This window comes from Malaciobacter pacificus (assembly GCF_004214795.1).
Taxonomy (GTDB): Bacteria; Campylobacterota; Campylobacteria; order Campylobacterales; family Arcobacteraceae; genus Malaciobacter_A; species Malaciobacter_A pacificus.
The window spans coordinates 2,133,846-2,249,188 of the sequence record NZ_CP035928.1 but is presented as its reverse complement, the minus strand read 5'-3'; the positions used below and the strand labels follow the sequence as shown (position 1 = coordinate 2,249,188).

Genomic DNA, 115,343 nt, shown 5'->3' with positions numbered 1-115,343 from the left:
AGTTACTGTAGCACAAATTACTAAATCAATATCTTCTTTATTGATACCAGCTCTTTGTATTGCTAACTCTGCTGCTTTTGCTCCCATATCTGAAGGAGCTTCATTCTTTTCAGAAATTCTTCTTTCTTTAATACCAGTTCTTTTAGTAATCCATTCATCACTAGTATCAATAATTTTTTCAAAATCTGCATTAGTCATTATCTTAGGAGGAATATATGCTCCTATAGATCTAAAAGCTGCATATGTCATTTAAAAATCCTTAAAACAAAAGTAATTATTTATTACTTAGTTCGGCTAATCTTGTTTCAATAATAGTATCAAAATTTGAACTAGCTGCATTTATTGCTTGGAAAATAGCATTTTGAATCGCTTTTGGATTCGATTTTCCATGTGCAATAATTACTGGTGCTTTTACTCCTAATAATGGAGCTCCACCGTACTCTGCGTAATCAACTCTTACTTTTAAATTTTTGAACACTTTTCTCATTAATACAGCACCTGCAATAGAGATTAGTGATCTTTTTAAGTTTTTCTTGATAATTTTACCAATAGTATCTGCAACACCTTCTGCAGTTTTAAGTAAAATATTACCTACAAAACCATCACATACAACTACATCTACTGTTCCTTTAAAGATATCACTACCTTCAACATTTCCTGCGAAATTTGGAAGTCTAGAAATTAATTTATATGCTTCTTTTGTAACTTCATTCCCTTTACTCTCTTCTTCACCATTACTTAATAAACCAACAATTGGTTCATCTTGCTGTAGTGCATATTGAGCATAAGTTTGTCCCATAACTGCAAATTCAAATAGGTTTTTTGAATCACTGTCAACATTTGCACCAACATCTAATACTAAAGTATTTTGATTTTCACTAGTTGGCATAAGTGTTGCAATAGCAGGTCTAGAAACACCTTTGATTCTACCAATTCTAAGTGTAGCTAAAGACATTGAAGCTCCTGAATGACCTGCTGATACTACTGCATCTGCATTTCCTTCTTTAACTAAGTCTATTGCTTTATAAATTGTAGATTCTTTTCTTTTTAATGCATCAGTTGCTGAGTCACTCATACTAATTACATCTTCAGTATGAACAATTTCAATTCTAGATAGAAAGTTTTGTGGAATTAACGGTAATAACTGTTGTTTATCACCTACTGCAATTGCAGTGAAGTTATTGTTTTTTTTAAGAGCTGCAACAAGCCCTTCGATTATGGGAGTAGGACCAAAGTCCCCACCCATAGCATCAATAGCTATTCTTAACATTAGCTCTTATATTCACCAGTATTTGGGTTAACCATATGAGGCATTTTCCAAGAACCATCACTATCTTTTACAGGTCTTTTTAATGTAATTTTGTAGTGAGTTCTTCTTTTTGCTGCTCTAGTATGAGATACTCTTCTCTTAGGTACTGCCATTTTATTTCTCCTTAAAATTCTTTTTCAAAGTCATCATTTATTTGTGAACACTCTTCACAAATAAAGTAATCACTTTTAATTGAGTTTAATTCACTTTCAATAATATCATTAAAGTCAATTAAACTATTTTCTATTTCTATTACTAACTCTTCACTTTCATTATTCTTATAGATACCATCACTCAACAAGAAATTCAGTGTCTCGTCAACTTCAATAAATTCAGTCTTTCCACATCTACAGCAATCGATATCTGTATTACCAGTTAATTCAGCATCGATTTTCACTAATGATTGCGATATTTTACAAAAAGTACCTTCAATTTTTACTGAATCGATTTCAACTACTAATTCTTTAGGAGTTGATGGTACTTTTCTAAACTCTATTTTCATAAATAAAAACTAACTAATTTAAAAAATTAGCAAATTTCTCTTTGTGCGAAAAAGAAGTTGATTTCAATTTCTGCATTCTCTAAAGAATCAGAACCATGAACTGCATTTGCATCAATAGATTCAGCGAAATCAGCTCTGATTGTTCCAGCTGCTGCTTCTTTAGGATTAGTAGCACCCATTAAATCTCTATTTTTTGCCATTGCATTTTCACCTTCTAAAACTGAAACTACAACTGGTCCAGAAATCATAAATTCTACTAATTCACCAAAGAAAGGTCTTTCAGCGTGAACTGCGTAAAATGCTTCTGCATCAGCTTTACTTAATTGTACTTTTTTTGTAGCTGCGATTCTTAAACCATTTGATTCAAATCTATCTAAGATTTTTCCTACAACGTTTTTAGCTACTGCATCAGGTTTGATGATTGATAATGTTCTTTCCATTACATATATTCCTCAATTTAATTTTCAAGTCGCGGATTATATCTAAAAAAATAAAAAAAGGCAAGTAGTAAAACTACTCGCCTTTTGGATAATTGATAATATAGCTAAAAATTAGTCTTCAACTACAGGAGTATTTGGCTCACCTCTGTCTTCTTTTTCAATAGATCCAGATCCAACTTCATCCCATTGAATACATCCCTCAGTTGGACATGCATCAGCACATGCTGGAGCGTCATTGTGTCCTACACACTCAACACACTTATCAGCGTATACATAATAAACATCCTCACCAGTTGGGTTCTCATCATTATCAACGATTGCTTCTACTGGACACTCGTCTAAACATGCGTCACAACTAATACAAATATCAGTAATTTTAACTGCCATAGTTAATCTCCTTTTAAAATTTAGAAAACTTTATCACAGTAAATATAAAATTAACTTTAAAATAAAAAGATTATCATTATGGGCATATAAAAGGTGTGAAATCTTATCTTTTTTGTTACATATATAATAAAAATTTTATCTAATAGCTAAGTCTAGAGGATAATTTTTATTATTTAATAAAATTTAGCTTAAATTTTAAAATTTAAGCTTTTTACAAGTTTAATGTTAGTTATTTTGATGTATAATTTCAGCACAAATAAATTAATTTTAAAAAAGGATTTAAATATGTTAGTAACTAAAAAAGCTCCAGATTTTACAGCAACAGCTGTATTAGCAGATGGTCAAATTGTAGATAATTTTAACTTATATGAAAACATTGGTGAAAAAGGTGCAGTTGTATTCTTTTACCCATTAGACTTTACATTCGTTTGTCCATCAGAAATCATTGCATTCTCAAAAAGAATTGAAGAGTTTGAATCAAGAGGTGTTTCTGTAATTGGTGTTTCTGTTGATTCTCAATTCTCACACTTTGCATGGAGAGAAACTCCAGTTGAAAATGGTGGAATTGGAAGAATTAAATACCCATTAGTAGCTGACCTTTCAAAACAAATTTCAAAAGATTTCGACGTATTATTTGGAGATTCAGTTGCATTAAGAGGTTCTTTCTTATTAGATTCAGACGGAACTGTTAGACATGCAGTTATCAATGACTTACCATTAGGAAGAAATATTGATGAAATGATTAGAATGGTAGATACTATGTTATTTACTAATGAGCATGGTGAAGTTTGTCCTGCAGGTTGGTCAAAAGGTGACGAAGGTATGAAGCCATCAACTGAAGGTGTTGCAGAGTACTTAGGTAAAAACGAAGGTAAATTATAATATTAATTTTTAATTAACTTCTCTAAAAGGTACCATTTTATGGTGCCTTTTCTTTTTTTATTGACAAAAACTTAAATAAACACTAAAATTACACGATTACTTAAATATCTACACAACTACAAAAACTACATAACTTTATGTAAAATCAAAAGGTAAAAAAAACTCATGGAAGAGTCAAAAACTCAAACTCAAAACAAAAAAACGACAAAAAAAACAAGAACGCATATTCCTGTTGAGGGATATAAAATTGAGCAATTAAGAGAACTTCCTTTAGAAGAGCTTTTAGTTATTGCAAAAGAACTTGATGTAGAAAATCCACAAGAACTAAAAAGACAAGATTTAATGTTTAACATTTTAAAGTATCAAATTGATGCAGGTGGATTTATTCTTTTTACTGGAATTTTAGAAATAAAAGAGGGTGGATTTGGTTTTTTAAGAGCAATTGATGGAAACTTCTCTGATACTTCAAATGATTCTTATGTATCTGCAACTCAAATTAGAAAATTTGCTTTAAGAACAGGTGATATTGTTACAGGACAAGTAAGACCTCCAAATAAAGATAGTGAAAAATATAATGCATTACTTAAAATAGAAGCAATTAATTACTTACCTGTAAAAGAATCAAAAAATAGACCTTTATTTGATAACTTAACTCCATTATATTCAGCAGACAGATTTACATTTGAGTATGATTCAAATAGAATGACAGGTAGAATGCTTGATTTGTTTGCTCCTATGGGTAAAGGTCAAAGGGGACTTATAGTTGCTCCTCCAAAGACAGGTAAAACTGAATTACTAAAAGAGTTAGCTCATGGAATTACTAAAAATCATCCTGAAGTACATTTAATGGTATTACTAATTGATGAAAGACCTGAAGAGGTAACTGATATGCAAAGAAGTGTTAAAGGTGAAGTTTACTCTTCTACTTTTGACTTACCTGCACAAAATCATGTTAGAGTTGCTGAGATTGTTATTGAAAAAGCAAAAAGACTAGTTGAAATGAAAAAAGATGTAGTTATTTTACTAGATTCTATTACAAGGTTAGCAAGAGCATATAATACTGTAACACCAAGTTCTGGAAAAGTACTTTCAGGTGGGGTTGATGCAAATGCATTACATAAACCAAAAAGATTCTTTGGTGCTGCTAGAAATATAGAAGAGGGTGGTTCTTTAACTATTATTTCAACTGCACTTATTGAAACTGGTTCAAAAATGGATGAAGTTATCTTTGAAGAGTTCAAAGGAACAGGTAATAGTGAAGTTGTATTATCTAGAGATGCAGCAAATAAAAGGGTTTATCCAGCTCTTGATATTACAAAATCTGGAACAAGAAAAGAAGAGTTACTTCTTTCTCCTGACATATTACAAAAAACTTGGATTTTAAGAAATGCAATTGCATCTATGGATGAAGTTGAAGCGCTTAAATTCTTATATTCAAAAATGAAAAAGACTAAAGATAATGAAGAGTTTTTCTCTTCAATGAACGAATAGTAAAAAGGTGTTTGATTTTCAAACACCTTTTTTTATTTTACTTAACTTTCGCACCTAAAACCAAGCAATTTTCCAGTCACATCTCTTAATAGATCAATGATAGCTGTAAAATCCTCATTTCTATTGACAACTTCTTCAATTTTTGCAATCTCATCTAAAATAGCTAAAAATGCTTGCATAGCTATTGCTAGAGTATGAAGTTCACATTCTAAATCTTTAAACAATCCACCAATTGTTTTAGGTTCATTGCTGATACGATTTATATAGCTAACAACATTGTATGTAAAAAAAGATAGTGTAATTCTGGCTATCAAAGCTTCATAGATTCGATTCTCTTCTTTTCCGAATCCAAAGTGTTCACGAAGTTCTTTATACCCTTGTTCTATATCCCATCGTCTTTTATAAATATCTATAATCTCTTCATCACTAAGTATAAGATTGGTTGATACGATTGGTATTAAATTCTCTTTTGTTTTTATAAAAACAATTTTTAATTTACCAGCTTTTTTATGTTCAACTATGGTTGAAAAATACTCAAACTTTATCTTTTTGCCATATTGACCCATCTTGATAGATTTAAGCTTTTTAAATTTGTTATAGATGCCATCAAGGGTCTTTTTCTCTCCTGTAAAATTCCATATCCTGTCATTGTTTACCATTCTTGAAATGACTTGCAATCCAAGTTCATTCATAGTTTCTATAAATACAGGTTTAGAATACCAGCTATCTACAAGCAGATAATCTGCATATATACCACTAGCTACTGCTCTTTTAATCATCTCTATAGCAATTTGTGATTTCCCTTTTAAGCTTTCCAATCTTCGCTTATGTGCATTGGTTCGATGATCAATAATATTTGTAAACTCTTCTATCTTTACCCTTGCATAACTGTTCATAGCAATTGCAAAGTCCAACATAAAATTTGAATAACCATCACTATAGTTTAGTGATACAACATTTACACCTCTGATTTTTCTCTTTGCTTTATTGCTCCAAAGGTTGTCACAACTTCCCTCTATATTTTTACCAACTTTATCTTCAACAGTATCATCAAGTATAAGAACTCTTACTAGCTTTGAATCTTGCACTTTATGAAGTAGTGATAAGATCTTTAAAGAACTAAGAGATAATAGTTTTCTCCAATTATAAGAAGTATTGGAAAGTAATCGATAATATACATCTTTTTTGAAACTATCATTACTTTGATCCATAAAGGTTGATATTTTTTTATTCATAACCAGCATATATACAAAATGTAATACAACCATATGAACAGCAACTCCCTCTTTTTTAGAAAAATTGCTCTTGGTTAAAATAGTTTTCATATTTAACAAACGTAATGTTTCATAGATTGGATTTTTTAACTTATCGTTTATAATACCGATGATCTTGGATTCTATCTGCATTCTTACCCTTTAATATAATAGATATTATAGCTAAAAGTGCCTATTTAAGGGCTTTATTGAGAGTTCAAAATAGAAAAATATCATAGAAAAACAACTAAATTATTTTTATGTCAACAAGGATAAGATTATTAACTAAAGGAGTAATGTTTTAGGGAGATTTAGCTACAATTTTAATCAATTTAACGTGCGAAAGTTAAGTTATTTTAACAAATTAGTTATTTCTTTTTTGATATAATCTTGCAAATTTATCATAAGGTTAAAGTTGAAAGTTGGTGTATTTGATTCTGGACTTGGTGGATTAACTGTTGTTAAAGCAATAACTGAAGTTTTACGAGGTTCAGAGATTTTTTATATTGCAGATACTGAATTTGCTCCTTATGGAGAAAAATCTGTAAATCAAATACTTAATAGATGTGATTTAATAACTCAACATTTAATTTCCAAGTATGATATTGATGCTTTAGTTGTTGCTTGTAATACGGCAACTTCTGCAGCGATTAATCATCTAAGAGAAAAGTTTAGTGATATATTGATAATTGGAACAGAACCAGGTATAAAACCTGCAATACTAAATACTAAAACTTCAAAAATAGGAGTGCTAGCAACTCCTGCAACTTTAAAAGGAAATAAATATCAGCTTTTAGTAAATGAATTATCTTCTATAAAACAAGTTGAATTATTTGAGTGCGCTTGTATTGGTTTAGTTGAGCAAATTGAAAATGATGAAATATCTTCAACAAAAACTTATGATATGATGAATAATTGGCTTAGTCCCATGAAGGATAATGGTGTTGATACTATAGTGTTAGGTTGTACACATTATCCTTTAGTTAGTAGTGTAATTAAAGAGATTATGGGTGATGAAATAAACTTGATACAAACAGGACAAGCAATAGCAAATAGACTTCTTAGTCTTAGTTCTAAATTGGAACATCAAAATAGTGGTGATTTGATAATTGACATTTGTCATACTGGAAAAATTCATAAAAATTTAGTAGAAAAAATTTTAGATAGTAAAAATATAAATATTAGGATGTGTGAGATATGAGTGAACAAATTGAAAAAAGAGTTTTAGCTTTAAAGTATAGACCAAAAAGGTTTGAAGATTTGGTAGGTCAAAGTACGGTTTCTCAAACTTTATCCTTAGCTCTTGATTCAAGTAGACTTTCTCATGCTTACCTTTTTAGTGGACTTAGAGGAAGTGGTAAAACAAGTACAGCTAGAATTATGGCGAAAGCACTTTTATGTACAAATGGACCTACTTCAAAACCTTGCGAGGTTTGTGATAATTGTGTTAGTGCAAATTCAAATAGACACCTTGATATTATAGAAATGGATGCTGCTTCAAATAGAGGTATTGATGATATTAAAGATTTAATTGAACATACAAAATATAAACCAAGTAGTGCTAGATTTAAAGTATTTATTATCGATGAAGTTCATATGCTTACTACTCAAGCTTTTAATGCTTTATTAAAAACTTTAGAAGAACCTCCTGGATTTGTTAAATTTATTTTAGCAACAACTGATCCATTAAAATTACCAGCAACGATTTTAAGTAGAACTCAACACTTTAGATTTAATAAAATTGCACAAAATGACGTAATCCATCATTTATCTCATATATTAAATGAAGAGAATATTGATTTTGATAAAGATGCATTAGAAATATTAGCAAGAACAGGACAAGGAAGTTTAAGGGATACTTTAACATTATTAGACCAAGCAATAATTTTCTCAAAAGCAAGAATTACAACTTCAAGTGTAGTTGATATGCTTGGACTTATTGATCCTACAGTTATGGATAATATTTTCTCTGTTGTATTAAATAAAGGTGATATCAATCCAATTTTAAAAGAGTTAGAGGTTTATGAAGTTTCTCAAATTTGTGATGAAATGACTATTTACTTAAAAGATAAAATGCTAAGTAAAGACCCGAGATTTGATTTATTACTATTTGATAGATTTTTTAGAGTTTTAAGTGATGCAAAACATTTATTATCAATAAATTCTGATAGTGGATTTGTATTATTATTAACATTAATGAAACTTGTTGAAGCAACAAATATAAAAACTATTGATGATATCATAAATCAAGTACAAAATATATCTGTAAAAGAAACTACAACAGTTATTACTCCAAGTGTAACTCCTACGGTTCAAGAATCTACTCCAAATGTACAAAAAGAGATTGAGCCAACACCTTTCGTAAAAGAAGAAATTAAAGCTCCAATTGAGCATGAAACAAAAATAGAAGAACCAACTGAGGCAGATTTAGCAATGGCTGAAAGTGTGATTGATTTAGGAGTTGTTGATGCAATTGAAACTGTTAATCCTTTTGAAGAGGAACAATTAATACAAGCTCCTCAAAAAGAAGAACCAAGAAATGACTTTTCAACTCCATTTGATGCTACACCTTTTGATGAAGAACCTACACAAGATAAATTAACACAAGAAAAGCCAGTAGAACAATTAGTAGAAAATATTGAGCCAAAACTTGAAGAAAAAGTAGAAGAGAAACTAGAAAAAGAGGCTGAAGTGAATTCAAATGAATTAGTTCAAGAGCCAATGGAACAACAAGTGAAAGTAAATCATAATGAAGAAATTGAAGTTGTGGCACTTGAAAGTTTTGAAGATGATCCTTCACTTGAGTTATATGAGCAATTAACTGCAAAGATTTATGATAGAGATTTTGCCCTTGGAGAGTGTTTTGAAAAAAACTTTATATATAATGGTTTTGAAAATAGAAAATTAAATATTATTTCATATGCCCAAGATGATGATAGAAAATTTTTATATAAACATTTTGGTGTAATTAAAACATTTGCACTTGATACTTTTGGTCATGATATTGAACTAGACTTTAAAAAGGAAGAACCCTCCGTATTAGAAGAGAAAAAAACTGAATTAAAAGTTGATGATTCATCAAAAGATAAAAGTTATGATGAAAATAATTCCAATGATAGTGGTTCTATGATTGAAGATATTGAAGTTGGTTCAGGTTGTGTTGCTGATATGCAAAAAACTTCTAATCCAACTCTATCTCAAAGAGAACTAGAGCTTAATGATATTATAAATTCAAAAATGCTTGACAAAGCTAAAGAGTTACTTGATGTCAGAAAGATTACAGTTAAAACAAGAAGTTAAATTATTAACTTTTTATTAATTGAAAATCGATAAACTATTGATTAAATTCAAAGAAGGAATATAAATATGAATAAAGTTTCAAAGTTACTAACTCTTAGTACTTTACTTGCAACAGCATTAGTTGCAAATGATAAAAATGTAATAGAATTTGAAAAAAATAGAATTTCTCAAAATCCTAATGTAAAAGTTGAAGAAATCACAATTAATACTAAAAAAGAGTTACCAATTTCGGGTTGGAATGGTTATATTTTAGATGTTAAAGCTAAAGTAGGAGAAAAAGACGTAAATGCAAAAGATATAGTTTTTTCTGATGGTAGATATATAGCTTTAGATTTAATTGATTCAAAAAATGGTAAATCTTTAAAAGATTTAGTTACACCAAACTTAACTTCTAAATATTATGATAAATCAAAGTTAATTGCTGGTAATCACAATGCCAAAGATAAAATTGTTGTATTCTCAGACCCACTATGTCCATTTTGTATGGACTATATACCAGATGTAATTAATCATGTAAATAAAAATGCTGATTCAATTGCTTTATATTACTATCATTTCCCATTATTAAGATTACACCCAGCAGCAGGTCCTTTATCAAAAATAATGGATGTAGCAAAGCATAAGGGAATGAAAGATGTTGAGTTAAAAACTTATAAAGCTGATTGGGATAAATATTTCACAAGTAAAACAACGGATGAAAAGAAAATCTTAGAAGCGTTTAACAGTGAATTTAAAACAGATATTAAATTGAGTGAAATTCAAGATAAAAAGGTTCAAGACTTAATTAAAAATGATATGAAAATGGGTGAGGATGTTATGGTTCAAGGAACACCTACAATTTTTGTAAATGGTATAAAAGATACTATGAAAGTTAAATTTTTAGAACTTGGAAATAAATAAAAAAGAGGAAAAATGGATAAACTAGTAATTGCAACAAGACAGAGTAAATTAGCCTTATGGCAAAGTGAATATATAAAAGCAAGACTTCAAGAACAATACCCAAATATGGAAGTTGAATTAAAAACTTTTTCAACTAAAGCAGATAAGATTTTAGATGTACCATTGGCTAAAATTGGAGGTAAAGGGCTATTTACAAAAGAGCTTGAAATTGCTTTATTAAATAAAGAAGCAGATATTGCAGTACATAGTTTAAAAGATGTTCCAGTTGAGTTTGAAGAGGGCTTTGTATTAGCAGCACTTACAAAAAGATTTGACCCAAGAGATGCACTTTTAAGTGAAAAGTATTCATCTTTTGAAGATTTACCAAAAGGTGCAGTGGTTGGAACTACAAGTTTAAGAAGAAGACTTGAGATTATGCTTCAAAGACCTGATATTGAATTAAAAGATTTAAGAGGTAATATTAATACAAGAATTGCTAAGTTAAAAGCTGGTGAGTATGATGCAATTATTTTAGCTGCAACTGGTGTTCAAAAACTTCAAATTGAGGATGAAGTTAAATATTTCGTACCAATTAGTACTGATATTATGATTCCTTCTATGGGACAAGCAACACTTGGTATTGAGACTTTAGATAATCCGCAGTTAGTTGAGTTATTATCTTTCTTAAATGACAAAAATGCTGTAATTGAATCAACAGTTGAAAGAGCATTTGTAAGAACATTAGAAGGTGGTTGTCAAGTTCCAATTGGAGTAAAAGCAACTATTATTGATGATAAATCAATTAGAGTTCAAGCAATTGTAGGAATGCCTGATGGTAGTGAAACTATTAGTGAAGATATAACTGCAAGTATTGATAATTATGAAAATATTGGACAAAATCTAGCACAAGTATTTATTGACCAAGGTGCAAAAGAGTTACTTGCAAGAGCAGAAGAAATAGCTTTTAAATAAATTCATATATAAGGAGAGATTTATGAGAATTAATGTTGAAGATACACTATTTTGTTTAGTTGATGTACAAGAGAGATTATTCCCTCATGTTATAAATAATGAGCAAATTGAAAAGAATTTACTAACTTTAGTAAAGGGTTTAAAGGTTTTAGAAGTTCCATTTATAGTTAATGAACAATATAAAAAAGGTATTGGTGAAACAATTCCATCGTTAAAAGAGTTAGTTCAAGAAGACCCACATTTTGAAAAAACTACTTTTTCTTGTTGTAAAAATGAACCAACAATGGATGCTATTAAAAATGCTGGAAAAAAATATGTAATTGTCGCTGGAATTGAGACACATGTTTGTGTTTTACAAACTTGTATTGACTTATTAGATGCAGGTTTAACACCAGTTTTAGTAACTGATTGTGTTACTTCAAGAAAACAAAGTGATACGGATATGGCAATTCAAAGATTAATTCAAGCAGGAGTTGTACCAACAACATATGAATCAATTTTATTTGAATTAACATTAAATGCTAAAAATCCAGTATTTAAAACTATTTCTTCATTAGTAAAATAGAATTTTTTCTATTTTACTATAGCATTTTTTCCTGCTTTTTTAGCTCTATACATCTTTTTATCAGCTAGATTAACAATATCAGAATAGTTTTCAAACTTTTTATCAAATTCAACTAATCCAATACTTAATGTGATTTCACCATATTTTGTTGTATTAAACTCTTCAATTGTTTTATTCATAATTCTTGCAAGATATTCATATGAATAGTTTATAGGTGTATTTAAACTAATAATACAAAACTCTTCACCACCTAGTCTAAAAATATAATCAATTGCTTTTCTTGAATGATTTTGTAAAATAGCTGCAAATTTTTTTAAAACAATATCTCCATCATTATGTCCAAATGTATCATTAATAGTTTTAAAATTATCAATATCAATATAAGCAAGTGTTGCTTTGATTTTATCTTTTTTTATTTGTTCAAAAATATCTGAACAAACTTTTTGAAAATATCTTCTATTATATAGTGTAGTTAACCCATCTGTTATTGATAGCTTTTCTAATTGTTTACTAATAATTATATTTTCATTTTCTAATTGAATCCTTTTTATCTCAGTTGCAATTCTTTTAGCAAAAATCATAAGAGTTTCAAATAAATCTTTTTTTATTGATAATTTACTTAAGCTAAAAATATTAATATTTCCAATGGTATTATTATTTTGATCTACTATGGGTATTTTAGATAAATATTCATTTGTTTTTTTAAAATTATAAGTTGTGGAAAAAATATTCTGTGTTTTTTTTAAGTCATCTTTTGTAATTGTTATTTCTTTTGCATTAAATATTTTTTTTATCTCCAATGCTGTTGTTTTAATGAAATCTTTTCCTATTTTTCTTGAAGTTGAGTCTACTAGTGATAGAAGTATTTTATAATTGTTAAAGTCAGTATTAATCAATGTAATCTCTTTAATAAAAAATTACATTATGTTATCTAATTTTATTTGATATAAGGTTTAATTACCCTAAATTTAATTAGGGTAATTAATGTAAAATAATTATTTAATTATTATATATCCATTGTACCAGCTGGAACATGTACATTTCCATCCATGATAATTCTTGCACTTCTACTCATAGAAGCTTTTTCAACCACATATTTATCACCATCTTTAGAAATAGTAGCACCTACTTTAATAGCACCACTTGGATGTCCAAATGTTACAGTATCTCTCTCACCACCACCAGCAGCAAGATTAACTAAAGTTCCTGGGATTGAACCTGCAACACCAATAGCAACAGAAGCAGTTCCCATCATAGCGTGGTGTAATTGTTGCATAGATAATGCTCTTACATGTAAATCCATCTCACTTGCTTTTACTTCTTTACCAGAAGATGTTATAAAGTCTTGTGCAGGAGATACAAATGCAATTTTTGGTGTGTGTTGTTGAGTTAATGCATCACTTGCATCTTTCATAACACCCATTTTTAAAGCACCTGCAATTCTGATTTTTTCAAATTTTTCTAATGCTTCTGTATCAGAATTGATGTCACCTTGAAGCTCAGTTCCTTTGTATCCAATCTCTTCAGCATTTACAAATACAGTTGGAATACCAGCCGTTATCATTGTAGCTTTAAGAGTTCCAACTCCTTCAACTTCTAAATCATCTACAAGATTTCCTGTTGGGAACAACTCTTCGCTTGGATCAACTGGCTCAACAAACTCTAATACAATTTCTTCAGCTGGGAAAGCAACACCATCAATTTCATAATCACCCATTTCTTTAACCATCCCATTTTCCATTGTTACATAACAAAGAATAGTTTTTTTGATGTTTGCTTGCCAAATTCTTACACAACAAACTCCATTTTCAGGAACATTATCAACTAAACCTTCATGAATAGCAAAAGGTCCAACAGCTGAGCTTAGGTTTCCACAGTTTCCACTCATATCAACAAAATCTTTGTCAATTGCAACTTGACAGAAGTAGTAATCTACATCATGATTTGGAACATTAGATTTTCCTACTAAAATAGCTTTAGAAGTAGATGAAGAAGCTCCCCCCATTCCATCCATTTGTTTTTTATAAACATCAGGAGAACCAACAATTCTTTGAAGTAATTTATCTCTTTTTGCTGGATTTTCTTGAGCCTCTTTTGGTAAATCGGCAATATTAAAGAAAGTACCTTTAGAAGTACCACCTCTCATATATGTAGCTTTAACTTTAAACTGTGGTTGATAAGCCATGTGTTTTCTCCTTGTTTTAAATAAATATTCGTTAAAAAAATCTTTTGATTTCTTTAACAAATATTTTAAGGGCATTTGCCCTTAAAATTTAAGATGTTAGTTTGGATTAGTTTCCTGATGCAACAACATCTTTAGCGAATTTTTGTAAAATACCACCGTTTTTGTAAACATCAACTTCAGCAGAAGTATCTAATCTACATAAAACATCGAATTTAACAACTTCACCATTTGCTCTAGTCATAACAACAGTTAAGTCACATCTAGGAGTGATTTCACCTTCGATATCAAATACTTCAGAACCATCAATATCGTAAGTAAATCTAGTTTCACCATCTTTGAATTGTAATGGTAATACACCCATTCCAACTAAGTTAGTTCTGTGAATTCTTTCAATTGACTCAGCAATTAATACTTCAACACCTGCAAGTCTAACACCTTTAGCTGCCCAGTCTCTAGAAGATCCTTGACCATAGTTAGTACCAGCGATGATAATAAGTGGTTGTTTTCTATTGTTGTATGTTTCAATAGCTTCCCACATTCTAGATTCAGTACCTTCTGGCATAATCTTAGTTAATGAACCTTGTTTAACATTTCCATTTTCATCTTTAACCATTTCGTTAAATAGTTTTGGATTTGCTAATGTTGCTCTTGAAGCAGTATTATGATCCCCTCTGTGTGTTGCATAAGAGTTAAGGTCAGGAATTGGAAGACCTTTAGAGATACAGTACTCACCAGAAGCTGAATCAGGTAAAATAGCATTTGATGGTGATAAGTGGTCAGTAGTGATATTATCAGGGAATACACCTAATGGTCTCATACCTTTTAATGCTGGCATTTGCATATATTCATCTTCCCAGTATGGTGGTTTTTGAATATAAGTTGAGTTTGGATTCCATTTGTAGAATGGCTCAGCTTTAACACCTTTAATTCCATCTCTAGCAAACATTGGCTCATAAATAGCATTATACATTTCAGGTCTAACAAACTCTTTTTCAATTGCATCAATCTCAGCATCACTTGGCCATAAATCAGCTAATTTAATGTCATTACCATCTTTATCTTTACCTAAAGAGTCATTTTCAATATCAAATCTAACAGTACCAGCTAATGCATAAGCAACAACTAATGCAGGAGATGCTAAGAATGCTTCTTTTACGTATGGGTGAATTCTACCATCAAAGTTTCTATTACCTGATAATACAGCAGTAGAATAGATATCTCTATCAATAACTTCTTGTTGGATTTTTGGATCTAAAGCACCTGACATACCATTACAAGTAGTACATGCAAAACCAACTACACCGAATCCTAATTTTTCCATTTCAGGTAATAATCCTGCTTCTTTTAAGTAAACTTCAATAACTTTTGAACCTGGTGCTAATGAAGACTTAACCCATGGTTTTCTAGTTAATCCAAGCTCGTTTGCTTTTTTAGCTAAAAGTCCTGCAGCAATAACGTTTCTTGGGTTTGAAGTATTTGTACATGATGTAATTGCAGCAATTAAGATACCACCATCTGGAATTAAATCACCTTCTTGAGTCCACTCTTTTACAATACCTTCTTCTTTTAAAGTAGAAGTTGGAACTAATTTGTGAGGTTTAGATGGTCCTGCTAAAGATCTAGTTACTTTAGATAAGTCAAATTGAATTGTTCTAGCATAAGTTGCATTTTCAAATTGATCTGCCCATAAACCATTAGCTTTTGCGTAAGCTTCTACTAATTGACATTGTTTCTCTTCTCTACCTGTTACTCTTAAGTAAGAAATAGTTTGTTCATCAATAGCGAACATACCTGCAGATGCTCCATATTCAGGAGTCATATTTGCAATTGTAGCTCTATCACCTAAGTTAAGGTACTTAATACCTTCACCAAAGAACTCTAAGTATGCAGAGATAACATTGTTTTCTCTTAAGAATGAAGTCATTGAAAGTGCGATATCAGTTGCAGTAATTCCTGGTTTTCTTTCACCTACAATTTCAACACCAATAATTTCAGGAACTCTCATATATGAAGGATTTCCTAACATTACGTTTTCAGCTTCTAATCCACCAACACCAACAGCGATTACACCAAGTGCATCTACGTGAGGAGTATGTGAATCTGTACCTACTAAAGTATCTGGTGAAGCGATACCATCATTTAAGTGAACAACTGGAGACATTTTCTCTAAGTTGATTTGGTGCATAATACCATTACCTGGAGGAATAACATCTACGTTATTAAATGCTTCTTTTGTCCAGTTAATAAAGTGGAATCTATCTGCATTTCTTCTATCTTCGATATCTCTATTCTTTTGGAATGCATCTGGATCAAATCCACCACACTCTACTGCTAATGAGTGGTCAACGATTAATTGAGTTGGAACAACTGGGTTAACTTTATCTGGGTTTCCACCTTTTGAAGCTACTGCTTCTCTAAGTCCTGCAAGGTCAACAAATGCAGTTAATCCTAAGATATCGTGACAAATAACTCTTGATGGGAACCAAGGGAAATCTTTGTCTGTTCTTTTTTCAATTAATTGAACTAATGAATCTTCTAAATCTTCACTAGGACATTTTCTAATTAAGTTTTCTGCTAAAACTCTTGAAGTGTAGTTTAGTTTTTCAAATGAACCAGGAGTAATATCTTCTACAGCTGATTTTACATCATAATACTTAACACCATCTACACCATCAAGGTCTTTAAGATATTTTTCGTTTGTCATATTTATATCCGTTTTTTAATTTTAAGGTTGCTTCCTAATTTTGTTTACCAACAGTGAAAAAATTTGTTTGGAATTTATCCACTGTAATGTGGCGCTAATATATTCTCAAACAGTCTCAAAAGAGACTATTTAAGATTCTTTTTTAATAAGTTTAGATTACTTTCTATCTTCTAAAGCAACAAATTCTCTTGGCTCTACACCAATGTACTCAGAACTTGGTCTGATAATTCTGTTGTTTGCTCTTTGTTCAAATGCGTGAGCAGCCCATCCAGCAGCTCTTGACATAATGAATAATGGAGTGTAGTATAATCTTTCGATTTCCATGTAGTGGTAAATTAATCCACCGAAGAAGTCGATATTATCTGGTAAACCTTTTTCAGCTTTTACTTTGTCTCTAATTGCTTTTGCAATATCAAATAATTTAGGGTCAGAAGTTTCTAACTCTTTTAATTCGTTTGCTAATTCAAATCCAACTGGAGATCTTGGGTCGATTTCTCTATATACTCTGTGTCCGAATCCCATGATTTTTTCTTTTCTAGCAAATAATTCATCAACTGATTTTAATGCATGATCAACATCATCAAACTCAAGAACGAATTTAATAGCTACTTCATTAGCTCCACCATGTAAGTGACCTTTTAAAGTACCAATACCAGTAGTCATACAAGAGTAGATGTCTGATAAAGTTGAAGCAGTAATTCTGTTTGCAAAAGTAGAAGCATTAAATTCATGCTCAGCGTATAAAGTTAACATAGCATTCATAGCTTTAACTTCTACATCTAATGGTTTCTTCTCTTTTAATCTTTCTACGATGTAACCTGCAATTGTAGTTTCTTCAGATGCTAAATCAATTTCTTTTCCATTTTTGTGCCAGTGGTGCCAGTATACTAAGAACGATGGGAATGCTCCTAATAATCTAGTAATTTTTTCCATTTGGTCAGAAAAGTCTTCTGCTTCAGGTTCAACACAACCAAGTGCAGAAGTAGCAGTCTTCATAACGTCCATTGGGTGAGAAGATGCTGGAATTGATTTTAATACATTCTTAACAGAGATTGGTAATTCTCTACCTTGAATAATTTTTCTTTGGAACATTTTTAATTCGTGTTTGTTTGGTAATTCACCAACTAATAATAAATATGCTACCTCTTCGAAATCTGCTTTTAAAGCTAAATCTGCGATATCATATCCTCTATAGTTTAATCCATTTCCTAAACCACAAGTACAAATTGCTGATTGACCAGCTGTAACACCTGCTAAACCACTCATATGTTTCTCCTTATTTATTTTAGTTCTTATTAAATTTTAGTTTTAAAGTAAAGCTAATTATTTAGCTTTACCTTTTGAAAATAATTCGTCCATTTTTTGCTCATAATCATGGTAACCTAACATATCGTAAAGTTCCATTCTTGTTTGCATAGTGTCTAACACACCTTCTTGAGTACCTTTGTCTCTTAATTCTTGGTATACATTTAATGCAGCTTTGTTCATTGCTCTAAATGCTGATAATGGGTAAAGTACCATTTCAATACCAACTGAACCTAACTCTTCAGTAGTAAACATTGGAGTTGCACCGAACTCAGTAATGTTTGCTAATACTGGAACAGTCATTTGGTCACAGAATTCTTTGTACTCTTTTAATGTATGTACAGCTTCAGCGAAGATTGCATCTGCTCCAGCTTCAACGTAAGCTTTTGCTCTTGCAACTGCAGCTTCTTGACCTTCAGATGCGTGTGCATCAGTTCTAGCAATAATGTAGAACTCTGGGTCTAATTGCATTTTAGCATCAACTGCAGCTCTGATTCTGTCACACATTTCTTCAGTTGTAACTAATTCTTTATTTGGTCTGTGTCCACATCTTTTTGCAGCAACTTGATCCTCAATGTGAAGCCCCGCAGCTCCAGCTCTGATGAATTCTTTTACTGTTCTAGCAACGTTAAATGCATGTCCCCATCCAGTATCAGCATCAACGATAACTGGTGTATCACAAATAGAAGTAATTCTTCTAATGTCAATACATACATCTTCAATCATAGTCATACCTAAATCTGGTAAACCATATGATGCATTTGCAATACCTCCACCTGATAAGTAGATAGCTTTGTATCCTACTCTTGTAGCTTGTAATGCTTGGTATGCATTAATAGTTCCTACGATTTGTAAAGGAGTTTCTTCCTTTAGTGCTTGTCTAAATTTTTTTCCTGCGCTCATACACATCCTTTAAATAAAAGTTGACTTTCATTATACATAATTCGTACACTTAATTAGTGTATGATTTTTGAAAGATAAAACACAATTTTTTTTATAAAAAAACAATAATGTACAATATTTGTTTTTATGGGAGAAAATGGTACAATTATTTAACTTGAAACTAAAAGGAAGCTTATGACTTATAAAAATGCAATTGAGAAATTTATTGAAATTTTTCAACGTTCAAACTTGAGTATTTCAAAGTTTGCATCACTTATAAGTAAGGATAGAAGAACCGTAACATCGTGGATTGATAATGTTTCTAATATTGAACCTAATGAGGATGTTAAGAACAAGATTTGTCAAGTTTTTAGATATCCTGATTATATATGGGAAGAGGGATGTAATGGCGAAGAGTTTATTAAATCAATTACTCAAATACCACAAAAAGAGGTAAGAATTCTTGATGAGGACTATTATGGACGTTTAAAATACATTATGGATATGGAAAAAAATAGAAGGTTTGTTATTCAAGCTCAATTTCCAGGACCTATGTATAGGGATTCTGCTGTACAAAAAGTGTACAGAACTACAACAAGTAAAGATATAGAAGATTTAAAGCAAGAAAGAATTAATCAAATGCTTAGATATGATTATGATACAACAGAGTGGTATTCAATTAAATCTGTATTATCATTTTGTTTTGCAAGTATTGGAAACTTTTATACAAAAGATGAAAAAATTAAAATTTTAGATTTGATGTATGAACTATTTAATAACAACTATAATAAGAAACTTTTTTTATTTGATTCTTTTTCTAGAAAGATATATGGAATGGAAACAACATATATATCAATAAATGTAAAACAAAAAATTCTATTTTTTAAATCACCAATTGAATCTGTATTTATTGAAATTAGAAATAAAAACTTAGTTGAGAGAATGCATAAATATTACTCTTCTCCAATTGAAGCTCCCTCTCATGTTAATTTTTTAGAATCTGTTAAAATTATAAAGATTTTACAAGATGCATTAAGATATAACAATGATATAAAACAAGCTTATGAGATGATAAATAGACAAACTGATTATGGTGAATTGTTCTATAATAACCTAAGTTTTGATTTACAAAAAGAAGTTAGTGAACCTAAAACTGGTCAAAAAAGAAATTAAAATAAAGAGGATTGATGTTTAAAAGTAGATTTATATTAAGTATTGCAGTTGCTACTTTTTTTGTAGGTTGTACTGTAAAAGAAGAAGTTATTAAATATGATAATAAAAAAGTTCAAGCTAGTTCTGAATTAAAAAAAGAAGTTAAACAAACAGTAGAAGTTACTAAGCCTTTAGTTGTAAAAAAAGAGTATAAAGTTAGCCAAAATGAGAAAGATTTTTTAGATATTTTAGAAGATGATTCTTATTCTTCTCTTTGTGGAAGTAAGAATAAATATAAAGAGATTAAAGCTTTAGAAAATAGTGAAGAAAAGACTAATCTTATAAGTGAGCTTTTTGTAACTTATGTTGAAAACTTAGCTAATTCTTGTATTGATGTAAAAGATTTCCAAAAAAAATTATCAGCTAAAAAATATGATGAAATGAATCAAGACTATGAAGTATATTTAACAGATATTAAAAAAGAGGAAATTTTAAATAAATTTAATAGTAATGAAATTAGTGTAAAAGAGATTTTAGATTTATACGCACCAAAACACCCAAACTTTTTTAAATTTATTGAGGCTTTAGATAAAAATAGTTTAACTACTAATGAATATAAAAAGTTGAAATTAAATATAGAAAGATTTAAATTATTAAAGTATCAAGGTAGCGATAATTTTATTCAATTAAATGTTCCTTCAACTGATTTTACTTTTTATGAAGATGGAAAAGTTATAAAAAATTTTAGAACTGTTGTTGGAGAAAAAGAGAGTCAAACACCAGTTTTATCAAGTAACTTTAACTATTTTGTTATAAACCCAACATGGAATATTCCTGATTCTATTGCTAAAAAAAGTATTATTCCTAAAGCTTTAAAGGATAAAAACTACTTAAAAAGCAAAAATATTGTAATTAGAAAAAACTATAATTTAGATTCTCAAAAAATTAAATTTAGTGATGTTAATTGGAAAAAGTATTTAAAAAAAGATGTAAAATATATTCCATATAAATTTATTCAATTACCTTCAACTAGAAATGGAATGGGAAGATTAAAGTTTTTATTTAAAAATAAGTATGCAGTTTATATGCATGATACAATTGGTTCATGGAGATTTAAACATAAAAATCAAAACTTAAGATTTGCAAGTCATGGTTGTATTAGGTTGGAACATCCTTTAGGATTAATGCAATATATTACTACAAATTACACAAAACATAATTATAGCTATACAAAAGGTTTATATGATAGTTTTAAAACATCTGGTATAAGTTTAAGCAAAAAATTACCAATTCATCTAACATATATTACTAGCTATATAAATAATGATGGGAAAGTTTCGTTCTATAAAGATAGATATGATTATGATAAAATTCAGAAATTGAATTATAATTTATAAAATTAATAAGGAAAAATTTTGAAACAATATTTAGATTTATTACAACATATATTAGATAATGGTATAACAAAAGAGGATAGAACAGGAACGGGTACAACTTCAGTTTTTGGTTATCAAATGAGATTTGACTTAAGTCAAGGTTTTCCTTTAGTTACTACAAAAAAAACTTTCTTAAAAGGTATTATTAGCGAGCTTTTATGGTTTATTGAAGGTAGTACTGATGAGAGAAGACTTGCTGAAATTCACTATGGTGATAAAGCGGAAAATTTAGTAGGTAAAAATACAGTTTGGACTGCAAATGCTGATGCACAAGGTAAAGCTTTAGGATATACAAACACTGATACTATAAAAGAGCTTGGTCCTGTTTATGGAGCTCAATGGAGAAGTTGGAAAGGTGCAAATGATAAAGCTTATGACCAACTTGCTGATGTTATCAATCAAATAAAAACAAATCCAGATTCTAGAAGAATTATCTTAAATGCATGGAATGTAGCAGAGATTGAAAATATGGCACTACCTCCATGTCATACATTTTTCCAATTTTACGTAGCAGATGGAAAACTATCTTGTCAACTTTATCAAAGAAGTGCAGATGTATTTTTAGGGGTTCCTTTTAATATAGCTTCTTATGCACTTTTAACTATGATGATTGCACAAGTTTGTGATTTAGAAGTTGGAGATTTTGTTCATACGTTTGGTGATGCTCATATATATTCAAATCATATGGAACAAGTAAACTTACAGCTTAGTAGAACTCCACATGCATTACCAACAATGAATATCAATCCAGATATTAAAGATATTAATGATTTTAAAATGAGTGATTTTGAACTTGTTGGATATACTTGTGATGAACCAATTAAAGCTGTGATGGCTGTATAAGGATAAAAAATGAAAATTTCAATGATAGTTGCATATGGAAAAAACTGGGAAATAGGTCTAAATAATGAAATGTTATGGCATATAAGCGAAGATTTTAAAAACTTTAAAGCTATTACTTCAGGACACCATATCTTAATGGGAAGAAAAACATTTGAATCTATAGGAAAACCTCTTCCAAATAGAACTTCATTAGTATTATCAAATAGTGGGTTTGAACATTCAGGTGTTCATACTTTTAGTGATGTTCAAGAGGCATTTAATTTTGCTAGAAAAAATGCTGAAGAAGAACTATTTATAATTGGTGGTGCTAATATTTATGAATCATTATTTCCATACGTTGATAAAATGTATTTATCAGAAATTGATTTTGAAGGTGTTGCTGATGCATTTTTAAAACCAATTGATTTTTCTACTTGGGATTTAGAAGAAGAGAGATCTTATGATGAAATTATTGAGCATGGAAAAGTTAAATCACCTGCTTGGAAATTCAAAGTTTGGGTTAAAAAAGACTAATCATGAAAATAGTACTACTTGATAGAGAAACTTTAGGTTCTGATGTAGACCTAAGTGTTTTTGATAAATTTGGTGAGCTTATAAGCTATGATATTACAAAAGAAGACGAAACTTTAGAGCGTGTAAAAGATGCTGATATAGTTATCACAAATAAAGTTGTGATTGATTCACACATTATGGATAATTCAAATCTAAAACTTATTTGTATAAGTGCAACTGGAACTAATAATGTAGATTTAGTTCATTCAAAGAAAAAAGGAATTGAGGTAAAAAATGTAGCTGGGTATTCTAGCTCGTCTGTTGCTCAAGTTGCTTTTTCTATGATTTTTCATTTTGTATCTAAACTTGATTATTATAAAAAATATGTAGATGAAGGTAATTGGCAAAAAAGTGAAATCTTCACTCATATAGATGCACTATTTCATGAACTTGATGGTAAAAGAGTAGGGGTTATTGGACTTGGTGATATTGGAAGAAACTTTGCAAAAAAAGCTAAGGCTTTTGATTGTGAAGTTGTGTATTACTCTACAAGTGGTAAAAACTCAAATAGTGAATATAAAAGAGTAGAACTAGATGAACTACTAAGCACTAGTGATATTATCTCAATTCATTGCCCTTTAAATGAAGATACAAAAGATTTATTAAACTATGAAAATATGAAAAATATCAAAGATGGTGCAATACTTCTAAACCTAGGTCGAGGTGGAATTATAAATGAACCAGATTTAGCAAAAATCATAGATGAAAAAGAGATTTATTGTGGTATTGATGTAGTATCAGTTGAACCAATAGAAGAATCAAATCCACTATTAAAAGTGAAAAATAAAGAGCAACTATTGCTTACTCCACATATAGGGTGGGCAAGTATAGAAGCTAGAGCTAGACTTATAGAATTAGTTGCTAAAAATATTGAAGAGTTTATAAAATAATAATATAAGAAAGAAAAATATATAATTTTTTATGTTAACAAATATAGAAACTCTTCTTAGAACTCTTTACAATAATAGACTATTTTTTGAAACTCTTTTCGAAAAAAGAAATCAAATTGTCAAAATATCTGAATTAATAAATGAAAAAATAGATTATGAAAAAATACAGTATTTTAATGAAGTAGAACTAGTGTCTTTAAGCGATGATTTAATAGAACTAGATGATAGATTAATAGAGTTCTTTGAAGAGTTTCTTGATACCTCAAGAGATATAAAAATTGGTGCTATAGATGATATTTTAGAACATCTTGTTTTTCATATATCAAATGTAAAAGAGATAAAAGATTATGAAAAAACAAAAAATGATATTAAAAAAATTAGAAGATATTTAAAACAAATACCTCTTTTAATACTAAAAAATATAATACAACTATCTCATCATATAGGTTTAGTATATAAAACCCAAGAGGATTTTAAATCTAAAATAAACGCTTTAGAGTTTCATAAAACAAGAGTTGAAAAATTGATAATTATAAAGCAAAAAGTACAAAAGATTTTACTTTTAGAAGAGATTTTTTTTGTAAATTCTTATGACAATGAGATACTACAACTTCAAAGAGATTTAAAAATAAAAATGCATGATTTATCTTTATCTTTGATTGCTTTACAAAAAGAGGTTATAGAGTATATTAATAGAAGTATAAAAAAAGTATCTTTTTGGCAAAAAGTTATAAGGCTAAAAGAGTTAAGAGATAATTTTGAATTAAAAGAGAAAACAGATATTTTAGTTTTATGTGAACAAAATATGCCTTTGAAGTTCTCAAATTTAAGCACAAATTTTAAAACAAACCTAAATCATGATTTGATTTATGACTCAAACTATCAAGATATAGTCAAAAAACTCCTAAAAAATAAAAAACTTAAAAAAGTTGAACAGAAATATGCTTCTAAAATTGATGAAGAGTTTTTAAATTCTCAATTTGAACAAAAATATATTATAGATACAGATAGATTAAATAGTGAATTTTTAGCTACAAACTATAATCTTTTTGAGTTTATTTTATATAAAAAGTTCAATGAAAATTTAGATGATGAGCAAAAAATAGAGCTATTTTGTAAGATGTTACTTTTGTATGAAGAGAGTTATGTTTTGCAAAACTCATATCAAGTTTATAATGGTTTTAAATATATTATGGTTTATGCAAAATAAAAAAAGGTGTTAACATGTTAGTTCCAAATAGAACAGATGAGATTTTTGATATTTTAAAATCAGGTAAATTTTTATGTGAAAATTATCCTGAACCTACTCATAGAAAACTTTATTCAATTGTTTATGATAATTATGACTCACTTTATGAGTATTTTTCATATATTGGATATATTTTAAATAAAGAGCAAGATTACTTTTATTTTTCTAAAGAGGAAAATAAATTTCAAATTGAAAACAAGTTAAATAATATTATAAAATTTATTGATTTACTTGATTTTATCCTAGAGTATCAAAATGATTTTTCAGTTGGATATAAAGTATCTCCTTCACAATTATTAGCATCAATAAATGAGAATACTATATTAAAAAATAAACTTTCAAAACTAGATAAAAGAGATGTAACACTTTATCAAAAATGTAAAAAAATTCTTGATGATTTTGTAAGTAAAGGAGTTATGGCAATTGAGAATGAGGAAGAAGAGATATATTTAACTCTAAGCTCATTTAATTATATTCAAAAGTTTTGTGAATCAATAAAAGAGGTAACTAATGATTAAATTAAATCAAGTAGTTTTTATAAATAGTGCCTCTTTTGATTTTGCAAAAGTACAAATAGAAGGAAATACACTTTTTTGTGGAGCAAATGGAGTTGGTAAAACTACTATATTAAGAGCCTTATTATTCTTTTATAGTGCAAATAGTAAAAGACTTGGTATAAATCAATCAAAGAAAAAGAGTTTTCATGAGTATTATTTTGAAAGTTTAAACTCATATTTGATTTATAGATATAAAAATATTCATGGTATAAATTATGTGTTACTTTATAAAACTTCACACTTCTCACCTATAAAATTTAGATTTTTTAGTTCTTACAAAGAGATAGATTTACAAAAGTTATTTATTGAAGATAGTATTGCTTTAAATATTGAAAAAGTTATTGCAAAAATAAGAGAAGAAAAAATAAATATTTCAAATGTAATAGCAAGTGCAAAAGAGTATAGAGATATTTTATATGGACAAACAAGAGAGTATAAAGAGTTTGCACTATTAAAAGCAAATCAAAGTTTTAATCAAATACACAAAACAATCTCAAATATTTTTATAAATTCAAAACTTGATTCGGATGTTATAAAAAAAAGCTTAGTAAGTGATATTGATGATTTTATACCAATTGATTTACAGAATATTTCTTCAAATTTGAGTAGATTTTTAGATGATATTGAAGTTATAGATGAGTATGAGAAAAATGAAGAGAACATAAAATCTGCAATAAAAAATTATAAACAATATTTTGAAAAAGAGCAATTCTTAAAAGATGAATCAAAAAAATTATATGCAGGATTTAACTACTCTTTAGAAAGGCAAGATATTCTAAGTTTAGATATTCAAAACTTAGAAAACGAGATTGAAAGTTTAAATAATAAAAAGAAAAATCTAAAAATAGTAAATGATAAAAAAATTCAAAAACAGAAAAATGAACTAATAATTCTAGATAATACTATTAAAGAGTCAACTAAAAGACAAAATTTTTACAAAGATAAAAATATAGAGAATCTTTTACAAGAGCAATCAAATGAAACTATTTATAAACAAAAACAAAACTCACTAAATGAGGAGATTTTAAGCCTAAGCAAAAAAGGAGAAGAACAAGCCAAAAGTTTTGATAATCTAATAGAAGTAAAGTCAAACGAGACAAAAGCTTTAATAAACAACATAGAAAGAGATAAAAATATTTTAGAAAATGAGTTTTTGAATTTAAAAGAGAAGTATCAAAAAAATAAAGAACAAAAAATAAAAAAAGAGGAAGAAAAATACAATCCTATTTTTAATGAGTTTGAAGCTAAAAAAGAAAGCTTAGAAAAAAAACTAAATGAGATAAATCTAGAAATAAATACAATTTCTTTAAAAGAATTTTTAAAAGATGAAAAAAATATTATCAAAAAAAATCTTGAAAATTATAAAGATAAAATATCAACACTTAATTTAGAAATTCAAAAATCAAGAAATAGTCTTGAAAAACTCGATTTTCAAATCCAAAAAGAGCAAAATCAAGCAGATAAAACTATTGATAAATTTGCATTTTCTTTTAATGAAATAAAAAAAGAGAAAACAAAAGAGATAGAGATTTTAAGAAAAAGATTAGATATAGATGAGGATTCATTTTTAAAGTTTTTAAATGATGAAAAAACTCCAAATTTAACAAAAATAACAACTCTTTTAAAAGATGAGATTCTTTTTTCAAAAGATTTAAATCCAAAAAAAATAGATAATAATTCAACTTTATATGGTTTTGATATAGATATAAAACTTGATAACTCTTATGATGAAGAGTTTATTAAAAGAAGTATAGGAGAAAAAAATATATATTTAGAAAATGAATTATTAAAATTAGAAAAAGAAAAAACAAAAATAAATCAAGATTTGGAAAAATCTATTTCTAAGATTTATAAAGAAAAAAGTGAAATAAATAAAGAGATGGATAAGAACTCAAAAGAGTTAAATAATTATGAAACAAAGCTTTTAAAAGAAAAAAATAAACTTGATATTTTAATAAAAAAAGCAAGTGAATTAAAAAATGAAAAACTAGCAGAATTTAAAATAAAGAAAGAAAATTTAGAATCCGATTTAAAAAAGAACAAAGAAGTATATGAAAATTTAAAAAAAGAGTATCAAAATAAGAGTCAATCTATAAAAACAAACTATACAAAGGAGATAAATCTTCTGATTTCTCAAAAAAATGAAAATCTAGAAAATTTAAAATCAAAAGAGAATATCTTAAAAAATGATTTAGAGAAAAGCATAAATGAGTTAAAAGTTTTAAAACAAAAAGCTTTAAATAAAAGTAGAGTTGATACAAAAACTTTAAATCAAAAAGAGAAAGAGTTAGAAAAATTTAGTTTAAAACTTAAAGATATTGAACAAAACCGTGAAATGGTTTTTGGATATAAAAAAGATAAAGAAGAGTACTTTGATAAAGAAAAACAGATTAAACAAAATAAAAAAGAGTGTGAAAGTAATATAAACGAATTTCAATTAAGATATGAAAAAGAACTAAAAATTCTAAATGATGATATATCAAAAATTACTTTAAAAATAGAAAAATTAAATAAACAACTAGACGAATATAAAGCAAATATTGAAGAATATGAAAAAATTAAAAGTGGAAATTTTTACGAAAATATCAAAATATATTTTGATGATGAGTATAAAATAGATGCTTTTATAGATATTTCAAATATGCAGGCTATTTTATATAGTATAGAAGATGAGTGCAATAAGGCTATAAAAGAACTAAAATCAAATCTAAATAAAATATTTTCAAAGTTTAAATCGCAAAATGTGCTAAATCTTAATGCCCCAAATAGTTTAGAAAAAGAAGAATTGCTTCAAAATACAAAATTACTAAAAGAGTTTTATGAACAAAATAAAATAAAATACTTTAAAGATACACTTTCAAGTACTTATTCTATGAGTTTAAGTTCATATACAAAACAAATCTCTGATTTACTTGATGCAAGTGGAAAAATAAAAGCAACAATATCAAAAATAAATCAAAACCTAAAAGATTTGCAAAATATAAATGTTATAGAAAAAGTTGAATTAAAACATGAAAAAAGTGATGATAAAATTGTACAGATTTTAGAAGAATTAAAAGATGAATACAATAATAACAGCTTTGTAAATGAAGTGAATTTATTCAACCCACTTGGGGCTGATAGCAGCTTTAATAATCGTATCTTAAAGCTTTTTAGAAAACTTAATGAATATCTTTTCAAATATAATAAAAAAGAAATTTTAGACTTAGAAGATAGTTTTATTTTAGAATTTCGTGCAATTGAAAATGGACATGATACAGGATTTGTAAGAGTTTTAGATGATATTGGTTCAAATGGAACAGATGTGATGGTAAAGGTTATGGTTTATATTGCTATGTTAAATCTTTCAAGAAAAAGTGCTCAAAAAGATAAAAATGAAGAGATTTATTTACACTGTATTTTAGATGAAATAGGAATATTGTCTCCTAAATATTTAAAAGAATTGATAAGCTTTGCAAACTCACAAAAAATAGAATTTTTGAATGGAGCTCCTGATGAAAAAATTGTAACAACATACAAAAGAGTATATTTGTTAAATACAACAAAAAATCATAAAACTTTAGTAAATGAAATAATTTCAAAGATATAAAATGAAAATATCAAGTGCAAAAATAATAAAAAAATTAATCTTAGAGAATGAGTTAAATGCAAGTGAATTAAAAGATAAAAAACTTTTAGAAGAATTAATACAAGAGCAAATAATCCATCTAAAAAGATTAAGTACAAGAAAAGCGAAGATAATACTTTTATATAAAGATAGATTAAATTTATTTTTAGAAAATAAATACAAAATAAAAAATCTAAATGAGTATATAAATACGATAAATAAAAAAGAGATATCAAGATCAGAACTATCTAAAATTACAAGTAATACAAAATCAAAAAAAACTAATGTACAAAAGGGTATTTATCTAAATAGTTTAGAAAATATTGAAATTATAGTAGATAATGAAAAAATACAAGTAAATTCGATACTAAATGGCTCAATTTTTATAAATCACCTATCAAAGATAGAAGTAAATAAAGATATTCTGATAGTAATAGTAGAAAATTTTGAAAACCTATTACAAATAAAAAAACAAAAATATCTATTTGAAATCTATAATAAAAAAATACTATTTATTTTTAGAAATTCAGCTATTTACGAATACTTAAAATATTTTGAGAATGAAATAATATATTTTGGAGATATAGATTTAGCTGGTATTTCAATATATTTAAATGAAATTAAATCCAAAATTTTAAATCATTCATCTTTTTTTATTCCACAAAATTTAGAAGAGTTACTCGAAAGTGCAAATTCAATCTTGTATTTTAACCAGTATGATAAGTATAAAAATCTTAAAAGTGATGAAAAATATTTAGAAAACTTAATTGCATTAATTAATAAATATAAAACAACCGTAGAACAAGAAGTATTGATATTAAATTAAGATGTAATAAAATACTTTGGTTTAATTTTATTTTTTATTATTTGTAATTAAATCAATTACCCCTTAACTGAAATTTTGATAATATCAGTGCATGAATAACAAATACAAAATACTAAAAGAGACTTTTGGACATGATGGGTTTAGAAGTTTTCAAGAAGAGGTTGTCGATACTATTTTAAACAAACAAGATGTATTGACAATCTTACCTACTGGTGGTGGAAAATCACTTTGCTATCAACTTCCAACATTACTTATGAGTGGAGTTACTGTTGTAATCTCCCCACTTATTGCACTTATGCAAGATCAAGTAAAAGCTTTAAATGATTTAGATATTAGTGCAGAAATGATAAGTTCATCACAATCAAATGATGAAAATAGTTTTACAATGCAAAAGCTTTTAAATAGGGATTTAAAGTTTATCTATGTAGCTCCTGAGAGATTTACTTCAAATGAGTTTGTAGGAGTTCTACAAAGAGTAGATATAAACTATTTTGTAATAGATGAAGCTCACTGTGTATCTGCTTGGGGTCATGAGTTTAGAGCTGAGTATAGAAATCTTGATAGATTAAAACAGTTTTTCCCAAATACACCAATTGCAGCATTTACTGCAACTGCTACAAAAAAAGTACAAGATGATATTTGTGCCTCACTAAACTTAGTAAATCCAAGACTTTTTAGAGCAAAAACGGTAAGAGATAATTTAGATATAAAAGTTGAACCACGAATAGTAAATGGTAAAACTCAAATACTAAACTTCCTAAAAGAGCATAAAGGCTTATGTGGAATCATCTATACCTTTACTAGAAAAGAGGCTGAATCAACTGCGCAGTTTCTAAGTGAAAGTGGATATAGCGCAAAAGCTTATCACGCAGGTTTAAGTCCACAGATTAAAGACGAAGTATATGAGGATTTTGTATACGAAAAGATTGATATAGTTGTTGCAACTATTGCTTTTGGAATGGGAATTGATAAATCAAATATTAGATTTGTTATACATACAAGCTTACCAAAAACACTAGAAAACTATTATCAAGAAATAGGGCGAGCTGGAAGAGATGGAGAGATGTCTTATGTGTATTTACTTTATTCTAAAAGTGATGAGGTAAAAAGAAAGATACAAATTCAAGAAGCAATAGATGATAGTTATACCCAAACTGGACTTGAAAAACTAGAAGCCATGTATAGATACTGTGTATCAAATAATTGTCGTCATAAACTAATAGCAAAGTATTTTGAAGATGAGATAGAAGATTGTGAAATTTTATGTGATAATTGTACAAAAGGTGAAGTTGAGCAAGTTGATGTAAGTGTTGAGGCTCAAAAGTTTTTAAGTGCAGTATATAGAAGTGAACAAAGATTTGGGACAAACCATATCATAGATATTTTAAGGGCTTCAAAAAATCAAAAGATATTAGAATTTGGACATGATAAGCTTAGTGTTTATGGACTTGGAGTTGATAAAAGTAAAAATGAATGGATAGCAATAGTTGATAAACTAATAGATATGCAAGCTTTGGATTTAGGTGAGTTTAGAGCACTGAAAATCACAGCTTTAGGTATGCAAATATTAAAAGGAAAAGAAAAACTGCTAATAGATAGTGATAAGTTAGGAATCGCTCAAAAGGTTGAACAAAGCGAAGAAGTACTTAGTTTTGATGAGCAATTATATGAAAGATTTAGAACACTTAGACGTGAAATAGCCCAAGAGCATGAAGTGCCAGCTTATGTGATATTTGGGGATAAGAGTTTAAAAGAGTTTGCTTCAAAACTTCCAGTTACTAAAGGAGAGATGTTAGATATAAATGGAGTTGGTTTAGTAAAGTATGAAAAGTATGGAGAGCCATTTATAAGACTTTGTAGTGAAATAAAAGAAGAGTTTAGTGAAAAACTAAAAGAAAAAGCACCACTAAAAAAACTAACAAAAACTTATCTTGATACTTATGAATTGATTTTAGAAGGTAATAGTGTAGAAGAAATAGCTCAAAAAAGAGACTTAGGAATTACTTCTATTTTATCTCATATCTCACTTTTAAATGAACATGAAAAAATACCAGATGAGAAAAAGCAAGAGTTATTACAACCGCTTCAAATACCAAGTGAGATAAAAAACTGGATAGAAGAAGGAATAAAACTTGATAGTTTAAAACAGTTAAGACAACACTTATATTTATACGAGTATTTATCAAAGGAATTATAATGATATATGAAAAATTTGAAGATATAGATTTTAATGAGCTTTATGTAAAACAAAAAGAAAAAACATCATTTAAAGCCAAAAATAGTGATGATTGGGATAAGAAAGCAGATTCAATGAATCAAAGAGTTCATAAATCAATTTATAATGAAGAGTTCCTAAATATCTTAAATCTAGATGGAATAGAAACACTATTAGATGTTGGATGTGGAGTTGGAAATTTATCTTTAAAACTCGCACCAAAGTTAAGTCAAGTATATAGTTTAGATTACTCAAAAGGTATGCTTGAAGTATTAAGAAAAAATGCTACTGAACAAAATATTACAAATATCAAAACGATAAATAGCTCTTGGTATGACTCATGGGAAAATATTCCAAATGCTGATTTAGTAATAGCTTCTAGGTCAATGGAAGTAAAAGATATGAAAGAAGCACTTACTAAACTAAATGATAAAGCAAATAAAAGAGTTGCAATTTCATATAAAGTTGGTGGTTCTTTTGTATCACAAGAGATATTAGATGTTTTAAAAAGAGAAATTATCAAAAAGCCTGACTATATTTATGTGCTAAATATTTTATACTCTATGGGAATAAATGCAAGTGTAAATTTTGTGCGAAGTGAAGGGCGAAATACAATATATACTTCAAAAGAGAAGTTTATTCAATCAGTTTCTTGGAGTATTGATGGGCTAAGTGATGATGAGGTTAGTAGACTATCAGAATATTATGAGGGTTTAGATATAGATAAGAAAAATGAGGCTGATTTTGTATATTGGGCAGTAATTTCTTGGGAAAAATGTATTAAATATTAAAAATGAGTCATTTGTGAGTCATTTCTTTGTTACAATGTTTTATTTTATAAACAGGGGAATATAATGACGAAAATCTTTTTTTCTATTTTGTTTGCTTTTTTAGCAGTTTCTTTAAACGCAAAAGAGAATGAAACTTGGCTATACAAAGGGAACTCTTTGTCTTTTGGTTGTTTTACTTTTCAAGATGATTTTGTGGAATCTTATCCAGATTATTACCAAACACAGTTTAGATTGAATAAAGCCTATGAGGATGATTTTACATCTAATCCAGGAAAATATTTTGAAGGAAATATTAACTGGTATAAAAAGCAAGCTTATGGTATAGATATTGAAAGTTACGGATATGGATTAGCTGCAGTAAATTTAAAAGAGTGTTTATCAAAAAAACAAGACTTTTTAGAAGATTATCAAGTTAGAGAATGGTTGTCAAAAGATACTTGTAAAAAATTAGCACCTAATCTTGATGCAACTTGTAAAAAAGCTGCTTATGTAGTAGTTATGAATAAATATGGTGGTTCAGGAAATAGAGCTTTTATGTATGTATATGGAGAGTTTGATAAAGATGGAGAGACGTTTATTGTTCCATTAAAAAAATTTAATCACTATAAAGATGCAGATAGATTTGTAAAAAATGAAAACAAAAAAAGAGACTTAGTTTCATCAAATGATAGTATTGATTTAAAAACATCACATGAAATTGTTGGTAATAAGCTTATTTTAACTGTAAAATCAAAAAATTTAGTTGATAATGGAAAAGGAGGAATTTCTATCTCTTTCCCTCAATTTCAAACTACAAAAAGAATAATCAAAAGTGAAAAAATAGGTTTTGATAATGTTAACCTTTATAAAAAAGGTACAAAGATTTGGAATAGAGAAATTAGAAAAACCGTTAGGTCTTCTTATCTTTTAAGTGAAGGATGGACAAATAAATGGAGAGCTAATGAAGAAAAAATTATTAAACTAGTAGTTGATATAAGTAATTTAGATAAATTAGTTGTTCATGTTAGAAGTAATATTATTAATGGTAAAAAAGAGTATGTAAATCCAGTTGATTCTACTTATTATAATCAGCAAGGTTACTATGACAAAATTTTAAATATCTCTTTAAGATAGATACTAAAAAAGATAGAATGAATTTAACTTTTTGAGTTAAATTCATCTCTTCCAAAGAAGTTTGTTTTATTTGTATCAACAACCATTCTTTTAGCCATTTCATGATTGATATTTGCAACTTCTAAAGTATTTTGAGCTCTTGTAGCATTTTCTTGAGTTGATTTGTCAAGTTGAGCAACTGCACTATTAATTTGCTCAATTCCTCTTTCTTGCTCTTTTAATGAATTTGAAACTTCATTTATAATTACTTTTGTTTTATCGATATTATCATTGATACTTGTATATTCATTAATCATATCATTTGAAGCTGTTTTACCTTGTTTTGTAACTTCACTAGCATCATTAACTAATTTTTTGATTTCACTTGCAGCTTCTGCACTTCTACTAGCTAGATTTCTAACTTCTTGAGCAACAACTGCAAAACCTTTTCCAGCTTCACCAGCAGTTGCAGCTTCAACGGCTGCATTTAATGAAAGAATATTAGTTTGGAATGCAATTTGGTCTATAACAACAATTGCTTCTTCAATTGCATTAGTTTTTTCATTAATTTTATCCATTAATGAAGCATTCTCTTTTGCATTTGAAAAACCTTTTTCAATAGAACTACTTAATTCATCTGAGTAAGTTAACATATCATGTACATTTTTATTATTGTTAATAACTGTACTTGTAATCTCTTCAATTGCAGCAGCTGTTTCTTCTAATGTAGCAGATTGTTGGATTACACTATTTCCTAAAGAATCCATATTTGCTTTTAGTGAATCAGAGTTTGCATTTAATTTAGTGTTATTTTTTAAACTACTAAGAAGCATTTTTGATATTTTGATATTTACTTGATTAATTTCATCAATTAACTCTTTTAAGTCATTATTGTATTTATTTTCTATTTGGATTGTAAAATCATTGCTATTATATTTTTCCATGAAATTTTTTATTGAATCAATTGTTTCTCTAAATTGATTTAGAGTTGTATTGATATTTGTTGCAATTTTTTGAAGTTTTTCATTTGAAGAAGTACCTTTAACTCTTAAATCATACTCTCCTATGCTTGACTGATAAGATACTTCAAGTATCTCATCTAATATCTCTTCATCATAATTATCAATTCCCTTTTCTTCAATAAAAGTCTCTTTTTCTTCTTTTTTATTATTTATGAAGTTTATAGAGATCATAGAAATAACAGCAATTACTCCAAATAAAATAGATAATGTATCTTGATTTGAATTAATTAAAACTATTATTGTAGATATAATAGCAATTAGTGATAAAATTAATAAGTTTTTGTTCATTTATTTTTCCTATAGTATATTTAACTGATGTGCTAAATCTGCTGCAATTCTTTCATAGTTTCTAACTGATAATAGCCTATTTTGACCATTTATACCAACTTGTGTTACATCCTCTTTTGAAAGAGAAATAATATATTCTAATTTTTCTCTTATTGAGTCTTCATCAAAATTTACAAACCAAGCACTAATATTATCTTCAAATATAGAGTTATTATTTTCATTATTACTCATAATACAAGGAATAGCACTAGAGTAATAATCTAAAACTTTCATAGGTGTTGAACTATTGAAGAGTTCAATATCAGGTAAAGCAGCTAATCCTATATCAGCTTTTGCAATCACATCAAGTAACTCTTTTCTTGTTTTTGTTTCAAAAATCTCTATATTATCTTTTAATAAAGAGTATTCATCAAGTAATTTTTGTAAATATTCTGGGTCTTTTGTGGAAATCATAAGTTTATAGTTAGAACTATTTATGTTTGAAAAAGCCTCTAAAATAGTTTCAAATTCTCTTAACTTATCTAATGTACCTGCATAAAAAAATCTTTTTTCACTACCAGTATGTTGAATATTCTGTGTTAAATTATCAGGGTCAATAGCAGAAGGAATTACAAAGCTTCTTGTTTTTACATCTTTAAAATAATCATCTTTCATCTTAAAAGATGTTGGTAAAAAGATGTCACATTCATTGATTAGATTTATTTCAGAATAAGTCTTAACTTTATTTGAAATAACATCAAGTAAAGATTTTTTATTATTAGCTTCATCTGTTTGAAGTTTTGCAATTCTTTTTGGAAAGGATAATCTAAATCCAACTTTAAAGTTATATTCATTTTTCTTTTTTAATACTTCTTTTAATAAATCAGTACTATTTCTTACAACTACAAAATCAAAAGTAGATAAATCTATATCTGCATTTTCTAATTCTTTGATTAAATTACCTTTGAATTTCTCAGGAATAATTATTGTTCCATTATCATGAACTTCAATATCAAATTTATAATCAGAAAAAAATGTAGTTTGTATATCAAAATGTTTTGTTAAATATTTTTGAAATAAAGGGCCTATAAAACTATGATCTGTAAATTCATTTTGGTCTGTTATATATAAAAATTTACTCACTTTAACTCCTTTAATTTTTCCTAAAGATTTTAACACTAGATAGTTGCACGAAAAAAGCATTAATTAATTATATTCTAGTTATCATGGATTTATGAAAAATACAAGTGTAGAAAACATTGGGTGTTTTAAAACTATTTTAGACCCATATAATGGTATAACAATCGACTCTAAAGATTTACCAAAACAGATAGAAGAATTTGAGATAAACCTTGATTATTTAATAAATGAAACTATCAATAAAAGGTTTTTAATTTGGATTTATATACCAATTGAAAAGTCAGATTTTATAAAAATAGCTACTAACAAAGGATTCTTTTTTCACTCGTGTGCAGAAAATTATATTTTAGTTGTAAAGAGATTAAAACAAAATGCAATAATTCCAACAGCTGCAAATCATACTTTAGGCGTGGGGGTTGTTGTTATAAATGAAAATAATCAATTATTAGTTATAAAAGAAAGAATCTCAACTGTAGGCTATAAATTGCCTGGTGGTCATATTGATGATGGGGAGATGATATCAACTGCTGCTACTAGAGAAGTTTTAGAAGAGACAGGAATAGAAGTTGAGTTTGAGTCTATAATATCTTTAGGACATTTTTATCCACATCAATTTCATAAATCAAATTTGTATATACTTTGTAAAGCAAAACCCATTAGTCATGAGATAAATATTCAAGATAGTGATGAAATAGAAGATGCAAAGTGGGTTGATGTAGATGAATATTTAGTTGATGAAAATGTTCTTGATTATTCTAAAGCTATAGTAAAAGCTGCTATTTCAAATAAAAGTTTTATTAGAGAAAATGAAAAAGTCTTAAGTCATATAAATAGAGATTTTGAACTCTTTTTCCCTAAGAAAAACTAGAGAAAATCTCTAGTTTTTTAGTAAATACACTGGTTATTTACGTATTTTCCTTTTCTATCCATACAATTCATCTCTTCTTTTGAGATTCTTGAGAAGTTTGTAATAGATTGTTTACCATTTGACCATGTTGTAGTTGCATTAAAGTTATTCGTATTACCTTTAATATATGCATCTATTTCTCCACCATTTTTCCAGTCCATAAAGATTTTTTGTGTTGAATTATTATATTTCCACACAATTTTCTCATCTCTATCTACTTTTCCACTTCCAAAGAACTCAGCTGCATAAGCTGTATTATTTGCATATAATTTTATATATAAGTGATATTGGTCGTATGTTCTTTTATTATCAGTCATTTTATAATAACCAACAAAAGAGTTTTTATCTGCATATTTAACATTTACTGGTTTTGAGAAGTTAGCATTGTTGATTAAATCTACATTTAATCCACCACTTTTAATAATATGTGCTTCAACTCTTCTATTTTGGAATTTACCATTTCTTGTAGAATTTGATGCAATTGGAGCAAGTTCTCCATAACCAATAGCATAAATTCTATTTTCATTTACACCATGTTTTAGTAACTCTTTTCTAACTGATTGAGCTCTTTTTTCAGATAGATTTTTATTATATTTCTCTTTACCTTCTGAGTCTGTATGCCCTTGTATTTCAACTCCATAGTTATTGTTTTTTAAGTAGTTAGCTAATTTTTTAATTGGCTCTTGATACTGAGATTTAACTTTACTTGAACCTGAATCAAAGTTGATTTTAAAATTATAAACACCTGATGTCCAACTAGAATCTTTAATATTTAGTTCATCTGTAATTTTATCAAGAACTTCATTTAGTTTACTACCATCTTCAGCTTTGAAATATACACCTTTCCCCAAAACTAACTGTTTTAATTGATACTCAATTTTTGAATCAACAGAATAACCAATTACAAAAATATTAATTCTATCTCCAAAGATTTGTTTTAATCTTTGTGCTTCATAAACTGGATTTCCACCACAAGTCTCTTCTCCATCACTAATAATTACTATATTGATATTTTTATCAATATTACTCATCATCTGACCTGTTTTTCTAATAGACGCAGCAAGAGGAGTATTTCCATTTGGAATAATATTATTCGCAGCAGTGATAATATTGTTGAAGTTATTATTACTTGGTTCTACAAGTAATTTTGTACTATAACAACCATTTGAAAAGTTAACTAAACCAGCGTTAGTTTTTGTAGGGTCAAGTTTTAATGAAATATCTTTGATGATATCTTTGGCTGCTTCAATTTTAACCAAACCATAGTCATCTTTTCCGTTCATACTTCCTGATCCATCAAGAATCATTAAAAATACATCTTTATCAGAAGTATATTTCTTGTTAAAGTCTTTAAATGGGTTTAATTTTTGTAGTTCATTCATGTTTACATTAACACATCCTGTAAATACAAAAATTGCCAAAATAGACAATAAAAAGCTAATTTTTTTCATTTGTTTCCTTTGTCGATAAATTATACTAAATTATTCTATCTAAAGAATGTCTCACAAATGACTCATTTTTGAATTATTTTACAAATAAAAGTAACTAAATAGTATAATTTCTTTTTTAAATATTATAAAGGAATAAAATGAAAGAAATAATTTCAACTAATAAAGCTCCATCTGCAATTGGACCATATAATCAAGGTACATCTTTTGAAAAGTTAGTATTTTTATCGGGACAAATTCCATTAGACCCTGAAACAATGGAATTAGTAGGTGGTGATGATATTCAAGCTCAAACAAAACAAGTAATGGAAAATTTAAAAGCAGTATTACAAGAGGCAAACTCTTCTTTTGAAAATGTACTTAAAACTACTTGTTACTTATCTGATATGGATAATTTTGTAGCATTTAATGAAGTATATGCACAATATTTTCAAGCCCAAACTGCACCTGCAAGAGCAACTGTAGCAGTGAAAACTTTACCTAAAAATGTTTTAGTTGAAGTTGATGTAATTGCATTTAAAAACTAGAGTTTTTCTCTAGTTTTTTCTTCTTTTTTTGTTATATTTCCCTTTGAATTTATTATATTGAGTCATTTCTGAGACAATTATATGTTATTATTTAGTAATTAATATGATTATTGAGGAATAGGGTATGAAAAAAGTTTTAGGATTAGATATTGGTACAAATAGTATAGGGTTTTCACTAAATGAAATAAGTATAGAAAATGGTCAGACTATATTTAAAGAGCTTACTTCAAATAGTATAATTTTCAGTGAATATATAAAAGCTGAAGATAGAAGAGCTTTTAGAAGTAGTAGAAGAAGAAATGAAAGAAAAAGTAGACGAAATGGCATTGTTAGAAAACTATTAAGTGATTTTAACTTAGCTAAAAAAAGTATTGTTACAAAACCTATTAAATATTTTAATAAATTATCAAAAGATAAAGATCCATATATCTTAAGACAAGAAGCTGTAAATGGCAAAAATTTATCTAAAGATGATTTTACATTTTCTCTTTACTCAATCATAACAAGAAGAGGCTATTCTAATCAATTTAAAACTGAAGATTCAAATGATGAAGGAGTTATTAATGAAGCTATTTCTCAAAATAAAGAGCTTTATTTAAAAAATGAATTATCTATACCTTCACAAGTTTTATTAAATAAGAAATTTAATTTAGAAAAAAATGGTTTTACAAATATTGCCATTAGAAATAAAAAAGATAATTACAATAACTCTTTAGATAGAAACTTATGGAAAGAAGAATTAGAAATATTATTAGAATCACAAAAAGAAAATAAAGAGCTTTTTGAAACTATTGAAATATATGATAGTCTTAAAAATAAGCTTATAAATGGTGTAAATGAAAATTCAAAAGGAGTCTTTGAACAAAGATCATTAAAGAGTATGGAAGATATGGTCGGTTACTGTAGTTTTTATAATAAGTTTCATAGAAATCCACAAAAAAGAGTACTTAAATCACATATTTCGAGTATAGAATTAACTATTAGACAAAGAATTGAAAATTCTATTTCAGGTAATTTGATTTTTAATGATAAAACTGGAGAAATATTTACTCCAACAAAAGAACAAATTGATAACACAATTGAATTATGGTTAAAAAGACCACCTACAAAAACTATAAATACTAAAAATATTTTTGATAAAACGGGATTAAAAAATATTAAAATTGAAACTTTAAATAAACAAGATGAAACCGTACTTGATATTGGTATTCATGTACAGTTATTGGAAATATTTAAAAAGACTGATTTAGACATTTTTAAAACTCATAAAGATTTATATTCTAAAATTTTAAAGAAAATATTTTATTTTGTAAATAAAGAGCAAATTTTAAAAGAGATTAAAAAAATTGATGAAGAGAATCTTTTAAATGATGAAACAATTAAAGAACTATCGAAAGTTTCAAAAGGGATTAAAGATACATATGCATCATTTTCATTATGCTTTATTGAAGAAATTTTAGAAAAAATGAAATCAGGTAAAAATTATCATGATAGTTTAGCTGATTTAGGATATTTCAGAAAATATTTAAATATGGAACCTTACTCTTATTTACTTCCACTAAATCCTTCTGAAAAAGATTTAATTTGGCTTGAGAAAAATATTGAAAACTTCAAAAGAGAACATATTTTTTATCAGCCTTTAGTCTCTCCAAATGTAAAAAGAGTAATTTCTATTTTAAGAAGATTAATAAATGACTTAATATCACAATATGGAAAAATAGATAAGATTATTATTGAAACAGCAAGAGAATTAAACTCAAAAACTGAAGAAGAACAAATAAAAGAAGCTCAAGCAAATAGTAGAAAAGAAATAAAAGCTGCTGAAAAACTACTTCTATCAGATAACTGTGAATTAAGTAAAAAAAATATCGAAAGAGCAAGATTATTAATTGAACAAAAATCAAAGTGTCTTTACAGTGGAGAACCTTTAACTTTAGAAGATGCACTTGATGAACAAAAAACAGAAGTTGAACATTTTATCCCAAGAAGTAAGATATGGATAAACTCTTATAAAAATAAAATATTAGTTTTAAAAAAACATAATCAGGATAAATCGAATACGCATCCAATAGCATACTTAAAGTCAAAAAATAGTTGGGAAGAATTTACTTCAAGAGTAAAAAAAGAATTAACAAACACTAGTAAGATTTTTTGGCTAACTAATGAAGAAAATATAAATAAAAACTGGGAAAAAGAAAACCTTGAAGATAGGTTTTTAAATGATACTAGAAGTGCTACAAAGATTATCTCTAATTATTTAGAACATTACTTGTTCCCAAAACAAAATGAATTTGGGAAAGGTGAAACAAATCAAAATGTAATAAGAGTTACTGGAAAAGCTATAAGTGAACTTAAAAGACTTTGGGGTGTTGATAAAGTTCAACCTAAAAATGAAGATGATAAAAAAGATAGACAAACTAATTATCATCACACTATTGATGCAATAATAATTTCTCTTTTAAATGAATCTGCTAAAAAAGCTTTAAATGACTTTTTTAAACAAAATGAAAATGGATTTAAAACTAAAGAGATATTAGAAAAAATCAAAACTAGATTTCCAATCACAAGTGATGGAGTTAATATAGTAGAATTTATAAAAGAAAAAGTTAAGAGATATGAAAACAACGAGATATATATTTGCCCAGTAATTAAAAAAAGAGATAATGTAGTAGGATTTAAAGATGGAAATGTAAAACTATACTTAGATAAAGAGAAAGAAGAGTTTTATCAAATCGATAAAAAAGCTATCGATAAAAATCTTTTATTTGATAACTACGGAAAAGATATAAGTGATAAAGAGGTAAATAAAAAAGTTGAAGATTTAATCTCTCATTTGGATTTACCAAAACAAGAAAATATTAAAAATGCTTTATTAGAGTACAAAAATAAATTATTGATTACTAGAGAAAATATCTCAAATATTAAAAAAGAGATAATTGAACTAAAAGGTGCACTACCAAACAAAAAAAACTATGAAGATACAGAGCAAACAATAGCTATAAAAGATAAATTATTTAGACTAGATGAACTAAAAAAAGATAATGAGTTATTACAAAATGAACCTTGTTTTTTTATTACAAAAAAAGGTTTAAAACAAATAGTTAGAAATATAAAAGTAAAAACTTCAAGTGCCTCGAAAGCAGATAGTTTAATAATTACTGATAAAACTCAAAAAGATAGATTAAAAAGATTATCACTTGATGTTTACAAAGAATTAAAAGAAAAAGATATTCCATTTGTTGCAAAACTAAATGACACTACATTAAATGTGGATTTATTTAATACTTCAAAAGGTCAAGTTATAGGATTAAATTATTTTTCTTCTATAAGAAATAATATCCCACCAAAAATAAATGAAAAGAAAATAGCCCTTATAAAAGATTACGAAGACAAAATTACTATTCAAAAAGGTGATATCTTAGAAATTGAAAATCTAAAAGAGTCTACAAAAGAGTATTTTATTTTTAATGGTGGTGGTAATATTGCTGGTAGCAATAATAAGTTAGAGTTAAAGTCCTTAAATAGAAAAGAAGTAAAAAGAATTTTTATGACTTTAAATAAAGATACAATTGCAAGAAAAGTATTTATAAATTATCAAGGAGATATTTCCTATGAAGAGTTTAAGAAATAATATAATAAAATACTCTCATATCAAATGGGGATTTGATAGTCTGGTTAAAACAAGGGACGATTTAGTCCCGCAAAAGTTTTTTTATAAGCTCTTCTTTTTGAGGAGTTTATAAATGTCTCTTCAAAAACTATATATAAAAAACAAATCATATCTAAGCTACAAAAATAATCTAATATCTGTAAAAATTGATAATTTTGAAACAACAGTTTGTTTTGATGATATAGATACAATAGTTATTGAAAATCAGCAAACTACTATAACTTCAGCACTCTTATCTCAACTTACAAAATCAAATATAAATGTAATTTTTTGTGATAAAAAATTTATGCCAAGTTCAATTTTATTAGGAATAAATAAAAACAGCCGAACGACTAAAATACAAAAGTCTCAAATAATAGTTTCAAAACCAAAACTAAATCAAATATGGAAAGATATAGTTACCTCAAAAGTTAAAAATCAATCAAAGATATTAAAGAAATTAAATAAAAACTATGAATATATTGATTTATTGATTTCTAGAATAAAATCAAATGATAAAGAAAATATTGAAGCAATAGTTGCAGCTTATTATTTCAAAGAGTTATTTGGAAAAGATTTTTCACGAAACAATCCTGAAAATATAAACAATGCAGTACTAAATTTTGGTTATGCGATATTTAGAAGTTCTATTTGTAGGTATTTAATAGCCTATGGTTTAAATCCAGCGTTTGGGATTCATCATAGTAGTGAATTAAACTCTTTTAATCTAGCTGATGATTTAATAGAACCATTTAGACCAATAGTAGATAACTATGTTGCAAGATTTATAAAAGAAGATATGGACTTAAACTCTTCTATTAAAATAGCTTTATTAAAATTACTAGATGAAACTGTTATTTATGATGATAGAAATATGACTGTTTCAAATTGTATGAAATTGATAGTTGCAAATTATCAATCAATTTGTTTATCAAAAACTGAAGAACTAATTTTATTTGAATTATGAAAAATATATCAAAAGAAAGCAGGTATAGAAAAATGGTTTTATTCGCAATGTTTGATATGCCAACAAATACAAAAAAAGATATAAAAAAATATACAAAGTTTCGAAATAAACTCTTAGAAATGGGTTTTATAATGTTTCAATATTCTATTTATATAAGATTTTGTAAAAGTTTAGCAATTGCACAAAAATATGAGAAAAAAATTGAGTTAGCATCACCTTTAAATGGTTCAATTCGAGTAATAAAAATTACAGAAGCTCAATATAAAAATATGTTAGTAATAGAAAACTATAGAGAAAAACCTGAGGAAAAAGTAGTAAAACAAGTACAAACTGTACTTGTTTTTTAGTGTTTTAAGCCTTAGGAAGGCTACAAAATCGAAGCTTAAAGCTACTCTATTATATCAAATGGGGATTTGAGAGTAGATTAAAACACACAAAGGACACATCACAATGGATGATTTATTATATCAAATGGGGATTTGAGAGTAGATTAAAACCTTGATCTTTTGTTGTTCTTGGAAATTTAGATTATATCAAATGGGGATTTGAGAGTAGATTAAAACTAATCCACTAACCAAAGCATTTACAGCATTATTATATCAAATGGGGATTTGAGAGTAGATTAAAACTTATATATGTTGCTATCTCATCTGAGTTTATTATATCAAATGGGGATTTGAGAGTAGATTAAAACCATAGAATTTATCTCTTAGTGGCTCAAATTATTATATCAAATGGGGATTTGAGAGTAGATTAAAACTTAACTTTTTTACTATTCCTGCTTCATATCATTATATCAAATGGGGATTTGAGAGTAGATTAAAACTCAATAGTTTTCTATAATATTTCAGTGTTGATTATATCAAATGGGGATTTGAGAGTAGATTAAAACACCAGGCGTTGAATAGTTACAATGATGCAAATTATATCAAATGGGGATTTGAGAGTAGATTAAAACACCTTGAGACAGCTAAAACCGCTATGATGTATTATATCAAATGGGGATTTGAGAGTAGATTAAAACAACAACAGTTTCATAAGAAACACCTCTATAATTATATCAAATGGGGATTTGAGAGTAGATTAAAACTGATTAAATTTAGTCTCAAACGTATCAACAATTATATCAAATGGGGATTTGAGAGTAGATTAAAACTAACACTTTCTTAGGAAAAGGGACAATAGGATTATATCAAATGGGGATTTGAGAGTAGATTAAAACATATTGTTTTATTGCAATTATTACATCTAAATTATATCAAATGGGGATTTGAGAGTAGATTAAAACTTGCCTGCTCTAAAGTTAATCCAATAAGGATTATATCAAATGGGGATTTGAGAGTAGATTAAAACATGACTAAAGCAATTAAAAAATATATCTTAATTATATCAAATGGGGATTTGAGAGTAGATTAAAACGGCTTGAATATCCAAACCAAAACAAAGGAGATTATATCAAATGGGGATTTGAGAGTAGATTAAAACATACTCAAAAAACAAATGAACTTGAAAGAATTATATCAAATGGGGATTTGAGAGTAGATTAAAACAAGACCAGCATTCGAACCATTGTTCAAATTATTATATCAAATGGGGATTTGAGAGTAGATTAAAACAATTAGCTTCAAGTTGATTATATAAATTGCATTATATCAAATGGGGATTTGAGAGTAGATTAAAACAGAGATAATGCACTAAATGACTTAGAACTAATTATATCAAATGGGGATTTGAGAGTAGATTAAAACGGGTATGTTGTCCTGCTGTTAGCGAAATCAATTATATCAAATGGGGATTTGAGAGTAGATTAAAACGCAGGTTTTACAAATATACTAGATAAAGATATTATATCAAATGGGGATTTGAGAGTAGATTAAAACGCGATGCTCTTACTGGCTTAAGTCTTTGCAATTATATCAAATGGGGATTTGAGAGTAGATTAAAACAGTTAAAAGCGTATTTCTTAGAAGAGTTCAATTATATCAAATGGGGATTTGAGAGTAGATTAAAACTGTTAAAACTTGGGTGTGTTAATGTTATTGATTATATCAAATGGGGATTTGAGAGTAGATTAAAACCAGCATCATTTATAATCGTATAATTTACAATCTGAGGGAGTGTTAGAAATTCCGTGTCAATCTGATAAAATAATATCAAGGATTAACAATGGAACAGAAAATAGAGTTTGACTTCAATGAAGTTTTAGAACAATTTAAAAGTGGAAAAAATCTTACAGGTAAAGATGGACTTTTAGCTCCACTTATTAAACAACTTACAGAAGCTGCACTTGAAGCAGAAGTAGAATCGCATATTGCTAATGATGTTTTAAATGGTACAAAGAACCGAAAGAACGGTGTAAATAAAAAAACTATCAAGGGTTTATCTGATGGATCATTTGAACTTGAAACACCAAGAGATAGAAATGGCACATTTGAACCACAACTTGTAAAGAAACATCAAACTACAATCTCCAATGAAATAGAAGATAAAATACTCTCAATGTATGGCTTAGGGATGAGTTATACAGATATAGCCTCTCATATTGAAGAGATATATCAAGTATCTATTTCAACTGCAACAATAAGTACAATTACAGATAAAATAATTACAAAGGTAAAAGAGTGGCAGTCTCGTCCACTTGATACTATATATCCCTTTGTATGGCTTGATGCTATACATTATAAAGTTAAAGATGGTGGTAAATATGTATCTAAAGCTGTTTATACTATTTTAGGTGTCGGTATGGATGGTAAAAAAGATATACTTGGACTATATCTATCAGAATCAGAAGGAGCAAACTTCTGGCTTTCAGTTCTTACTGATTTAAACAATAGAGGTATCCAAGATATACTTATTGCATCTGTTGATGGATTAAAAGGCTTTCCTGAAGCTATAAAAACCATATTTCCAAAAACTGAGGTACAACTATGTATTATTCATCAGATTAGAAATTCAATACGATATGTAGCTTCTAAAAACCATAAAGAGTTTATGGCTGATTTAAAGCCTGTATATCAAGCAGTATCCAAAGAAGCTGCAGAAGATGCACTAATATTGCTTGATGAAAAATGGGGTAATAAATATCCTATCGTACTTCAATCTTGGCAAAATAAATGGGAAAACCTATCGGTGTATTTTAAATATCCACCAGAGATAAGAAAAGTGATATATACCACAAATATCATTGAATCTGTACATCGTCAGTTTAGAAAACTTACTAAAACAAAAGGAGCTTTTCCTAATGAAAATAGCTTACTAAAATTGTTATATATGGGTATAAAAAATGCTACTAAAAAATGGAATATGCCTATGTGGAATTGGAATCTAACCCTCTCACAATTAGCTATATTTTTCGAGGGTAGATTGGATAGTGAACTTAAAATTTAAGTTTGGGTGTGATAGGATTTTATCCTATCAGAATTATGTTGACACGGAATATTTAATGGTCTCCAATCTGAATCAGAAAATAAACTATTTTCTGATGGATTCTTTAATTCAATGCTCACTATGCTCTTCAATCATAGTTTGTATTTTTTCATAAATTGTTTTAGCATCTTCTTCTGAAATTTTATCCTCTTCAAGACCTTTTACAATATGCTCTAATTCCTCTAAAAAAAACTGCATCTCTTCAATACCATTTAGGTCATCTTGTGTTGCTGTGTTATTATTTTTTTTAACTTTTAATTCTTCGATATAATCCATAGTTTCTGGAATTATAGTTTCATCAATCATTGTTTTTAATTTTTCTTTTATATTTTCCATTTATTTCCTTTTTTTCTAAATTATTTAAGAGTCAATCCGACTCTTTGTTTTTCTAAATCTACACTTAATACTTTTATATTCTCTAAATTTTGATTGATACTTAGAACTTCACTTGGGTGATTTATTCTTTTTTGAGATATTTGAGAAATATGCAATAAAGCATCATTTTTAAGTCCAATATCTACAAATGCTCCAAAATCAGTGATATTTCTTACTATTCCACTTAGAGTGTAACCCTCTTTTAAATCTTCGATATTTAAAATATCACTTGAAAACTTCACTTGATTGAATTCATTTCTTACATCATATCCTGGTTTTAAAAGCTCAGAGACTATATCTTTTAGTTTTAAAGGTGTGGTATTTAGCTCACTTGCAGCTTTTTCAAAATCAACAATTTTTTCTAATTCATAGTTTTTTTGTAAAATATTTGTTAATTTATAATCTTCTGGGTGAATCCCTGTATTATCTAAAATAGATTTACCATCTTTAATTCTTAGGAATCCAACACTTTGTTCATAAGCTTTTGCTCCAATTCCTTTTACATCTAAAAGTTGTTCTTTTGAAGTGAATTTTTTGATTTTAGCTCTATGTTCTATAATATTTTTTGCTAAATTTTCACTAATTCCTGAGATAAAAGATAGCAGTTTATATGAAGCAGAGTTTATATCTACACCTACTTTATTTACAAGGTCAATGGTAATATTTTCCAGCTTTTGTGCTAACTCTTTTTGATTTACATCATGTTGGTATTGACCAATTCCAAGGGATTTTGGGTCAATTTTAACAAGTGCTGCCATAGGATCTCTTAATCTTCCAGCAATAGATATAGCACCTCTAATAGTTACATCAAGATTTGGATACTCTTGTGCAGCTATTTTTGAAGCTGAATACACACTAGCACCTATTTCACTAACAATTGCATAATTTACATCTAAATTCTCTTTTTTGATAAGTTCATCAACAAAATTTGCAGTTTCCCTAGAAGCTGTTCCATTTCCAATAGCTATAGATGATATTTTATATTTTTTGATTAATTCAAGCACTTTTTTTGATGAAGTTTTTATATCCTCTTTTGGTTTAGTTGGATAAATAACATCACTATCTAAGTAGTTTCCATTTTCATCTATAACTGCAAGTTTACAACCAGTTTTATATCCAGGGTCAATTCCTAAAATAACTTGATTAACTAAAGGTGCTGTTAGAAGTAACTCTTTTAAGTTTTTACCAAAAAGTTCTATGGCTTCTAAACTTGCTTTCTCTTTTAGTGTATTTATAGCTTCTCTTTTTAGGCTTGGAAGTAATAATCTTTTTAATCCATCTTTATACGCATCATATACTAATTCCTTTGAACTATTAGCATGTGATGGAATTTTATATTTTTTTATATTTTCTAAAATATGCTTTTCGTCAATATCAACTTTTATTGATAATTGTTTTTCATTTACTGCTCGCAAAATGGCTAAGACTCTATGAGATTTTATATATTTAATTTTTTCACTAATATTTGTAAAGTTTGAATATACACCATTTTTATCAAACTCTTTCGCCTCTTTTGTCTCTAAGATTCCCCAATTTGAGATTAAATTTCTAATAATCTCTTTTGATTTAAAATCATCGGCATATCTTTGGGCTATTATATCTTTTGCACCATTTATAGCATCATCAATAGTTTTTATCTCTTTATTTACAAACTGTTTTGCCTTGTAGTTTATATCTTCTAGGGAGTATTTCATAGATTGGATTATATTTGCAAGTGGTTCAAGTCCATTTTCTATAGCACTACTTGTTCGTGAAGATTTTTTATCTTTAAATGGTGTATAAATATCTTCTAATGCTTGAATTGTTTTTGCATCATTTAGGTTTTTTTGAATCTTTTCACTTAAAAAGTTTTTCTCTTTTAAAAGATTTTCTATCTCCTCTTTTCTTTTTAAGAATTTTTGAAAATAGTTATATGTTTCTTCAAAAACTCTAAGCTCTTCATCACTAGCTCCACCTGTATAATCTTTTCTATATCTTGCAATAAAAGGTATTGTACAACCTTCATTTATAAGATTTATTATGTTGGTGATTGATTTTGTAGATAAGTTTGTCTTTTCTTCAAGTAAAACTATTAAGTTATTAGTCAAGTTCTACTTCCTCAAAATCACTTCTAGTATTTGAAATAGGCTTATTACTCTTTGCTCTTACTGTATAAACAAATGATATTTTTGGAGTATCTGTACTATTTTTACTTGCATGGTGTAAAGTCTTACAATGAAATAAAACAATATCTCCTTTTTCTAGTGGAGTTGATGTTTTTTGTTTAATTAATTCTATATTTTGTTTATTCTCATCTAAGAAATTTGAGTCCTCATCAAATCTATCAGGTGTGAAATTCATTTTATGACTTTTTGGAATAAACTCCAATAAACCATTATCTAAAAACTCATCACCAAGGGCAAGCCAAACTGAAACTAAATTGTCATTTTCAAAATGCCAATATCTTCTATCTTGATGCCAATAAGTTCTAGTACTCTCTTTTGGAAGTTTTGTCATTATTGAATTATGGTGTGCAAGTGTTAATATAGGTGTGTCATTTAAAACCTGTTTTAAAATAGGTCTTATTTCTCTATATGTCATCCAATTTCTAAAAATCTCTTCTCTTTGATAAACTTGTCGTAATCTTCTTACTGTAATTTTTTTCTCATCAAGGTTTAAATACTCTTGTTCAGACTCTATGGGTGCTATTTTTGCTTGTAAGTGTTCTTTGGCTTTATTTAGTATATCTTCACATAATTGTTGTGGTGCAAAGTTTTTAATAACTAAAAAGCCATTCTCTTCAAACTCTTTTAGTTGTTGAGGTGTTAATATCATCAATACTCTTTATGAATAATTTATTTGTGATTATATACAAATAATCCTATTTAAGTGATAAAATTAATTAATGATAAAAATAGTTTTCTTTAATAACTTTCTAAGTTTTTTAGCTCTATAATCCTTGTAGTTTTATTAGTAAAACTAATTAATTATTTATAAGGAAAAATTATGATTAAAAAGTTTTTAGTATTTGTAAGTGCTCTTTTTTTATCTGCTAATTTATATGCAAATGAAAATAGTGCAAAGGGATTAAATGTAATTGTTACATCAGCAGATAATCAAACTCAAATGATGGCAATGGTATTAGCTACAATGGCTAAAAAAGCAGGAAAAGAAGTAAATATTACTTTATGTTCAAGTGCAGGGGATTTAGCTGATAAAAATATGAAAAGTGCTACTTTAAAGCCAAAAGATAAATCACCAAAAATGCTATTAAATGGTTTAATTAAAAATGGTGCATCAGTTAAAGTTTGTCCTTTATATTTACCAAATGCAGGGAAAGATACTTCTGTATTAATGGATGGAATTAGTGTTGCAAAACCAAATGAGGTTGCAGCTTCTTTATTAAATAAAGATTTCCAAAATTTAAGTTACTAAAGTAAGAGTTCTTACTTTAGTTAACTATGGCATTGTGCCATTGAACAAGGGAAATTCGTCTACCTTGTTTTACTTTTAATACTTCATGAGTGAAGTAGGGATTACTTAAGAATACTACCATATTCCCAGCTTTTGGTTTAACTTTTATTTGATTTCCATTTATGTCATATAAAAAGTTAAACAAAAGCTCTCCTCCTTGAAAAGAGTTTTTATCTATTTCATCTTCACATGAAGTTGTAAATAAAACAGTAGATACTTTTCTCTCATTTGTAACAGGAACAAATCCAACTAACTTTTCATCTTTGAAAAGCATACTAGAATCATCACTATGCATCATATAAAATGAGTCTTTTTTATATTCTAGTACTTGTACATTAGTTGATGAACTAATAGCTAATTTAAAATAGTCTTCTATTTGTTTTTGATATGAATTAAATCTTTCATTATATAAATTTAATAAAATATTATCTAGTTTATAGATATTTGTTTTTCTAATTTTTTCATTAGTTTTACTAGTAACAACTGCTTCTTGAATTAAGACTTGTGCTTTTTCAAAATCATCATCATCTTTTATTATCTCATTGATTAATTCACACTCTTTTTGTGTGAAAAAATCTTCAATTATTAAAAATGGTAAATCATAATATGGGTTTGGTAATAGTTTTGTTTGAATATCAAAATCTAATAGAAAATCTTCACAAAAAACTTCATTACTTATTTGCGTCATGAAAGCTGTTTCGTTAAAGTATTTAAATCACCAAGTACCCAAATATCTACAATTTTTCCATCTCTAAATTTAAAAAATGATGCACCATTGTATTGGATTTTATTATTACTAGCTTCATAATCAAATAGTTTTCCCGTATGTCTTCCATTGTATAAAGCTCTAACTGCTATTTGGTCATTTTCATCAACTAAACTTACAATTGAGTGAAAAAGATTTGGAATACCTGTTAAAATAGTTTCCATATAGTTTTCAAACTCTTTTTTACCTTTTGTATTGATATTTAAAGAACCATGAAATGTAATATTATCATCAAATAAAATATCTATGTACTCTTTTTTTTGTTTATTCCATAGTTCATCATAATAAAGTTTTACAATCTCTTTATTCGTCATCTTCTTCATAGTGTCCCTTTCTATGTGGACTATAATCTAAATCATCATAGTCATAGTCATAATCATCATAATCAACAGTAAATATTTTTTGGTATCCTAAAGCAACTAATTCTTTATCAATATTCTCTTCAGTTAGTCTATTTTTAACTTTATCCATTATTAAATCAATATGCTCTTCTGGTATATCGTTTGCTCTTAATTCATATATAATTGATAAGCTCATTTTTTAAACCTTTTTCTCTATTTTGTTGTTAATATAAAAATCACTTAATATGTTTATCACAGTTTTTACAGACTTAATTGATGCTGTTTCTTCTACTGTATGATAACCTGTTGTTGGTATTTGTAAGGTTGTTCCTTGAATCAATCCCTTTGATTCTTTGACAATTCTACCAAGTTCTGTACTTCCTAAAGTTAAAGGCTCTTGTCCTTTTTCTTTTCTAATTTTATTTTTTTCTTGAATAAATTTGTCTTTACAAATAAAATCAATTTTGTTTTTTCTACAATACTGTTTTAATTGTTTTAAAATAACAGATTTAAATTTAGCATTTGCATCTTGATTTCTTAAAACTATTTGCATTGCATCAGCTTCTGCTCTTGTATCAAATGGACTTGTATCTAAAACTAACAGTTCATCTGTATTTAGTTCATTTTTCTTAAACCATTCATATACATATCTCCAAGATTTACCGGCCTCTTCTTGTGCTGTAAAAAATGCAGTACCTTGATATCCATTTTGATATAAATAGATAATAATAGCTGCACTAATAACATTATCAAGTTGAGCACTTATTAAATCATCTTGCTTTTTTAGTTTATCACTAAAAGCAACAGGAGTTCCAGGTAAAAGGTGAGATAATCCATCTATTTTAAAAAATAGGTTATCAACTCTTTTATCAATATAAACATCAACAATTTTTCCAATACCTAAATATAATCCACTATAAGGTTCATATGCTTGAACTTGTTGGTTTATATATCTAGAAGCTATTAGTTGATATGTTTGTTCTGAAAGTGAGTTCCCTTTTAAATCAGACTGATTTTTTGCTAGAAATGCTGCAAATTGGAATTCATCCGGTCCCGTACAAATAACGCCATGTCTATCTATATGTGCACTTAGCATTCCATTTTTAGGATTATTACCACTTGCAACAAGTAGACCATCATAATATTGTGTACTAATACCAATCTCTTCTAATTCTCTTTTTAAATATAATAAAAATGAGTGTTCCGCTCCTGTAACAGAAGGAACTCTAATAAGTTGTTTTAACAAATCAAAAAACGGTACAAAATTTTTAATTGGTTCATTTTGAAATGAATTAGCCAATTTTTTTCTCCAAATAAAATCTTTTTAAATCTACATAGAATAAGAAGTAAAGAAAGAATTAGTCTTGTTTTTCTTCTAACTCTTCTGATTCATTTTGACATTTGTCAAAAAGTGCTTCACATTTAGCATAACATTGTTCATTGTCTGTTGCTTCATTTTTTTCACATTTTAAAGCACAGTCATCATAAATTTTGTCACATTTATTTATTTGTTCTACTTGATCCATATCTTGGTTTGCAAATAGTGATACTGAAAAGATTACAAGTGTAATCATTAAAAATTTTAACATCGTTAGTTTACTCCAAACATTTAACTAAAAACTAAGATTTTTTAGTTAGTATGAAGAACTCTTAATATAAGAGTCAACATATTCTAGAAATTTTCCATCACCAAATGTTTATAAATTTCTAGAATCCCAAGTACGGTCTTCTTATTCTATATCGGAATTATAATTCATAAAATTAGAAATAAACTGAAAATAAACTTAAAGTAATATTGCTTATACAAAAAAGCTTATTTTTAGGCACTTAAAAGATAAAAATTTTTTTTAATAAAGATAAAAATTTTTTAATACATGGAGTTTTATTTTGATTTTTTTTTTAATTTAAAAAAAAGGTATAATATAAACTATATTAGTTTAGTATGATTTTATTTCTAAAATACTTCAATAAAGTCCTATAAGTTTGAGTTTTTAAAAGCTAACTAAATTAATCAAGATTAAAATAATCTATTTATTAAAAAATTATGATATAATTCAAGAAAATTAGTTTTAACAGTTTAAAAACTAGGAGTAAAGCATGGAAAAAGAGTTATCTGATTTAGAGAAATTAAAGGCTTCAAGAAATCCTTTAAGAGTTGTTGATGATATGTTTAAAGAAGCAAATGAAGGGATTCCTTTAAAAGATGAGTATATTGGTCTTTTAAAATGGTATGGAATGTATCCACATATTAACCATGATGGAAGAGAAGATAAAAAATACTTCATGAAAAGAATTAAACTTACTGATACAAAAATGAATTTAGAGCAATTAGAAGTAATGGCTAAGATTGGTTTAGATTATGCTCAAGGATTAGTAGACTTCACAGATAGACAAAATGTTCAGTTTCACTATATTGAAATGAAAGATATACCTGCAATTTTTGAATTATTAGAGAGTGTTGGTTTAACTTCAAGAATGGCATCAGGTGATGGACCAAGACCAATTATGACTTCACCAGTTGGTGGAATTGACCCTGAAGAGATTATTGATGCAAGTGTGATTGCTAAACAAGTAGATACATACTTTGATGAAAATGAAGATAGATTCTGTAATTTCCCAAGAAAATATAAAATAGGTATTTCAGGATGTTCAAAACACGCTGTTGCCCATGAGATTCAAGATGTTGCATTTACAGCATTTAAAGATGAAAATGGTGAAGTATTATTTGATTTAACACTTGCAGGTGGATTATCAAAATCAAAACAAATTGCATATAGAGCAAATAGATATGTAAAACCAGAACAAGTTTTAGATGTAGCTGTTGTTTGTGCTGAAATCTTTAGAGACAATGGTAATAGACATAATAGAAACAAAGCAAGAGTTAGACACTTAGTTAATGAGTGGGGATTAGAAAAGTTTGTTGATGCTATTGAAGAAAAACTTGGATATAAACTACAAGAGGGAACTGTAGAGCCTGCAATTACTCCATTTAATGAAAGAGACCATTTTGGTATTCACAAGGCAAAACAAGAGGGTGAATCATTTATAGGATTTGCTACAAACTCAGGAAGAGTTGCTGGTGTTGACTTTAAAGCAATGAGTGATATTTGTAAAAAATATAATGCAGGTGGAATAGCTCTTACTTCAACTCAAAACTTTATTGTATATGGTGTTAAAGATGAGGTAGCTCAAGCTTTAGCTGATGAGTTTGATGCACTTGGATATCCATATAAACCAACTCCATTTAGAGCAAGATTACAATCATGTACAGGGATTGAGTTTTGTAAATTTGGTATAACTGAAACTAAAGAGTTTGCTAAAAAAGTAGTTGTAGAGTTAGAACAAAAAAATCCAGAATTTAATGAACCATTAATGATTGCAATTTCAGGGTGTGGAAATGGATGTTCTCAACCACAAATTGCCGATATTGGTTTTGTAGGAACTAAAGTTAGAGATGAAGAGGGTAATAGAGTAGAGGGGTATGATGTACTTCTTGGTGGTCATTTACAAGGTGAAAAACTAAGTAGAATTGCAAAAAAAACTGGTGTAAAAGTACAAGCTACTAAATTAGTTGATTTTGTAACAGATTTAATTACTGAATATAATATTGATAATTTAGGTCAAAATAGTTTTAAAGATTATCTTAACACAGTTGAACTTTCAAAATAAAGTTTTATAAACTATCTCTAAATTAATTTAGAGATAGTTTTAATTCCTTTTTTTATATCTTTTTTACTTGAGTTCGTATAATTAAATCGAATTTCATTATTTATTTTCTCTTTGTTTGTATAAAATTGATTTCCAGGTACAAATAATACTTTCTCTTTCATCGCTTTTTTTACCAATTCAAATGTATCAATTTTTTTGAAACTTCCATAAATAAACATTCCTCCCTTTGGTTTTGTATATTTAAAAGTGGGAAGATATTTATCTAAACATTTACAGAAATACTCCATTTTATCTTGATAATCATCTCTTATCTTTTGAGTATGTTTTTCAAAGTTTGCATCATCTTTTAAATATTCATTTAAGATGTATTGAGATATTCCACTTGAATGTAAGTCAATAGATTCTTTAATAATAATTAATGAATCTATTAATTCTTTTGACGCTCTAATCCATCCTATTCTTAAACTTGGACTTAGTGTTTTTGAAAAGCTTCCTAAGTGAAAACTATTATTTGGAATTTGAGAACTAATTAAAGTCTCTTTTTTCTCAAAATAAAGCTCACTATAGGGACTATCTTCTATTAAAATTCCATCATATTTTTTAATGATTTTTGCAACTTCATCTCTTTTTGTTTTACTATATGTTGTAGAAGTTGGATTTTGAAAATCAGGAATTAAATACGCAAGTTTAGTTTTAGCAAATGATTTTTCAAACTTTTTTATATCTATTCCATCTTTTTTTAAATCAACTTCTTTCATTTTTATATGATTTAATTTAAAGATATTTATAGCACCTAAATAAGAAGGTTTTTCTAAAGTTATACTCTTATTTTCAAAATATTTTGAAATAATAAACATAGCTTGTTGACTTCCTGTTGTAATTAAAATATTCTCTTCATTTGTTTTAAATCCACTATTACAATACATCTTTGCAATTTTTTGTCTTAATTCTTTTATTCCATTACTTAGGCCATATTGGTAAATCTCTTTATTTTTTAGAACTTTTGATGCACATTTTTTTAACTCTTTTGATGGAAAGAGTTTTTCATTTGGTAAACCACCCGCAAATGAAATGGTTTCATTATCAATTGATTCTAATATTTCTCTTACAAATGATCTTTTCATTTGCAACTCCTTTTTTTATTTGAAGTTTACAAAAAGAGTAAAGTTAAATCTTTACAATAAATGTTTAATAAACTATCTATTTTTGCTAATAATATTTACTTTTATTGATATAATAAGATTATGAAAAAAGATACAATGCAAAAAAGAGCTAAAATAGCCAACGATTTAATGAATTATATTTATAAATATATTGATACAGACATAAATATTGATGAACTATCACATGATTTAAAAGTAAGTAAATTTCATCTTCACAGAATATTCAAAGATGAATTTGGAAAAAATATTTATGAAACTATTAAAGATATAAGATTATTAAAAGCATCAAATCTATTAATATCAAATAAAAATTCAACAATTACAGAAATATCAAAAATGACAGGATATAGTTCTCAGACTTCATTTTTAAGAGCTTTTAAACAGCGATTTAATATGACACCAAAACAGTGGAAAAAAGATGGCTATAAAACTTACTCTAATGATATTTTAAAAGATTCCTCAAGTGCAATAAATTCAAAGGCAAATTTTGAAGATTTAAAAGTTGAAATTGTAAAAATGAGCGAAATGAAAGCCTATTATATAAGACATCAAGGTTACGATAAATCAATAAGTAGCAGCTGGCAAAAACTTCAAACTTGGATTTACTCAAATGAAATTTCTGAGTTTACTCAAATAGGGCTTCACCATGATAATCCAATTATTACAAATCTAAAAGAGTGTCAATATGTTGCTTGTATGAAAACTGAACAGGTAGTTAAAAACTCATCATTACCAACATTAACTATCCCAAAAGGAGTTTATGCAAAATTTAGTGTAAGTGGAGTATATGGAGATGTTTTAAAACTAATTCAATGGGTTTATCATAAATGGCTTATAAATAGTGGATATGAAACTTCCACAAATCCTTCATATACAATTTATCACAAAAACCACTTTTTATCAAATGATGGAGAGTTTATTTTAGATTATTATGTTCCAATTAGTTTTGTTTAATATAGCTTCCCAAATCTATCTAAATGAATAAGATAAATTCTTAAATCAAGTTCAATTTGATGATAGTTAGGCATAACATAAGTACACATATCATAAAAAGCTTTGTTATGCTCTTTTTCTTTGAAGTGAGATAATTCATGAACAACTATCATCTCTAAAAAATCTTCAGGCATATTTTTAAACATGCTAGCAACTCTGATTTCATTTTTTGCTTTTAGTTTTCCACCTTGAACTCTTGAAACAAAAGTATGCATTCCTAAAGCATTGTCAATAACATTTATTTTTCCATCATAAATAGCTTTAGAAATTTGGTATTTTTTAAAGTATCTATTTTTGATATCCATTACATAATTATATAATGCTTTATCATTTGAGTAATTATGTTTAGTTGGATATTTTGATTTTATATAGTTAGTTAGTTTATTGTTGTCAATTAAAGATTTGACTTGTTCTTGAATATTTTTTGGATAGTGCGCGATTTGTTTCAAAGAGGTTTAAATTTCCTCTTTGATTTTTTCTAAATCTGCAATTTTTTCAATATATTGTGCTTCTTTAGATTTGATGAATTTTATTCTATCTTCATTTATTTCTAAAAATTGCTCTTTTGAGTAATTAACAATTTTAAATAAATAGTTTCTTCTTGAAGTTAAGAAGTCTTCAATTTTCTCAAATCCAAAGTTAGCTTTTAATTTACCAATAATATCTTCTTGTCTTGGGTGTTGAATAGAAAATCTTGTTGGCTCTTTTTTGTATAACTCTTCTGATTCATGAATTTGTTGTTCAAAGTGTGCAACTGTTGCTTGTGTTGTTTGAATATATGAGTATGATAAGGCTCCATTAAAATATGCAAACTTTTTTCTAAGAGCAGAAATATTTTCTAAAATGGCTCTGTGATAACTACTTAAAACATTTTCATATACTTTAGCTGCAAAGTGCCTTGTGTTTGAGAACTCTAAATCAGAAGCAATTTCTCTGTGTTTTCTAAGTAGTTCATATGGTTCTTGCCATTTTTTAACCTCTTTTCTTAGGTGTCTATAAACTTCTCTAAATGCTTCATCAGTTTCTAGCTCAACATTTTTAAGTAATTTAATTGACCTTTTAAACATTTTATCAATTGTTTGATCATCATAAAATAGGTTTTTATAGATGTTATCAGCATTTATCCAATAAGTTTCATATTCAACTTTTTCAATTTTATCGCCTTTTAAAAACCCACCTTTAGATTCTTCAAATCTAATAGCTTTTCTTCTTTCAATATTTTTATAAGTCTCTTGGGCAATTTTTTCCATAATCGCTTCAAGTGAATTATAAATAGTAAAAAGTTGTTTATTGTATTTTTTATGAATCTCTTCAAACTCGTTTAAAATACTCTCTTCAATGTCTGTTAAAACTGAAACTAAAGCATCATAAACCCCAATTATAGTTTGGTACTCTTTTATTAAAATATCACAAATACCTTTTAAGTCATTTTTAATTGAGTGCTCTTTTGCTTGTGCAGCTTTTGGTCTCATTTCATTATCAATAAAATCTAGAACTTCTTGGATATTTGAGTCATTTAAAAGTTTTAAGTTCTCTGTAATATCACTATATTTGATTTCTCTAATTTTATGTTGAAAGTCTTTATATTTTTCTCCAAAGAAATCTAAATTCCCTGTATCAATATTTTGTTTTAAATCATTTTTAAAATCTTTTAAAATAGCATCAACATTATTATCAATTAGTACATCTTTTTGATGAGCTCTTGAATCAAGTGCCATTTTAGCTGATATTGGAGTTACTTGAGAAAAGTACTTTGAGAACTTTTCACTTACATATTTAGTAGTAGTTTCAATTTGTTCTTGTGTAAATTTATCTTTTTGGTTTAGTACACAAAGTGTTTTATCTGAAAAGTGCTCCATATACTCTTCAAGTATTTTAACTTCTGATTGTTTACCTGCATTATCAATTAATGTTAACCAAATAATACCACCAACATCTCTTAAAACTCTTCTTGTAGTGTCTGTATCACTTTGAGATTGTGAGTTAAGACCAGGTGTATCAACAAATGAAATTTCTTTTAATATATCCATTGGAGCATATAAAGTAAGATATTTAATATCATTCATTTCATCTTTTCTTTGGTCTGTAAACTCTGCAATTGTTTCTATAGGAGCATACTCTTGTGCACCTGAGTAGTATGTAATTTTTAGTTTATACTCTTCACCATAATTTATAAAATTAACTTTAGATGTCACAGGAGTAATACCAGTTGGTAAAATATTTTTTGATAAAAGTGCATTTAAGAAAGTTGATTTACCAGCTGAAAATTGCCCAGTAATTGCAACTTCCATAGGATATCTAGCTTTTCTAATTTGTTTATCTAAGATTCTTTCTAATTGTCTTGAAGGTAAGAATTTTTCATCAAGTAATTTATCTTTTACTCTTTTGATATCTCCTACTAACCCTTCATCATAAGTAATCTCTTGTTTTACATAAGTTTGTTTATATTCATTTATGAAACTATCTAATATTTTTAAATTTGCACTCATTATATAAGTCCTTTAATTTCATTAGAAATAGTATCTAACTTTTTAATTTTCTTGTGAATATCTATTGATAAATTTGATCTATTTTCATCATTTTGTTCAAATGATTCTATTTGATTTTGTAAAATTTTCTCTTCATCTTCAAGTTTTTGTCTTACTCTAATTAGTGGTGCATTTAAAGTTTCAAAGAATGTTTCAACTAAGTGATTAGAAACTTTTGAAATCTTTGATTTTAAATCATTTTCAATATCTATAAATTGACCTTTTATGTATCCTTCAATTTCTCTATCTAATTCACTAATTTTACTAGCTTTTGATTTTGAAACAGCACCTGTAATTTGACTTACTAATACTTCATTATTAGAAGTTAAGAAACCTGATTTAAAATCATCTTGGAAGAAACCTCTTGCATCAAAGTTATCATTTTTATGTCCAACAACAAAACCAAAGTCTTGATATTTTTGTTCACATTGCTCACCAATACTTTGAGATTTTTTAATAAATTTATATCTATAATCTCTAATAATATCAATCATCCCATCTTTAATAGCTGTTTGAACAATAACTTTTATTCTTGAGTTTTCAGGTCTTTTTTTAGTTTTTTCAAAAGAGTATCTAACATCACTTATAACTCTTTGTTTTATTACATTTTGAAGTTCAATTAATTCACTTTGTAAAAATGTTTCAAGTGATTCAATATAATTCTTAGAATCTGTTTTATAAAAGTTTATATCTTCATTCATTGCATCAAAGATTCTTTTATTTACTTCTTTTCTTTTTGAGAACTCTTTTAACTCTTTTTCTAGTTCATCTTTTGATTTAGATAAAAGTTTTAACTCATAATTTAATGATAAATTCTCTTTTTCAATTGTTTTTATTATTTGTGATTTTGCACTTTGAATTACAATCTCACCTTTTTGAGAGTTTGAACCAAATAGAGTTTCATTTAAATAGTTCTCAATATCTAAAATTCCTGTATCTTCAAGTTTGAATCCAGCATCTAAGGCTTCTTGTTCTCTTCCTGTTCTATGTAACAGTGCCATTTTCCCAGAAATAGGAATAAATTTGATAGTTTTTAAAATATAATCTAGCTGAGAATCTTTATTTTGAGCTTTTAGTTGTTTTTCAATTGAAGTTTTTGTGTAGTTAATAACTTCTTCAAGTTCTTCTTTAGAAACAGTATCAGCTCTTGTAATTACAACTAAAAGTTTTGAAATATTTTGGTAAAGTAGGGCATCAATAATAAATTCAACATCTTTTAAAGTAGCACTTTGAGATACATTCATTAAATGAAGCATCATATCACATTGAGCTAAATACTCTTTAGTGATTTCTTCCCTTTGAATAACAGGGTCATCTAATCCTGGAGTATCAACTATTTCAATTCCATCTTTTAAGAAGTTTAAATCACTACCTAATTCAACATATTTAACTAAGTTACATTTTTTTCCACTAGCTTCTGCTGAAGTATAAAGTGATAAATCTTTTATTTCAACTTCATCATATCTTGATTCTTCTTTTATATATGAGTTTAATTCATCTCCAAAAATCTTTTGAGTTTCAGCAACATAATCTCTCATAGATTCAAGCTCTTTTGCAGAGTTCTCAATTCTACTCCACTCATTTTTATTCCAGTAGTAAACTTTTGCTTTTTCAGTTTTATTGTGTTTTACAATTGTTAAGTTTGCAGTTTCAGGAACAACGGCACTTCCTAAAATTTCTCTTCCCATAAGGGCATTTAACATTGTAGATTTACCAGCATTCATAACACCAGTAATTCCTATAGAGAATTTTTGATTGTTTAAGTAGCTTTTTGTCTCTTCAAGTTCTACTTTGAAATTTTCATTTGTTGAAACTTCTTCTTTAACTTCATCAATAACTTTTTCTAAAATTGATTTTAATTCTTTAAATGTAGATTTATTCTCTTCTTTAATATTTTCATGATTATCCATACTATTTAAGTGAGTATTTAAATCTAATTCTTCAGGGTCAAACAGTGAAATAAGTTTGCTTAATCCTTCAAGTTTAAGCATTTTCTCTTTTTTTAGATATTCAAATGCTTCATGTAAAGTATCAATAAACTCTTTAGTTTTTGTTTGATGAATATTTTCAATAATATTATGTTGTAGGTGATTTAACTCTTCTATATTTGAAGGTGCTTTTACATTTAGTTTTTGACATAATGTTTTAAAAGATGTCAATGGAACAATCCTATCACAGCTTTTTCTAGTGATTGCAAGAACTAATGCATAGGTAGTATATGCATCATGGTCAATATCTAAATCTATAGGCTCAACATCTAAATTTTGTTCAAATGTAATACCATGGTATAGTAAAAAATAGTCGTTTGCTAAGCTCATAACTCTCTCCCTAAAATATAAAAAGTTAAATACCAATAATGGTACTTAACTTTTTATACTTGAGCTTTATAATACGAAGGAAACCCTTCGTATTAATTATCTTAGTGCTACTAATTTTCTTCTTAAGTAAGCAATTTTATTTTGTAATGGTAAGTGTTTTGGACAATGGTCTTCACAAGCCATTAATGACATACAACCAAAAATTCCATCATCATCACCAATTAACTCATAGAAGTCTTCAGCAGTTCTTTTATCATGAGGGTCTACTTCAAATCTAGCAACTCTGTTTAATCCAACAGGTCCAACAAAGTCAGGTCTCATTAATTTTGTACCACAAGAAGCAACACAAATACCACATTCGATACATCTATCTAACTCAAAAGTTTCATTTGCAACTTCTGGATCAACTCTTTGTTCCATTTTAGCAATGTTAACTTCTTCTCCACCATTATCAACAATCCAAGACTGAACTCTTTTTGACATAGCATCCATCCATTTACCAGTATTAACCGATAAATCTTTGATTAACTCAAATGCTGGCATAGGCATTAATTGGATTTTCCCAGTTGGGTAGTTAGCAATTAATGTTCTACAAGCAAGTGCAGGCTTACCATTTACTACCATACCACAAGAACCACAAATCCCAGCTCTACATACGAAGTCAAATGATAAATCTGGATCCATCTCTTCTCTAATTTTTGTTAAGGCAATGAAAAGAGTCATACCTGGAGTCTCTTCTAAATGATAATCTACAAAGTGAGGTTTAGAAACCTTACTTCTTGGATTGAATTTTAAAACTGATATTGTAATATCTCTACCTTTTTCAATACTCATTATTTATCTCCTGCTCTTTCATTTCTTTCTTTATAATTCATAGGCAAATTAAATGGCATTAAAGCATCTTGAATCTCATGTCTATCTTTACCTTCTGCTTGCATTTTTTCAGTAATTTCGTCAACTTGTGCTTGTCTAACCTCTGATTCTGGATGTTCAATAATCATACCTTTAGCTCCATAACCTCTAAATGCTGGCGGCATTTCCATTTTCATAATGTCTAATGGTGCATATTCAATTGTAGGTTCTAAATCATCTTTATTTGGCCAAGTACATAATGTTCTGTTTAACCAGTTAGCATCATCTCTTTTTAAATAATCTTCTCTATAGTGTGCCCCTCTTGACTCAGTTCTATCTCTAGCACCTTTAGCAACACATAATGCAACTTTTAACATTCTTGGAACTCTATAAGCTTCTTCAAGCTCTGGGTTACCAGCTCTTTCTTTTGATTTAACGTTGATTTGCTTAGTTTTAACTAATAACTCTTTTAACTCTTCAACAGCTGCTTCTAAGTTTGGACCATCTCTAAAGATACCAACTTTTTCATCCATTAATTCTTTCATTCTGTTTTTGATTTTGAAGATATCTTCACTACCATTGTAAGCTAAGATTTCATTTAAGTATGCATCTTGCTCATCTAAGAATTTTTGAACAGTTGAAGTAGGAATTGTTACATCATTTGCTAAACAGTAATCTGCGAAGTAGTTACCAATAATCATACCAGCAACAACAGTTTCAGATACAGAGTTTCCTCCAAGTCTATTAAATCCATGCATATCCCAACAAGCTGCTTCACCACAAGCAAATAATCCAGCTAATCTAGTTGATTCACCTGTTGGTTTAGTTCTAATACCACCCATTGAGTAGTGTTGCATTGGTAATACAGGAGCCCATCCTTTTTTACCTTCATCAGCTGGGTCAATACCATTAAAGATTTGACAAATTTCTTGAACATCTCTTAAGTTTCTTTCAATATGCTCTCTACCTAAAATAGAAATATCTAACCATACGTGGTATCCGTAAGGTGAAGGTACACCTTTACCATTTCTAATGTGCTCAATCATTCTTCTTGAAACAACGTCTCTTGAAGCAAGTTCTTTTTTCTCTGGCTCGTAATCTGGCATGAATCTGTGACCATCAACGTCTCTTAAGATTCCTCCATCCCCTCTACAACCTTCAGTTAATAAAATACCTGATGGTACGATTGGAGTTGGGTGGAATTGTACAGCTTCCATATTTGAAAGTGTTGCAACACCAGTTTCAAGTGCAATAGCAGCACCTGTACCTTCACAAATTACAGCATTTGTAGTTTGTTTAAATACTCTTCCATATCCACCAGTTGCAATACATGTACCAATTGCAACATAAGCTTCTAATTCTCCAGTGATTAAATCTCTAACGATTGCACCATAACATCTTCCATTTTCGTGGATTAATGATAATGCTTCTTTTCTATCTCTAATATCAACATTGTGTTTTAAAGCTTCATTCGCAACACCAAATAACATTGTATGTCCAGTTGCATCAGCTGTATAACAAGTTCTCCATTTTTTAGTACCACCGAAGTCTCTTGATGTAATTAATCCATGTCTATCTTCATCTTCAGTAATAGTCGTTTTCTTAGCATTGATAACTGCTTCTCTAGTACCAGCTTTAACTCTAGACCAAGGCACACCCCAAGATGCTAATTCTCTAATTGCTTTTGGTGCAGTATGTACGAACATTCTTGCAACTTCTTGATCACATCCCCAATCGCTTCCTTTTACAGTATCTGCAAAGTGTAAATCTTCATTATCTCCATCAGACATTTTTGAGTTACCTAAAGAAGCTTGCATACCACCTTGAGCAGCTGCAGAGTGAGATCTTTTAACAGGAACTAATGATAAAACGATAGAGTTAAGACCTTTCTTTTGAGCAGCAACTGCAGCTCTAAGACCAGCTAAACCTCCACCAATAACTAATGCATCACAGTAATTAATTTTCATTATGCAATTCCTCCAACATTTTTATTTATCATTTTGTATTCCATTACTTTTGCTTGAGGTTGGAATTTGTTACCTACATTGTTTCTCTCAACTTGTTCCATACCAATTTTCATGTAAGCTGCTAATGAAGCAAATCCTAACACTAAGAAGAATACTGTTAATCCCCATTTAACTTTTTTAAGAGCTTTTCTAGTCTCTCTTGGATTATCACCATCAAACCATCCCCATTTAACACATAATCTATAAAGACCAATTGTTCCATGGAATTCAACAGCTAATAATAAAAGAATATATAAAGGCCACATCCACTCAGACCAAACTCTGTCAGATGAAGCATAAGGACCAATATCAGCTGAATTAGTCATGATGATATATAAGTGAACAGAACCTAAGAAGAACATTGCAAATCCAGTAAATGCTTGAGTAAACCATAATTTTGTATCATCATGTCCCATGTTTTTAGCATGAGCTCTCATTACTTGGTATTGTTTAAAGTTGCCTGGTAACTTTCTCATACCCATTGCAGCGTGAACAATAAACACAACAAAAATAAATGCTGCAGCTATTGTAACTAATAATGGATTTCCACCTTCAAAGATGAAACTTCCCTCTAATAACTTTGTTACAGTGTACATAAACTCTTCTGAAATAAGAATTGATGATACTAATAACATATGCGCCCACATAAATAAAGCTAAAAAACCTCCAGTAAAACTTTGAATATAATCAAGTTTTGCAGGTAACCTGCTCTTTTTCCCCTCAACAGTTTTACCTAAATAACCTTCTATTAGGTCACTCATTGTCTATCCTTTCCTACGATTTTAGATTTTGAATAATAGCATTATAATAGCTAATTGAGTCTTGATAATTGTTTAGATAGTTAATGATGCATTAACGAGTTTATATAAAATAATTTAAATAAAGTTCGATTTTATGGGGATAGTATATAAATAAATGTTAGATTAATTATATATATTAATTATATAAGTTATGTTACAAAACAACACAGTCTTATTTTAAAAATAAAGACTGCACTGCTGTTTGTGATAAATTGATTAAAGTATCAATTGTAAGACCAGGTATAAAGAATACAATAGCTGAACCAATTCCACCTAGAACTGTAAGAATCGCAACAAATGCAATTGCATAAGTTGAAACTCTTTTATCATTGAACTCTTCTGATACACACTCTTGCTTTGTTGGATAAAAATACATCATAGCAATTAGTTTAAAATAGTAATAAACTGATACAATTGTTGCAAAAATTGCTAAAATAGTTAAACTTGTATATCCAGCATTTATAGCTTCAGTAAATACGTAAAATTTACCAATAAATCCTATAGTTGATGGGATTCCAGCTAGTGAAAATAGAAAGATTGTCATCATAGCTGCTAAAAAAGGTCTCTCTTTTGCTAAGCCTTTAAAATCATCATATGTAACTCTTACATTTGTTTCAGAAATAATATGTGAAGCAAGTCCAAATGAACCAAGTGCAGATAATAAATATGCAATTAAATAAAACATGATTGCATATGCTGAATCAATATTTAAAACCTCTCCATCTTTATAGCTAAGTGCAATAAAAGCTAGTAATAAATAACCTGTATGTACTATTGAAGATGCAGCTAGCATTCTTTTAATAATTTGTTGTGTGATAGCTAACCAAGTACCAAATACTAAAGTAAGTACGATTATAACTGAAATGATTGTATCCCAAAAATCAATAATTGGAGCAATTGTGTCAAGAATAGTTCTTAAGAAAAATGAGAAAATTGCGATTTTAAATGTTGATGCCATAAATGCAGTGATAACCATTGGTGCACCTCTGTACACATCAAGTACCCATGATTGGAATGGAAATGCTGCAACTTTGAATAAAAATGTAAATAAAATTAGAGTTAAACCAATATAAACTAAAATTAAATCTTCACTACTATGACTTGAGATAAATGTTGCTAGTTGCGTTAAATTTGTTGTAGCAGTTGCACCATAAACTAAAACTACACCTAATAAATAAAATGCACCAATAAATGAACCTAAAACTAAATACTTAAAAATTGCTTCAACTCTTTTTGGGTCATTTGAATTATATCCAACCATAATATATACAGAAAATGATGCAATCTCAAGGGCAATATATGCTACAACCAATTCATTTGCATGCGCAATTACCATCATTCCAAATAGGGCAAATAAAAGAATCGAAAAGAACTCACCTTTGAAATAACTTCTGTGTTGGAAATAGTGCTCACCAATTAGTAAAGTAAGAATTGTACCACCAATTAAAAGCACATCAAAAAAGTTTGCAAATGTGTCAAAAATCAGTACATTGTTTAAAAAGCTTTCATAAGGTAGTGTAGAGTATAAATTTGTAACTTCAACTAAAGAAAACCCAAGTGCGATAAATAAAAATATACAAGAAACTGTAATAAAATTTTTAACACTAAATCTATCATACATACTCATAAACATCAAGGTTAAAGCACCAATTAAAACAGTTATTGTTGGAACTAAATATAAAAATTGACTCATTTTGCTGCTCCAATATGTAAGATATCATTTAAATAGTGAGTTACCGTTGGCTCAAACTTATTCATAAATATTTCTGGATAAAAGCCCATTAAGAATACTAAAATTACCCAAGGAGTAAGACCAATTATTTCTTTTATTTTTAAGTCTCTCATTGTAAGCTCTTTTGCACCTTCAGGTCTATCTTGTAATATTGCTCGTTGGAACATCCATAACATATAAGAAGCTCCAATTATTACAGTTAGAGCTGATAAGTATCCAAGGGCTGGATTAAATTCATAAATACCAAATATAATTAATAGTTCTGATACAAATCCATTTGTTCCTGGTAATCCAACATTTGCAAAAAGCATTATTGCAAATATAAAAGTTAAAATAGGAGCTTTTTTTGCAAGCCCTCCTAAATCTTTGATTGTTTTAAATCCAGTTTGCTCATGAATCAAACCAACTAATAAGAATAACGCACCAGTTGCAATAGCGTGTGCAATGATTAAATAAAGTGCACCATTAATTCCATATTCATTTAGTGAAAAAATACCAGCAGCTATAAAACTAAGATGAGAAGCTGAAGAGTATGCAAACATTCTTTTAATATCATCTTGCATAAGTGCAGCAATTCCAAAGTAAATTAAACCAAATAATCCAATAGCTACAAACCAAGCTGAAAACTCTACATAAATATCTGGGAAAATTGGAATCATAAATCTAACAATTGCATAAACTCCTAGTTTGGCCATAATTGAAGACAATAAGAAAACAGCACCTGTAGGAGCATTTTTATATGTTTCCATAATCCACGTATGAAGTGGGAAAATTGGTATTTTAATAGCAAATGCAGCTAAAAATGCTAAGAATAACCAAACTTTTACATCATATCCAATAGTAGTAATTTTTGTTAGTTCATCATAAGCAAATGACCAAACTCCAAATTCATTATGATAAGCAACTCCAAGATATAAAATTGCTACAAACATAAGAAGTGAACCCACCATTGTGTAAACAGTTACTTTAATAGTAGTAAATACTTTATTTCCAAATCCATATTGACCAATCATTAAAAATACAGGTAAAAGCATAACTTCCCAAAAGAAGTAGAATAAAACTACATCAAGTGAAAGTAAAGTTCCAGTAACACCACTTTGAACTAAAAGCATATTTATCCAATAACCTTTAGTTTTTCCTTCCCATAAAAGTAAATAAGAAGTTGGAATAAGTATTGCAATCATCATTAAAATTGTTAAAGAAAAACCATCAAGTCCAATATAATAATTAATCCCATAAGTCTCAATCCAAGCTACATTTGTAACAAATTGCATACCTGAACTTGGTTCAAATTCAATATAAATTTTTAATACAAGAGCTAGAATAACAGTTGTAGTTAAAAATGCAATATTTCTAATTGTGTTAATATCCCTTGTTGTAAGCATTAAACCAAATGCAACAACTGCTGGTAAAAATATGATAAATGAAAGAATATCTGCACTCATACTACAATCCTAAACTAATATATAAATAGATAAATATGCATGTCATACCAATTAACATAGTCGCTGCATAAAATCTCACATTTGCATTTTGTATCATTGCAACTTTTTTACCTATATTTACAAATGCATTTGATGAATTCATAATAATTGCATCAATGATTTTGTCATCTAAAATTTTATCAATAAATGTTGATAAGGCTTTTGTTGGTTGAACAAACAATGAATCATAGATTTCATCAATATAGAATTTTCTACCAATAAATCCTGTCTCTTCTTCAGGTTTTGATAAATCAAATTTTGCATACTTTGAATAAGCAGTCATAATTCCAGTTGCAGCTACTATAACTGATAGAGCCATAAGTACAAACTCTGTTGTGTAATCCATATGTATATGTTTTGAATTAAGTTGTCCTAACCAAGTATCAACTAAATGGTGTCCTCCAAAAATTGTTGGAAGATTTAAAAATCCTGCAAATACTGCACCAATAGCTAATATTAAAAGAGGAATAGTTATTGTTTTTGAAGTGTAAACATACTCTTTTTTATGATGATTTGGTGCAACAAAGACAATAAAATACATTCTAAACATATAAAATGCTGTTAAAAATGCAGTAAATAAGGCTATTGCATAAAGTAAGTATTGACCCTCTTGGAAAGCTGCTGCTAAGATTGCATCTTTTGAGAAGAAGCCAGAAAATGGAGGAATACCTGAAATTGCAATAACTCCAATTAAAAATGTTGTTCCAATAATTGGAAGATTTGCTCTATGTTGTCCTATTTTAAATATATTTTGTTCATGGTGAAGGGCAATTATAATTCCACCAGCTCCCATAAATAACATAGCTTTAAAAAATGCATGTGTAAATACATGGAAAAGGCCAGTAGAGTAAAAACCAAGTCCAACAGCTATGAACATATATCCTAATTGACTCATAGTTGAATAAGCAAGAATTTTCTTAATATCTGTTTGCCTAGTTGCAATAATTGCAGCTAGAAGAGCAGAAAATGCACCAATATAAGCTATAAATAGTCCAATTTCTTCAATTCCAACATATAAAAAGTGAAATCTTGCAACCATATAAACACCTGCTGTTACCATTGTTGCAGCGTGTATTAGGGCTGAAATTGGTGTTGGTCCTGCCATTGCATCAGGAAGCCAAACATAAAGTGGAATCTGAGCTGATTTTCCCATAGCTCCAATAAATAGTAAAAATCCTGCAACTAATAATATAGAATTTGATGCATTTCCTAAATTTGCTTCTAAACTAGTAAATGATAAATCAACTTCTCCTAAAGCAAAAAATAGTGTTACAACTCCAAGTAAGAAACCAAAATCTCCAACTCTATTTGCAATGAAAGCTTTATTTGCAGCCATAACATTATCTGCATTTCCATAATAGAATTTAATTAAAAGGTATGAACAAACTCCAACACCTTCCCAACCAATAAATAGGATAATTGGGTTATCTGCTAATACTAAGATTAACATTGAAGCTAAGAACAGATTAAAATATGCAAAAAACTTACCAAATCCTGCATCACCTCTCATATATCCAATTGCGTAAATATGAATTAACCAACCAACAAATGTCACAAACATAGACATAAAGATTGATAAATTATCACCAAGTAGGGTCATTTCAATATTTAATTTATCGATATTTAACCAAGTAAATAGGTGTTGAGTATAAGTATTTCCAGTTTCATTTATATTTAGAAAAACTAAAAGAGTAAATAAAAATGCAATTAATGGTGTAATACAACCAATTAGAGCGAAAGTTAATTCACTAATGGGTTTTTTCTTTATATGATAAAAGTATAAACCACCATTTAAAATAGCACCCATTAGTGGAGCTAAGATTATCCAAACTAACAAAGAAGTATCTATCATGATTTCTCTCCTTGTGTTAAAGTATTGAATATATCAGTATCAAGAGATTTTCTACTTCTATATAAAAGTATAATTACTGATAGGAATATTGCTGCTTCAGCTGCTGCAATTGCTATAACCATAATAGTTACTATTTGAGGATCCATATTAAAATGATATCTAGCAAATGTTACTAAAAACAGATTTACTCCATTTAGCATCATCTCAATTGACATATAAATTACAAAAACATTTCTTCTTGCAATTACTCCAATAGCTCCAATAGAAAATAGCATCATAGAAACAAATGCATAAGATTCAAGTGATATCATGATTGCTCTCCTGCATTTTGTGATTTAACTTTAGAAGCTCTTTTTTTAGCTAAAACTACTGAACCAATTAATGCAACTAAAAGTAAAATAGAGATTAATTCAAATGCAATTATCCACTCATTATATAGTTGACTACCTATTGGTTTGATATCTCCAAAAGTTCCCTCAATTATATTCATATCCTTTGATGGTAACTTTGATACGGCACTTAAAACTAAAACATTAAGTGGAATCATAATAACTGCACCAAGGGCAATTAGTTTAAATTTCTTAGGTTCTTTTGGTAAATCTTCTTCTTTAATATTTAAAAACATCAAAATAAATAAAATTAGCGTCATTATTGCACCAGCGTAAACTATAAGTTGTACCAAAAATAAAAATACTGCATTTAATAGTGCAAACATACCTGCAACGGCTAACATAGAGATTAAAACTCCAAGGGCACTATACATAGGATTTGAATAAACAATCATTGCTATGGCACCACTTATTGCTAAAAATGCAAGGGCTATAAAAACTAAATCAATCATTGTCCAAATCCTTTGATCTTTCATTTTTCATAAGTGCTTTTTTATCAAGTACAAAATCCTCTCTTTTATCACCTGTAAAAGAAAAAATTCCTGTATCCATTCTAATAGCATCACAAGGACAAGCTTCTACACAGTATCCACAAAATACACACTCAAGTAAATCAATTTTAAACTCTTTTGGCCTTTTTTCAGCTTTTTCATCAAATCTCTCTTCAGCTTCGATAAAAATACATTCTGCAGGACATGCTGTAGCACACATATAACATGCAACACATTTTTCACTTTCATCTTCCCACTTTGTAAGTCTATGAACACCTCTATATCTTTCATTTAAATCATCAGGTTGAACTTCTGGATATTGCATAGTTTTTAAATTATCAACATCTTTTAAATTTTTTATAAAGTGTTTTAAAGTTGTTTTCATACCACCTGCAATTGCAGGTAAGTAAAGTTTGTCTTTAAAAGAAGAACCATGTCTTTTTACTACTTTAATTCCCATGTTAGCTCCCTAATACAACTACGATTGCAGTGATTGCAATATTTAAAAGTGCCAAAGGAATTAACACTTTCCATCCAAACATTTGTAATTGGTCATATCTAACTCTTAAAACTGTCCATCTCACCCAAATATACACAAATGCAATTAAAAAGAATTTGATTAAAAATGTTCCTACTTGAATTACAGCAGTTGCTATATTAACTCCATTTGAACCAAGTCCTGTTACTAAGAATACAGCTAGTAATCCTACAATTGCTAAACATAATCCCCAAAAAGCAATAGTTAAGATTTTAGTCTCTTTTTCTCTTAATTGATCTCCATTACCCTTTGTTTTATTGTTTTTCTTCATCCACTTTGTAAAAATGAAAATTTTAATTGGTAATAAAATCATAATTGCAATAATCACATAGTTCATATTACTTTGTATTGCTTGAGTATCTAACCAAGGAATATGATAACCACCAAAAAACAAAGTAACAATAATTGCACTTGAAGCACTCATAGCTGCATATTCTCCAACTTGGAAAAGTCCAAATTTCATTGCTGAGTATTCTGTATGATAACCTGCAACAATTTCAGATTCACCTTCAGCAATATCAAATGGAGCTCTATTTGTTTCTGCAAATGCACAGATTATAAATATAATAGCTGCTAGGGGTTGAATAAATATTCCCCACATAGGAATAACACCAAGATAAGTTCCTGTTTGAGCATTTACCATATCTGTTAAGTGAATTGAACCGTAAGAAATAATAACTGAAATAATTGATAATCCCATGGCTGCTTCATATGAAATTACTTGAGCACTCGCTCTAATAGAACCTAGTAGTCCATATTTATTAGCAGATGCATATCCACCTAAAATTATTCCATATACAGAAAGTCCAGCAAAGGCTAAAAACCACATGATTCCCAATTGACTGGGAATTGCTTGCATAATATGCTCTTTGCCATCAATTACTAATACATCAGCAAATGGAATAGTAGCAAATGATAAAAATGAACAAATGAATACAATTACTGGTGCAATTGTAAAAAAGAATCTATATTTGATATGTGAAGGAACAAAATCCTCTTTAAATACAAGTTTTAACATGTCTGCAAAACTTTGGATTAATCCTCCAAGTCTTAAAGGTCCTATATTACATCTATTAGGTCCAGTTCTATCTTGCATAAATCCAGAAACTCTTCTCTCCCACCAAACAAAAAGTGGAGTTAATCCAACTGCTAAAAGTGAAGCGATCGAAATATTTATAATTGTTATTATAATAGTTGAAGTACTCATAGAGCTCCTTTTTCAATCATAGATTGAATGTTCTCTATAATTGTAGTAACAGTTTCCATAGGTTCGTCTTTATTCATACCTGATATTACTTTTTGTTTTATTCCATCACAATTGATGTATGTCCCCGATTTTTCATAAAATGAAGCTATTGGAATGGCAATATTTGAGTATGAAATAGTTAGGCAATTATGTGAAAACATTGATATTACTTTTTTGTTTTTCAATAACTCTTTTTGATTTTCAAAAATAGAGTTATCAATAATTACAACTAAGTCTGAAGTATTTAAAGATGAATCAAAATACTCTTTTGACTCATCAATCAGTAACTCTTTAAAAGAGGCTCTATTTGCTGTTTTATCAGATTTTTTTAGATAATCATCAGCAAAATTTTCATCATAAGTATTTGGAGAATATCCAGAAATAGAAGCATCTAAACTTTTTGCTAAGTTTTTAATATTTTGCATCTCTTCATAAGAAAGATTTGCACTTAATACAAATAAAATGTTTTTATTAGTTGATAGTTCTTTAAATAGAGTCGCTATTGCGTTATTTAAATTTGTTTCACTACTATTTAAAATGGCAGTCTTAAATCTATTGTCTTCTTCTTGTGTATAAGAAAGTCTTCCTTCATCACACATAAACCAACCATTTACAGATCTATTTACTTTTGGTCTAAATCTAAAAATTTGATCATCTTTATATTTTTCTTTTCTATGGTCAACATGGATATTACACCCTTTTGAACAACCATTACATATTGCATCAAATGTTTCTAAAAACCAAACTCTTTGTTTAAATCTAAAATCTTTAGAAGTTAATGCCCCAACAGGACAAATATCAACAACATTCATGGCATATGGATTTGAAAGTGGCTTCCCTGGAAAAATATCAATGTAAGAGTGATCACTTCTAGTAATTACACCTAATTCACCTGTTTTTGTAATATCTTTACAAAATCTAACACATCTTGTACAAAGTACACATCTTTCTTGGTCTAACATAACATTAGATCCAATATCTACTCTTTTTCTATGAGTAACCTTATCATCTGTATTTACTCTAGATTCATAAAAACCTGATTCCATATAGTAATCTTGCAATTTACATTCACCTGCTTGATCACAAGTTGGACAGTCAATAGGGTGATTTATAAGCTCTAATTCTAAAATATCTCTTCTTACTTTTTCGATATTTTCACCTTTAGTTCTTACAACCATCCCATCTTTTATTGGAGTATCACAGGCTATTTGTGGTCTTTTTTGACCTTCTATTTCAACCATACACATACGGCAGTTACCATCTTTACCTAAGGCTTGATGGTAACAAAAATGAGGAATATGAATATTTTCATCTAAAAGTTTGTCAATAAGCAAGCTACCTTTGGTAGCTTGCATTTGCATTCCGTTTACTGTGAACTCAATCATTTCACTCATTTTAACCCCTTAAATATGGTTTGTTTTTTATTAGTTACCTGTATATAATTGTCTAGGTCTAGCAATTTTATGTTTTGGATCTTGTTTTAACTCAGACCATTGTGCTAACCAACCTGGAGTTCTACCAATTACAAATAGTGGTGTGAACATTGCTACAGGAATTTTAAGTGCTGTTAAAATAACTCCTGAATAGAAGTCAATATTTGGATATAAACCTCTTTCTTTGAAGTAATCATCATTTAATGCTGCTTCTTCTACTGCTGCTGCTACATCTAATAATTTAGAATCAAGATTTAACTCTTCTCTTAGTTTATCTTGTAATCCTTTTAAAGTTTCAGCTCTAGGGTCTCTGTTTTTGTAAACTCTATGTCCGAATCCCATTAATCTAAATGGGTCATTTCTATCTTTAGCTTTAGCAATATATGTTGGTACGTTTTTAACATCACCAATCATTTGTAGTTGATCCATAACTTTTTCATTTGCTCCACCATGTGCTGATCCCCATAATGCTGAAATTCCTGATGCTATAGATACATATGGGTGAGCTTCTGTTGAACCAACATTTCTAACAGTAGTAGTAGAAGCATTTTGCTCATGATCTGCATGTAGTGATAAAATTGCGTCTAATGCATCAACTTCAACTTGTTTGATTTCATCATTTAATCCATCACCTAAATATTTCATTCTTCCACCTGGATATGCTCTTAACATATATAAGAAGTTTTCTGTAAAATATCTGTTTACATCTGGGTAAATTAGTGGAGTACCAATAGAATTTCTATATGCCATTGCTGCAATTGTAGGCATCTTAGCTAAAATTCTTCTTCTCATCATTTTAAATTCATCTTCATTCTCTAAATTTAAGTGATCTTTATAGAATGCTGCTAAAGCCATAGTAGCTGCACCCATAGTTGCCATTGGGTGTGCACCATCTGGTAATGCATCAAATAATCTGATAATTCCTTCATTTAAGAATGATCTATGTCTAATTTCTAAGTCAAAGTTTTTTGAAGCTTCTGGTGTTGGTAATTTACCTCTCATTAGTAAGTAAGAAACATCTAAGAAAGAGTATTTACCAGCAAGTTCTGAAATATCATACCCTCTATATCTTAACTCTGAGTTTTCCCCATCAATAAATGTAATCTTAGATTCACAAGATGCAGTTGATGTATATCCTGGGTCATATGTAAACATTCCAGAGTCTTTATAAAATGATGAAATATCAACAACACTTGGTCCTCTAGTTCCATCTACAATATTATATTCATAAGTATTACCATTTCTGTTATCAGTAAACGTCATAGTATTTTTTGCCATATATTTTCTCCTGTATAAGTTTAATTAATTTTTAAAATATGATTCAAATTCATGTGGAAATTTTTTTACAATACTTTCAATAATATCTTTAACAGCTGGCGCAAATACACATATTGTTTTACCATTCATAGTATTTGTCACATCTAGTATTGTTTTTAAATCTTCACTTGAACCTAAACCTTTTAGAATTTTTTCTAAAATCGTATCAATCCATCCACAACCTTCTCTACAAGGTGTACATTGACCACACGATTCATGATGATAAAATTCTATTAAGTTTTTTGCTACATCAACCATTGATGTATCTTCATCAATTACAATCATTCCTCCCGTACCTAAAGTTGAACCAATATCCCACATCGATTCATAATCTAAAACTGCCTTTTCTACTTCATTAGCAGTTAAGATTGGACATGATGATCCACCTGGGATAATGGCTTTTAATTTTTTCCCTTTTATCATACCTCCACCAAGGATGTTTAGGAAATCAATCATTTTATTACCATAAGCCATTTCATATACACCTGGATTGTTAACAGGTCCTGAAATTGCAAATAGCATAGTTCCGGGAGATTTTTCTGTTCCGTATTTTGTATAACCCTGCGCACCATTTTCAACAATGTTCGGAACAGAAGCAATAGTTTCTACATTGTTGACAGTGGCAGGATTGTCAAAGAACCACTCACACTCTTTGCCATGAGGCTTAAGCCTTGGGTGTCCTCTTTTACCTTCAAGTGATTCTATAAGTGCTGATTTTTCACCACAAATATAAGCACCAGCTCCTCTATGAACTGTAATATCAAGCTTAAAGTCATATCCCATAACTTTATCACCAATAATTCCAGCTTCATATGCTTCATTAATTGCATCTTGTACTCTATCAGAGAAGAATTCATATTCACCTCTAATGTAAATATAGGCATGATTTGCACTAATTGCATAACAAGAACAAATTATGCCTTCAATTAAAAGGTGTGGGTCGTATTGAAAAATTTGTCTATCTTTAAATGTACCTGGTTCACTTTCATCACCATTTACAATTAGATATCTTGGTCTTTCATCAACTGGAGGCATTAATTGCCATTTAGGACCACAAGGTGCTCCACCACCACCTTTTCCTCTGAGTCCAGATGCAACAACTTCAGCAGTTACATCATCTGGACTCATAGAAAAAAGTTTTTGAATTGAAGAGTATCTTCCATTTGCTTTTGCAACTTCAAGTTTATGAGAATCAGGGATATCAAAATTTTTACTAACAATTTTTGTAATCATTTTTTACACTCCTTCAAAAGCTCATCAACTTTTTCTTTTGTTAATTTTTCATGATATTTACCATTTAAAGCTATCATAGGAGCTCCACCACAAGCACCCATACACTCAACTTCACTTAAGTGAAATAATCCATCTTCACTAGTTTGACCAGGTTCTATTCCTATTTTATCTTTAATGTATTGTTTTATATCTTTACTTCCACATAGCATACAAGATAGTGTTTTACATAATTCAATGTGATATTTACCAATTGGTTTTAGATTAAACATTGTATAAAACGTTGCTACACCATAAACTTCTACTGGAGTTTTCCCTAGTTTATCAGCAATGTAACTCATAGCTTCAGGACTAACCCATCCCTCTTGTTTTTGAGCTAACCAAAGTGCAGGTAACATACAAGAATCAATTTTTGGATATCTTGATACATATTCTTGAAATTTTACTTCATTTTCAGGTGTATATTTAAATTCAGCCATTATCTATCAAACTCCCCTGCAATAAAGTTCATGCTAGCCATTGTAACAACAGCATCTGCAAGCATACCACCTTCAACTATTTTTGAATAAGCCGCTAGTGAATAAAAACAAGGTGGTCTACATTTTACTTTATAAGGTTTTCCCTCACCATCGCTTACAATAAAAAATCCAAGTTCTCCATTAGCTGCTTCAGTTGAACCATAATATTCACCTTTTGGTACTTTAATACCTTCAAATGTTAATTTAAATTGATTCATTAAACCTTCAATATTTCCATAAACATCTTTTTTATCAGGCAAGAAGATTCCTTGGTGATCTACATTTAAAGGCCCACCTGGCAACTCTTTCATGGCTTGTCTAATAATTCTAATTGATTGTTTCATCTCTTCAAATCTACACATCATTCTGTCATAAACATCCCCATGACTTCCAATAATTACATCAAAATCAAAATTTTCATATCCATAATAAGGCTTATCTTTTCTTAAATCATGAGCAACTCCTGCTGCTCTTAAATTAGGTCCAGAAATACCATTTGCTAGAGCAAATTCAGGTTTTATAACACCTACATCTTGTGTTCTATCATGAAAGATTTTATTATGTGCAATCAGTGATAAAGCATCATCAATAGCAGTTTCAACATCTTTAAGTACCTCTTCTAAATCTCCATCAAAACCATCATATAAATCAAACTCTAAACCACCAATTCTAGTATATGTGTTTGTTAGTCTAGCTCCAGTTAGTTTTGATAATAAATCATATGCTTTATCCCTTGGAGCAAATAGGTACCAAAAGTTTGTTAGACCACCTAAATCAACCATATTAGCCGCATTACAAACAAGGTGGTCAATGATTCTACTTAATTCACCAATAACAACTCTAATCATCTTAGCTCGTGGTGTAATATCAATATTTAACATCTCTTCAATTGCTTTTGAAAAACCAATATTATTTAAAATTGCACTACAATAGTTCAATCTATCAGTGTAAGGAATTATTTGTGAATAAGTATGTGTTTCACAAGATTTTTCAAAACCTCTATGTAAATATCCAATTTCAGTTACACAAGTAGTAATTGTTTCACCTTCCATAGCTACAAAATTTCTAATAGTACCATGACTAGCTGGGTGAGAAGGCCCTATATTTAAAAGCATTAAGTCGTTTATTTCTTCTTCACTATAACCTTTAGCTTTTAGTTTTGGTAGCATCTCATCCATTAAATCTTCAGTTTCTGTACAGATTTGACCTTTTGTAACTGGGTAATCTTTTCTTAAAGGATGACCAATAAACTGATGATGATTTAAAACTCTTTTTAAATTTGGATGACCAAGGAACTTAATTCCATATTGATCATATGTCTCTCTTTCAGCCCAATTTGCTGATTCATATAAATCATGAATAGAATCAATACTTAAAGTATTGTCATCAACATATGTTTTTATCGTTTTTTGATTTTTAAATGTTGAATCTCTTAAAATATAAACTACTGCAAATCTTGATGGTGTAACATCTGGATATTTTAGATAATCAATTGCTGTTATATCTAAAAGTATTGTGAAGTTTTCTTCATTTTTCAGTTTTGAAATAGTCGATTTTATATCTTTTGAATCAATTAACATGTCACATTTAAGCATCTAAGAATCCTTTGTATTCTTTAACTCTATCTTTTATGATTGATTCATTCTTAGCTTTATCTTGAATTCTCATAATTGCATCTAAAACAGCTTCTGGTCTTGGTGGACAACCTGCAATATATTCATCAACCGGAATAATTTCATCAATTCCTTGAACTGTTGTATAGTTGTCATAAAACCCACCAGAACATGCACATGCTCCCATTGAGATAACCCATTTGGGTTCACACATTTGCTCATAGATCTTCTTTAAAATAGGAGCTTGCTTATATGAAATTGTTCCAGCTACTATTAGTAAATCTGCTTGTCTAGGTGAGAATCTTACAACTTCTGCACCAAATCTTGATAAATCATATTTAGCCCCAGCTACACTCATAAACTCAATACCACAACAAGCAGTACCAAATGCCATTGGCCACAAAGAGTATGATCTACCCCAGTTAACTGCATGGTCTAGTTTAGTAGTAACAATAGAATCACCAAGTTTAGATTCAACTCCTAATCCCATGATAAAGCCTTTTTCTTATAAATATAAATTAAACCAGCAAACAATAAGCCAACAAAAATAAACATTTTAACTAAGCCTAGCATTCCCAATTCTACAACATTTACTGCCCAAGGAAACATAAAGACTACTTCAACATCAAAAAGTAAAAATGAGATTGCAACTAAATAAAACTTTACAGAGAATCTGATGTTAGTATTTCCAACAGGATTAGAAACACCACTTTCATACACACTGTTTTTTAGCTGTGCTTCTTCATTTTTAGGTCCTACAAATTTTGTTAAAACAAAAACTGCAGATAAAATGAAACCTATAAGAACAAAAATAACTGAAGCTAAAACAAGTTGTGTAGACATTTTTAATCCTGTTTATTAATTTCTTATTATGATTGTACACTAATTTTTTTATCTTATAAAAGAAAAAATCTAATTAAGGATTTATTCTTTGTTCAGTGAGAAAAATAGTAATACTTTGCTACCCCTTTGCTATTTAAACTCTTTTAGCATCTGATTTAAAGCGATTTCAAGGGCATTTTGATTTACAGCTACATTTAATCTAAAGTGGTTGTTCCCATTGCTACCAAAGGAAACACCATCATTTAAGGCTACTTTTGCTTTGGTTAACAGCTTATTTTTTATCTCATTATGAGATAAATTAGTATTTTTAAAATCTAGCCAAAGAAGATATGTAGCTTCTGGAATATAAAATTTAATTTTAGAATTATTTTTTTCTAAATAATTTTTTGCAAATTCTATATTCAATTTTAAATATTCATTTAATTGCTTAACAAAGTTAGCTCCATTCTCATATGCTGCTTGAGTTGCTATTAGCCCAAAAAAATTGACTGAATTAATCTCTCTTTTTATAGCTTCTTTTTTAAATTTGCCTAAAATTGATAAGTTTTTACTAATTGCATATGATGTGTTAAGCCCTGCGATATTAAATGTCTTTCCTGCACTATTTAATGTTAAAGTTTGATTTGCAATTTCTTCATTAATTGATGCTATAGGAGTAAACTTTTTAAATGTAATATCTGAATGTATTTCATCCGCAATTATAATTATATTGTTATCAATACAAATTTGAGCTAGCTGTTTTAGTTCTTCTTTATTCCATACTCTTCCAACTGGATTATGAGGAGAACAAAGAGCTAGAATTTTAGTCTTATTAGTAATTTTAGATTTTAAATCTTCAAAATCCATCGAATAGTAACCGTTATCATTTTTTAATTCATTAACTACAACTTTTCTATTATTTTGTGTTACACATTTATACAATGGAGGGTAAATAGGTGTTTGAACGATTACTTCATCTCCTATGTCACTAAAAGCTTCAATACAAGCACTATAAGAAGGAACTACTCCATTTGTCATAAAGATTTCTTCTTTATTTATTTCCCAATTATGTTGATTTTTTTGCCAAGAAACAATTGAGTTTAATAGCTCATCACTAACTATACTATATCCATAAATTGAATTATTGGCTGCTTTTATGATTGCATCATTAATAAATGAAGGCGTTTTAAAATCCATATCTGCAACCCAAAGTGGGTTTAAATCTTCATATCCAAAATATTTATCTAAGCCATCCCATTTTGCACAATTTGTATTTTTTCTGTCAACTTTTTCTTCAAAATTATATTCATTATTATCAATCATATTAAAAATCCCTATTATAAACTATATTTTATTGATAAAATGATATAAGATTTATACTTAATTAAGTCAGATTTTTTATTTGAGGTTTATATGAAAGAAGCAATTGAATTATTAAAAAAGAACAATTTACTAAAAGTTATTGATGATGAATTAGATATTTATTTAGAAATACCTCACATAGCATATATTGAAGTAAAGAAACCAGATTCTAAAGCAATTTTATTTACAAATGTTGTAGATAAGAAAAATGAAAAGAAATTTGATATACCAGTTTTAATGAATGTATTTTGTAATGAAAAAGCAGTAAAATTATTTATTGGTGATGGGGATAAAATTGGAAGTGAGATTGAAAGCTTACTAAAAATGAAACCACCAACTACATTTAGTGAAAAACTATCAACATTTGGAAAGTTATTTGCTTTAAAAAATACAATTCCAAAGAAACTAAAAGGAAAAGGTGAGTGTCAACAAGTAATAAAACTTGGAAATGATGCAAAACTATCTGATTTACCAGTACTTACTACTTGGGAACAAGATGGAGGTCCTTTTATTACTATGGGACAAGTTTATACAACTAGTCTAAATGGTGAAATGAAAAACTTAGGAATGTATAGATTACAAGTATATGATGATAATACACTTGGAATGCATTGGCAAATTCATAAAGATTCAAATCATTTTTTCCATGAGTATAAAAAAGCAGGTAAAAAAATGCCTGTTTCTATTGGAATAGGAGGAGATCCTATGTATATTTGGTGTGGGCAAGCACCATTACCTATTGGTATTTTTGAACTTATGCTTTATGGTTTTGTAAAAAATAAAAATGCTCAACTTGTAAAATCAATTACAAATGATATTTATGTACCTAAAGATAATGATTTTATTATTGAAGGATTTGTAGATGCAAGTAAATTAAGAATAGAAGGTCCATTTGGTGATCATACTGGATATTATACATTAGAAGAAGAGTATCCTTTTATGGAAGTTACAGCAATTACACACAAAAAAGAGCCAACTTATTTAGCGACAGTTGTTGGAAAACCACCACTAGAAGATAAATATATGGGGCATGCGACAGAGAGAATTTTCTTACCATTACTTAAAACAACAGCACCTGATTTAATTGATTATTATATGCCAGAAAATGGGGTTTTTCATAACTTAATTTTAGCAAAAATTAAAACTTTATACCCAGGACATGCTTCTCAGATGATGCATGCGTTTTGGGGAGTAGGGCAAATGAGTTTTGTAAAACATGCAATTTTTGTAAATGAAGATGCACCTGATTTAACAGACCATGATGCAATAGTTAGACATATTTTAAATAGAATTGATATTGATGAAATTTTAATTACAAGGGGTGTTGTTGATGCTCTTGACCACAGTTCACCAAAATTTGCAGTAGGTGGAAAACTTGGACTTGACTGTACAGGAAATGAAATTGAAGAGTTAGGAATTACACTTTTAGAAGATGATGAATTACTATTTAAGATGCAATCAATAACAAATGAAATAAAAAATTTAAAACAATACTATAAAGATACAAAAAATCCAGTTACTGTAATTACAGTTGATAAAACAAGAAGCCAAAAGCATTTATTTGAAGATTTGAAACCATTATATGAAAACTTGAAGATTTTAGTAATTGTTGATGAGGCAAATCAAAATGATGTTGAAAATCCTTATATGCTAGTTTGGAGAGTTGTAAATAATATTGATTCAAACAGAGATGTTTACATTGATTCAAATACAATTTGTTTAGATGGAACAAACAAAAACTCTTATGACAACTTCAAAAGAAGATGGCCTGATGATGTTGATTGTTCTATGGAAGTAATTGAGGATTTAAGAGTTAGAGGTATTTTAGATATTGATGATGAATTTATTAAACAATGGCAATTATAAGAGAAACTTTTCTCTTATTTTGCAATAATTTTTAAATCATTTAAATCAATATCTAAATAATAAGTTTCATTCTCACAAAAATCTTCTACATTTTCAACTATAATTTTAAATGTTTTTTCACAATTATAATCTACGAAATCAACTAATAATTCATAATACTCACCACAAAAAGATGAATCTAATACTTTTAATTCAAAATTATTTATAGATTTAGTGATTTTACATTTATGAATTTCAATAACTGCAACTTTATCTTCATTGATATCAATATTTTGTTTTTTTATCAATTCATTAGGAATAAGATTTAATTCTGATAAAAAATTTGCTACATAGTAGTTTTGTGGGTTGTTATATATATTAAGTGTTGTGTCAAATTGAAGTAGTTGCTTATTATGGATTATTCCAATCTTATCTGAAATACTAAGGGCTTCTTTTTTATCATGGGTTACTAAAATTGCACTAAGATTTAAGTCTTTGATTAAAGCTTTTAACCACATTTTTGTTTTATATCTAAGTTGAGAGTCAAGGTTTGCAAATGGCTCATCAAGTAGTAAAATTTTGGGATTATTAGCCATAGCTCTAGCTATTGCAACACGCTGTTGTTGTCCACCTGAAAGTTGGTGAGTTGATTTTTTTCTATGTGATGCAATATCAAATTGCTCTAATAGTTTTGTAACTCTTTTTTCTTTTTCTTTTTTAGGCATTTTATCTAAAGCAAAAGCAATATTTTCCTCGACATTTAAATGAGGGAATAGGGCATAATCTTGGAAAATATATCCAACTTCTCTATCTTTTTTAAATACCTCTTTTGAAGATACACAGACATTTCCAATACAAATGTTTCCTTCATGTTCCCTTTGTAATCCTGCAATTGATCTTAAAATAGTAGTTTTCCCACAACCACTTTGTCCTAGTAAAGTTACTATTTCACCTTCATTTACATCAAAATTTATATCTTCTAAAATTTTTGTCTTATCAAATGATATACCAAAACTATTTACACTTACCATTTTAAGCCTTTTTCATATTTCTTGTTAATAAAATCACAGAGATTATACCAATAATTACAATACACATTGAAGGAACAGCAGATTCAATAGTTTGAGCTTGTTCATTTAATTCAAATGCTCTAATTGCCAAAGTGTTATAATCAAATGGCCTTAAAACCATTGTTAAAGGTAACTCTTTAACTACTTCAATAAAAATTATTATAAAAGAAGCAAAGGCAGAGTTTTTTATTAAAGGGAATATAACCTTTCTAAAAGTTTTAAATTGCCCAATTCCAGATATTTGTGCTGCATCATCATAACTTTGGGGTATTCTATTAAATCCTGCTTCAAAATTATTAATTGAAATTGCAATAAATCTAACTAAATATCCAAAAACAACTGCAAGAGCTGTTCCTGAAACTAAAAAACTTGTATCAAAAAGTTTCAACATATACTCATTTAATATTCCAAAAAAAGAAAGAATACCAACTGCAACTACTGCCCCTGGTATAGAGTAACCTAGTTTTGTTATTTGTACAAGTGATGATGATGTTTTATCTTTATTAATTCTAAAATTATAAACAACTAATAACGCAATTGATGTAATAACAGTTGCAGAAATTACTCCAAGTTGTATAGTTCTAAAAAATAGTTCAATAAAATCTTCATCAATAACAGTTTTATAAGAATCAATAAACCAAAAAATTAACTGAACAAATGGCATTAAAAAACCAAAAAATAGAGGAATAAAACAAATTACTACAGCTAAAACATTTTGATAACCACTTAATTTGATTTTAGTAATTGGTCTAAAATCTTTACCACTACTTTTATATACCTTATTTCTTCTTTGGAACCTTTCAAGTAAAATCAGAATAAAAATGAAAGTCATTAAAATACTTGCTAGCTTTGAAGCGTCTTCAATACTTCCCATTCCTTCCCAAAGTCTAAAGATTCCAGTTACAAAGGTATTTACTCCAAAATAATCCATAACACCAAAGTCAGATACTGCTTCCATTACTGCAAGTGTACTTCCTGCGATAATTGCTGGTCTTGAAATAGGTAGGATTACTTTTTTTAGTATTTGCCATGTATTTAAATTAAATGTTTTAGCTGCCTCTATAATTGATGATGATTCAAAACTAAGATAAGTTCTACAAACTAAGTAAACATAAGGGTATAAAACTAGAGACATTACTATTACAGCGCCTTCAATTGATTGTATATCCCAAAATGGAACTTCACTTATATTTTTATCCATCAATCCTAGAAAATATCCAGTTACATTTCCAGATATTCCAAACATACCATTATATATAAATGCCATAATATAAGTAGGAATTGCAAAGGGCAATATTAAAGCATAATCAAATATTTTTGAGAAACTAAATTCGTATAATGATATTAAATAAGCAGTAGTGAATCCAAGTAAGGTTGTTAGAAGTCCTACACCAATCATTATATATAGTGTATTGTAAATATAGTCTAGTAGAACAGTATTTTTAATATGTTCCCAGTTTTCAGTATTTCCAATAAATAGAAATAAAAATATAGTAACCATAGGTATTGAAATTAGTAGTGTTAAAACAGCACTACTTAATTTCAAACCTTTTAATTTAATTGTCAATAACTACTTCCATCCTGCAATGTCTAAAGCTTTAACTGCATTAGCATTATTTGCTCCAAGGTCATTAATTGTTAAATTATCATCCTCTAATACTCCCCATGAAGCAACTAATTCAGATATTTCTGAACCTTTAACTACTGGGTACTCATAATTACCTTTTGCAAAAATTTCTTGAGCCTCTTTAGATGTTAAAAACTCTATAAACTTAATTGCATTTTCTTTATTTTTAGCATATTTTGCTACACCTGCTGCACTTACATTTACATGTGTTGCACCATTTTTAAATTTAGGGAATATTACTTTTAATTTACTTACAGTCTCTTTATCTGATGCACTTCCTACTGCAAGTTTTCCTAAATAATAAGTATTTAGTATTGAAATACTTCCTAAGCCAGCAGCTACACCTCTTGCTTGGTCTCTATCACTTCCTTTAGGCTCTCTTGCCATATTTGATACAACACCTTCTGCCCATTTTGTTGCATATTCAACTCCATGGTGAGCAATCATAGCAGCCATTAGTGATTGATTATATACATTACTTGAAGATCTAACCATTATTTGACCTTTGTATTTTGGGTCAGCTAATTCTTCATATGTATATTCTTTATTTTCAAAACCACTACCTTCTCTAACAGCAATAATTCTTGCTCTTTTTGTAATTGCAAACCATTGATTATCTTTGTCTCTAAGAGTCGATGGAATTCTTTGTGTTAAAATTTTTGAATCAATTGGCTGAAAAAGTTTATTTTCTGTTGCTCTTTGTATTCTTGCTGCATCTACAGTTATAAATACATCTGCAGGTGAATTTTTACCCTCTGTTTGTAATCTTTTGATTAAAGCATCATCTTTAGCTTGAATTACTTTTACTTTGATTCCAGTATTTTTTTCAAATGCTTTGAAAAGTTGCTTATCTGTATCATAATGTCTACTTGAATAAACATTAACTTGTTCTGCTGCAATTAATGAACTTGCAAAAACGATTGCACTAAGTGCTAATTTTTTTATCATTATCTAGCCTTTATTTTATATTGATAATTGTTATTGAAATTATATTCTTTATATTCTTTAATTAATCTTAATAGTAAGAATGATTATCATAAAAGAATATAAAAATTCATTTAATCAAAAAAAATAAAATTATTGATATAATAACAACAATTAATATATGAATTAACTAGGACACATAAAAAATGATTTTAATGATTGATAATTATGATTCATTCACATATAATATAGTTCAGTACTGTTTAGAGTTAGGTGCTGATTTAAAAGTTATTAGAAACGATGAATTAAGTGTAGAAGAGATTGAAAAATTAAATCCAGAAAAAATTATAATATCTCCAGGACCAGCAACTCCTAATGAAGCAGGTGTATGTTTAGAAGTAATTGAATATTTTGCAGATAAAAAACCAATTTTTGGAATTTGTCTAGGTCACCAAAGTATTGCTCAAGTATTTGGTGGAGAAGTTATTCGAGCTAAAAATATGATGCATGGAAAAACTTCAAAAGTAAAAGTTACAAATGAAACACCTATTTTTAAAAACTTACCAAATGAATTTACAGAAACTAGATACCATTCTTTAATAGTAAAAAAAGAGAATCTTCCTGAAAATATCGTTGTAACTTCTATTAGTTGTGACGATGATGAAATTATGTCTTTAGAAATTAAAGATAAAAAAATTTATGGAGTTCAGTTTCATCCAGAATCAATAATGAGTGAATATGGTTATGAAATGATTGATAATTTCTTAAAGTTATGATAAAAACCAGCAATTACAACTACTTATTTTCTACTGTTTTAGCATTTACAGTAGTTGTATTGCTATATACAACTCAAACCTTAAGCATTTCATACAAAGAAGCATTAAATGTTTTTGTTAATAATTCAGTGTTATCCTTAATCACAAATACTTCAATATATATATTTGGACAAAATGATTTAGCACTTCGTTTACCCTTCATTGTATTTTATACATTAAGTGTAATCTTGATGTTTAAATTAACAAAAGACTATTTTAAATATGAAAGAGATAGATATATTTCTATTTTTATATTTATGATTCTTCCTGGTGTTATAAGTGCATCTTTATTAGTTAATAGCGCAATTGTAATTACTTTTTGTACATTACTTTATATTTATTATTATCAAAAATTTAAGAAGCATTGTTATTTATTATTATTTATATATCTATTTGTAGATAATTCTTTTGTAATTTTATATTTAGCAATATTCTTTTTTTCTTTAAAAAATAAAGATAATAGATTAATTTTTTTATCATTAGTTCTATTTCTTTTATCTATGTCTATTTATGGACTAGATACTCAAGGTAAACCGAGAGGATTTTTAGTTGATACTTTTGCCATTTACGCAAGTGTTTTCTCACCATTTCTATTTATATACTTTATTTACTCTATGTATCGAGCTTCTTTAAAAAATGAAGAAAGAACTTTTACATGGTATATTTCCATTACTGCATTAATAGTATCTTTACTTTTTTCTTTTCGTCAAAGAGTTTATATTGAAGATTTTGCACCTTATGTTGTTATATCTCTTCCTTTTATGCTAAAAAGATATTTTCATTCATATAGAGTAAGATTAAGTGAATTTAGAAAATTTCATAAAATTTCAGCAATAGTAATTATAAGTATGTTATTAGTAAATGTATTTTTAACTATTGTTAATAAACCATTATATACATTATTACCAGATAGCAAAAAACATTTTGCATATAAATATCACTTTGTTAAAGAATTAGCAAGTGAATTAAAAAAAGAGAAAATTAATTACATATTTACTGATGATGAAAAACTGTTGATGAGATTAAAATTCTATAATATAAATTCTGGTGCTGATTATTTTGTTTCAAAAAGAAAGTTTTATAATTATGACAAAGAAATATCAATAGAGTATTATGGTAAAAAGCTATATAGTGTTTACATAAAAAAACTTAAATGAAAAAATCATTTACACTTTTAGAATTAATTTTTGTAATTACACTATTAATAGTTCTTTATACATTTTTTATACCTAATCAAAAGATAAATAAATTAAATGAAGTTATAAATAGATTAGATCTATATATCTCACACATTAGGTATCAAGCTTTAATCGACGATAAATTCTCAAATGATACTCTTTGGCATAAAAAAAGATGGACTTTAAAATTTTTTAGATGTCGAGAGTCAGTTGGTGGAATTTACTATAGTATTTATAGTGATGAGAATTTGTCAGGACATCCAAATGCAAGTGAAAGTTTTAAAGATCCATTAACAAATAAAAATATTTACAGCTCAAATTTATGTAATGAAACAAATAATAATAGTAAGTATGTACTGCTAAGTAAAAACTTTGGAATAAAAGATGTAAAGATTTCATGTAATAGTACAACAAGTTTAGGACAAATATCTTTTGGAAAAGATGGTAGAGTTTACTCTCGTCTAAGTAATATTGATAATGAAAGCTTTGAATATGAGATTATTAAGTCATGTAGTATCAAATTTATTGATGAAAATGACAATTTTAAAGAATTAATTATCAATCCTAAGACGGGTTATTCAACAAAAGGAATAAAAAACCCAATAGAAACAGAGTAAAAAGGTGGGAAAGGGAGGAATTTAAAAATTTAAGTTAAATTTAAGCATAAACCCCTTGACAAAGGGTCAAGAATCTATTATAATTCCCGTCCAAATTGACTGAGACACATCAAACGGAAGAGAGATGAGTTGAGAGTTAACGATCTTTAAAAAGAAATAAAGTTTAAAGAAGAGTAATCTTTATAAACTGAATATTATCAATAAGATAATTAAATAAATGTTAAATAAAAAAACAAGAATAAAAATTCTTGTCTATTAAATAGAATGTAAAAATTTTATTTTTAGCTTTAAGCTAAACAATGAGTGATAATTTTGTAACTAAAATTGCAGTACTCTGAAAAAATGCAAATTTTTTTAGAATGCAAAGTTACATAAAGTTGTCAGTTTCAAACACTTTATGGAGAGTTTGATCCTGGCTCAGAGTGAACGCTGGCGGCGTGCTTAACACATGCAAGTCGAACGAGAACGGGTATTAGCTTGCTAATACTGTCAGCTAAGTGGCGAACGGGTGAGTAATATATAGGTAATGTGCCTTGAAGAAGGGGATAACAGTTGGAAACGACTGCTAAGACCCTATATGCCTTTAAAACAAAAGTTTGCAAGGGAAATATTTATAGCTTCAAGATCGGCCTGTACAGTATCAGTTAGTTGGTGAGGTAATGGCTCACCAAGACAATGACGCTTAACTGGTTTGAGAGGATGATCAGTCACACTGGAACTGAGACACGGTCCAGACTCCTACGGGAGGCAGCAGTGGGGAATATTGCACAATGGGGGAAACCCTGATGCAGCAACGCCGCGTGGAGGATGACACATTTCGGTGCGTAAACTCCTTTTATATAGGAAGATAATGACGGTACTATATGAATAAGCGCCGGCTAACTCCGTGCCAGCAGCCGCGGTAATACGGAGGGCGCAAGCGTTACTCGGAATCACTGGGCGTAAAGAGCGTGTAGGCGGATAGATAAGTTGGGAGTGAAATCCTATGGCTCAACCATAGAACTGCTTCCAAAACTGTCTATCTAGAGTATGGGAGAGGTAGATGGAATTTCTGGTGTAGGGGTAAAATCCGTAGAGATCAGAAGGAATACCGATTGCGAAGGCGATCTACTGGAACATTACTGACGCTGAGACGCGAAAGCGTGGGGAGCAAACAGGATTAGATACCCTGGTAGTCCACGCCCTAAACGATGTACACTAGTTGTTGTGAGGCTAGACCTTGCAGTAATGCAGTTAACACATTAAGTGTACCGCCTGGGGAGTACGGTCGCAAGATTAAAACTCAAAGGAATAGACGGGGACCCGCACAAGCGGTGGAGCATGTGGTTTAATTCGACGATACACGAAGAACCTTACCTGGTCTTGACATAGTAAGAACTTTCCAGAGATGGATTGGTGTCTGCTTGCAGAAACTTATATACAGGTGCTGCACGGCTGTCGTCAGCTCGTGTCGTGAGATGTTGGGTTAAGTCCCGCAACGAGCGCAACCCTCGTCGTTAGTTGCTAACAGTTCGGCTGAGAACTCTAACGAGACTGCCTACGCAAGTAGGAGGAAGGTGAGGACGACGTCAAGTCATCATGGCCCTTACGACCAGGGCTACACACGTGCTACAATGGGGTATACAAAGAGCAGCGATACGGTGACGTGGAGCAAATCTCAAAAATATCTCCCAGTTCGGATAGTAGTCTGCAACTCGACTACTTGAAGTTGGAATCGCTAGTAATCGTAGATCAGCTATGCTACGGTGAATACGTTCCCGGGTCTTGTACTCACCGCCCGTCACACCATGGGAGTTGAACTCATTCGAAGCAGGGATGCTAAAGTAGCTACCTTCCACAGTGGATTCAGCGACTGGGGTGAAGTCGTAACAAGGTAACCGTAGGAGAACCTGCGGTTGGATCACCTCCTTTCAGAGAAAGAGTTAAGATTCGTTTCTTAACTCGAAACATTTATAGAAAAACTAATTGATATATTCAGTTTATAAAGATTATTTAAAATAGGTAATAGGGGCCTATAGCTCAGCTGGCTAGAGCGCTCGACTGATAATCGTGAGGTCCCAGGTTCAAGTCCTGGTAGGCCCACCATTAAATAATCTGTAAAAAAAGATTAACTCAGCATATATGGGGATATAGCTCAGCTGGGAGAGCGCCTGCCTTGCACGCAGGAGGTCAGCGGTTCGATCCCGCTTATCTCCACCATATACCTATAAAACTTAATATAAGTTCAAATATATTTGGATTTATATTAGGTTTTAAACCTAAGAATTACTAGAGATGGTAATACGATATTTAAAAACATAATGTTAAAGTCTTAAAATTTTTCTAGCGAATATTTATAGCGATATAGATATAAGTTAATAAAGAAACAATTTAAAACACAACTATATTTATTAAATGTAAATTTAATAAGATAGTAGCCAAGGAATAATTATTCAAAAAATAGTAGAAATACTATTAAGAAAAAAGGTAGCTTAGTTTACTAAGTTATTTGAAAAGCTATTAAGGGCTAATGGTGGATGCCTAGACTGTAAGAGGCGATGAAAGACGTACTAGACTGCGATAAGCTTTGGGGAGCCGTCAAGAGGCATTGATCCAGAGATTTCTGAATGGGACAACCCAATATAGTGCGAGCTATATTATCCTTTCGAGGAGGCAAACCTGGTGAAGTGAAACATCTCAGTAGCCAGAGGAAGAGAAATCAATTGAGATTCCGTCAGTAGCGGCGAGCGAACGCGGAATAGGGCGCATACATTTAGCATATTAGATAGAAGAAGTATTTGGAAAGATACACCATAGAGAGTGATAGTCTCGTATTTAAAATCTTTTATGTGGAACTAAGGTATGGAACGAGTAGGTCGGAACACGTGATATTTTGACTGAATATGGGGGGACCACCCTCCAACCCTAAATACTACTTACAGATCGATAGTGAACAAGTACCGTGAGGGAAAGGTGAAAAGTACTCCAGCGAGGAGAGTGAAATAGAACCTGAAACCATTAGCTTACAATCATTCGGAGCCCTATGATTTATCAGGGTGACGGACTGCCTTTTGCATAATGAGCCTGCGAGTTGTGGTATCTGGCAAGGTTAAGTCAAGTACGAAGCCGTAGCGAAAGCGAGTCTTAATAGGGCGAAATAGGGTCCCCATTAAGAACTTTATGTTCTTAATGGGTTCCCTTAGTCAGATGCTGCAGACCCGAAACGAAGTGATCTATCCATGAGCAGGTTGAAGCTGGTGTAAGAGCCAGTGGAGGACCGAACCGATGGGCGTTGAAAAGTCCCCGGATGACTTGTGGATAGGGGTGAAAGGCCAATCAAACTTCGTGATAGCTGGTTCTCTCCGAAATATATTTAGGTATAGCCTTGCGTAGTAGCATATAGGGGTAGAGCACTGAATGGGCTAGGGCTGCTTACCGCGGTACCAAACCCTATCAAACTATGAATACTATATGTGTAATCGCAGGAGTCAGGCGTAGGGTGATAAAATCCTATGTCGAGAGGGGAACAACCCAGACTAACAGCTAAGGTCCCTAAGTTACATCTAAGTGGAAAACGATGTGGAGTTACTGTGACAACCAGGAGGTTGGCTTAGAAGCAGCCATCCTTTAAAGAAAGCGTAACAGCTCACTGGTCTAGTGATTCTGCGCGGAAAATATAACGGGGCTAAGATGTACACCGAAGCTTTAGATTCAATTTTTAATTGAGTGGTAGGAGAGCGTTCTATTCAGCGTAGAAGATGTACCGGTAAGGAGCGTTGGAGCGGATAGAAGTGAGCATGCAGGCATGAGTAGCGATAAAAGAGGTGAGAATCCTCTTCGCCGAAAACCCAAGGTTTCCTACGCGATGCTCGTCATCGTAGGGTTAGTCGGGAACTAAGTCGAGTCCGAAAGGGGTAGACGATGTCAAATTGGTTAATATTCCAATACCAACATATAAGCGCGATGTGGGGACGCATAGAGTTAATCGAGCTCACTGATGGAATAGTGGGTCGAAGGACGTAGGTTGATACTTAGGCAAATCCGGGTATCGTTAGACCGAGATCTTACAGGCTCTTGACGCTCTTCGGAGATGATAGAGAATCGATGATACTGTCGTGCCAAGAAAAGCCACTAAGTATATTATATGTTGCCCGTACCGTAAACCGACACAGGTAGGTGGGATGAGTATTCTAAGGCGCGTGGAAGAACCCTGGTTAAGGAACTCTGCAAACTAGCACCGTATCTTCGGTATAAGGTGTGCCTACTTTGGTATAGAGACTTGCTCTCAAAAGCTAAAGAGGTTGCAACAAAGAGTCCCTCCCGACTGTTTACCAAAAACACAGCACTTTGCTAACACGTAAGTGGATGTATAAGGTGTGACGCCTGCCCGGTGCTCGAAGGTTAATTGATGATGTTAGCATAAGCGAAGCATTTGATCGAAGCCCGAGTAAACGGCGGCCGTAACTATAACGGTCCTAAGGTAGCGAAATTCCTTGTCGGTTAAATACCGACCTGCATGAATGGCGTAACGAGATGGGAGCTGTCTCAACCAGGGATCCAGTGAAATTGTAGTGGAGGTGAAAATTCCTCCTACCCGCGGAAAGACGGAAAGACCCCGTGCACCTTTACTACAGCTTGACACTGTAGCTTGGATATTCATGTGCAGGATAGGTGGGAGGCTTTGATTACTAGACGCCAGTAGAGTATGAGCCATCCTTGAGATACCACCCCTGAATATTTGAGTTACTAACTGCGAGGAGTTATCCTTCTTCAGGACAATGTCTGGTGGGTAGTTTGACTGGGGCGGTCGCCTCCTAAAAAGTAACGGAGGCTTACAAAGGTTAGTTCATGGCGGATGGAAATCGCCAGTTGAGTATAATGGCATAAACTAGCTTGACTGTGAGACATACAAGTCGAACAGAGACGAAAGTCGGTCATAGTGATCCGGTGGTTCTGTGTGGAAGGGCCATCGCTCAAAGGATAAAAGGTACGCCGGGGATAACAGGCTGATCTCCCCCAAGAGCTCACATCGACGGGGAGGTTTGGCACCTCGATGTCGGCTCATCGCATCCTGGGGCTGGAGCAGGTCCCAAGGGTATGGCTGTTCGCCATTTAAAGCGGTACGCGAGCTGGGTTCAGAACGTCGTGAGACAGTTCGGTCCCTATCTTCCGTGGGCGTAGGAAAGTTGAGGAGATTTGTCCCTAGTACGAGAGGACCGGGATGAACGTACCACTAGTGTACCAATTGTTCTGCCAAGAGCATCGTTGGGTAGCTACGTACGGATGTGATAAGAGCTGAAAGCATCTAAGCTCGAAGCCAACTCCAAGATGAACTTTCCCTGAAGATCCCTCGAAGACTACGAGGTTGATAGGCTGGATGTGTAAGCGTTGTAAGGCGTTTAGCTGACCAGTACTAATAGATCGTTTGGCTTTTTTTATAAATTTCTTGGTTTACTATCTTATTAAGTTTACTTAATAAACAGTGTAAAATTGTAAAGCGTTACCTTGAAAAAATGTCAATTTTTTTAAGAGCTTTTTTAGACTTTAACATTATCTTTACACTCAAGACTATCTTGATGTGAGTAAAGAGTATACTTTATAAGTATCTTCTTTACTCATATTGCTGGTGGTTACAGAGAAGTGGAAATACCCAGCTCCATTCCGAACCTGGAAGTCAAGCACTTCATCGCTGATAATACTGCACCTTTCAGGTGTGGAAACGTAGGCCGCTGCCAGCTCTTGAGTTTACAAATAGCCTATCTAAGCATTCTTTTTTAAGTCTGTTTAGGTAGGCTTTTTTTTTAGCAGCTTTTTTATTAATTCTACTATTCTCTTTTTTATTCCCTTTTTTACTATTTAGTCTTACATTTTTATTTAGTTTATTTCCTATTGCTTTCTACTATTTTTTATTATAATTGATTATAAAATAACCATTTTAGTAACCTTTTTGTAATTCAGTTATTATATAATATATGAATAAAAGTTAAGGAGTTATTATGGAATTATTAAATAGTTATATAGAAGATAAATACAGCGCTTTTGATGTATGTGTTGTAAAAGATGAAAAAGATCCATATAAGTCATATATAATGTTAGATGGATATGTTATTAGTACACAAGTTAATGTTGGTTCTTAGAAGTAAGACAAGTTAAAAACTTGCCTTTACTTTCTAATTTTTCTTTTCTAAAATTTTAATATTTATAATACTTGTACCAGTTGTTATTTTATCTAAGTTAGAAAAACTTTCAGAGTCATTTTCTTCTATCTCACCAAATACAGTATGACCTCCATCTAAATGGGGAGAAGGAACAAAACATATAAAAAATTGACTTCCTCCTGTATCTTTACCTGCATGAGCCATAGATAGACTTCCTCTTTTATGAACCTGTTTTTCTGCATCAGTTTCACATTTAATTGCCCAACCAGGATTTCCCATACCTGTGCCATCTGGACAACCACCTTGAGCCATAAATCCTGGAATTACTCTATGAAAATTTAAGTTATCATAAAATCCATCATTTGCAAGTGTAGCAAAGTTTGATACGGCAATTGGAGTCTCTTTATTAAAAAGTTTTAGCCAAATTATCCCACTATCTGTAGTAATTTTCGCATAATTAAATTTTTCTAATTCTTCTCTTGGAATATTGTATTCTTTTAGTTTTCTACCAAACATATTTCTCCTTTTTATTGATTTGAAATTATATCTTTTTTAGGTGTAAGATAATTTAATTTGATTAAATTTTGAGTGATTTCTTTAAATACAGGAACAGCAGACCATGAGGCATAATAATAATACCAATTTTTTCCAGTTGAAATTGGATCAATTACTGTAACACCAATTGTATATGAATTTTCACCATCATTTACAAAACCAAAGAATGATGAAATATATTTTTTTAAATATTTACCACCTCTTGCAATTTGTGCAGTTCCAGTTTTCCCTCCAATTATTAATCCATCAATTTTTGCTGCTTTTCCTGTCCCTTCATCAACTGTTTTAATTAACATTCGTCTCATTTCATTTGCAGTTTTTTTGCTTATTATTTGTTCTTGAATTTCATCATAAGCTTTATATTTATTATCATTATGTTCCAAGTGGGATACAATTTGTGGTGTAGCAATATATCCATTATTTTCAAAAACTGAATATGATTTTAAAACTTGCATAAATGTAGATGTCATACCTTGACCATAAGAAACTGTAGCTTTAAAAACATTATCTTTTCCTTCTTCATCACCTGCAGAAAATTGCCATACTTTTGGCATAACACCTTTTTTTTCATAAGGTAAATCTATTCCAGATTTTCTTGTATAACCAAATCTCTTAAGACCTTCATAAAATTCTGGACCAGATAATCGTTGTGCTATTTGTAATGTTCCAATATTTGAAGAAAATATAACAATATCATCTAATGTTAAATAGTGTTTTTTGAATCGATGATCATCTTTTATTGTATATTTACCTAATTTGTATCTTCCTTTTGGAAATTCACCATCTTTGTTAGGTTTACCTTTGTTATTATATGCAAAAAATAGTTCATTTTTTTTAATTCTATTTTTATCCATTGCTAATGCTATTGATATAGGTTTTAATACAGAACCAGGTTCAAATGGATATTCAATTGCTCGCACATTTAAAGAAGGTATATCTTCTTGTTTAATTCTTTGAGGATTAAATCTATTTGAGGATGCTAATGTTAAAATTTTACCTGTCTTACTTTCCATTATGGAAACAATGATTTCTTCAGCTTCAAGTTTCTTCTTATATTTATCTAATGTTAACTCATTGTTTTTTTGAAGTTTAAGTGGTATATTTAATTTTAAAGTTGCGCCATCTGTTCTTTTTCTAATTGTTGAGTTTTTATCAAATGATATGTATGATAATACATCTCTATTCCCTTCTAGTAAACCATCATTTGATTCATTTAAAACAGTGTTATATTTTTTTTCTAATCCTTTTATACCTTTTACTTTTGTTTTTCCATTTTCTGTTTCATACTTTGATATATATCCAACAACTGGAGTCAATGTATCTTCATAAGAAAAAATCCTTTTTTCTCCACTTTCTCTAATATTTAATCCTCTAAGTATTTTTGTACCATTTACTCTTCTTGATATAAAAACATCTAATTTTATTAATTTAAAAGCTAATTGTTTTAAGTTTTTCGCATTTCTTGAGTCAATATTATATGATAGAACTAAATATCCAGGTGACTTTTTACCTTCTTCTATTTTCTTTTTTACTTTTTGATAATCAACATTACTATAAATAGAAAATAGATTAATGAACAGTTCTTCTTTTTGTGGGTCTAAATATCTACTATCTATTGAAGCTGTATAAAGTTTTTTTGATGTAGCAATTTTAAAATTATCTGCACTTATGATGTCCCCTCTTACAGATAACTCTTTTTTTTCACTTCTAAGTGATGGTAAATCTCTTTTTTCACTTATGGTTCTAAAGACAGAGATAACTAATATAAATAAGAAGAAAAAAATCATTAAAAATAGAATAGCAATTTTTTTAGTTTTGTTAACTGTTTGAATTTTTTTTGAAGACATCTTTATCCATATTATTATATAATGAGAAATGTATTTTAACAAAAACAACATTAAATCAATTTATAATATAACAAAAGAAAGTGATGCTGATTACACACTATTTTTTTTAGTATCAATGTTAATTATTACAAGTATCGTTTTTTCTTATTCATTAACAATATATACTGTTGAATTTTTTGGATATAACCAATTTCACTTTTTTTTAAGACAGTTATTAGTAGGTATTTTGTCAATATTTATTATGTGGAGTTTTTCTCTGATAAATCCTGATAAACTTATAGGAAAAGTTGGTATGGGTTTATTTGTACTTTTCTTTTTTATTATGGCTATTATGCCTTTTCTTCCATCTTCTATCGTTACAGCATCAGGTGGAGCTAATAGATGGATTAGACTTCCTGGGTTTTCATTATCGCCTGTAGAATTTTTTAAAATAGGATTTATTTATTTTTTATCGTGGTCTTTTCATCGAAAAGTTATAGATAAACCTAAAAAAATAGGTTTAAAAGATGAAGCTTTATTACTAGCACCTTACTTTTTTGCATTTTTTGTTGTTGTTTTTATTGTTGCTTTTCTTCAAAAAGATTTAGGTCAAGTTGTTTTACTTGGTGTAATATTGGTTGTTTTATTGATATTTGCAAATAGGTCGTTTAAACTTTTTTTAGTTTTAGGAGCTTTAGCATTAATGGGTTTAGTAGGCTTAATTTTAGCTGCACCTCATAGGATGCAAAGAATTTATTCTTGGTGGGCTATGGTTCAAGATGGAATATTATCAATTCTTCCTTCTTGGGCAGAACCATACTTAAGGATTGAAGAACTTCCTGAACCTTATCAAGTATCACATTCCTTAAATGCAATACATAATGGTGGTTTTTTTGGACAAGGTGTCTCTTTAGGTGATATAAAAGTAGGTTTTTTATCAGAAGTTCATACTGACTTTGTTTTAGCTGGTATTACTGAAGAGATAGGTCTAATTGGTTTAATATGTATTATAGCTATTCTTTTTATGATTGTATGGAGAATATTTAGAATTAGTAGAAGAGTTGAAAATCCTATTTATCATCTATTTACTCTTGGAATAGCTTTAATGATTATTGTTGCATTTTTAATTAACTCTTATGGAATATCAGGGATGATTCCTATTAAAGGAATTGCCGTGCCTTTATTATCATATGGTGGTTCTTCTATGTTATCTATGGCAATAGCAATTGGATTAGTTCTTTCTATTAGTAGGAAAGTTAATTTTGAATATGAAGAAAAGGTTAAAAAAATTAATGAAAAAAGATAATATTGTGGTTACAGGTGGTGGAACAGGTGGTCACTTAAAAGTAGCAGATTCATTTATAGAAGAACTTAATAATAGAGGTTATAATGTAATTTACATTGGTTCTTCTAATGGCCAAGATAAAGCATGGTTTGAAGAAGATAATAGAATTAGTCAAAAGTTTTTTTTAGATACTAAAGGTGTAGTAAATAAAAAGTTTTTAGGAAAAATATTTTCATTACTAAATATTTTTTCTAAAACATTGCAATGTATAAAGATATATTATAAATTTAATGTAAAAAAGGTTATTAGTGTTGGAGGTTATTCTGCAGCAGCTGCAACTTTCGCATCGATTTTAAAACCTAATTGTAAACTCTACATCCATGAACAAAATTCAAAAATGGGTAAATTAAATGAAGTGACAAGTAAATTTGCAAGTAAGTTATTTTCATCATTTAGTGAAGAATCGATGATTAAAGATTATCCTGTTTCTAAAGAGTTTTTCGATAAAGCTAGAGTAAGAACTGAAATTAAAACAGTAGCTTTTTTTGGCGGTTCTCAAGGTGCAATAGCTATTAATGATTTTGCATTAAAGGTTGCACCTAAACTTAACTCTTTAGGAATTAAAATTATTCATCAAGCAGGAAAAAATGATTATGAAAGAGTTAAAGCTCAATATGATAAGTTAAATATCAATGCAGATGTATTTGGATTTACAAAGGATTTTTTATTAAAAGTTCAAGAAGCAGATTTTGCAGTAAGTAGGGCAGGGGCATCAACTCTTTGGGAAATGTGTGCAAACTGTTTACCTTCTTTTTTTATTCCATATCCTTATGCTGCAAAAGATCATCAATTTTATAATGCTAAAGTTTTAAAAGAAAAGGGTTTATGTTTTTTACAAAGAGAAAGTAATTTAGATGAAGAAGAGTTTTTCAAAGCTATTAATTGTGATATAAAAAATATTAGCACAAATTTGAAAAACTCAATTAAACCAGATGCTGTAAGTAAAATCCTAGATATTGTATTACATGATAAGTAATAAAAATATACCAAATAGTATTCTATAAATACCAAAAGCAATAAACGTGAAATTTTCTAAAAATTTTAGAAATAGTTTTATTGCTAGAAATGCAACAATAAATGATACAACAAATCCAACTGCTAAATTTATCATATGTTGATTTGTACTTAAAAGTTCTTCGTGGTGTTTTAATAAATCATAACCTGTTGTTGCACACATTACGGGAAATGCTAAAAGAAATGAAAACTCAGCACTTGCTTTTCTATTAAGTCCAACTAACATTGCACCAATTATACTAGAACCAGCTCTTGATGTACCAGGAATTAGTGCAAAAATTTGAGCAAATCCAATCCAAGCAGCCTGCTTGTATGTTACATCTTCAACATCAAGTGTATGGGTTGCTTTTTCATCATAGAACTTTTCAACAATTAAGAATATAATTCCACCAATAATAAACATCCATGCGACAATTTCAAAAGAAAATAGTGATTTTACGACATCTGAGAAGATAAAACCAATTATTGCAATAGGTAAAAAAGCAATAAATACTTTGGTCCATAAACTTACATGTGAAAATGTAAATTTTGAAGGATAATTTAAAATTACTGCAAGTATTGCTGCAAATTGAATTATAACTTCAAATGCTTTATTCACATTAGATTGTTCAAGTCCTAAAAACTCACTTGCTACTATTAAGTGTCCCGTTGAGGATATGGGAAGAAATTCTGTTATCCCTTCAATTATACCTAGAATTATAGTATCAAATATCGTCATATAATGCCTTTTTCTTTAGATAATTTAAAAAATAGTTTTAAAGCTTTTTTCTCTTTAATTCCAATATTATAGTCAATCTTAGTAAGATAATTTAAAATCTGTTCTTTCGTTAGTTCACTTCTTTTTGAATATTGTTCTAGTATATATTGAGGTATTTTTATGTGTTTTTTATTGAAATTTTTAATTACTTTTTTTAATTGTTTTCCATTTTTGTTGTAACATAGCCTTGCAAAAACAAATGGTAAATTATATTTCTCTTGCCATTTTAATGCAAGATCAATTATTTGAATATCATTCTTTACGTGATAATATTTTAGTGCTTTATCTCCAATTAAAACTCTTCCATCAATATTTAAAATTAAAGCTAATGCATTTGATGTGTCAGACTGATAATCTTTTTGATATTCTCCTGGAATAGCAAGTACTGATAAAACTTCATTTTTTGCAACTATTCCCAAATCTAAAGACTTCTCATTTTTTGATTTAATTGATGAAATAAATGCACTGTGAACATTTCTTTTTCTGAATCTTTTATTTATAAAAGATGGATATGATTTGTGATATTCAATTATTTGTTTTAATTGGGATGATTTGATATTTTTTTTTAAATATACATGAAATGGTAATAAGTTTATAAAATCGATTTTTGCAAAAATCATTAAAAGCTGATTCCTTAGAATAAAGTTAAAAAATGTTTGGGTATAATATTATAAACTTAAGAAAAAAAGGCTTAAAGTGGTAACAATAGAATTTTTAGGACCAATAAACAAAGATTGTTTAACTTTAGATATTAATAATCTAAGTCAATTATCACAATATTTAAAAGAAGATATAGAGACTTCAAAATGGCTGGAATCTTGTGCTGTTGCTATTAATGATACTTTAGTAATGAGTAAAGATGTTGAGTTAAATGATGGAGATAAAGTTTCATTATTACCTCCTGTTTGTGGTGGTTAATATATGAAAGAAGAAAAATATTTACAACTTTTTAATGGTAGCTTAGATGTTGAAAATATAACTAACTCTTGGTATAGAGAGTTTAAGAACTCTAATTATGGAGCAATTATTACTTTTGTTGGTGTAGTTAGAGATGAAAACAATATTCAAGGATTATCTTTTGATATTTATGAACCAATTTTAGAAAAATGGTTTAATGATTGGCAAATAAAAGCAAAATCAAAAAATGCAATAGTTCTAATGGCCCATAGTAGAGGTGATGTTTTAAATCATGAAAGTTCATATATTGCTGCTGTTTGTTCTCCAAAAAGAAGAGTAGCTTTAGAATTGATTGATGAATTTGTGGAAGATTTTAAAGCAAAAGCTCCTATTTGGAAATATGATTTAATTGCTAATAAAAGAATTTATGCTGAAGATAGAAGTACTAAAATAGAGGGTGCAGGTTTACTTAAATGAAAAAATATTCAGTTTTAGTTGTGGATGATAGTTCATCAATACTAAATGCTTTAAAAAACTTTTTAAGTGATGATTTAGATATTGATGTTTATACAGCTAAAACTATGAAAGAAACGGCAAAAGTTCTACTTGAAAAAAAAGGTAAATTTGAAGTTGTTTTAGCAGATCTTGGTTTGCCAGATGCTCCGCAAGGTGAAATAATTGATTTCTTAAAAAAATTTTCATTGCCCATTATTGTTTTAACAGGAAGTGATACTTTAGAATATGAAGAAAAGTTTAAAAATAAAAATATAGTTGACTACATAATCAAAGATGGTATTTCAGCGTTAGAATATGCTTCATCTATTGTAAAAAGAATTATTAATAATAAGAATATAAAAATATTACTTGTAGATGATTCTAAGACTTTTATAAGTAAAGCAATGGATTTATTATTGAGATATAAATATAATGCTTTATATGCAACTGATGGAAAAGAAGCATATGAATTATTGAAAAAGAATAGTGATATAAAAGTTATATTGACTGATTATCTAATGCCAAATATGAATGGGTTGGAGTTAACTAAAAAAGTTAGAGCAGAGTATTCTAAAGATGAATTATCAATTATTGTAACTTCAAATGATAAGAGTAGAAAAATACCTGCAAAGTTTTTAAAATTGGGTGCTAATGATTTTTTGTACAAAGGGTTTTCTGATGAAGAGTTTTTTGCAAGAATTAATTCAACAGTAGATACTTTGGAGTTATTTGAAAAATTAAAGAAAAAGGTAAATGTTGATTATTTAACTGGACTTTATAATCGTAGATACTTATTTGAAGTTGGTAAAAAATATTATCAAGAGTTCAAAAAAGCTAATAAAAACTTTGCAATTGCAATTATAGATATTGATAATTTTAAATCTATTAATGATAATTATGGACATGATATTGGAGATATTGCGATAAAAGAAGTTGCAAATATTTTAAATAAAAATGTATTAAATAATAGAATACTTAGTAGACTTGGTGGGGAAGAGTTTTGTATATTATTTTATAATAGAGAAAAAAATGAAGTAATTAAGTTATTAGAATATATAAGAATTTCATTTGAAAAAAATATAATTAAGTTAGATGATTCTAATTTAAGTTACACAGTTTCAATTGGTTGTACTTTTGAATTTAGTAATAATTTAGATTCTATGATTCAGCTTGCTGATAAAAACTTGTATAAAGCTAAAAATGAGGGAAGAAATAAAGTGAGGTATAGATGAGAGTAGATTTACACAATCATACAATATTATGTAATCATGCTGAAGGTAGTGTTGATGAATATATACAAAAAGCAATAGAATTAGGTATTGATGTTTATGGCTTTGCAGATCATGCACCAATGGAATATGATCCTAAATATAGAATGTCTTTTGAACAAAAGAACATATATGAAAATTGGATTTTAGAGGCAAAAGAAAAATATAAAAACCAGATTAAGATTTTATTAGCTTATGAGGTTGATTATTTAGAAGGTCATATCCATGATGAGGTTATAAAAACTGATGTTGATTATTTTATTGGCTCTGTACATTTCTTAAAAAATAAAAATGATATGTGGGGATTTGATAATCCTGAATTTATAGGGGTTTATAAATCAAAAGATATTGATACAATTTGGTCAGAATATTTTATGGCAATAGAAGAAATGGCTAAAACTAGACTTTTTGATATTGTAGGGCATTTGGATTTAATTAAAGTATTTAAATTCTTACCAAAAAAAGATATTAGACTTATTGCAAAAAATGCATTAAAAGAAATAAAGAAATCAGGTATGACATTAGAAATTAACGCAGCAGGATTAAGAAAACCTATTGCTGAAACATATCCTTCGAAACTTCTATTAGAAGAGGCATACTTGCTAGATATCCCTATTACTTTCTCATCAGATGCTCATAGTGTAGATCAAATAGGATTTAAATATAATGAATGTATTGATCTTGCAAAGAGTATTGGTTATACAAAATGTATGACTTATGAAAAAAGAGATAAAGAGCTACTTAACTTTTAAGCATTAACTTTTGAACAATTGTAACTTTTTTGTTTAGTTGTATATTTTTTATACAGTTATTTTACTTCTTTTTATTTGATTTCTGATACAATTATCATAAATAATTTCAAGGAGTCAAACCTATGGGTAAATTTGTTAACAATACTGACGAATTTTTTAAATATTGTGAAGAGAATGAAGTAAAATTTGTAGATTTTAGATTTACAGATATGAAAGGTATGTGGCACCACTTAAGTTATATGTTATCTGCTGTTGATGCTAAATTATTAGAATCTGGTATGCCTTTTGATGGTTCATCAGTTGATGCATGGCAACCAATTAATAAATCAGATATGATCTTAAAGCCAGATGTAGAAACTGCATTCTTAGATCCATTTACAGCTGATTCAACAATCATTGTATTTTGTGATGTTTATGATATCTATAAAGGTGAAATGTACGAAAAATGTCCAAGATCTATTGCTAAAAAAGCATTAAAACATTTAGATGAATCTGGAATGGGTGATGTTGCTTATTTTGGTCCTGAAAATGAATTCTTTATCTTTGATGATGTTAAAATTGTTGATGAAATCAATGAGTCTTACTACAAAGTAGATTCAGAAGAAGGTTGTTGGTCTGATGCTACTGATTACGAAAACGGTAATATGGGACATAGACCTAGAACTAAAGGTGGTTATTTCCCAGTTCAACCAACAGATTCAATGGTTGATTTAAGAGCTGAGATGATGTTAGTTTTAGAGCAAGTTGGTTTAGAAGTTATGCTAGGACACCACGAAGTTGCACAAGCTCAAGGTGAAATTGGTATTAAATTTGGAACTTTAGTTGAAGCTGCTGATAATGTACAAAAGTATAAATATGTATGTAAAATGGTTGCACACTTAAATGGTAAATCTTGTACATTTATGCCTAAACCATTATTTGGTGATAATGGAAATGGTATGCACGTTCACCAATCAATCTGGAAAGATGGTAAAAACTTATTCTACAAAGAGGGTGAATATGGAAATCTTTCAGAAACTGCAAGACATTACATCGGTGGTGTATTTAAGCATGCTAGAGCAGTTGCTGCATTTACTAACCCATCAACTAACTCATACAAAAGATTAATTCCAGGATTTGAAGCTCCTTCAATCTTAACTTATTCTTCTCAAAACAGATCTGCATCTTGTAGAATTCCTTACGGTGCTGGTGAAATGGCAACAAGAATTGAGATGAGATTCCCAGATTCAACTGCTTGTCCATACTTAGCATTTGCTGCAATGTTAATGGCTGGTTTAGATGGAATTAATAACAAATATGAGCCTGTAGGTCCAATGGATGACGATTTATTCGAATTACCATTAGATGAAATTAGAGAGAGAAAAATTCCTCAAATGCCTCACACTTTAAGAGGTTCTTTAGAAGCATTAATTAGAGATAATGAATTCTTACAACCAGTATTTACTCAAGATATGATTGATACTTATCAACACTACAAATTTGAAACTCAAGTTTGGCCTTACGAATCAAGACCAACTGCATTTGAATTTGCATCAACTTACTCTTGTTAATAACAAGGGTAAGCTAACAATAAAAAAGGGAGAAGTTTAAAACTTCTCCCTTTTTTTATATCTTTTATAAAATGGAATTATTAAAATTCCATTACTTCTTCATTTGGATCTTCAGGTACGATTTCTATTTCAATTTCTGGAAGAGGAGATTTTTGTGTATAGTATTCAGTCTTTCCATTTATTGTTGATACAAAAACTTTTGATGGTTTTGTAAATGTTCTTGGAATTTCAGGATGTAAAGCTAAATACTCTTTAAAAAAGAATGCAAATGCAGGTGCAGCAATTTTACCTCCAGTTTCTGTTTTCCTCATAGGTTTATTATCATCTTTACCAAACCAAACTACAGTTTGAATTGATGGTGAATATCCTGCAAACCATGCATCTACATTATTATTTGTAGTTCCTGTTTTACCTGCTAATTCAATACCTGATACTGCAGCTCTTCTTGCTGTACCATTATTTATTACATCTTGTAAAATTGAAGTTATAAGATATGTTTGTTCAGGTTCATCAATCTCTTTATATTCAGGTTCAAAGAAAATACTTTCGCCTTTATTATTTGTTATTTGCTCTATAATATAAGGTTTAACTTGCGTTCCATTATTTGCAAATACACTAAAATATTCACTAAATTCTAAAGGTGAAACACTCATTGTACCAAGAGTTATAGATAAGTCATTTGGGATTGTCTTAAATCCATATTTTTGTAAATTATCTCTAACTATATCTATTCCAGTATCTGTTACAAGATTAATTGTAGAAAGATTTCTTGAGAACATTAAAGATTCTCTTAATGATAATAATCCCTTAAAATTTCCACCATAGTTTTTTGGTTGCCATCTTCTTTTTTGTCCATTAACTTTATAATCATAAGTTCTTGAAATATCAGCTAATTCACTAGCTGGATTTAATCCTTCATTTAAACCTATTTGGTATAAAAAAGGCTTTATTGCACTTCCTGGTTGTCTTTTTGATTGAACAGCTCTATTAAACATAGAAGTTTTATAATCCATACCACCTACGAGTGCTAGAATTTTCCCACTATTACTTTCAATAGATACTAATGCTCCATTTAAATCATTTATGTATTCATCATTAGAAGATTTTTCTTTTTTTCTAAAATCTTCATCTCTTTTTACTGCTTCTTCATAAGAGGCGATTAAAGCTTTTTTACCAATTTCTTGTGCATCTAAATCAATTGTTAAATATATTTTATATCCACCATATTTCAGGTCAGGAATATCATTTATTAATAGTTTTGTAACATAGTCAATAATATAAGGAGCTTTATTTTGTGTTAAAGTTTGGTCATATATTTTAGGAGTCTCTTTTATTGATATTTTATATTGTTCTTCGTTTATCCAACCAAGTGTATTTAGTCTTGTTATAACTTGGTTAGCTCTTGCTAAAGAAATTTTTAAATTTTTAGTAGGGTCATAAAAGCTTGGAGCTCTTGGAAGACCCACTAGAATTGCAATTTCTTTTAATGATAATTCATATAAATCTTTATTAAAATATCCCTTTGCTGCAGTTTTAATTCCATAATATCCATGTCCAAAATATACATGATTCAAATATCTTTCTAAAATTTCTTCTTTTGTTAAAATAGTTTCAAGTCTTATAGCTAACAAAGCTTCTTTTACTTTTCTAATTATTTTTTTTTCTCTTGTTAAAACAAGCATTTTTATTAATTGTTGAGTTAAAGTACTTGCCCCTTCAACAAAAGCTCTTGCTTTTATGTCTTTAATTATTGCTCTACTAATTGCATCTGGGTTTATACCAAAATGTTCAAAATATTGTGTGTCTTCTATTGCAACTAATCCTTCGATAACTCTAGCTGGTATATCATCATATTTGACATAATCCCTGTTCTCACCTTGAAAAGTATTTGCTATAAGTTTTCCATTATTATCAAAAAATTGAGTTGATTGTTTTGGAGAATAATTTACAACTTTATCGACATCATGTTTAATCTCATCATATAAATTATATAACCAACCAGCTATTCCAAGTGAAATAACTATAACTAAACCAAGTAAATATTTGAACATTTTATTTCCTAAATTCTTTATTTGCAAATGATGAGTTTATTAATATTTTAGTGTAGTTTTGTTTTGGATTTTCTAATATTTCTTTTGTTAATCCAGATTCTATTAACTTACCTTTTTTTATAATAACTATATTTTTGCAGATTTCTTTTATAGATTCGATGTCATGAGTTACGAATAGAATTAAAAGATTAAGCCTCTTTTTCAAATCACTTATTAATGTAATTACATTTTTTTTATTTTCAATATCTAATGCTGTAGTTGGTTCATCTAATAGTAAAATTTTTACATCTTTACTAATTGCAATTGCGATAACTACTCTTTGAATCTGTCCACCACTTAGTTGGCTAGGAAATTTATTTAAAACTGATTTATCTAAATCTACTAATTTTAATACTTCAACTTTTTTCTTTTCATCACAAAAAAATTGTTTGTTAATCTTTGTCATTGGTGATAATGAAGTAAAAGGATTTTGAGGTATAAAACCAATTGAGTTTGAATTTAATTCAAAGTTTGAATCTATATTCTTAGTCACTTCCAAATTTTTAGGTAAAAGATTTAGAAGTGCTTTAAGTGTAAGTGATTTTCCACTCCCACTTTCTCCAATTAAAGCTGTAGAATCATCAATATTAAATGATATATCAACTAGATTATTTTTTTTAAAGTCGATTTTTAGTTTTTTAATATTAAGATTCAACATATTAAACTCTATATTAATGCTTCATCCATTTGTGAAGGAATTTCTAAATTCATAAGTTTTAAAACTGTTGGAGCAATGTTATTTAAACTTCCAGTTTTAACTTCTCTCACTTTTTCTGACATTACAAAACAATAAACATCTCCAACTGTATGGTTAGTTAATGTATTACCTTTTTCATCTCTCATCATTTCACAGTTTCCATGGTCTGATGTTAATATTAAATTATAGTTTTTTTCTTTTGCTTTTTCTATAATAAGTCCAAGTTCTTTATCCACAGCTTCAACGGCTTTAACTCCTGCTTCAAAAACACCAGTATGCCCAACCATATCACCATTAGCAAAGTTTACAACTATAAAATCTGTGTTATTATCCATAGCATTTCTTACTGTTTGCCCAACTTGTGGTGCACTCATTTCAGGCTGTAAATCATAAGTTGCAACAGATGGTGATGGAATTAAAACTCTACTTTCATTTAATACAGGCTCTTCAACTCCACCGTTAAAGAAAAATGTTACGTGTGCATATTTTTCAGTTTCAGCAGTATGAAGTTGATTTAATCCTGCATTTGAAATAACTTCAGCTAAAGTGTTTTTAGGAGTCTCTTTAGGAAATATTACTGGTAATGGAATATTTTTATCATATTGTGTCATTGTTGCAATATTGATATTTTTATTAATTGTTTTAAATTCGCTAAAATCTTTTTTTGCAAAAACTGAAGAAATTTCTCTCATTCTATCACTTCTAAAATTACAGAAAATTATTCCATCATTTTCTTCAATTCCATCATAACCTTCAAAGGCACTTGGAACAATAAATTCATCAAAAATTTCTTCTTTATATGACTTAGAAACATAATCAGTTACATTTTGTGTTGTTTTAGGAGTAGCAAAAGCAATTGCATCGTAACCTTTTTGAACTCTTTCCCATCTGTTATCTCTATCCATTGTATAGTATCTTCCAGATATTGTTCCAATTTTTATATCTTCATCACAGATATTTTCAATTTGCGCTATATACTTATTTGCACAATCAGGAGCAACATCTCTACCATCTGTTATTATATGGATAAAAACTTTTTTTGCATTTTTTTTAGCAATTTTGGCAAGGCCAATAATATGGTCAATATGAGAGTGAACACCACCATCACTTAAAAGTCCTATTAAATGAATATTATTTGAATCATTTAATGTTTTAATGATTACTTCATTTTTTTCTAAAGTATTCTTTTCTAGTGCTAAATTAATTTTTACTAAATCTTGATATAAAACTCTACCACTACCTATAGTCATGTGTCCAACTTCACTATTTCCCATTTGACCATTAGGTAAACCTACATAATTTCCATATGTATGGATTAATGAATATGGTACATTTTCAAATAAATAGTCATACGTAGGTGTATTTGCAGTTGCAAATGCATTATAGTTTGTTGATTCGTTATGACCTATCCCATCTGTAATTACTAGTATCGTCTTATTTGACATTATTTAAACCTTTTAACAAGTATATTATTATATAATCGCGCTGATTATATCAAAATGAAGGTTTAAGTTTGTTTTATTGGTTTTATAGACACCTAGATATTAACATATTTCAGTATATTTCAGTTAGAGCTGGAATGAGCTTTTTTATTGCATTTATCTTAACAATGATATTAATGCCGAAGTTTATTAGATGGGCAAAAGCTAAAAAGGCTTCACAACCTATATATGAATATGCACCTGAATCCCATCAATCAAAAGTTGGGACACCCACAATGGGAGGAGTTGTTTTTATTTTTGCAACAATAATTGCAACAGTGTTAACTGCAAAATTAAATAATTTCTATGTAGTTGGAGGACTTCTTACTTTAGGTCTTTTCTCATTGATAGGGATTCAAGATGATTACTCTAAAATCAGTAAAGCAAAAAATTCAGAAGGTCTAAGTGCTAGAGCTAAATTATTACTTCAATTTGTTTGTGCAGGTGTTATAGCTTTTATTTTATATCATTTTTCTCATACAACAGACTTATATACGCCTTTTTATAAATTTCCTTTATTTGAGATGGGTATTTATTCAATTGTTTTTTGGATGTTAGTTATTGTTGCAACTTCAAATGCTGTAAATTTAACTGATGGCTTAGATGGCTTGGCTACCGTACCTTCTGTTATGGCATTTTTTACACTTTCTTTGCTAGTTTATGTAACGGGACACTCAGTTTTTTCTTCTTATCTTTTATTACCTAATATTCAAATAGCAGGGGAATTAGTAATAATGGGTGCAGGAATTTGTGGCGCATTAATTGCATTTTTATGGTTTAACTCACACCCCGCTGAAGTTTTTATGGGTGATTCTGGTTCACTACCTCTTGGTGCGTTTATGGGATACATGGCAATTGTAGCAAAATCAGAATTATTATTACTTGCAATTGGATTTATATTTGTACTTGAAACAGTTTCTGTTATATTACAAGTTGGTTCATATAAGCTTAGACAAAAAAGAGTGTTCTTAATGGCACCAATTCATCATCATTTTGAACAAAAAGGCTGGAAAGAGAACAAAATTATAGTTAGATTTTGGATAATTGCATTTATGACTAATCTGTTTGCCTTATTAAGTCTAAAAATTAGATAAAGAATAGATATGAATACTTATGATAGAAAAATTAGAATATTAGGGAAAGGAATTACAGCACAAGCTTTAAAAGAAAAATTTCCTAATGCAATTTTGTATGATGATAATGATTTTAAAGATTATGATTTAAGTAGTGCTGAACTAACAGTTGTAAGTCCTGGAATACCACCATATAATGAAATGGTAAAAAAATCTACCAATGTTATAAGTGATTATGATTTATTCTATGAAGAAATGCCTTTATCAATTTGGATAACAGGAACTAATGGGAAAACTACAACTACACAAATGACTCAACATATACTAGAAGATTATGATAGTGTATATGGTGGAAATATTGGTGTACCATTAAGTAAATTGGATACAAATAAAAAGATATGGATTTTAGAAACTTCATCTTTTACTCTACACTATACTATAAAAGCTAAACCAAATATTTTTATATTACTTCCTATATCTGAAGATCATATTACTTGGCATGGAAGTTTTGAAGAGTATAAAAATGCAAAATTAAAGCCTCTAGATTTGATGGAAGAAAATGACATTGCAATTATTCCTAATGCATTTAAAAACTACGAGACTAATGCTCATGTAATTACATATGAAAGCAGTGATGATCTATGTAAAAAACTTGATATTGATAAATCTAAAATAAAATTTAAAGAACCTTTTTTACTAGATTCTATTCTAGCTTTAGCTAGTTTAAAAATTTTATTTGATGAAGTTGATTATGAAAAAATAAATACTTTTCATATAGATAAACATAAAGTAGAAGAATTCTTTGATTTAAAAAGTAGATTATGGATTGATGATAGTAAAGCTACAAATGTTGATGCAACAATAAATGCCTTAGTACCATATAAGTCAAAAGATATACATATAATTCTTGGTGGTGATGATAAAGGGGCAGATTTAATACCTTTATTTGAAAACATTAAAGATTTAAATATCTATGTTTATTCTATTGGAACTAATACTGATAAAATAGCTAATTATTGTAATAAGTATGAAATACCAGTTAAAAAGTGCTTCAATTTAGACAAAGCGGTAGAGTTAATTGATAATAATTTAAATAAAGATGGTGTGGGAATCCTTTCTCCTGCCGCTGCTTCATTAGATCAATTTAATTCATATTCTCATAGAGGAGAAGAATTTAAAAAATTTGTTTCGAATTTAAGTTAATATTAATAATGTACTATGTATAATTCCAGTCCTTTAAAAATGGTTCGATAGCTCAGTCGGTAGAGCAAAGGATTGAAAATCCTTGTGTCGGCAGTTCGATTCTGCCTCGAACCACCATTTTGGAGGCTGGTGTAGCTCAGTTGGCTAGAGCAGCTGATTTGTAATCAGCAGGTCGGGGGTTCGACTCCCTTCACCAGCTCCATTTTTTTGTCGTGCGTAATCTTTTATAAGATCAGCGCTTGACCAGAACAATAATTTTTTAATCGGTGAGGTTGGAGAGTGGTCAAATCCTGCGGATTGTAAATCCGCCGCCTACGGCTTCGAAGGTTCGAATCCTTCCCTCACCACCACGCAAATGTTGCGGGAGTAGCTCAGTTGGCTAGAGCTTCTGCCTTCCAAGCAGATTGTCGCGAGTTCGAGTCTCGTCTCCCGCTCCATTTTTTATTTATTGATTACTGGGAGCTGAGTTATAAGCACAAAAACTTTTATAACTCTTCATAATATTTACTCCCATTAAAGTTAAATTTAGTATTTTTTAAATATAATGCGTGTCACAAAAATTTTTTGTACATTTATAATAATCCCCTCTGAATAGAGAAGCCACTGTGGGCTTATCTACTCAGAGGGCAATAACCAAAATTTTAGAAGGGGAATTCTATGGCAAAAGAAAAATTCGAGCGAAGTAAACCGCACGTAAACATTGGTACTATTGGTCACGTTGACCACGGTAAAACTACACTAACAGCTGCTATCACTATGTGTTTAGGGCTTAAAAATGGTCAAGCTACAATGGATTACGATCAAATTGATAACGCTCCAGAGGAAAGAGAAAGAGGTATTACAATTGCTACTTCTCACGTTGAGTATGAAACTGAAACTAGACACTACGCTCACGTAGATTGTCCAGGTCACGCCGATTACGTTAAAAACATGATTACTGGTGCTGCACAAATGGACGGAGCTATCTTAGTTATCGCTGCTACTGATGGTCCAATGGCACAAACTAGAGAGCATATCTTATTATCTAAGCAAGTAGGTGTACCTTACATCGTTGTATTCTTAAATAAAGAAGATCAATTAGATGACGAAGATAAAGAAGAGATGTTAGAATTAGTTGAAATGGAAGTTAGAGAATTACTTTCAGAGTACGATTTCCCAGGTGATGATACTCCAATCGTTGCTGGTTCTGCATTCCAAGCTTTAGAAGAAGCTAAAGG

98 protein-coding genes, 6 tRNA genes, 3 rRNA genes and 1 CRISPR repeat array (2 of these 108 cut by a window edge) are annotated in these 115,343 nt (G+C 29.0%); of the genes, 52 read left to right on the top strand and 55 right to left on the bottom strand.

Annotated elements, in window-relative coordinates; genetic code table 11:
* The 6 genes from APAC_RS11315 to APAC_RS11290 form a co-directional block, all read right to left on the bottom strand.
* Positions 1–249 carry the beginning of a beta-ketoacyl-ACP synthase III gene (locus APAC_RS11315; RefSeq protein ID WP_130234206.1) on the bottom strand. It extends 750 nt beyond the left edge of the window, so only the first 249 of its 999 coding nucleotides appear in the window; its start codon is at positions 247–249; the stop codon falls past the left edge of the window.
* Positions 250–274: 25 nt separating this feature from the next.
* On the bottom strand, positions 275–1,270 hold the full coding sequence (gene plsX / locus APAC_RS11310) for a phosphate acyltransferase PlsX (protein ID WP_130234205.1): 996 nt from the start codon (positions 1,268–1,270) through the stop codon (positions 275–277).
* Positions 1,270–1,422, bottom strand: coding sequence for a 50S ribosomal protein L32 (gene rpmF, locus APAC_RS11305; RefSeq protein WP_130234204.1), 153 nt, complete (start codon positions 1,420–1,422; stop codon positions 1,270–1,272). The genes plsX and rpmF overlap by 1 nt, the downstream gene beginning before the upstream one ends.
* Before the next feature lie 11 nt (positions 1,423–1,433).
* The gene (locus APAC_RS11300; RefSeq protein ID WP_130234203.1) at positions 1,434–1,811 is read right to left on the bottom strand and encodes a hypothetical protein; all 378 of its coding nucleotides are present in this window, start codon (positions 1,809–1,811) and stop codon (positions 1,434–1,436) included.
* Positions 1,812–1,837: 26 nt separating this feature from the next.
* Positions 1,838–2,251: a nucleoside-diphosphate kinase gene (gene ndk / locus APAC_RS11295; protein ID WP_130234202.1), complete on the bottom strand. Its 414-nt coding sequence runs from the start codon at positions 2,249–2,251 to the stop codon at positions 1,838–1,840.
* A 111-nt stretch (positions 2,252–2,362) separates the two neighbouring features.
* The gene (locus tag APAC_RS11290) at positions 2,363–2,638 is read right to left on the bottom strand and encodes an NADH-quinone oxidoreductase subunit I (RefSeq protein ID WP_130234201.1); all 276 of its coding nucleotides are present in this window, start codon (positions 2,636–2,638) and stop codon (positions 2,363–2,365) included.
* A 285-nt stretch (positions 2,639–2,923) separates the two neighbouring features.
* Here APAC_RS11290 and APAC_RS11285 point away from each other — a divergent pair, with 285 nt between their 5' ends.
* Together APAC_RS11285 and rho are read left to right on the top strand one after the other, a co-directional pair.
* Positions 2,924–3,520 carry a peroxiredoxin gene (locus tag APAC_RS11285; RefSeq protein WP_130234200.1) on the top strand — a complete coding sequence of 199 codons (597 nt, stop codon included), beginning with the start codon at positions 2,924–2,926 and terminating at the stop codon, positions 3,518–3,520.
* Positions 3,521–3,685: 165 nt separating this feature from the next.
* On the top strand, positions 3,686–5,011 hold the full coding sequence (gene rho, locus APAC_RS11280) for a transcription termination factor Rho (protein ID WP_130234199.1): 1,326 nt from the start codon (positions 3,686–3,688) through the stop codon (positions 5,009–5,011).
* Positions 5,012–5,052: 41 nt separating this feature from the next.
* Here rho and APAC_RS11275 read toward each other — a convergent pair whose 3' ends face one another.
* On the bottom strand, positions 5,053–6,417 hold the full coding sequence (locus APAC_RS11275) for an IS4 family transposase (protein ID WP_130232179.1): 1,365 nt from the start codon (positions 6,415–6,417) through the stop codon (positions 5,053–5,055).
* A 262-nt stretch (positions 6,418–6,679) separates the two neighbouring features.
* Here APAC_RS11275 and murI point away from each other — a divergent pair, with 262 nt between their 5' ends.
* The 5 genes from murI to APAC_RS11250 all read left to right on the top strand — a co-directional run bounded on the left by murI (position 6,680) and on the right by APAC_RS11250 (position 11,980).
* Entirely contained in the window at positions 6,680–7,465 is a 786-nt protein-coding gene (gene murI, locus APAC_RS11270) for a glutamate racemase (RefSeq protein ID WP_130234198.1), read from the top strand.
* Positions 7,462–9,564, top strand: a complete 2,103-nt coding sequence (locus APAC_RS11265) for a DNA polymerase III subunit gamma/tau (RefSeq protein WP_130234197.1) — start codon at positions 7,462–7,464, stop codon at positions 9,562–9,564. The genes murI and APAC_RS11265 overlap by 4 nt, the downstream gene beginning before the upstream one ends.
* Positions 9,565–9,630: 66 nt before the next feature.
* Positions 9,631–10,464 (top strand): thioredoxin domain-containing protein, encoded by an 834-nt coding sequence (locus APAC_RS11260; RefSeq protein ID WP_130234196.1) that lies wholly within the window; start codon positions 9,631–9,633, stop codon positions 10,462–10,464.
* A gap of 12 nt (positions 10,465–10,476) precedes the next feature.
* On the top strand, positions 10,477–11,415 hold the full coding sequence (gene hemC, locus APAC_RS11255; protein ID WP_130234195.1) for a hydroxymethylbilane synthase: 939 nt from the start codon (positions 10,477–10,479) through the stop codon (positions 11,413–11,415).
* 22 nt (positions 11,416–11,437) lie between these two features.
* A complete protein-coding gene (locus APAC_RS11250) occupies positions 11,438–11,980 on the top strand; it encodes a hydrolase (protein ID WP_130234194.1) in 543 nt (180 codons plus the stop codon).
* Positions 11,981–11,988: 8 nt separating this feature from the next.
* On the opposite strand, the gene APAC_RS11245 is transcribed toward APAC_RS11250, so the two are convergent.
* The 5 genes from APAC_RS11245 to prpB form a co-directional block, all read right to left on the bottom strand.
* A complete protein-coding gene (locus tag APAC_RS11245) occupies positions 11,989–12,876 on the bottom strand; it encodes a GGDEF domain-containing protein (protein ID WP_130234193.1) in 888 nt (295 codons plus the stop codon).
* A 110-nt stretch (positions 12,877–12,986) separates the two neighbouring features.
* On the bottom strand, positions 12,987–14,165 hold the full coding sequence (gene prpF / locus APAC_RS11240; protein WP_130234192.1) for a 2-methylaconitate cis-trans isomerase PrpF: 1,179 nt from the start codon (positions 14,163–14,165) through the stop codon (positions 12,987–12,989).
* Between the two features lie 106 nt (positions 14,166–14,271).
* On the bottom strand, positions 14,272–16,869 hold the full coding sequence (gene acnD, locus APAC_RS11235; protein WP_130234191.1) for a Fe/S-dependent 2-methylisocitrate dehydratase AcnD: 2,598 nt from the start codon (positions 16,867–16,869) through the stop codon (positions 14,272–14,274).
* Positions 16,870–17,025: 156 nt separating this feature from the next.
* Entirely contained in the window at positions 17,026–18,135 is a 1,110-nt protein-coding gene (locus tag APAC_RS11230) for a citrate/2-methylcitrate synthase (protein WP_130234190.1), read from the bottom strand.
* Positions 18,136–18,192: 57 nt separating this feature from the next.
* Complete coding sequence (gene prpB / locus APAC_RS11225; protein WP_130234189.1) at positions 18,193–19,077, bottom strand: methylisocitrate lyase; 885 nt, start codon at positions 19,075–19,077, stop codon at positions 18,193–18,195.
* Between the two features lie 174 nt (positions 19,078–19,251).
* On the opposite strand from prpB, the gene APAC_RS11220 reads away from it, so the two are divergent.
* From APAC_RS11220 to APAC_RS11165, 12 genes are all read left to right on the top strand, one after another.
* Entirely contained in the window at positions 19,252–20,229 is a 978-nt protein-coding gene (locus APAC_RS11220) for a hypothetical protein (RefSeq protein WP_130234188.1), read from the top strand.
* 14 nt (positions 20,230–20,243) lie between these two features.
* Positions 20,244–21,605 (top strand): L,D-transpeptidase family protein, encoded by a 1,362-nt coding sequence (locus APAC_RS11215; RefSeq protein ID WP_130234187.1) that lies wholly within the window; start codon positions 20,244–20,246, stop codon positions 21,603–21,605.
* Positions 21,606–21,623: 18 nt separating this feature from the next.
* On the top strand, positions 21,624–22,487 hold the full coding sequence (locus APAC_RS11210) for a thymidylate synthase (protein ID WP_130234186.1): 864 nt from the start codon (positions 21,624–21,626) through the stop codon (positions 22,485–22,487).
* A 9-nt stretch (positions 22,488–22,496) separates the two neighbouring features.
* Positions 22,497–23,000 (top strand): dihydrofolate reductase, encoded by a 504-nt coding sequence (locus APAC_RS11205; RefSeq protein ID WP_130234185.1) that lies wholly within the window; start codon positions 22,497–22,499, stop codon positions 22,998–23,000.
* A gap of 2 nt (positions 23,001–23,002) precedes the next feature.
* A complete protein-coding gene (locus APAC_RS11200) occupies positions 23,003–23,929 on the top strand; it encodes a D-2-hydroxyacid dehydrogenase (protein ID WP_130234184.1) in 927 nt (308 codons plus the stop codon).
* 31 nt (positions 23,930–23,960) lie between these two features.
* Complete coding sequence (locus APAC_RS11195) at positions 23,961–25,139, top strand: hypothetical protein (protein ID WP_130234183.1); 1,179 nt, start codon at positions 23,961–23,963, stop codon at positions 25,137–25,139.
* A 14-nt stretch (positions 25,140–25,153) separates the two neighbouring features.
* Positions 25,154–25,696, top strand: coding sequence for a condensin complex protein MksE (locus APAC_RS11190; RefSeq protein ID WP_130234182.1), 543 nt, complete (start codon positions 25,154–25,156; stop codon positions 25,694–25,696).
* Positions 25,689–29,324 carry an ATP-binding protein gene (locus APAC_RS11185; protein WP_130234181.1) on the top strand — a complete coding sequence of 1,212 codons (3,636 nt, stop codon included), beginning with the start codon at positions 25,689–25,691 and terminating at the stop codon, positions 29,322–29,324. Before APAC_RS11190 ends, APAC_RS11185 begins: the two co-directional genes overlap by 8 nt.
* Position 29,325: 1 nt before the next feature.
* Entirely contained in the window at positions 29,326–30,168 is an 843-nt protein-coding gene (locus APAC_RS11180) for a DUF7281 domain-containing protein (protein WP_130234180.1), read from the top strand.
* A 91-nt stretch (positions 30,169–30,259) separates the two neighbouring features.
* Positions 30,260–32,365 (top strand): DNA helicase RecQ, encoded by a 2,106-nt coding sequence (recQ, locus tag APAC_RS11175; protein ID WP_130234179.1) that lies wholly within the window; start codon positions 30,260–30,262, stop codon positions 32,363–32,365.
* Positions 32,365–33,174, top strand: coding sequence for a class I SAM-dependent methyltransferase (locus APAC_RS11170; protein ID WP_130234178.1), 810 nt, complete (start codon positions 32,365–32,367; stop codon positions 33,172–33,174). The genes recQ and APAC_RS11170 overlap by 1 nt, the downstream gene beginning before the upstream one ends.
* Positions 33,175–33,237: 63 nt before the next feature.
* Complete coding sequence (locus tag APAC_RS11165; protein ID WP_130234177.1) at positions 33,238–34,287, top strand: hypothetical protein; 1,050 nt, start codon at positions 33,238–33,240, stop codon at positions 34,285–34,287.
* A gap of 23 nt (positions 34,288–34,310) precedes the next feature.
* Here APAC_RS11165 and APAC_RS11160 read toward each other — a convergent pair whose 3' ends face one another.
* Both APAC_RS11160 and APAC_RS11155 read right to left on the bottom strand, forming a co-directional pair.
* Entirely contained in the window at positions 34,311–35,576 is a 1,266-nt protein-coding gene (locus APAC_RS11160) for a methyl-accepting chemotaxis protein (protein WP_130234176.1), read from the bottom strand.
* A 9-nt stretch (positions 35,577–35,585) separates the two neighbouring features.
* The gene (locus APAC_RS11155) at positions 35,586–36,698 is read right to left on the bottom strand and encodes a glycosyltransferase (RefSeq protein ID WP_130234175.1); all 1,113 of its coding nucleotides are present in this window, start codon (positions 36,696–36,698) and stop codon (positions 35,586–35,588) included.
* A gap of 91 nt (positions 36,699–36,789) precedes the next feature.
* Here APAC_RS11155 and APAC_RS11150 point away from each other — a divergent pair, with 91 nt between their 5' ends.
* Positions 36,790–37,563: an NUDIX hydrolase gene (locus tag APAC_RS11150; RefSeq protein WP_130234174.1), complete on the top strand. Its 774-nt coding sequence runs from the start codon at positions 36,790–36,792 to the stop codon at positions 37,561–37,563.
* A gap of 17 nt (positions 37,564–37,580) precedes the next feature.
* Here the strand turns inward: APAC_RS11150 and APAC_RS11145 are convergent, their stop codons facing one another.
* Complete coding sequence (locus APAC_RS11145; protein WP_130234173.1) at positions 37,581–39,053, bottom strand: OmpA family protein; 1,473 nt, start codon at positions 39,051–39,053, stop codon at positions 37,581–37,583.
* Between the two features lie 137 nt (positions 39,054–39,190).
* Between APAC_RS11145 and APAC_RS11140 the strand changes: the two genes are divergently transcribed.
* The 5 genes from APAC_RS11140 (at position 39,191) to APAC_RS11120 (ending at position 47,580) form a co-directional block, all read left to right on the top strand.
* Complete coding sequence (locus tag APAC_RS11140) at positions 39,191–39,577, top strand: RidA family protein (RefSeq protein WP_130234172.1); 387 nt, start codon at positions 39,191–39,193, stop codon at positions 39,575–39,577.
* Positions 39,578–39,701: 124 nt separating this feature from the next.
* Complete coding sequence (cas9, locus tag APAC_RS11135) at positions 39,702–43,208, top strand: type II CRISPR RNA-guided endonuclease Cas9 (protein WP_130234171.1); 3,507 nt, start codon at positions 39,702–39,704, stop codon at positions 43,206–43,208.
* Positions 43,209–43,320: 112 nt separating this feature from the next.
* Positions 43,321–44,193, top strand: coding sequence for a type II CRISPR-associated endonuclease Cas1 (gene cas1, locus APAC_RS11130; protein WP_130234170.1), 873 nt, complete (start codon positions 43,321–43,323; stop codon positions 44,191–44,193).
* A gap of 32 nt (positions 44,194–44,225) precedes the next feature.
* Entirely contained in the window at positions 44,226–44,540 is a 315-nt protein-coding gene (gene cas2, locus APAC_RS11125; RefSeq protein WP_170170162.1) for a CRISPR-associated endonuclease Cas2, read from the top strand.
* 48 nt (positions 44,541–44,588) lie between these two features.
* A CRISPR array of direct repeats spans positions 44,589–46,271; the repeat unit is 36 nt; unit sequence ATTATATCAAATGGGGATTTGAGAGTAGATTAAAAC.
* Positions 46,272–46,359: 88 nt separating this feature from the next.
* Positions 46,360–47,580, top strand: a complete 1,221-nt coding sequence (locus APAC_RS11120; protein WP_130232158.1) for an IS256 family transposase — start codon at positions 46,360–46,362, stop codon at positions 47,578–47,580.
* Between the two features lie 108 nt (positions 47,581–47,688).
* On the opposite strand, the gene APAC_RS11115 is transcribed toward APAC_RS11120, so the two are convergent.
* From APAC_RS11115 to APAC_RS11105, 3 genes are read right to left on the bottom strand one after another with little or no spacing between them, the layout of a single operon-like run.
* Positions 47,689–47,955, bottom strand: a complete 267-nt coding sequence (locus APAC_RS11115) for a hypothetical protein (protein ID WP_130234168.1) — start codon at positions 47,953–47,955, stop codon at positions 47,689–47,691.
* 20 nt (positions 47,956–47,975) lie between these two features.
* The gene (locus APAC_RS11110) at positions 47,976–50,081 is read right to left on the bottom strand and encodes a helix-hairpin-helix domain-containing protein (RefSeq protein ID WP_130234167.1); all 2,106 of its coding nucleotides are present in this window, start codon (positions 50,079–50,081) and stop codon (positions 47,976–47,978) included.
* A complete protein-coding gene (locus tag APAC_RS11105) occupies positions 50,074–50,808 on the bottom strand; it encodes a phytanoyl-CoA dioxygenase family protein (RefSeq protein WP_130234166.1) in 735 nt (244 codons plus the stop codon). The genes APAC_RS11110 and APAC_RS11105 overlap by 8 nt, the downstream gene beginning before the upstream one ends.
* A 171-nt stretch (positions 50,809–50,979) precedes the next feature.
* Here APAC_RS11105 and APAC_RS11100 point away from each other — a divergent pair, with 171 nt between their 5' ends.
* Positions 50,980–51,408, top strand: a complete 429-nt coding sequence (locus APAC_RS11100; protein ID WP_130234165.1) for a DsrE family protein — start codon at positions 50,980–50,982, stop codon at positions 51,406–51,408.
* A 16-nt stretch (positions 51,409–51,424) separates the two neighbouring features.
* Here the strand turns inward: APAC_RS11100 and APAC_RS11095 are convergent, their stop codons facing one another.
* The 5 genes from APAC_RS11095 to APAC_RS11075 are packed head-to-tail and all read right to left on the bottom strand — an operon-like array spanning position 51,425 to position 54,143.
* The gene (locus APAC_RS11095) at positions 51,425–52,135 is read right to left on the bottom strand and encodes a 2OG-Fe(II) oxygenase (protein WP_130234164.1); all 711 of its coding nucleotides are present in this window, start codon (positions 52,133–52,135) and stop codon (positions 51,425–51,427) included.
* The gene (locus APAC_RS11090) at positions 52,132–52,536 is read right to left on the bottom strand and encodes an ester cyclase (RefSeq protein WP_130234163.1); all 405 of its coding nucleotides are present in this window, start codon (positions 52,534–52,536) and stop codon (positions 52,132–52,134) included. The genes APAC_RS11095 and APAC_RS11090 overlap by 4 nt, the downstream gene beginning before the upstream one ends.
* Complete coding sequence (locus APAC_RS11085) at positions 52,517–52,750, bottom strand: hypothetical protein (RefSeq protein WP_130234162.1); 234 nt, start codon at positions 52,748–52,750, stop codon at positions 52,517–52,519. Before APAC_RS11085 ends, APAC_RS11090 begins: the two co-directional genes overlap by 20 nt.
* Before the next feature lie 3 nt (positions 52,751–52,753).
* Complete coding sequence (locus tag APAC_RS11080; protein ID WP_130234161.1) at positions 52,754–53,854, bottom strand: peptidase M42; 1,101 nt, start codon at positions 53,852–53,854, stop codon at positions 52,754–52,756.
* A 58-nt stretch (positions 53,855–53,912) separates the two neighbouring features.
* Positions 53,913–54,143 carry a hypothetical protein gene (locus tag APAC_RS11075; RefSeq protein WP_130234160.1) on the bottom strand — a complete coding sequence of 77 codons (231 nt, stop codon included), beginning with the start codon at positions 54,141–54,143 and terminating at the stop codon, positions 53,913–53,915.
* 508 nt (positions 54,144–54,651) lie between these two features.
* On the opposite strand from APAC_RS11075, the gene APAC_RS11070 reads away from it, so the two are divergent.
* Positions 54,652–56,223, top strand: coding sequence for a nitrite/sulfite reductase (locus tag APAC_RS11070; protein WP_130234159.1), 1,572 nt, complete (start codon positions 54,652–54,654; stop codon positions 56,221–56,223).
* Positions 56,224–56,240: 17 nt separating this feature from the next.
* Here the strand turns inward: APAC_RS11070 and APAC_RS11065 are convergent, their stop codons facing one another.
* The gene (locus APAC_RS11065) at positions 56,241–57,347 is read right to left on the bottom strand and encodes an aminotransferase-like domain-containing protein (protein ID WP_188353764.1); all 1,107 of its coding nucleotides are present in this window, start codon (positions 57,345–57,347) and stop codon (positions 56,241–56,243) included.
* A gap of 120 nt (positions 57,348–57,467) precedes the next feature.
* Here APAC_RS11065 and APAC_RS11060 point away from each other — a divergent pair, with 120 nt between their 5' ends.
* Positions 57,468–58,340, top strand: a complete 873-nt coding sequence (locus APAC_RS11060) for an AraC family transcriptional regulator (RefSeq protein WP_130234157.1) — start codon at positions 57,468–57,470, stop codon at positions 58,338–58,340.
* Here the strand turns inward: APAC_RS11060 and APAC_RS11055 are convergent.
* The 21 genes from APAC_RS11055 to APAC_RS10955 all read right to left on the bottom strand — a co-directional run bounded on the left by APAC_RS11055 (position 58,337) and on the right by APAC_RS10955 (position 82,871).
* Entirely contained in the window at positions 58,337–58,828 is a 492-nt protein-coding gene (locus tag APAC_RS11055; RefSeq protein ID WP_130234156.1) for a YgjP-like metallopeptidase domain-containing protein, read from the bottom strand. The two genes, APAC_RS11060 and APAC_RS11055, sit on opposite strands and share 4 nt — an antisense overlap.
* A 6-nt stretch (positions 58,829–58,834) precedes the next feature.
* Positions 58,835–60,868 (bottom strand): dynamin family protein, encoded by a 2,034-nt coding sequence (locus APAC_RS11050; protein WP_130234155.1) that lies wholly within the window; start codon positions 60,866–60,868, stop codon positions 58,835–58,837.
* A complete protein-coding gene (locus APAC_RS11045) occupies positions 60,868–63,225 on the bottom strand; it encodes a dynamin family protein (protein ID WP_130234154.1) in 2,358 nt (785 codons plus the stop codon). The genes APAC_RS11050 and APAC_RS11045 overlap by 1 nt, the downstream gene beginning before the upstream one ends.
* Before the next feature lie 96 nt (positions 63,226–63,321).
* A complete protein-coding gene (locus APAC_RS11040) occupies positions 63,322–64,059 on the bottom strand; it encodes a fumarate reductase iron-sulfur subunit (RefSeq protein WP_130234153.1) in 738 nt (245 codons plus the stop codon).
* Entirely contained in the window at positions 64,059–66,044 is a 1,986-nt protein-coding gene (locus tag APAC_RS11035; RefSeq protein ID WP_130234152.1) for a fumarate reductase flavoprotein subunit, read from the bottom strand. Before APAC_RS11035 ends, APAC_RS11040 begins: the two co-directional genes overlap by 1 nt.
* Positions 66,044–66,844, bottom strand: a complete 801-nt coding sequence (locus tag APAC_RS11030; protein ID WP_130234151.1) for a fumarate reductase cytochrome b subunit — start codon at positions 66,842–66,844, stop codon at positions 66,044–66,046. The genes APAC_RS11035 and APAC_RS11030 overlap by 1 nt, the downstream gene beginning before the upstream one ends.
* 211 nt (positions 66,845–67,055) lie before the next feature.
* The gene (locus APAC_RS11025; RefSeq protein WP_130234150.1) at positions 67,056–68,576 is read right to left on the bottom strand and encodes an NADH-quinone oxidoreductase subunit N; all 1,521 of its coding nucleotides are present in this window, start codon (positions 68,574–68,576) and stop codon (positions 67,056–67,058) included.
* Entirely contained in the window at positions 68,573–70,060 is a 1,488-nt protein-coding gene (locus APAC_RS11020) for a complex I subunit 4 family protein (RefSeq protein WP_130234149.1), read from the bottom strand. The genes APAC_RS11025 and APAC_RS11020 overlap by 4 nt, the downstream gene beginning before the upstream one ends.
* A gap of 1 nt (position 70,061) precedes the next feature.
* Positions 70,062–71,951: an NADH-quinone oxidoreductase subunit L gene (gene nuoL / locus APAC_RS11015; RefSeq protein ID WP_228255913.1), complete on the bottom strand. Its 1,890-nt coding sequence runs from the start codon at positions 71,949–71,951 to the stop codon at positions 70,062–70,064.
* Positions 71,948–72,262, bottom strand: coding sequence for an NADH-quinone oxidoreductase subunit NuoK (nuoK, locus tag APAC_RS11010; protein WP_130234148.1), 315 nt, complete (start codon positions 72,260–72,262; stop codon positions 71,948–71,950). The genes nuoL and nuoK overlap by 4 nt, the downstream gene beginning before the upstream one ends.
* Positions 72,259–72,792 (bottom strand): NADH-quinone oxidoreductase subunit J family protein, encoded by a 534-nt coding sequence (locus APAC_RS11005; RefSeq protein WP_130234147.1) that lies wholly within the window; start codon positions 72,790–72,792, stop codon positions 72,259–72,261. Before APAC_RS11005 ends, nuoK begins: the two co-directional genes overlap by 4 nt.
* Positions 72,785–73,291 (bottom strand): NuoI/complex I 23 kDa subunit family protein, encoded by a 507-nt coding sequence (locus APAC_RS11000; RefSeq protein ID WP_130234146.1) that lies wholly within the window; start codon positions 73,289–73,291, stop codon positions 72,785–72,787. Before APAC_RS11000 ends, APAC_RS11005 begins: the two co-directional genes overlap by 8 nt.
* Before the next feature lies 1 nt (position 73,292).
* Entirely contained in the window at positions 73,293–74,576 is a 1,284-nt protein-coding gene (locus APAC_RS10995; protein WP_130234145.1) for a complex I subunit 1/NuoH family protein, read from the bottom strand.
* On the bottom strand, positions 74,573–76,009 hold the full coding sequence (locus APAC_RS10990) for an NADH-quinone oxidoreductase subunit G (RefSeq protein WP_130234144.1): 1,437 nt from the start codon (positions 76,007–76,009) through the stop codon (positions 74,573–74,575). The genes APAC_RS10995 and APAC_RS10990 overlap by 4 nt, the downstream gene beginning before the upstream one ends.
* 30 nt (positions 76,010–76,039) lie before the next feature.
* On the bottom strand, positions 76,040–77,326 hold the full coding sequence (locus APAC_RS10985) for a citrate synthase (protein WP_130234143.1): 1,287 nt from the start codon (positions 77,324–77,326) through the stop codon (positions 76,040–76,042).
* A 24-nt stretch (positions 77,327–77,350) separates the two neighbouring features.
* Positions 77,351–78,598, bottom strand: a complete 1,248-nt coding sequence (nuoF, locus tag APAC_RS10980; RefSeq protein WP_130234142.1) for an NADH-quinone oxidoreductase subunit NuoF — start codon at positions 78,596–78,598, stop codon at positions 77,351–77,353.
* Complete coding sequence (locus APAC_RS10975) at positions 78,595–79,074, bottom strand: NADH-quinone oxidoreductase subunit NuoE family protein (RefSeq protein ID WP_130234141.1); 480 nt, start codon at positions 79,072–79,074, stop codon at positions 78,595–78,597. The genes nuoF and APAC_RS10975 overlap by 4 nt, the downstream gene beginning before the upstream one ends.
* The gene (locus APAC_RS10970) at positions 79,074–80,708 is read right to left on the bottom strand and encodes an NADH-quinone oxidoreductase subunit D (RefSeq protein ID WP_130234140.1); all 1,635 of its coding nucleotides are present in this window, start codon (positions 80,706–80,708) and stop codon (positions 79,074–79,076) included. The genes APAC_RS10975 and APAC_RS10970 overlap by 1 nt, the downstream gene beginning before the upstream one ends.
* The gene (locus APAC_RS10965; protein ID WP_130234139.1) at positions 80,701–81,216 is read right to left on the bottom strand and encodes an NADH-quinone oxidoreductase subunit B; all 516 of its coding nucleotides are present in this window, start codon (positions 81,214–81,216) and stop codon (positions 80,701–80,703) included. Before APAC_RS10965 ends, APAC_RS10970 begins: the two co-directional genes overlap by 8 nt.
* On the bottom strand, positions 81,207–81,569 hold the full coding sequence (locus APAC_RS10960; protein WP_130234138.1) for an NADH-quinone oxidoreductase subunit A: 363 nt from the start codon (positions 81,567–81,569) through the stop codon (positions 81,207–81,209). Before APAC_RS10960 ends, APAC_RS10965 begins: the two co-directional genes overlap by 10 nt.
* 129 nt (positions 81,570–81,698) lie before the next feature.
* On the bottom strand, positions 81,699–82,871 hold the full coding sequence (locus APAC_RS10955; RefSeq protein WP_130234137.1) for a MalY/PatB family protein: 1,173 nt from the start codon (positions 82,869–82,871) through the stop codon (positions 81,699–81,701).
* A gap of 90 nt (positions 82,872–82,961) precedes the next feature.
* On the opposite strand from APAC_RS10955, the gene APAC_RS10950 reads away from it, so the two are divergent.
* A complete protein-coding gene (locus APAC_RS10950) occupies positions 82,962–84,776 on the top strand; it encodes a menaquinone biosynthesis decarboxylase (protein ID WP_130234136.1) in 1,815 nt (604 codons plus the stop codon).
* 14 nt (positions 84,777–84,790) lie between these two features.
* On the opposite strand, the gene APAC_RS10945 is transcribed toward APAC_RS10950, so the two are convergent.
* Genes APAC_RS10945 through APAC_RS10935 form a run of 3 tightly spaced genes read right to left on the bottom strand, consistent with a single transcriptional unit; the run spans position 84,791 to position 88,400 of the window.
* Entirely contained in the window at positions 84,791–85,786 is a 996-nt protein-coding gene (locus tag APAC_RS10945; RefSeq protein WP_130234135.1) for an ABC transporter ATP-binding protein, read from the bottom strand.
* A gap of 1 nt (position 85,787) precedes the next feature.
* Complete coding sequence (locus APAC_RS10940) at positions 85,788–87,392, bottom strand: ABC transporter permease (protein ID WP_130234134.1); 1,605 nt, start codon at positions 87,390–87,392, stop codon at positions 85,788–85,790.
* A 3-nt stretch (positions 87,393–87,395) separates the two neighbouring features.
* Positions 87,396–88,400: a Fe(3+) ABC transporter substrate-binding protein gene (locus tag APAC_RS10935; RefSeq protein ID WP_130234133.1), complete on the bottom strand. Its 1,005-nt coding sequence runs from the start codon at positions 88,398–88,400 to the stop codon at positions 87,396–87,398.
* A gap of 182 nt (positions 88,401–88,582) precedes the next feature.
* Between APAC_RS10935 and APAC_RS10930 the strand changes: the two genes are divergently transcribed.
* The 9 genes from APAC_RS10930 (at position 88,583) to APAC_RS13290 (ending at position 97,102) form a co-directional block, all read left to right on the top strand.
* Entirely contained in the window at positions 88,583–89,152 is a 570-nt protein-coding gene (locus APAC_RS10930; RefSeq protein WP_130234132.1) for an aminodeoxychorismate/anthranilate synthase component II, read from the top strand.
* Positions 89,149–90,348, top strand: a complete 1,200-nt coding sequence (locus tag APAC_RS10925; protein WP_130234131.1) for a glycosyltransferase family 39 protein — start codon at positions 89,149–89,151, stop codon at positions 90,346–90,348. The genes APAC_RS10930 and APAC_RS10925 overlap by 4 nt, the downstream gene beginning before the upstream one ends.
* The gene (locus APAC_RS10920; protein WP_130234130.1) at positions 90,345–90,986 is read left to right on the top strand and encodes a type II secretion system protein; all 642 of its coding nucleotides are present in this window, start codon (positions 90,345–90,347) and stop codon (positions 90,984–90,986) included. The genes APAC_RS10925 and APAC_RS10920 overlap by 4 nt, the downstream gene beginning before the upstream one ends.
* A gap of 394 nt (positions 90,987–91,380) precedes the next feature.
* Positions 91,381–92,897 (top strand): 16S ribosomal RNA (locus APAC_RS10915).
* 97 nt (positions 92,898–92,994) lie between these two features.
* Positions 92,995–93,071, top strand: a tRNA-Ile gene (locus APAC_RS10910).
* A 38-nt stretch (positions 93,072–93,109) separates the two neighbouring features.
* A tRNA-Ala gene (locus APAC_RS10905) sits at positions 93,110–93,185 on the top strand.
* Between the two features lie 290 nt (positions 93,186–93,475).
* A 23S ribosomal RNA gene (locus tag APAC_RS10900) occupies positions 93,476–96,403 on the top strand.
* Between the two features lie 184 nt (positions 96,404–96,587).
* A 5S ribosomal RNA gene (gene rrf / locus APAC_RS10895) occupies positions 96,588–96,703 on the top strand.
* The 16S, 23S and 5S rRNA genes sit together here with 2 tRNA genes alongside, the layout of an rRNA operon.
* A gap of 258 nt (positions 96,704–96,961) precedes the next feature.
* Positions 96,962–97,102 (top strand): hypothetical protein, encoded by a 141-nt coding sequence (locus APAC_RS13290; RefSeq protein WP_170170161.1) that lies wholly within the window; start codon positions 96,962–96,964, stop codon positions 97,100–97,102.
* A 33-nt stretch (positions 97,103–97,135) separates the two neighbouring features.
* Here the strand turns inward: APAC_RS13290 and APAC_RS10890 are convergent, their stop codons facing one another.
* Entirely contained in the window at positions 97,136–97,639 is a 504-nt protein-coding gene (locus APAC_RS10890) for a peptidylprolyl isomerase (protein WP_130234129.1), read from the bottom strand.
* An 11-nt stretch (positions 97,640–97,650) separates the two neighbouring features.
* A complete protein-coding gene (locus tag APAC_RS10885) occupies positions 97,651–99,525 on the bottom strand; it encodes a peptidoglycan D,D-transpeptidase FtsI family protein (protein ID WP_130234128.1) in 1,875 nt (624 codons plus the stop codon).
* Positions 99,526–99,553: 28 nt separating this feature from the next.
* Between APAC_RS10885 and APAC_RS10880 the strand changes: the two genes are divergently transcribed.
* Together APAC_RS10880 and APAC_RS10875 are read left to right on the top strand one after the other, a co-directional pair.
* Entirely contained in the window at positions 99,554–100,810 is a 1,257-nt protein-coding gene (locus tag APAC_RS10880) for an FtsW/RodA/SpoVE family cell cycle protein (protein ID WP_130234127.1), read from the top strand.
* Positions 100,797–101,825, top strand: a complete 1,029-nt coding sequence (locus APAC_RS10875; protein ID WP_130234126.1) for a UDP-N-acetylglucosamine--N-acetylmuramyl-(pentapeptide) pyrophosphoryl-undecaprenol N-acetylglucosamine transferase — start codon at positions 100,797–100,799, stop codon at positions 101,823–101,825. Before APAC_RS10880 ends, APAC_RS10875 begins: the two co-directional genes overlap by 14 nt.
* Here APAC_RS10875 and APAC_RS10870 read toward each other — a convergent pair.
* Positions 101,811–102,581: an undecaprenyl-diphosphate phosphatase gene (locus APAC_RS10870; protein ID WP_130234125.1), complete on the bottom strand. Its 771-nt coding sequence runs from the start codon at positions 102,579–102,581 to the stop codon at positions 101,811–101,813. The two genes, APAC_RS10875 and APAC_RS10870, sit on opposite strands and share 15 nt — an antisense overlap.
* On the bottom strand, positions 102,578–103,240 hold the full coding sequence (locus APAC_RS10865; RefSeq protein WP_130234124.1) for an MqnA/MqnD/SBP family protein: 663 nt from the start codon (positions 103,238–103,240) through the stop codon (positions 102,578–102,580). The genes APAC_RS10870 and APAC_RS10865 overlap by 4 nt, the downstream gene beginning before the upstream one ends.
* A gap of 76 nt (positions 103,241–103,316) precedes the next feature.
* On the opposite strand from APAC_RS10865, the gene APAC_RS10860 reads away from it, so the two are divergent.
* From APAC_RS10860 to glnA, 5 genes are all read left to right on the top strand, one after another.
* Positions 103,317–103,538 carry a MoaD/ThiS family protein gene (locus tag APAC_RS10860; RefSeq protein ID WP_130234123.1) on the top strand — a complete coding sequence of 74 codons (222 nt, stop codon included), beginning with the start codon at positions 103,317–103,319 and terminating at the stop codon, positions 103,536–103,538.
* Positions 103,539–103,541: 3 nt separating this feature from the next.
* Positions 103,542–103,994 carry a molybdopterin synthase catalytic subunit gene (locus APAC_RS10855; protein ID WP_130234122.1) on the top strand — a complete coding sequence of 151 codons (453 nt, stop codon included), beginning with the start codon at positions 103,542–103,544 and terminating at the stop codon, positions 103,992–103,994.
* Positions 103,991–105,244: a GGDEF domain-containing response regulator gene (locus APAC_RS10850; protein WP_130234121.1), complete on the top strand. Its 1,254-nt coding sequence runs from the start codon at positions 103,991–103,993 to the stop codon at positions 105,242–105,244. The genes APAC_RS10855 and APAC_RS10850 overlap by 4 nt, the downstream gene beginning before the upstream one ends.
* Positions 105,241–106,032, top strand: coding sequence for a histidinol-phosphatase (locus APAC_RS10845; protein ID WP_130234120.1), 792 nt, complete (start codon positions 105,241–105,243; stop codon positions 106,030–106,032). The genes APAC_RS10850 and APAC_RS10845 overlap by 4 nt, the downstream gene beginning before the upstream one ends.
* A 122-nt stretch (positions 106,033–106,154) precedes the next feature.
* A complete protein-coding gene (gene glnA, locus APAC_RS10840) occupies positions 106,155–107,582 on the top strand; it encodes a type I glutamate--ammonia ligase (protein ID WP_130234119.1) in 1,428 nt (475 codons plus the stop codon).
* A gap of 80 nt (positions 107,583–107,662) precedes the next feature.
* Here glnA and APAC_RS10835 read toward each other — a convergent pair whose 3' ends face one another.
* The 3 genes from APAC_RS10835 to gpmI are packed head-to-tail and all read right to left on the bottom strand — an operon-like array spanning position 107,663 to position 111,814.
* The gene (locus APAC_RS10835) at positions 107,663–109,633 is read right to left on the bottom strand and encodes a transglycosylase domain-containing protein (protein WP_130234118.1); all 1,971 of its coding nucleotides are present in this window, start codon (positions 109,631–109,633) and stop codon (positions 107,663–107,665) included.
* A 1-nt stretch (position 109,634) separates the two neighbouring features.
* Positions 109,635–110,330 (bottom strand): ATP-binding cassette domain-containing protein, encoded by a 696-nt coding sequence (locus APAC_RS10830; protein ID WP_130234117.1) that lies wholly within the window; start codon positions 110,328–110,330, stop codon positions 109,635–109,637.
* An 8-nt stretch (positions 110,331–110,338) separates the two neighbouring features.
* On the bottom strand, positions 110,339–111,814 hold the full coding sequence (gene gpmI / locus APAC_RS10825; protein WP_130234116.1) for a 2,3-bisphosphoglycerate-independent phosphoglycerate mutase: 1,476 nt from the start codon (positions 111,812–111,814) through the stop codon (positions 110,339–110,341).
* 68 nt (positions 111,815–111,882) lie between these two features.
* On the opposite strand from gpmI, the gene mraY reads away from it, so the two are divergent.
* The 7 genes from mraY to tuf form a co-directional block, all read left to right on the top strand.
* Complete coding sequence (mraY, locus tag APAC_RS10820) at positions 111,883–112,944, top strand: phospho-N-acetylmuramoyl-pentapeptide-transferase (RefSeq protein WP_130234115.1); 1,062 nt, start codon at positions 111,883–111,885, stop codon at positions 112,942–112,944.
* Positions 112,945–112,953: 9 nt separating this feature from the next.
* Positions 112,954–114,126, top strand: coding sequence for a UDP-N-acetylmuramoyl-L-alanine--D-glutamate ligase (gene murD, locus APAC_RS10815; protein ID WP_130234114.1), 1,173 nt, complete (start codon positions 112,954–112,956; stop codon positions 114,124–114,126).
* Positions 114,127–114,167: 41 nt separating this feature from the next.
* Positions 114,168–114,243: transfer RNA gene (locus APAC_RS10810), tRNA-Phe, on the top strand.
* An 8-nt stretch (positions 114,244–114,251) separates the two neighbouring features.
* Positions 114,252–114,328, top strand: a tRNA-Thr gene (locus tag APAC_RS10805).
* Between the two features lie 63 nt (positions 114,329–114,391).
* Positions 114,392–114,476 (top strand) — tRNA-Tyr (locus APAC_RS10800).
* A 10-nt stretch (positions 114,477–114,486) separates the two neighbouring features.
* Positions 114,487–114,563: transfer RNA gene (locus tag APAC_RS10795), tRNA-Gly, on the top strand.
* 220 nt (positions 114,564–114,783) lie between these two features.
* Positions 114,784–115,343 carry the beginning of an elongation factor Tu gene (gene tuf / locus APAC_RS10790; RefSeq protein ID WP_130234113.1) on the top strand. 649 nt of this gene lie beyond the right edge of the window, so the window shows 560 of its 1,209 coding nt (coding positions 1–560); it begins with the start codon at positions 114,784–114,786; its stop codon lies off the right edge, out of view.

Excerpts from the sequence above, each read along its gene's own strand:
- APAC_RS11150 (WP_130234174.1), top strand. The coding sequence starts at position 36,790 with ATGAAAAATACAAGTGTAGAAAACATTGGGTGTTTTAAAACTATTTTA.
- APAC_RS11300 (WP_130234203.1), bottom strand. The coding sequence starts at position 1,811 with ATGAAAATAGAGTTTAGAAAAGTACCATCAACTCCTAAAGAATTAGTA.
- gpmI (WP_130234116.1), bottom strand. The coding sequence starts at position 111,814 with ATGTCAAATAAGACGATACTAGTAATTACAGATGGGATAGGTCATAAC.
- acnD (WP_130234191.1), bottom strand. The coding sequence starts at position 16,869 with ATGACAAACGAAAAATATCTTAAAGACCTTGATGGTGTAGATGGTGTT.
- APAC_RS11195 (WP_130234183.1), top strand. The coding sequence starts at position 23,961 with ATGTTAACAAATATAGAAACTCTTCTTAGAACTCTTTACAATAATAGA.
- APAC_RS10995 (WP_130234145.1), bottom strand. The coding sequence starts at position 74,576 with ATGAGTACTTCAACTATTATAATAACAATTATAAATATTTCGATCGCT.
- APAC_RS11050 (WP_130234155.1), bottom strand. The coding sequence starts at position 60,868 with ATGAGTGCAAATTTAAAAATATTAGATAGTTTCATAAATGAATATAAA.
- APAC_RS11035 (WP_130234152.1), bottom strand. The coding sequence starts at position 66,044 with ATGAAAATTAATTACTGTGATGCATTAGTTATTGGTGGAGGTTTAGCT.
- APAC_RS11190 (WP_130234182.1), top strand. The coding sequence starts at position 25,154 with ATGTTAGTTCCAAATAGAACAGATGAGATTTTTGATATTTTAAAATCA.
- APAC_RS11045 (WP_130234154.1), bottom strand. The coding sequence starts at position 63,225 with ATGAGCTTAGCAAACGACTATTTTTTACTATACCATGGTATTACATTT.
- APAC_RS10845 (WP_130234120.1), top strand. The coding sequence starts at position 105,241 with ATGAGAGTAGATTTACACAATCATACAATATTATGTAATCATGCTGAA.
- APAC_RS10855 (WP_130234122.1), top strand. The coding sequence starts at position 103,542 with ATGAAAGAAGAAAAATATTTACAACTTTTTAATGGTAGCTTAGATGTT.
- APAC_RS10880 (WP_130234127.1), top strand. The coding sequence starts at position 99,554 with ATGTATTTTAACAAAAACAACATTAAATCAATTTATAATATAACAAAA.
- APAC_RS11120 (WP_130232158.1), top strand. The coding sequence starts at position 46,360 with ATGGAACAGAAAATAGAGTTTGACTTCAATGAAGTTTTAGAACAATTT.
- APAC_RS11030 (WP_130234151.1), bottom strand. The coding sequence starts at position 66,844 with ATGAGTGACCTAATAGAAGGTTATTTAGGTAAAACTGTTGAGGGGAAA.
- APAC_RS11170 (WP_130234178.1), top strand. The coding sequence starts at position 32,365 with ATGATATATGAAAAATTTGAAGATATAGATTTTAATGAGCTTTATGTA.
- APAC_RS10950 (WP_130234136.1), top strand. The coding sequence starts at position 82,962 with ATGAAAGAAGCAATTGAATTATTAAAAAAGAACAATTTACTAAAAGTT.
- APAC_RS10925 (WP_130234131.1), top strand. The coding sequence starts at position 89,149 with ATGATAAAAACCAGCAATTACAACTACTTATTTTCTACTGTTTTAGCA.
- APAC_RS11215 (WP_130234187.1), top strand. The coding sequence starts at position 20,244 with ATGTTTAAAAGTAGATTTATATTAAGTATTGCAGTTGCTACTTTTTTT.
- APAC_RS11075 (WP_130234160.1), bottom strand. The coding sequence starts at position 54,143 with ATGTTAAAATTTTTAATGATTACACTTGTAATCTTTTCAGTATCACTA.
- APAC_RS11100 (WP_130234165.1), top strand. The coding sequence starts at position 50,980 with ATGATTAAAAAGTTTTTAGTATTTGTAAGTGCTCTTTTTTTATCTGCT.
- APAC_RS11090 (WP_130234163.1), bottom strand. The coding sequence starts at position 52,536 with ATGAAGAAGATGACGAATAAAGAGATTGTAAAACTTTATTATGATGAA.
- APAC_RS10930 (WP_130234132.1), top strand. The coding sequence starts at position 88,583 with ATGATTTTAATGATTGATAATTATGATTCATTCACATATAATATAGTT.
- recQ (WP_130234179.1), top strand. The coding sequence starts at position 30,260 with ATGAATAACAAATACAAAATACTAAAAGAGACTTTTGGACATGATGGG.
- APAC_RS11145 (WP_130234173.1), bottom strand. The coding sequence starts at position 39,053 with ATGAAAAAAATTAGCTTTTTATTGTCTATTTTGGCAATTTTTGTATTT.
- nuoL (WP_228255913.1), bottom strand. The coding sequence starts at position 71,951 with ATGATAGATACTTCTTTGTTAGTTTGGATAATCTTAGCTCCACTAATG.
- APAC_RS10985 (WP_130234143.1), bottom strand. The coding sequence starts at position 77,326 with ATGGCAAAAAATACTATGACGTTTACTGATAACAGAAATGGTAATACT.
- ndk (WP_130234202.1), bottom strand. The coding sequence starts at position 2,251 with ATGGAAAGAACATTATCAATCATCAAACCTGATGCAGTAGCTAAAAAC.
- plsX (WP_130234205.1), bottom strand. The coding sequence starts at position 1,270 with ATGTTAAGAATAGCTATTGATGCTATGGGTGGGGACTTTGGTCCTACT.
- APAC_RS11105 (WP_130234166.1), bottom strand. The coding sequence starts at position 50,808 with ATGATATTAACACCTCAACAACTAAAAGAGTTTGAAGAGAATGGCTTT.
- APAC_RS11205 (WP_130234185.1), top strand. The coding sequence starts at position 22,497 with ATGAAAATTTCAATGATAGTTGCATATGGAAAAAACTGGGAAATAGGT.
- APAC_RS11265 (WP_130234197.1), top strand. The coding sequence starts at position 7,462 with ATGAGTGAACAAATTGAAAAAAGAGTTTTAGCTTTAAAGTATAGACCA.
- APAC_RS10865 (WP_130234124.1), bottom strand. The coding sequence starts at position 103,240 with ATGATTTTTGCAAAAATCGATTTTATAAACTTATTACCATTTCATGTA.
- APAC_RS11275 (WP_130232179.1), bottom strand. The coding sequence starts at position 6,417 with ATGCAGATAGAATCCAAGATCATCGGTATTATAAACGATAAGTTAAAA.
- murD (WP_130234114.1), top strand. The coding sequence starts at position 112,954 with ATGAATACTTATGATAGAAAAATTAGAATATTAGGGAAAGGAATTACA.
- APAC_RS11160 (WP_130234176.1), bottom strand. The coding sequence starts at position 35,576 with ATGAACAAAAACTTATTAATTTTATCACTAATTGCTATTATATCTACA.
- nuoF (WP_130234142.1), bottom strand. The coding sequence starts at position 78,598 with ATGATTACAAAAATTGTTAGTAAAAATTTTGATATCCCTGATTCTCAT.
- rho (WP_130234199.1), top strand. The coding sequence starts at position 3,686 with ATGGAAGAGTCAAAAACTCAAACTCAAAACAAAAAAACGACAAAAAAA.
- APAC_RS11290 (WP_130234201.1), bottom strand. The coding sequence starts at position 2,638 with ATGGCAGTTAAAATTACTGATATTTGTATTAGTTGTGACGCATGTTTA.
- APAC_RS11040 (WP_130234153.1), bottom strand. The coding sequence starts at position 64,059 with ATGAGTATTGAAAAAGGTAGAGATATTACAATATCAGTTTTAAAATTC.
- cas1 (WP_130234170.1), top strand. The coding sequence starts at position 43,321 with ATGTCTCTTCAAAAACTATATATAAAAAACAAATCATATCTAAGCTAC.
- APAC_RS11005 (WP_130234147.1), bottom strand. The coding sequence starts at position 72,792 with ATGATTGATTTAGTTTTTATAGCCCTTGCATTTTTAGCAATAAGTGGT.
- APAC_RS10890 (WP_130234129.1), bottom strand. The coding sequence starts at position 97,639 with ATGTTTGGTAGAAAACTAAAAGAATACAATATTCCAAGAGAAGAATTA.
- APAC_RS11065 (WP_188353764.1), bottom strand. The coding sequence starts at position 57,347 with ATGAAAAGATCATTTGTAAGAGAAATATTAGAATCAATTGATAATGAA.
- hemC (WP_130234195.1), top strand. The coding sequence starts at position 10,477 with ATGGATAAACTAGTAATTGCAACAAGACAGAGTAAATTAGCCTTATGG.
- APAC_RS11200 (WP_130234184.1), top strand. The coding sequence starts at position 23,003 with ATGAAAATAGTACTACTTGATAGAGAAACTTTAGGTTCTGATGTAGAC.
- APAC_RS11060 (WP_130234157.1), top strand. The coding sequence starts at position 57,468 with ATGAAAAAAGATACAATGCAAAAAAGAGCTAAAATAGCCAACGATTTA.
- APAC_RS11095 (WP_130234164.1), bottom strand. The coding sequence starts at position 52,135 with ATGACGCAAATAAGTAATGAAGTTTTTTGTGAAGATTTTCTATTAGAT.
- APAC_RS10970 (WP_130234140.1), bottom strand. The coding sequence starts at position 80,708 with ATGCTTAAATGTGACATGTTAATTGATTCAAAAGATATAAAATCGACT.
- APAC_RS11165 (WP_130234177.1), top strand. The coding sequence starts at position 33,238 with ATGACGAAAATCTTTTTTTCTATTTTGTTTGCTTTTTTAGCAGTTTCT.
- APAC_RS10945 (WP_130234135.1), bottom strand. The coding sequence starts at position 85,786 with ATGGTAAGTGTAAATAGTTTTGGTATATCATTTGATAAGACAAAAATT.
- APAC_RS11285 (WP_130234200.1), top strand. The coding sequence starts at position 2,924 with ATGTTAGTAACTAAAAAAGCTCCAGATTTTACAGCAACAGCTGTATTA.
- APAC_RS11260 (WP_130234196.1), top strand. The coding sequence starts at position 9,631 with ATGAATAAAGTTTCAAAGTTACTAACTCTTAGTACTTTACTTGCAACA.
- APAC_RS10920 (WP_130234130.1), top strand. The coding sequence starts at position 90,345 with ATGAAAAAATCATTTACACTTTTAGAATTAATTTTTGTAATTACACTA.
- APAC_RS11185 (WP_130234181.1), top strand. The coding sequence starts at position 25,689 with ATGATTAAATTAAATCAAGTAGTTTTTATAAATAGTGCCTCTTTTGAT.
- APAC_RS10965 (WP_130234139.1), bottom strand. The coding sequence starts at position 81,216 with ATGGGATTAGGAGTTGAATCTAAACTTGGTGATTCTATTGTTACTACT.
- APAC_RS11025 (WP_130234150.1), bottom strand. The coding sequence starts at position 68,576 with ATGAGTCAATTTTTATATTTAGTTCCAACAATAACTGTTTTAATTGGT.
- APAC_RS10835 (WP_130234118.1), bottom strand. The coding sequence starts at position 109,633 with ATGTTCAAATATTTACTTGGTTTAGTTATAGTTATTTCACTTGGAATA.
- APAC_RS11070 (WP_130234159.1), top strand. The coding sequence starts at position 54,652 with ATGGAAAAAGAGTTATCTGATTTAGAGAAATTAAAGGCTTCAAGAAAT.
- cas9 (WP_130234171.1), top strand. The coding sequence starts at position 39,702 with ATGAAAAAAGTTTTAGGATTAGATATTGGTACAAATAGTATAGGGTTT.
- APAC_RS11140 (WP_130234172.1), top strand. The coding sequence starts at position 39,191 with ATGAAAGAAATAATTTCAACTAATAAAGCTCCATCTGCAATTGGACCA.
- APAC_RS11250 (WP_130234194.1), top strand. The coding sequence starts at position 11,438 with ATGAGAATTAATGTTGAAGATACACTATTTTGTTTAGTTGATGTACAA.
- cas2 (WP_170170162.1), top strand. The coding sequence starts at position 44,226 with ATGGTTTTATTCGCAATGTTTGATATGCCAACAAATACAAAAAAAGAT.
- APAC_RS10875 (WP_130234126.1), top strand. The coding sequence starts at position 100,797 with ATGAAAAAAGATAATATTGTGGTTACAGGTGGTGGAACAGGTGGTCAC.
- APAC_RS10870 (WP_130234125.1), bottom strand. The coding sequence starts at position 102,581 with ATGACGATATTTGATACTATAATTCTAGGTATAATTGAAGGGATAACA.
- APAC_RS10885 (WP_130234128.1), bottom strand. The coding sequence starts at position 99,525 with ATGTCTTCAAAAAAAATTCAAACAGTTAACAAAACTAAAAAAATTGCT.
- APAC_RS10935 (WP_130234133.1), bottom strand. The coding sequence starts at position 88,400 with ATGATAAAAAAATTAGCACTTAGTGCAATCGTTTTTGCAAGTTCATTA.
- APAC_RS11230 (WP_130234190.1), bottom strand. The coding sequence starts at position 18,135 with ATGAGTGGTTTAGCAGGTGTTACAGCTGGTCAATCAGCAATTTGTACT.
- glnA (WP_130234119.1), top strand. The coding sequence starts at position 106,155 with ATGGGTAAATTTGTTAACAATACTGACGAATTTTTTAAATATTGTGAA.
- prpF (WP_130234192.1), bottom strand. The coding sequence starts at position 14,165 with ATGGCTTATCAACCACAGTTTAAAGTTAAAGCTACATATATGAGAGGT.
- APAC_RS10830 (WP_130234117.1), bottom strand. The coding sequence starts at position 110,330 with ATGTTGAATCTTAATATTAAAAAACTAAAAATCGACTTTAAAAAAAAT.
- APAC_RS10975 (WP_130234141.1), bottom strand. The coding sequence starts at position 79,074 with ATGGCTGAATTTAAATATACACCTGAAAATGAAGTAAAATTTCAAGAA.
- APAC_RS11020 (WP_130234149.1), bottom strand. The coding sequence starts at position 70,060 with ATGAGTGCAGATATTCTTTCATTTATCATATTTTTACCAGCAGTTGTT.
- APAC_RS11115 (WP_130234168.1), bottom strand. The coding sequence starts at position 47,955 with ATGGAAAATATAAAAGAAAAATTAAAAACAATGATTGATGAAACTATA.
- APAC_RS10960 (WP_130234138.1), bottom strand. The coding sequence starts at position 81,569 with ATGTCTACACAACTTGTTTTAGCTTCAGTTATTTTTGTTCTTATAGGT.
- APAC_RS10955 (WP_130234137.1), bottom strand. The coding sequence starts at position 82,871 with ATGATTGATAATAATGAATATAATTTTGAAGAAAAAGTTGACAGAAAA.
- APAC_RS11000 (WP_130234146.1), bottom strand. The coding sequence starts at position 73,291 with ATGGGAATTAAAGTAGTAAAAAGACATGGTTCTTCTTTTAAAGACAAA.
- APAC_RS11085 (WP_130234162.1), bottom strand. The coding sequence starts at position 52,750 with ATGAGCTTATCAATTATATATGAATTAAGAGCAAACGATATACCAGAA.
- prpB (WP_130234189.1), bottom strand. The coding sequence starts at position 19,077 with ATGAGCGCAGGAAAAAAATTTAGACAAGCACTAAAGGAAGAAACTCCT.
- APAC_RS13290 (WP_170170161.1), top strand. The coding sequence starts at position 96,962 with ATGGAATTATTAAATAGTTATATAGAAGATAAATACAGCGCTTTTGAT.
- APAC_RS11220 (WP_130234188.1), top strand. The coding sequence starts at position 19,252 with ATGACTTATAAAAATGCAATTGAGAAATTTATTGAAATTTTTCAACGT.
- nuoK (WP_130234148.1), bottom strand. The coding sequence starts at position 72,262 with ATGATATCACTTGAATCTTATGCATTTGTTTCTATGATGCTATTTTCT.
- APAC_RS10850 (WP_130234121.1), top strand. The coding sequence starts at position 103,991 with ATGAAAAAATATTCAGTTTTAGTTGTGGATGATAGTTCATCAATACTA.
- APAC_RS11180 (WP_130234180.1), top strand. The coding sequence starts at position 29,326 with ATGAAAATATCAAGTGCAAAAATAATAAAAAAATTAATCTTAGAGAAT.
- APAC_RS10990 (WP_130234144.1), bottom strand. The coding sequence starts at position 76,009 with ATGAGTGAAATGATTGAGTTCACAGTAAACGGAATGCAAATGCAAGCT.
- rpmF (WP_130234204.1), bottom strand. The coding sequence starts at position 1,422 with ATGGCAGTACCTAAGAGAAGAGTATCTCATACTAGAGCAGCAAAAAGA.